This is a genomic window from Comamonas sp. F1-6, from assembly GCF_039581415.1.
Taxonomy (GTDB): Bacteria; Pseudomonadota; Gammaproteobacteria; order Burkholderiales; family Burkholderiaceae_C; genus Comamonas; species Comamonas thiooxydans.
In genome coordinates this window covers 1-108,071 of record NZ_JBCPWN010000020.1, presented here as the reverse complement: position 1 = coordinate 108,071, position 108,071 = coordinate 1, and the positions used below count along the sequence as shown (strand labels likewise).

The following is a 108,071-nucleotide window of genomic DNA, read 5'->3' as shown; positions in this document are numbered from 1 at the left end:
CAGCTCTTCCGGCGGCATCTTGATCAGCTTGGGGTAGGCGTTGTTGTGGGCCTTCCAGCGCCGAAGGAACGTGTGGCATACGCACTTATGGACTGTGTGGATCGGTGATTCATCGGTCATAGCACTATTGTCTTAGAGGAGGCGTGGCATCGACCGGTTGAATCCTCTGCCACTAGCCGTCATTCGATCATTGACCTCTCGCGCTAACGCTGAATGCAGTCTTCAAATTCTTTAGGCTTGCACAAAAGGATTCGTTGGCTTAGCCGCTATCATTCCTGAAGCGAAGTCTTTTTTGAGTGACAACGTCATATTGTTTCTTGTCTAAAGCTATTGAGGGCTCAACTCTATGGTTACTTGGGGCGCATTGATTGTTGGACTGCTGGCATTTATGGCGTGGGCTTTTGCCTTGTTTCGCGGGTTACTGGCCGCCATAGTGACTCAACGCATCAACGCATCAACGCACTCATCGCCATTGCAGTCTATTGGCTGTCTCTTGCTGTATTAGTGCGCTCAGTTTGGTTGGTGGTGATCCAGTTTGCTAGCCATCTGTATGCAATCAACCCATTGTTTTGGGGTGCGGCTCAACATAGCGCCTTGGCATGGGTGTCAGTCGTTGGTAGTTGCCTTTCCGTCGCTATCGGACTTATCTTCGCTTTTGAGTTTTCATGGCGAGTTTGGGCTCATGCACAAAGTCCCAACACCTTTACCTAGTCAGCCTGTTAGCGACTGCCTGCCCCACCTCATGAACAGTCCTTTGCCGTTTGCTGTTACTGGCCAAAGCTCGTCGGTTATATGGTTGCCAGACAGGTGCCCGACTTCAGAAGCTCTGCTCTATTATGGAACGAGTTTATTGGGTGCATGAAGGCGAAAACGCTGAAAGCGAGCACCTTCAATGTTTACTTCTCCGTCAGGCTGGAAGCCTAGCCTGAAAATTCCTTTGATTCTTGTCCTTGAGGATGGAAGCAAAATTGTGATTGATTCTAGCCTTAGAGAGGTGAATGCCCGTTTAACGATCTCGTGATAAATTACTTTTCCACTCCCCCAAAAATCAGGGTGAAGCACTAAAGCCAGGTCAGCATCACCTTTCTCGTACTGCAAGCCACCCCAACCAGCAAATTTCTGATTAATTAGAAATGCCCACGGACCGTAGCCATATTGTTGCCACTGTGCGTCTTTTTGCTGGACCCATTCTTTTGCCTTCGAAAGATCGAAATTTGCACTTCCAAGCGGCATTTGCCGTAGCACATCGGGATTGTTGTTGAGCGAAATGATGTCTATCAGGTCGATTTCTGTAAGGCGCTTGAATTCCAAGGTCATGCTGAAGCTAAATATGTTTGTCTATCGACTCGCAATAGCATATCAAAGCGGTGCTGGCTGGCTGCTGCGTCTTCAACTGACAGGCAGCTCTTGGTGGTTTGCAGGGCAGCGCTCATTGGGAAAGCCATATCGGCCTGGAGTACACAACAGAGGGCACGTCCTCATCAAGCATCATCACTATACGGCTTGCGCACTACACCTGACATTGTGTTTTTGTGTGTGCGTGGCCAGTATTCGTTCAGCGTGTCAGTCACCTCTATGACTGTGAGAGTTCCCTCAACCGGGGTGGCTTCTGGATGTTCCTTTTTAATCATCTCCTCGGAGCAGAGGTGCCTGGTGGTGCGCCACTTACCGAGCTTGTCTTGAAAGCGCCAGTTGTAATGATGTTCGATGTGAATGTGAACCCCATTTTATGCTGTTTATTTATACAGCATTAGAGAAATCCGACTTGCTAGTCTGTACGTATGTGCAACCGCAACTACACCCCGTCAGAGATCAAGATTGAGCGCCACTTTCTCATCGGCCGGGAGTTTCAGGGCTGGAGGAGGAATAAGCGCAACAGTAGCGTAGCGGCTGCGCCGACAATATTGGGCGCTATGCGCCTGAGCCGTCTTTTCCTTTGCACAACTGTGCTGTTACTCAGTCTGGTCTCGTTGATGCTGGTGCGCACGATGTGGACCGACTGGCAGGACGTGCGCCGTGCTGAATTCGGACTGGAGGCGATGGAGCTGGCCTATGCTGCCATGAAGGTCGCAGAACATGCCTCGGCCGAGCGAGGTCCTGCTATCCCGGTACTCAACGACCCGCCCTCGGACGCTTTGCGCAAGCGCTTGACGCAGTTCCAGTTGGAGACCGATGCGGCCTTCGATGTGGCGCTGACGCGGCTGCGCCGACGTGAGGAAGCCGAGCTGCTGACTGCCCTGCTGGTGTTGGAGCGGGCGCGCACGCAGATGCAGGCAGCCCGGCAAGAACTTGAACGGGTGGCGGTCCTTCCCCAGGCTGAGCGCGCGGCCGTCGATAAACGCCGCACCCGTCAGGTCATCGACCAGATGTTCGAAGTCGTCGACACGGTGCTAGAGGCGATTACCCTGCTGTCGGCCAGTGCCGAGCGAAGCCATCCCAGCCTGTCGCTGCCGCTGGTCGGCGCGCGCTACGCCGCTGAGCTGCGCGAGCATGCTGGCCGCTTGGGCTCGCAATTCACCGCACCGCTGGCAAGCGGTTCGCCGCTCGGCCCGCAAGAGCGCGACGGCATTCCTCGAATGCTCGGCCGCATCGAGCAGCTCAAGGCTCTGCTGGATGTAAAGGCGCGCACCAGTCTCTCCGATCCGCGCATTGACGCCGCGCTGCAGGCCCAGCAGGAACGCTATTTCGGTCAGAGTTTGCCCTTTATCGCCGAGATTACCGCTCGAGGCCTTGCAGGCCTGCCCTATGGCATGGACTCGGCACAGTTTGTCTCCCGCCATGTCCCGGGGATGCGCAGCATCGTCGATCTGCGCGACACTCTGCACGAGGTAGGCCGCGAACAGACGCTGGAGAAGGTGGCGGCAGCCTGGCGGCGGCTGCGCGTCAACGCGCTGATTGGCTGCTGCATCCTGGTGCTGGAGGTTGGCGTTTTCATCACGCTGCGCCGCCGTGTGCTGTCGCCGCTGCTGCTCATCACCCAGCATATGATGGAACTGATGCGTGGCCGGCTGAACCGACAGCTACCCGCAGTCCAGCGCAGCGACGAGATCGGCGAGCTGCAGTCCGCGGTGCATGCGTTGCAGGCCAGTCTGCAACGAACCCAGGAGCTGGAGGCCGAGCGCGAAACCCTTATTACCGAGCTTCGCCAGCTCAGCCACAGCGACCACCTGACCGGGCTGATGAACCGCCGCGCCTTCGACGATCAGGCGCCGGCCCAGCTGGCCCAGGCCGAACGTCATCGTTGGCCGCTAGCGCTGATGCTGTTCGATTTGGACCATTTCAAGCGCATCAACGATCAGCATGGTCACGAGACCGGCGACCAGTTGCTACAGCATGCGGCGCAACTCGCGCAGGCCCAACTGCGCAGAGGCGATCTGCTGGCCCGCTATGGCGGCGAGGAGTTCATCGCGCTGCTGCCCGATTGCGATGACAAAGCGGCACTGGCCCTGGCCGAGCGCTTGCGCCAAGCCCTGCAGCAGCCGCTGCACCGGCCCGACGGCAGCATGCTGAACCTGAGTGCCAGCTTTGGTCTTGCGGTGCAGCCGGCTGGTCTCCAGTCCTCGCTGCCCGAACTCTTCAGCCGTGCCGACACCGCCCTCTACGCAGCTAAGGCCAAAGGCCGCAACCAGGTGCAGTTGGCTCTCTGAGCAGATCAAGTTATGGTCACAAAGCCGTAAAAAGCCATCTCTGATGACCGTTTGGATCGGCGATTCGTCTTTCATGGAGCACAGACTTTTGGTGCCGAGTGCTCATTTCATCTCGCGCTTCAATAATTGAACTCACTGCTGCATGAGTTACTTGCAGCACTAGAGGATGGCTTTGACCTCTAAGTGACCTGATGGCATGTATTTCCTCTCTCACGCTTTGGACTTTTCCAAGTAGACGCAGGTCTCTTATGAATGCGAAATTGTTTTCGCCAAGGTGGCTGACGGGAAAGACGCCCAGACCCCTCTAGGCAAATACCGCCAGTAGCGCGCTGTCGTGAAATTCACCAACGATGCGTGGGCGTAGTCCTTGAGTGTCGAACCAGCTATACAGCTTCAGGCGCTAGGCGGAGTGATTAGTCGGCAGCAGCACTGATAAGTCGTTCAGCTTGCTAGGAAAGCCTTAATGCTAACCCTTGCCGATCATGTGCGAGTGCCTGGACCATTCAACATACGCGTCTGCCAGCCGTTAGTTGGTAAGTCGTAGGATAGGGTTGTGCAGTGCAGGCTGACTCGCCTGCACTAGGCACCGACGGTGCAGGGCCAGCTCGCCCTGAAACTGCTCAAACTCACCCTCATGGCACACCAAACGCAGGTTCGTTGATACAACTATCGACTACCGTAACGTGTGTGCAAATAGTTTAGAAACACTATTTGGAAGGTCTACCGCTAGGGGGCAACCTTGCCACTCGCTGCTTCACGCACTTCATTGGGGATGACCTGGCCCAACTGGAAGTTCTCTTCGGCGCGAGAGAATGTGGCTATGTGCATCTGTAGGCCGGCGGCGCGCAGGGCACCGACTTCGGCCTGTTCCTCGGGGGGCGGCGATGTCCTCACAGACGATGCGGTTGGCCCCACTGCCTGCGCTAGGCCGGGCAGGGTAGGGGCCTCACGCTGATTCAAAATGCTTAGCCGAGAGCGTAGTTGCTGGAAGCGTTGCAGCAGGTGTTGGTCAACCAAGCGCTGCGGTGCGGGCTGATGCGGACAGAGGCCCATTGGGTGGTGGCTTGTACATCGGCTAGGAATACCGCGGGCAGCAGGTGCTGCGCCCCTAGCTAGCAGGCTGCGTGCAGCACGGGCTGGTCGTGCAGGTGCAGGTCGTTGCGCAGCCATACCAGGCCGTGCTCATAGCTTCGCTCCGGGTGAAGGCTGCGGTTTGCGTTGGCAGCGGCAACATTCGGAGCAGTACTTAACCTATTCCCACATCTGGGCCCACTTTTTGCGTCAGGCAAACGGGTACCCCCAGCACGGGCAGGGCTTAGTTGTCAGTGTGGTGCATAGTGCGCTTCCAGTAAGTTTATCCGGCATGGGCGAGCAGTGCCATATGGACATGGCGGGCCAAGCTGATGCCGCTGAGCCAGGCGCCTTCCACGGTGCCGTTGTGCAGCCAGTCACCGTACATCCCCAAACTGGCAGCCGCGTCCCACCAGGAGCCCATGTTCAGCGGGTTGGCCGTGTCGGCATAGCGCCAGCGGTGGGCCGTCGCCTGCACGCTGGCCGGATCGGGGCCGCCCAGTTTCGCAAAGGCCTTTAACAGGACAGTTGTTACCGAGGCTGCGTCGTCTTCCACATGTGCCTCGCTCCATCTGCCGCTGGCGTGCAACAGCCAGGTTTCGGGGCCGATGCGCCCGGGCTTGCTGCTGTCGCGCGCAATCCAGTGCAGGGGGCTGTGCTCGACCAAGCAGCCGTCCACCGGCAGTGGCACCGGCTGGGCGCAGCGCACCATAACCGACCAGCAGGCGCGCATCCGGGTATTGTTTGACAGAGTGGTGGCTTCAGAAGACACGCCAGCCAGCAACTGCGCGGCCTGCGGTGCGGGCACAGCCAGCAGTAAGGTTTGGTAGCGCAGGGACTCGATGCCGTGCTCGAGGCTGCGCAGCAGCCAGCCATCGCCCGTATCGGCCTGCAATGGCTCGATGGTGGATTGCCATTGAAAGCGTACCGGGTTGGGACTATCCGTCATGCAGCGCACCGAATGTGCAGCAGGCGAGGTCATGCGCGGAGTGCCGACAAAGCGCGGCCCGGCGCTGGTTTGAAGCATGAAGCTTTGCCCATCGTAGCTGCCGATGCGGGCGGACCATGAAGCTACAGCCCCGGCTTGTTCCCACGTTGCTACCTGGACGCGGAAATCCGCATCGTGCGCCGTGAAGTACTGGGCGCCATGATCGCACTGCCAGTTCGCATCGCTATCGCTGCGGCGACGCGTGCTCATGCGCCCCGAAGGACCACGGCTTTTGTCAAACACATGCACCTGGTGCCCGGCATGGGCCAAGAACTGTGCACCGCTGAGCCCTGCCGTACCGGCGCCAATGATGGCAATGCGGTGGGCGGTGCTGCCCGCTGTAGGGTGAGAAGTCATCATTTCAATGGAGTGTCTGGCTGAGGTTGACTATCTGTGACTGGCACGAATGAGTCGGCTCACTGCGATGCAAAAGGCCGCGGTGCGAACTTCAAAGTCGTTTGAAAATGCTTGTACTTGGCGGCAATGGGCGCTATTGGGGCACCCGGATTACACGACTGAGATCTACGCCGAGACTTTGAGCCTTTAGCAGCAGCAAATGAAGTTGCTCCTCTGGGATGGACTTCTGGCGCGACAGCAGCCAAAAGTAATCCAGGCTACCGCCTATGACCAGAGAGGTCTGGTATTCGTCGTCTAGGCTGACAACGTTATAGCCGCCGTAAAACGGGCCAAAAAACGAGACTTTCAGTGCCGCTACATTGGAGGGTCCTAAAAATTGGGCTTTCCCCTCGGCTTCGCGCCATTCCTGCTTGCGTGCGTCAAATCCTCGATTCAGCACGGAAATGCTGCCATCCGCGTTGAGCTGATAACGTGCTGCCACTTGGATCAGATTTTTCTCAAAGTGGTGATCAATGCGGGCCAGCTCATACCAAGTTCCAAGATAACGATTGATATCGAAATGGCTCACCGGATCCACCCCACGAGGTACAGATACGGCGCAGCCCGATAAAGCCAGCTGGGTCCCGACAAAGACGGCCGCTAGCGCTGTAGCGCGCATGAAAGAGCTTCTTGAAATATGCATAAAGCGCCTCGATAGTGTGAAGTAAACAGAGACCACGGCAGGCTCTGCTGTACGAGATTCAGGCTGAATGGCAACAGTGCATCGGCGTATGCGCACTTGAAGTGCAGACGGCTGCGGGTGAGATCACATTCCGGTGACACGACGTACCGCCGAGAAATACCAGCTGTCGGGCAGGCAGCGCATGAGCTTTACCCAGCGGGTGAAGCGACGGGGAAAGTTCATTTCAAAATGCCCAAGCTTCCAGCCGCGCAAGATATGCTGAGCCGCTTCTTCAGAGCTGATGAGGGCTGGCATCTTGAAGCTGTTTTGTGCCGTTAACGGGGTATCGACAAAACCGGGGTTGATGATGGAGACGCCCAAGCCCCGAGGGTGCAGATCCAGATAGAGGTTCTCTGCCAAGTTGTTGAGTGCGGCTTTGGTGGGGCCATAGGCCAGCGACATGGGTAGTCCCCGGTAACCGGCTACACTGCCGACCAGAGCCAGGTGACCACGTCCCGCGTCCAACAGCATCGGTATGACAGCGTCCAGCAGTTGCAGGGCACCGACATAGTTGACCGCCAGATGCTGCTTCATCTCAAGCAGGTCGAAGGCTGTCGCGCGTTGCGGTCTGTACCTGCCTGCGCAATACAGTACCAGATCCGGCGCCCCTGCATAAGCTTTCACCGTCGCAGTGGCCTCAGCCATGGTCTCGGGCTGGGTGACATCCAGCGGCAGGACCAGAAAGCCGCTGCGGCCAAGGGTCAAGGAATGCAGGGCAGCTGCATCTCTGGCCGATACGATGACCCGAGCGCCTTGCGCATGTAGGGCCTCTGAGGTGGCTCGCCCTATGCCTGAAGAAGCGCCGACTATCCAGGCACATTTCCCTTGCCAGTGGGACAGCGGCGGATTGAGCCTTGCGTGCAGCAGCGACATCGCACTTACTCCTTGATGAAGGACAGAGTCACATCGCCCAGGTGAACACCGAATTTGCTCATGACAGCACGGTTGAGCATGGTCCGCGAATCCATCAGATACATCCAGTCATCCATACTCACGTTCCAGACCTTGCCGTTCACTGGCAGGGCCAGCACATAGTTCCAACGGAAGGCGTTGCCAGCCGTCTGGCCCTGAGCCTGCCCCACCACGTCGTCTGCGTTTCCGCTATAGCGGCCATCACCCAGATACTTCAGGTGCCAGATGCGTTGCTGCGTGCTGCCGTCGCTGTAGACAAAGTGCTCGTCGAGCACACCTTCGTCGCCGTTCCATTTGCCTGTCATGCGCACGGTGAAGCGCTTGACCACTTTTCCGGATCTATCCGTGAACAAGCCGTGAGCGGTCAATGGTCCGTTGAAGTATTGACGCAGATCCAGTTCTGGGCGCTCCTGGGCATATTCCTGCACAGACGGACCCGCGCAGCCGGCCAGCACTCCCATAAACGTCAGTCCTATTGCGGCGCGGCGCCAAGGCAGGAATGAGAAAGTACTTGCCATGGATTTCATTTCAGTCTCCAAGATTGGTGCAGGCGCTCGCCACGCCACAGGCAAGCTGAGGCCATCAGTTTGAACAGGCAGGGAAGGCCTCCATATGCCCATGCCAGTGCCTGCAAGCCGGCAGGGTCGGTCGTGCCGCTGCGGTATCCCATTGCGGCAAGAAGCGGCAGGCACAGTCCAGCTGCCAATGCCAGATTGAGCTTGGCAGCACAGGCCCACCAACCTAGATAGCGTCCCTCTGCAGAGCCTCCTTGGCCAGACTCGTGGATGACGCCGGTCAGTAAAGCCCCAGGCAGCGCCAGATCTGCCCCGAGGGCCAATCCGCTTGTCAGACAGATGATGGTGAAGATCCAGCTGTCGCCGGCCCCGAGCCAGGGGGTGATGGAAAATGCGACCACGCTCGCCAGCATGCCGGCGCGCCAACTGGGCGCCAGCCCCCAGCGCGAGACAGCCTTCACCCACAGTGGCAATCCCGCAGCGGCGGCACCGAAATAGCACAATAGAAGTAGTGGCTGCAGATCCGGCGCATGCAAGCGATCCATCACGAAGAACGGCAGCAGTGTGGCGGGTATTGCTGCTGCCACGCCGTTGAGCATGAATACAGATAGCAGTCTGCGAAAACTTGCGTCCGCCCATGGTGAGGGCATAGCAGGCTTGGTGTGCAGTTGCACGGTGGACGCCGGTATCGCACTGGACCGTCGCAGGCTATGCAGCCCTAGCAAGCCCAGGACAAGCGCCATCATGAGCACCATGCTGGTTGCATCAAAACCCAGCCAGGTGGGCAGCACGCTGGCGAGGAGTACGCCAGCGAGAGTGGAACCTTCGCGCCAAGCGGTCACGCGCGCGCGCCAATCAGGCTCACCTCCCCAGCGCGTGCCCCAGGCCTGGTGCAAGATGCTCACGGCGCTATAGGCCAGAGTGCAGAGCAGCAGGCTGGCAGCCAGCCAGCCCAGCAGACTGGCTTGGCTGGCGTTTGGAGGATGCCACAGCGCAGCGAAGCCCAATGCCATGAGCACGCTGCAGAGCACCGCGGCCAGCCATGCGGCACGCAGCCCGCTTTGCAGCAGGCGATCGGCCATGCGTCCCAGGGCTGGGTCGAGCACCGCGTCCAGAGCGCGGGTTGCAAGCAGTACCGCCCCCAGGCCAGCCAAGGGCACCCCGGCGACCGCTGCATAGTGATGAGGCAGGTTGACATACAGCGGCAGCGACACGAATGCCAGCGGCACGCCGAGACCTCCATAAGCGAGCCCCACACGCCAGGGCAGCGGCTTGGATGGAGCTGAGCTGGGGGAGGGCATGGTCTTTGTCTCCTCAGCGCTTGCCCAGCAGTGCAGCGCGTAGGCCAGGCGCCGAAGTCTGATCAGACAGCCAGATGCCAAAAAACAGGCGCGCGTACTCTGCATCCTGCAGGCGTGCTGTTTCGCGTCCATTGTGGAAAAAGCTCACATCGCCGGCTCCGTCAGTCACTCCCAGCAGTCGATCCTGCGCAGCGACATCAGGAAAGGCCTTCTTCATCATCATCAGCCATTGGCGTGCCTGTGTTTCGGAGAAGCTGCCCACGCGCCGCATCTCGGCCACCGATCGCTCGGCGATGGCCTCACCCTCCAGCTTGCGGTCATAGACCAGCTCCAACGCGAACGGCTGGCGTGCATATTCCGCCGGCTCGAAGTCCGCCTGCGCCCAGAGACGGGCCTCGTAGACCCGCAGACCAAAAAAGCGCAGCACGCCGCTTCCAATCAGGCGCGCCGAGGGCAGGGTGGAGCGCAGCTCCGCAGGGGCGGCAGGCGTAGCTGCCAAGAGGTTGTGGGTTATTAGAGTCATAGTGGGAGCAAGAAGGCTGGCGCTCCAGACCAGGGCTTGGCGCCGTCGAATGTCATGCATGGTCAGGCCTGCGCAAAGTGAACTGGACCACATCGGTGTTGCCCGTATCAAAGGCCGCTTCGCAATAGGCCAGGTAAAACCTCCATATGCGCACAAAGCGCTCATCGAAGCCCAGGCTTCGCACCACATCAAGGCGCTGCTCAAAGGCGTGACGCCAGCGTCTGAGCGTTTCGGCATAGTCCTTGCCAAAGCGCATCTTCTTTTCCACCGTCAGGCCGGCGCGTTGGGCCTCTTGCTCGAAGGCCGTAACGCTCGGTAACAGACCGCCTGGGAAAATGAACTGCTGGATGAAGTCGGTGGAGTGCAGATAGCGCGCAAACAGGTCTTCGCGCAGGGTGATGGATTGCAGGCAAGCGTAGCCGCCGGGCTTGAGGCAGTCGCGTAACGCCTGGAAATAAGTACGCCAGTATTCATGCCCGACAGCCTCGAACATCTCGATGGACACAATGGCATCAAAGGGCTGTGCTGCATGTTCAGCCGCCAGATCCCGGTAATCCTGGTAACGCAGGTCGACCTGTGCCTGCAAGCCTGCTTGTGTGATGCGCTGCATGCCCCACTGCAGCTGCTCGCGCGACAAGGTGACGCCGGTCACCTGCGCGCCAAATTGCGTGGCGGCCGTCTCTGCCAGCGCCCCCCAGCCACAGCCGATTTCCAGCAGGCGCTGACCAGGCTGGAGTCCTGTCTCACTCAAGGCACGTCTTATTTTGGAGCGCTGTGCCTGCTCCAGGTCGGTCGCTTGCAAGGGCGTACCGCTGAGCCCTTCGAACCAGGCAGAGCTGTAGCTCATGGTGGGATCCAGCCACAGCCGATAAAAATCGTTACCCAGGTCATAGTGGGCATGAATGTTTTTGGCGCTGCCCGCCCGCGTATTGCGGCGAAGCAGGTGGCGCAGCCTGAAGCCCAGGCGACCCCACCAGTGGCCGTACACCAGTTGCTCCAGGTGATCGCGATTGCTGATGCAAAGACGCAACAGGGCACTGAGGTCAGAGCTGTCCCATTGGCCCTCGATATAGCCCTCGGCCAGCCCGATATCGCCCGAGCTCAGGATGCGGTCCAAAGCTTCCCAGTGCTGGATTGCACAGCGTGCATCTGCTTCAGCTGTGATCTGCTTCGGGAAATGGCGCACTCGTCCATCAGGCAATTGCAAATCCAGTTGGCCGTGCGGCAAATGCTCCAACAGCTTCATGACGCGACTGGCGCTGCGTGGCAGGGAGCGCGTTGAACCGGCGGACTTGCTCAGTAGGGGGACAGTGGTCGTGTTCATCGTGTTACAAAGCGCTTGGGCGCAGGTGGTTTGCGATGGAAAGGAAGCCGCTTCGCCCAAAGGCGGAGTGCCTGCCAGTGGATGCGGAAGATGACTCCGAGTGTCATCAGCGGCGTGCCGAAGAAAGCCTGGCGCACTGTGGAGGTGTTCAAGGGATGCAGTGTCCCTTCGACGCCCGTGCGCAGCAGCGGCCCTGTCTCGTCGTAGAGATCCACGAGCGCCAGATTGGTGCTTTCACTGCGTTTGAAGCGGAAGCGATACTCTCCCTGGGTCTCGCAAAATGGTGAGACATGAAAGCACTTGTGCGCCACATGCTCGCAATCCCAGGCGAGCTTAGGTCCTGCGAGAAGATAGGCATGACGCTCACCAAAGGTGTTGTTGACCTCGGCCAGGATTGCAGCCAGCGTGCCATCTGCTCGGTGTGCGTACCAGAAACTCACCGGCTTGAAGGCATAGCCCAGCACGCGGGGAAAGGTATGCAGCCAGATTTCTCCATCTGCATCCCGGATACCTTCTTCCTGCAACAGCTTTTCGAACCAGGCCAAAGAGTCGCAGCTGCCGTCGCCATGATCGCTGTCATGAAAGCTGAGCCAGCCGCGCCGATTGCGCCGCAGCACTGCAACCGGATGCTCACGCAGGCTTCGCATGGGAAGCAGTAGAAAATATCCGGGGTAACGGAATGCATGCTCGACTGGCCGAAGCCGGCGATGCCAGATATGGCCAAAGCCAATCAGAGGAGGAACGCTCATAGAGCTTCCTCCAAGATGGCCCCTGGGAGCACTGGTTGCTGTGTGTGGCTCAGAGAGTGGAGCACTCCATCGGCAGCTTCGAGACCTGAGCGTAAGCCATCTTCATGAAACCCATAGCCACACCAAGCGCCACAAAACCAGGTATTGCGCCTACCTTGTAACTCACCAACACGCTGTTGTGCAAAGATCGCAGCCTGGTCGAAAACAGGGTGGCTGTACTGAATACGCGCATGAACTTTGTTGTCGGCAACTGGTCGAGTCGGATTCAGTGAAACCAGTACGGGCTGCTGCCAAGGCAGGGGCTGTAAACGGTTGATCAGATAGTGCAGACAGACACCGGCATTCTCTGCGCTGAGGGAGGGTGCACGTTCGTAGTTCCAGGCCGCCCAGGCTGCCTGGCGTTGCGGCAGCACGGCTGTATCGGTATGCAGAACTGCTTCATTGGGCTGGTATCGAATTCCACCTAGCACTGCACGCTCCAACGGTGTCGCATCTTGACCCAGCAAACGCAACGCCTGGTCACTGTGGCAGGCCAAAACAACCGCATCAAAATGCTCCGACCCATGGGGCATCTGCAGCATGACCCCATGCATATCGCGCTTCAAACTCAGCACTGGGGTATCCAATCTGGTTTCATGGCGACCATCCTGCTTAATTCGGGCAATCACGCGACGCACGTATTGCTGAGAACCGCCGCGCACGGTGTACCACTGAGGCCGATGTGTGACCTGGATCAGACCATGGTTGTGGCAAAAGCGAATCAAGGTGGCGACGGGAAAGCGCAGCATCTGATCCGTAGGGCAGGACCAGATGCATCCAATCATGGGCAGCAGATAGTCGCTGCGAAACGCTTTACCGAAGCCATGCTGGTCCAGAAAGTCCTCTATTGACGTATTGAGCTGTGCCTCGATCTGGCGTTCTGCGATATCTGTGGTCAGGCGGTTGAAGCGCAAGATCTCGAGCAGCATGCCGATAAAGCGGGGACGCAGCAGATTTCTGCGTTGAGCGAAAACTCCTCCTAAGGAGCTTCCGCTCCACTCAAGTCCGCACCTGCCATCGACGCTGGGAACTTGAACTGAAAATGACATCTCGGAAGGTGCCGTTTCCACATTGAGTTCACTAAACAGCTGCGTGAGCATGGGGTAGGTACGATGATTGAATACTAGGAATCCTGTATCTACGCCATGGCTTACATCATCAAGGCAGAGCTCTAACGTGTTGGCATGTCCGCCGAAATGGCTGGTCGCTTCGATTAAGCAAACGCCGTGCGATGCTTGGGTGGTAGCCAGACGAAATGCGGCGGCCAGACCGGATATACCCGAACCGATAACAGCTATACGAGGCATGAAAGCTCCTTGAAGTATTGGGTGAACACTCAAGAAAACCTAAAAGATCAAATCTTGAACTGCTTAGTTCAAACTATAAACCTTAAATTTCAAATTTGCACTACCTGGTGTGCAAGATGATCTTGTGCGTCCTAAAATGTTGGCTATGAACGCTCGGTCAACAATCAAAGAACAAATTCAACGTGTACGGGAAGAGGCTGTCGTGGCTGCGGTGAACCGCCTTTTGGCGACTAAGGGCTACGACGCGATGACGGTGGATGAGGTCGCTGCTGAAGCAGGAGTCGCCAAGGCCAGTCTGTACAAGTTGTTTACTTCCAAAGAAGAGCTAGCCGGCGCAGCGATGGTCGGCGTGCTGGATCGTGCTTTGAGTTTTGTGGATGGCTTGCGCCGAGAGGCCGAGCAGGTAGCCGAATCCGGTCAGAGCACTCCTGCGCTGGATCAGCTCAAAGCAGTCGTGCGGTGGGCTATGCAAACGCAACTGGAAGGACAAATGCCCTCACTTCCGGCGCAAAATTCGAGTCTCAGCGCCTCATTGCAATCGAACGACGAGTACATGGATCGACTCATTGCGTTGAGCAATAGGCTCAGTACGTGGATTACCGAAGCCCAGACAGGTGGTCATTTGCAATTGCGACTACCCGCTGAACTAGTACTCTACACTCTGTTCGCGCGCGCCTGCGATCCGGTCGTGGCATTGCTCAAGGAGTCAGGCCAATACACGCATGACCAGATCATCGACTGGGTAACAAGCACGACTTTCGATGGTTTGGCCGTGAGATAGCGCTGCTCTCTCTTTGCTTTAGGGTTCGGAAGATTCGGACGATATTGATGGTGGGAAAGCCATCTCTTGCCATCGTGGCAAAGATCGCCTCTAACGCCAATTGCTAGGATGCAGAGCCATTCGTGTGTACTGACTTTGCAGGCGCCGAAACCCTACGGCGCAACCAGCGCATCAAGACCCCAAGCAACGGCAATTTCTCGTACAACTCTTCTGCGGTGTCCCAGTAATCACGGTGGTGTGTTACGCGGCCTTCGCAATCGAAGCAAACAGAAGAAGCGCCGCGAATGCACTGCTCAACCTCGGATCGCCAGTGACCCAGCCGAAAACGGAACTCCCATTCCAGAAATGCGCGATGGCCTTGCACCAGAGTCTGGGTAACTACAAAGTGTGGCTCCTGCAACGAGGAAAACATGTGTTCAAAAATGCTGGCGATCGCTGCCACCCCACGAACTTCGTTGAAGGGATCTTTGAAGTAGGCATCCGCCGCATAGTACGCGTCAAGCCGTTGTAGATGTTCTCCTGTCAGCCCTTCGTAGAACTCGACAAGCCTCTGAACAGCAACCCGACTGTCGTGGTTGCACGAAAATTTGTCCACATTCATTGACTACTACCTGATGGTAAGCGCGTTATTAGGACAAGGCGAGCATAGAACACAGGCTTTAGGAAGCAGGCTTAACTTGCAACTCCCAAATAATAGTAGTTGCTCTGGCATGGCTAGGAGACTTTACTTGTGCTCTACCGGGACTCATTTAGGACTGAGTTTTCCCTAGGCGGATTTGCCGCCTGGGGCGAAGCCAGCTAGATGAAGAGGAGGATTCTTCCATCTTACCGGCCTGTGGACATAGAGGTCCACATTGTTGAGTTAGTAGTTGTGAGTGTTAGAAGTCGCTGCACGAACATCGAATTTCGTGAGCTCTAAGGAGGGATCGCGGTAGCGTTAGCGTTAGTCGTTCGAACACTCAATCTAGAGTCTGTGGTCGACTCATGCGTATTCCTGTTGAATTGACCGCCTGTGCGGTTGTGGCTGACCGGTCTACTGGTCGTGACCGACTGAGTTCGGCCAGAAGCAGACAACCGCAGTGCATCTACGAACTACAGCTAGGCTGAACTGAGCCATTCACGCCCCTGTGCCTGTGAGGCGCCGGAATCACCAAAACCAGCCGCTGAGCGCCGTTTGGCTTGATCGGCGCCTCCACCCTCAGGATCAGTCACTCGATCGTTTGGTTCGCCGTGTACCCAAACGGTGGCGCTCCGAAAGACTCGAGTCGACCAACAGAACCATTCCGTTGAGCAATATGGTCTCCGAAACTCCGACGCTCAACGACCAAGAATCAACGCTGTCCTTTTTCCGAACACTACGCCCGCCTTGGTTAGGTGATATCGCCGGCAACTATCTACGCCGCTAAACTTTCATGGGCGTCGCTGCAAGTGGTTCGCCTCTTGTCGTTACCGGCATTGCGAGTCTGCGCACGACGATGCCACTGGACATAGATTGAACTAAAGGGATTCACGTGGACTTGCGGGATTTGAAGTACTTTGAAGTCATTGCTGAACTTGAGCACATGGGCAGAGCTGCCGAGCGCTTGCACAAGACTCAACCAGCTCTTACGAGTTGCGTTCGACGTCTGGAGGATGCGTGCGGGGCCACGCTGTTAGAAAAGGCCGGCCGAGGAATTCGGTTGACTACAGCGGGGCATACGCTATTGAAGTGGGCTCAACGGACTCGGTTTGACATCGAGAGCGCTCACCGCGAAATTGGAGACATTGGTCAGGGAGTATCGGGTCACGTCAAACTCGGAATTGTCCCTACTGCGGCGCAGTTTCTGTTGCCGCCCGCAGCACGGGACTTGCTTGCAGAAGCACCTGGTGTGACGATACAAACGACGGTCGCACTTGGCGACGTCCTTGCCCCGCTGCTGCGTAGCGGAGACATTGATCTTCTTGTCGGCACAGATGCCCCCAGCGAACCGGGACTCACGTCGCGTTTGTTGGCTGAAGACCAGCTTGTTGTGGCCGCGATTTCGAGTCATGAGTTGTTCTCGAGGCCTCGGGTAACACTGAGTGACCTCACAGACTACAAATGGGTATTGCAGCCGCAAGGTGCACCCATCCGCGATTGGTTGGACCAAACGTTCGACCGACACCATCTGCCACGCCCGATCGTCCAGGTAGAAAGCACGATGTTGCTGATGCTGCCCACGCTGATCGCTGAAACAGGCTTGCTGAGCTTCATCTCCCGATTGCACCTCCAGGAGGGCAGTTCTGGTGCAGGGCTGCGTGAAGTAAAGGTACGTGGTGCAACTATGCGCCGTCGGATGGTCGTCACTTACCGAGACAGCGGCTATGTTTCCCCAGCGGCTCAGCGACTGATCGCCTTGTTGGCCAAGCACGCCAGACTGCCAGTCGCCCAATAGGCAAAGTTAAATTTATAGGTTTGAAAAAAAGTTCGATTGGACGAATAGGAGAGTGAAGCGAATACTTGAGTCTTATAGAGGTGCGACTTTGACGCATCCGATCTTTAGGAGACATCAAGATGAATTCGTTCCGCAGCGTTCGCGCTTTTGGGGCCGCCGTAATCGGCGTCGGCCTGCTCGCTAGCCTCACCCCTGCCATCTCTTCCGCCGAGACGTACCCGGCACGCTCAATCAAGATCATCGTTCCATTTCCAGCCGGTGGTGGTCCCGACATGATTGCACGGGAAGTCGCGACGACCGTCACGAGTCAGCAAGGCTGGACCATCATCATCGATAACAAGCCTGGTTCAGGCGGAAACATCGGGATGGATGCGGCTGCCAAGGCGGCCCCCGACGGATATACGCTGGTGATGGGGCAGACGTCGAACATGGCCATCAACCCATCGCTCTACGCCAAGCTGCCCTACAACCCGCAAAAAGACCTTGCCCCAGTCGGATTGGTCGCAAGTGCCCCCTTGGTCATTGCAGTTGCAAGCAACTCGCCCTACAAGACACTTTCTGACTTGATTAATGCAGCCAAGGCGGATCCTGAAGGCATTAACTACGCGAGCTCAGGAAGCGGAACAGTTGCTCATTTGGCGACCGAGCAGCTCCAGCGCATTGCCAATGTCAAGTTGACACATGTTCCCTACAAGGGGGCAGCACAGGGCGCGACGGACCTGATTGGCGGACAGATTCAGATGTATATCTCGTCGGTTGTGACGCTCAGCGGCCACATCAAGAACGGAAAAATGCGAGCGCTTGCCGTGACGTCTGCCAAGCGTTCCGCCGACCTGCCTAACGTTCCTACCGTCGCGGAATCAGGCTTCAAGGGATTTGAGGCAGTGACTTGGTTCGGCCTCGCTGCGCCGGCTGGCGTGTCCAAGGACAAATTGAGCAAACTCAACGCTGCATTCAACAGGGCACTCGAGACCCCTGACGTAAGAAAACGACTCACGGAGCAAGGCGCAGATGTTCTGGGTGGAACCCCTGAGCAGTTCGCTAGCTTGGTACGCGACGAGACAGGCCGCTGGGCCAAGGTCGTCAAAGAGTCCGGCGCGAAGGCCAACTGACTCCCCCCTTTTTCCTCCGGTAATGGCTACGCATCTGCCGTTTGCGGGGGAACGCCTGCCTTCTCACTTTTCTTGGAATTTGAATAATGAATAACGTACCTGACATCATCCGCGACTTCGACCGCGTGCCTTTGAACATCGTTCAGGAGGCATCACAGTTCCAGCCTGCCATCTTGGCTGATGTAGCCGGTCGGCGAGGTGCAATGCACGGTCGCATCAAGGCCTTGCGCCCCAACATGAAGCTGGCGGGAACAGCCTTTACAGTGGAAGTGTGCCCTGGCGACAACCTCATGATTCACGCTGCCATGGCAATGGCGAAGCCCGGCGATGTGCTTGTCATAGATGGCAAGGGGGACCAAACGTCCGCTTTGATGGGCACCATCATGATGACTGCCTGCAAACAGCTCGGAATCGCAGGTGTGGTCATTGATGGCGCTGCTCGCGACAGCCTGGAGATTGAGGAGATGGACTTCCCCGTCTTCTCCGTGGGAACCAATCCGAATGGACCAACCAAGATGGTTCCAGGTCGCATTGGTTGTCCTGTGTCCGTTGGTGGCGTCATGGTTCACCCTGGCGACTTCGTTATCGGTGACGCGGATGGGGTTGTGGTTGTCGAGCGCGAAAAAATTGAAGGACTGCTTCCCGCTGCTGCAAAGAAGGTCAAAGACGAAGCGGCACGCATTGAGGCTATCAAGGGCGGAGACACGAACGCTAAGTGGTTGACATCGGCGCTGCGTGCAGCCGGCGTGCTCAAGGAAGGGGAAAGCCTGTGAGTACCATTGTCATTACGGCCGATGCAATTGCTCCCAGTGCCGTCGCACTTCTCAAGGACTACGACCTGGTCTACACCGGCAAGACACCGACGCCCGACGACATCGTCGCTCTGTGCAAACGCCACAATCCCGTCGCCATGGTCGTGCGATACGGCAAGGTGGGGGTTGCTGCAATGGACGCAGCTCCGGCCCTGCGGGTTATCTCTAAACACGGCTCGGGAACCGACAACATCGACAAATTGGCTGCAAAGGAGCGGGGAATTGAAGTTGTCGCCGCAGTTGGTGCCAATGCGAATGCCGTTGCGGAGCACGCGTTTGCTCTGCTACTAGCCTGCGCGAAGTCTATTCCTGCCGTTGATGCCCGGATGCATGCCGGACATTGGGAGAAAGCCACTCATTCGAGCGTCGAACTGTCCGGTCGCACGGTAGGCGTAGTGGGGTTGGGTGCCATCGGCCGTCGTTTCGCACGGATGGCAGAAGGCTTCGGAATGAACGTCGTCGCTTTCGACCCTTATGCTAAGGATGTACCCGACTACGTGACGCTTGTTGACTTGGAAGAATTGCTCAGCAGGTCCGACGCAATCTCGTTGCATTGCCCACTCACCCAAGACAACGAAGGAATGCTGAATGCGACGACCCTCGAACGTTGCAAGCGAGGGGTTATCGTGGTCAACACCGCACGCGGCGGTCTGATTGACGAGCAGGCGCTCCTGGATGCGGTCAGTGGTGGGCAGGTCCGTGCAGCAGGCCTCGATAGTTTTGCCGTGGAGCCCATGGCGCCAGGTCATCCGTTTCAATCCCAAAAGGGTTTCGTACTGAGCCCTCATGTGGGTTCGGTGACGTCGGATGCTTACATCAACATGGGCGAGTCGGCCGCCAGGAACGCACTTGCTGTTCTGGCGGGACAGTTTCAAGCAGCGTAAGGACACTCCATGCAACGATGGAAGCATGCCCCGGACAGAAGCAACTGGGGCGAATTCGGAGCAGATGACCAGCGCGGGCGCATGAATCTGGTTGACAGCAATAAAGTTCTCCAGGGAGTCGCCGAAGTCAGGTTCGGAAAGACCTTCTGTTTGTCGTTGCCCTTGGACGTGCCTGGTGGAATGACGATGAATCCCCGCCGCATGCCTGCGAAGACATTCTCGACCCTTCGCGACGGCAAGAGCGCTGGCGCACAGGGGTTTTGCTGGTCTTACCTGGACGAGGACGAGACGCTAACGGATGTTGTTTGTGACGAAGTGCTTGTCATGAATACCCAGTACTCGACGCAATGGGATAGCCTCGCGCACATGGGAAGCCGCTTCGACGCAGATGGCGATGGTCACCCCGAAGCTGTTTTCTACAACGGATTTCGCGCTGGCGTGGACATCTTTTCTTCTGCGGAAGACAAAAATGCTCCAACCGAATGGATGCGCTTTCCATCGCCTCGTGCGCAGGCACTGGGTATCGAGAACCTGGCAGAGCACGGTGTTCAGGGGCGCGGAGTGATGATCGACCTCGAGCATCACATTGGGCGTTGCCGTGAGGCCGTCGGCTATGACCGGCTGATGCGCATCCTTGAATCCGACCAAGTGGAAATTGAAGCGGGAGACATGGTGTGCATCCATACTGGATTCGCAGACACCTTGCTCGCAATGAATCGTCACCCCAATCTCAAGCAGCTCCACGAGACAGGTAGCGGCTTGGATGGCAACGACTCCAAGCTGCTCAATTGGATAGTTGATGTGCGCCTTGCATGCTTGCTTGCTGACAACCCCGCCGTTGAGTTGGTCGTACCCCGACTGATGCAGCCAGCGCCGATCCGTGGTCCACGACTGCCACTGCATGAGCATTGCCTCTTCAAGAACGGAATACATCTCGGAGAGTTATGGCATCTCACACCGCTCGCGACATGGCTACGTCAGCATGGCCGTTACCGTTTCCTGTTGACGGCGCCTCCCCTGCGTCTGCCTGGAGCGGTGGGCTCACCAGCCACCCCCATCGCGACTGTGTAGTTAATTGAATTGCTGCCGAGTTTTTGCTCGGCCGCTGAGACGATATTGGGGATGCCTGTTGTCGCGACCGGTCCCCTTTTTCTATGGAGACAAAAATGAAACAGTGGATGAAGCCCGTCTTGGTAACAGCCAGCATGGTGATTGGGATGAGCGCAGCGCATGCGCAATGGCCCGACAAGCCTATCAAGTTGGTGGTCCCGTATCCGGCAGGGGGCGCAGCAGACAACACAGCTCGCATCATGGCTCAGCATCTTGGGGAGAGACTGAAGCAGCAAATCATTGTCGACAATCGTCCTGGCGCAAGTGGCACGATTGGAGCTGCCTATGTTGCAAAAGCGCCTGCTGACGGTTACACCCTTCTTTTGGATGCCACTTCATACGCGGTCAATCCGAGCCTGTTTCCAAAGCTTAGCTACGACCCTGCCAAAGATCTCGCGCCAGTCTCGCTCATCATGCAGGTCCCTCTCCTCATGCTAGTGCCAGCCAACTCTCCATATACCAGCGTCGCTAGCTTTGTGAAGGCGGCGAAGGAGAAGCCGGGAAAAATGACATTCGCATCTGCTGGAACCGGTGGCGCGCAGCATCTGGCAGCAGAACTGTTCGCTCAAAATGAGAAGATTTCGATGACACACATCCCTTACAAGGGTGGTGCACCGGCACTGACGGACCTGATAGGCGGTCAAGTCGACCTTATGTTCAGCGCTACCACTGCGAGCGGTACCTTCGTGAAGAGCGGCAAGCTCAAACCTTTGGCCATTACTTCGTCAAAACGACTTGACGGCTTTCCACAGGTTCCGACCGTTGCCGAGAGTGGCGTCAAGGGATTCGAGGTGAACGAATGGAACGGCCTCTTCGCACCCGCTGACACGCCTAAGCCCATCTTGGCCCGCCTTGAGGAAGAAACCCGCATCGTTGTTGCCAGCCCTGCGGTAGCAAGCCGCTTTGCAGAACTGGGTGTCCAAGGTGTTGGGTCCAGTTCGAAGGACTTTGCTGCCTTCGTAAAGTCTGAGACTGCGAAGTGGTCTAGTGTTATCAAGGCCGGAAGCATCAAGGTTGACTAACCAAGCGTCGAACGTGCAGCAGCGAAATTCGCCTTAACGAACTTCAGGTGGGAGTTCCACAGTGAGTTGACAAGGCTAGTTCATAAGCTGTAGTGGCGTACTTCGTTCTGCACGTAGGGCCGATGTCGGCACCCGGTTTGAATCCTGTCGTTGGGCCGCCACCAGTCCTGGAGCTCGAACGACCGCTATGTAGCAGTGACGAATAGGTCACGAGGCAGCCAGGGGCAACAGCAATCGCTGCGCGGCAGGCATCTGCTGACGAAATCCGAACGACAGCAATGGGTCGATAGCACCACTTCAGTACGCGCATAAGCAGTCACTTGGTGCTCATCAGACTCCGGCAACAGCATCAAGGTGCAGAGCAGAATTTCTCTACAGCTTTGGCGCAATGGCTGCATTGAGCAACAGCAGCCATGCGTGAACGACGGCAACTTGCCTGACGCCAGCACCGGTCTTTGAAGGTCGCCTGTCCTGAACAGCTGCCTCACAAGAGTCTTCTTGTGGGCAGCAGCCAGTTCGACTTGCTACCACTCAATCCTGGCGGTCCGCCTCTTGTCGTCAGTGCATGTCTATGAGTGACGTGACTGATAACGCAGCAGCCAAGAGATCAATTGAAAGGTCTTAGGGAAATTTCCTCCCTCGCGAAGAAATTCTCATTACCTGAATCAAGGTACATTGACTTCCCACAAATTATTACGCTTTGTGGAATGTTTTCATGTTAAATAGCCTGCGTGCACGCCTGATCGGTATCTGTGTAGCCATCACCACACTCTCACTGCTTGCCTTGGCGCTCTCCACCTTTTTCTCGGTGCGTAGCAGTACCGAGCGCTCGCTCGACGAGCGCATAAGCCAGCTCACGAAGCTGCATGCCAATGATCTGGCCGAGTGGGTGCGAGACAAGCAGCGCATCACCAGCTCGCTGCAGCAGGCAGTAGGTAAGCAGGAGCCCGTGCCCTTTTTATTGGCGGCCAAGCAGGCCGGCAATTTCGACGATACCTATTTCGTCTACGCCAGCGGTGCCCATGTGTTCTCCCACCCCATGCCAGAGAACTATGTCGGTACGGAGCGCCCCTGGTACAAGCAGGCCGTGCAGGCAGGCAAGCCCAGTGTGACACCTCCCTACATTGATGCCAGCACCGGCAAGCTGACGATCAGCTTCGTCGAGCCCGTAGGGCCGGCCGGCCAGTACGCCGCCGTGGTTGGCACGGACATGCATCTGGATACTGTGACGCGCAAGGTGAACTCCATCCACGCCACGGGCAAGAGCTTTGCCTTCCTGCTGGACGGGCAGTCCAACATCCTGGCCTATGCCAAGGCGGAACTGGTCATGAAGCCCTCCACCGGCATCGCGCCGCAGCTTGATGGCGGGCTGCTGCAGAAACTGGCCCAGGACGGTGGCAGTGCCGAAGTGGACGTGAATGGCGCAACGCAGCTGGTCTATGCGTCCCGGGTGGAGGGCACGCCCTGGTTGCTGGGCGTGGCCGTGGACAAGACCGAGGCTACTGCCGCCGCACGCCAGTTGCTGCAGATGGAGATGCTGATCGCGGCGCTTTGTGTGGTGGTGGCCGTGGCGCTGCTGTCGGCCAGCGTGAACCGTCTACTGCGCCGTCTCTTAGTCGTGCGCGATGCATTGGAGGATATTGCCTCGGGTGAAGGCGATCTAACGCGGCGCCTGGATACCGCGGGCAAGGACGAACTGACCCAGATCGCCACGGCATTCAATCATTTCACTGACAAGATCGCTGCCGTGTTGCTGCGCATCCGCCAATCCTCGGAGTCAGTACGGATTGCCACCAGCGAGATCGCCAGCGGCAACCAAGATCTGTCCTCGCGCACCGAGCAGCAGGCCAGCTCGCTCGAAGAGACCGCTGCGGCTATGGAGCAGCTCACTGCCACTGTTCAGCAGAACGCGGCCAGCGCGCGCCAAGCCAGCGAGCTGGCGAGCAATGCCTCCGAAGTGGCCACACAAGGCGGCGCCGTGGTGGACCAGGTGGTGCAGACTATGGGCGGCATCGAGGCCTCGGCGCGCCGTATCGTGGACATCATCCAGGTCATCGACTCCATCGCCTTCCAGACCAACATCCTGGCGCTGAATGCGGCTGTGGAGGCCGCGCGCGCCGGCGAGCAGGGCCGCGGCTTTGCCGTGGTGGCGTCCGAGGTGCGCCAATTGGCGCAGCGTTCGGCCGAGGCCGCTAAGGAAATCAAGACGTTGATCGATGATTCCGTGAGCCAAGTCAGCACGGGCAGTCGCCTGGTGAATGCGGCGGGCACTACCATGCGGGAGGTGGTGGACAGTGTCAACCGCGTCACGGCCATCGTGGCCGAGATCAGCAATGCCAGCCAGGAGCAAAGCCGGGGCATTGCCGAGGTCGGCAGCGCCGTTACCCAGATGGACCAGAGCACGCAGCAGAACGCCGCGCTGGTGGAACAGGCCACAGCAGCGGCGCAGTCGTTGCAGCAGCAGGCGCACCAGTTGGCCGAAGTGGTGGCAGCCTTCAAGCTACAGGCCCACGATGCGAGCGAAGGCAGTGGTCTGTTGGCCGGTTCCGCGGTTGGCTCGCATCGCTTGATGTCCCCCGGAACCTCCCTACAGGCACAGACTAAAAACACGGTCGCTTCCCAAGGCCTCGAGAAGGATGAGGAGATCCTCTCTCAAATTTGATTGCTGATACGGCCGTCATCCGGCCCACTCGTGCATTTCATGGACATCAGGGAGCGTCCTGGAGAACGCTTGATCGGCTAGCGCCGTGAGTCGTCGGTACGGCACAATCAGCAGCCTCGACCTCAAAGCTATCCCTGCCAAGATTAGCAACAAGGAAGCGATGCTCCCCAGGGGGGCATCGTTTTTTATGGCCTAGCCTATGACAGGCGTGACCTCGTCACGCTCATGACCTTGACTGCTGATGGCTCGATGCAGCCATAAGCCGCAGCAATCACTCCATACCAGGCATCGGTCGTCGAAGCTTAGATGACGGCAAATGGCCGTGAACAGTCCTTGGACGAAGGCTCCTACCGGCCAGAAGCAGACAGCTGCAGTGCGCCTCCGATCAACAGCTTCGGGTAGAGCAGCGACTGCAAGAATCTGCCAGAAGCCATCGCCCAGATTTAACCCAAAGCCTAAGTGCTGCTTAAATGCGGCGAGACGTGGATGATTTTCTAACTGGCCGGCTCGCTTTGTACGATCAATGCCCGCATAGATTCACCTGAAAGCGTCACTCGGCAGAAGAAAGGCATGAAATGTTGCGCGTGTTGGGCAAGGCATCGTCAATCAATGTACGCAAGGTACTCTGGGCCTGCGCCGAAATGGACATACCTTTTGAGCGAGAGGATTGGGGGTCAGGCTTCAAGTCGACCCATACGGTTGAATTCATGGCGCTCAATCCCAATGCCATGGTGCCGGTCATCCAGGATGGCGATTTTGTTTTATGGGAGTCGAACACCATCATTCGCTATCTGGCCAACCGCTATAGCGGCGCTGAGATTTACCCGCTCGATGCGCTGGCGAGGGCGCGAGTTGACCAATGGATGGACTGGCAGGCAACGGATCTCAACAAGTCCTGGAGCTATGCCTTCATGTCATTGGTTAGGCACTCTCCCGAGCACCAGGACAGCCATGCGCTGGCAACCGGCTGCCGGGAATGGTCGAAGCATATGGGGATCCTGGATCGGCAACTGGATTCGACCGGTGCCTACGTTTGCGGCGAGGCGTTCTCTCTTGCGGACATACCTGTTGGACTGTCAGTAAACCGGTGGTTTGAAACACCGCTGGCGCACCCGGACTATCCGGCGGTACGGGACTATTACGAGCGCTTAAGCCGTAGGCCGAGTTATCGTCTGTATGGCAGAAATGGAATGCCCTGAGAGGCTGGCTAACGGCCAGAAGTGGTCACTCAGTGCACAGTTGGCGCTTCGTCCTGCAAGACTAATGACGACCTTAGCTGCAGAGGTCACACGCGGTCTTACCTAGCGACGATTCTTTCAACGACGACTTTGAGGTTTTCAAGCACTTCCTCAAGTGGCTGGCCCATCTGTACGTGCACGATAGCGCCATCCACGGGCAGCGAAAGCGACTGGCCTGCAGAGACAGTGTGGTCGCCGAACAGCTCATCCAAAACGCATGCCATCTCTTTTTTGTGCTGACGCACAACTTCAAGAATCCCGGGATCGGTAGATCCCAGCTCTGCAGCAGCATTCAGGAAAGCGCAGCCTCGAAAGTGGGTCTGACTAAACCATCCACTGAGAGTACAAAGTAGCGCCTCAGTCGCGCTCGCTCCATCAAGGGACTCGTGCGCCAAGCTGCTCTTGAACCAAGAAATCCACCCTTGGTGTCGGTAATCGAGGTAAGCCCGAATCAACTCGTCTTTGCTCGCATATTGCCTGTAGAACGTGACCTTACTGACCGACGACCGATCAATGATCCGATCAACCCCTGTAGCTCTGATTCCTTCGTTGTAAAAAAGATCATGGGCAGCTAGCAAGATTCGCTCACGTGGAGGCAGTGCTGCAAAAGATTGTTTGTCAGAGTTCATGCAGACATTGTAGACAGATCGTTCTACATCGAATAGTATCAACTATGTAGACAGATCGTTCTACATGCCTACATAGAGGTCAATCATGGAAACACGCCCACCCCTGCCTCCATTCACACACGAAACTGCCGTACAGAAAGTTCGCTTGGCGGAAGACGGCTGGAACACACGCGACGCAGCCAAAGTTGCCTTGGCCTACACGCCGGATACGAAGTGGCGCAACCGCGCTGAGTTCGCCACTAGCCGAGCCGAAGCGCAGGCTTTTCTTGAGAGAAAGTGGAAGAAGGAACTTGACTACCGACTCATCAAGGAACTCTGGCTACATGAGGGGAATCGAATAGCAGTTCGCTACGCCTATGAGTGGCATGACGATGCGGGCAACTGGTTCCGGTCGTACGGAAACGAAAACTGGGAGTTTGAGGCCGATGGCCTGATGCGCCGTCGCTACGCTTCTATTAACGACATGCCCATCAAGGAATTGGATCGTAAATTCCACTGGCCACTTGGGCGTCGTCCCGACGAGCACCCAGGACTCTCCGAACTGGGGCTATAACTAGCACAGACGACCTAAAGTTGCTTTGTCCGCTTTGGGTCGAGAGCACCAGTTCGACCCAGGTAAAGACGTTCACTCGAAGCTCATGTCAGTCCAGTGACTGCTTCGAGGTTTGGAGAGGACCTTTGTGGAGGTCTCGCTCCAATGACTGCTGTGGACATTAGCAGTCATCGGCATCTTTGAATTGGGCGACTGCAGACAGCCTAGACTTGCTGTTCGCGGCCACGCTCCGGACGACAGCTTCTGGCCGAACTCAGTCGGTCACGCCCAGCGGGTTCGTCGGCTGAAATCGGTACTGGCAGTCAATTCAACCGGAATACGCACTTTGCTCTAAATAGCGGTGAAGTTGTTTCTGCACTCGCCGCAGATCAGCTTTAGCCCAGGCTTTCCCCACACAGAGACCGGAATCTTGCATCCGCTACAGCTGTATTTCACCCGATTGGACTTGTTGGCTGGCGTAGTAAGCACCCCGCCTTCCCCTGCAGTGGCGGCGACAGCTGAGCCCGTGGGCTTAACTGCCTCGGCCAGGGCAGGGATGCTGGCCATTGGAGGCTTGGTCCCCTTGATGCCTTGAATGTGGTTGGCCATGCTGGCTTGGCCAGCGATTACGTGATCTGCAGAGGGGAAGCGGTCGTACCAGCTGAGCGTGAAATTTGCGGTCAGCAGCTCCTGGCATGCAGCCAAAAAGCGGCCACCCTCGACGGCATAGTCCGCCATGCAATCACCCGTTCGCGCGCCACCAGGTTGCCCAGTAGAGGAGGGCATGAGCCCGATGCTCTCCATCTTTCGCGCCCATTCCTCGTTGTGATACCGGCCTCGGCCTGGCTTGCCAAAATGGTGCTGCCACAAGTGCGTCATTTCATGGACTTGGGTCTGGAGTGTTTCGATGATCGGTACGACCGCAAAGTAGGTTGGATTCATCGCAATCTCGTCGGTCGTTGAGCCGTCCACCGAGGCAAAGCGGGCGGCTGAGAAGTAGCCAAAAGTTCGCTTTTCCCGCTGCAGCGTAATCAAGCAGCTTGGAAGTTGCCCCTCAAACAGCCGTTCATTGAAATGGTCGTAGGCCATCTGCAGCTCGTTGTAGGTTTCCTGCGTAGGTGCCAAGCGGGGTGAGGGCGTGGGCACAAGGTCAAGCTGGTTTGGCTGCTGGGTCATATTTGTATTGTGCAATACAAATCATCATTCACAAACATCCCGCCTGATGCGACAATGCATCAAATTTGATGCTAAAGGAGTAGCCATGAGATCGACCTTTACGATCGACGACGAAGTCGTGAACCGTGCCCGTGCTGTTGCAGCGCCTGGTATTGCTGTGCCTGAACTGGTACGCCTGGCGCTTGAAACCTTCACTCGCGTCGAGGCAGGCAAGCGCTTGGCTGCCCTGGGCGGAAGCGCGCCAGACATGCCTGATGTGCCACGCCGTGGCAGCGCGGCAGATGCCGAAGGCTCTCGCTGATGCCGGTGTCCGTTCTAGTCGATACATCGGTGTGGGTGAGGCATTTTCGGGAGGCCGACATCCACCTGCAGGAGCTCTTGGTGCAAGACAGCGTGCTGATGCATCCTATGGTGCATGCAGAGTTGGCCTGCGGCACGCCGCCAGCGCCGCGTGCCGATACGCTCGCAGCTCTGGCCATGCTGCGGCCGAGCCAGGAAGCTTCAATTCTTGAGACTTTGGCCTTCCTTGAGAAGAACAAGCTATTCGGTAAGGGCTGCGGCTTGGTAGATCTATCGCTGCTGGCCTCGACGCTAATCACACCGGGCGCTTTGCTTTGGACTGCAGATCGACGCCTTGCAGAGTTGGCCGCTCAGCTTGGCGTGGCATATGCCATACCAACGCATTGAGAGTCTCGAAAGCCCTTCTTGGGCTCTCGGATTAGCAGACGCCGCACCTTGCCGCGTCCTGAAGTCGCGCCAACCGCATTAAGACCAGAAGTGCTGCTACTCAATCCGCAGCATTGGCTAAATACCGTCAGCGCCATGGCACTAATCAGCTTTCAGGCTTTTATACTGTACATCCATACAGTTAAAAGCCATGAATGCCGCAACCCACTCCATCACACACGATCCCGGTGACTATGACCGCTGGCATCTGCCGTCGCATCTTGCGCAGGCGGTTTGGCGCGGCACAGAGGTAGCAAGGTCGACCGGCAGAGCTTTCCCTACTGGCTTTACGGAGCTCAATGCCGCGTTGCCCGGTGGAGGCTGGCCGACTCATGGCTTGAGCGAGTTGTTGCTGCCCCAGGCCGCGCTGTGTGAATGGCGGTTGCTCGGGCCAGCCTTGCCTGAGTTGCTGGCGGACAAGGGTAGTCGGGTCTATCTGGTTGCTCCTCCGAAGACGCCACTCGCAATGGGCCTTGCTCAGCTCGGCCTTGCCCCAGAGCAACTTGTCTGGATTGATGCCAAGGGGTCGGCTGAACGGCTGTGGGCCGCAGAGCAACTCATTAAATCTGAGCCAGACGGTGCTGTGATTGCCTGGCTTCCTCAAGCAAGACAGGACCAGATCCGCCGCCTGCAGGTTCACGCGCATGCATGCGATGCACCTGTGTTCTTGATTCGTCCCGAGTCAGCCCTACGAGACGCCTCGCCGGCACCGCTACGACTCTCTGTATCTCTCGGCCAGGGCTGGGACATTGATGTGCAGATCCGTAAACGCCGGGGTGGTGCTGCCGTCGAAGTAATGCATCTGAATGCCGTTCCGGGCAATCTGAACTCCATCATTCCACCTCGTATGCGCAACCTTGGCATTCCAGTGCCAAGCATTCCACAGGAGGTGCACCATGCATTGGGCAGCTCTCATACCCATATCGCTTCCAAGCTCCGCATCGCCCATTGAGCTGCAGTCGTTGGCGGTCTGGGCTTTGCAGTTCACGCCGCGTGTGGCCATGGTCGAAGAGGGCGTACTGCTGGAGGTCGATGCAAGCATGCGGCTATTCGGCGGCACAGCGGCGTTGCATTCGCTGGTGGAGACTGGGGCGCAAGAACTCGGAGCCAGCGTTGCATGGGCACCGACGGGCCTTGCAGCGCTTGCGTTGGCACGACAAGGTGTGAGCGATGGGTTCCACGAGCCGTTGGTGCGCCTGCTCGATAGGCTGTTGCTGGAGCGAATTACCGCAGTGGCCAAGCATCAGCCTACCCTGGCGAGGGTTGGATGCAGAACCCTTGGCCAAGTGCGTGCGCTGCCGCGTGGCGGCATCGTGCGTCGCTTCGACAAAGAGCTTCTTGAAGCAATGGATCGCGCATACGGCCTGCGGCCAGAGGCTTACGCCTGGGCGACAGTGCCTGAGACCTTTCGAGCGCGACTGGAGCTCATGTGTCGCGTGGATCTGGCGCCTGCCATGCTTTTCGGGGCGCGGCGGCTGCTTCTGCAGATGGCGGGCTGGCTCAAAGCTCGTCAGCTGGGAGCTACTGCGTTCACGTTGCGGTGGTGTCATGACGACATGCGTGCTCGCGATGCCGGTACCGGAGGTGAACTGACCATCCGTACAGCGGAGCCAACACAGAACGTCGAGCACTTCGCTCGGCTGCTCGGCGAGCATCTGGCCAAGGTCGAGCTGCTCGCACCAGCTGGTGAGCTGGAGATCCTGGCTACCGAGGTGCAGCCCATTGTTGAGGAAAGCCGCTCGCTGATCCCGGAGGTTGCAAATAGAGCTCAATCCACCAAGTTGGCCCTGGAGCGAATCCAGGCACGGCTGGGCGATGGCGCGGTGCGTCGGCCACAGCTGACGGCCGATCACCGTCTCGAATGGATGCAGGAGTGGGGCTTGACCGAAGCTCGCCGAGCTTCCAGGTCCGACCTCGTGCACGAGCTGCCGCTTCCCAGCTGGGTACTGGACAAGCCCATACGCCTGATAGAGCGCGCCAATCGCCCGATCTATCAAGGGACCCTGCAGCTGCTGCTTGGTCCTGATCGAGTCGAGGGCGGCTGGTGGCATCGTGGGCATGAAGAGGGAAATGGCGAAGAAATCCCATTGAACGTGCAGCGTGACTACTGGGTTGCCCGCAGCGAGCATGCAGGTCTGCTCTGGATCTTCCAGGCACGCCTCGCTGGCGACCAAACCGCCTGGTTCCTGCACGGGCACTACGCCTGAGAGAGTGCGACCGTCATGGAAAACGTCCTGCCTGCCTATGCGGAGCTGCGGTGCATCTCCAATTTCACCTTCCTGCGTGGGGCCAGCCGACCGGAGGAGCTCGTAGAGCGTGCCCAGGAGCTCGGCTACAGCGCCCTGGCCATTACAGACGAGTGTTCGATGGCTGGTGTGGTGCGCGCACACGTTGCAGCCAAACAAGCGGGCTTGAAGCTGCTGCTGGGCGCACAGTTCAGCATCCAGCCGCGTGATAGCAGCGAGGCACGATTCACCCTGGTGGCACTGGCCCAGAATCTCAACGGCTACGGCAATCTGTGCCAGTTCATCACCAAGCTGCGCCGCTCTTCCGAAAAGGGGACATATCGGCTTAATCTCGATGAGATCGATGGGAAGGAGCTTCGCGACAACCTGGTGCTGCTGTGTCCAGAGCGCTGCGCGACAGACCCACAGCTGGCCGCCATGGGCGGCTGGGCTTTGACACATTTCACGGGCCGCTGCTGGATCGGCGTGGATCTGGTGCGCCGGCTGGATGATGAGCTGTGGCTGCATCGTATGCGGGAGCTGTCCGATTTGACCGCATTGCCGCTCGTGGCCGTGGGCGACGTGCACATGCATGTGCGCTCGCGCAAGCCCCTGCAGGACGTGCTGACGGCCACACGCGTCGGCAAGCCGCTCACTGAATGCGGCTACGCGCTCCAGCGCAGCGCAGAGCGGCACTTGCGAAGTCGGTTGCGGCTGGCCCAGACATTCCCCGCCGAGCTGCTAGCGCAAACGCTGAGGGTCGCTGAGCGCTGCAAATTCAGTCTGGACGAGCTGCGCTACCAATATCCTGATGAAGTCGTCCCTGCAGGGCACACGGCAGCCAGCTATTTGCGCCAGGCGACATATGAAGGAGCAGGGCGGCGCTGGCCAGGCGGCATCCCAGAGAAGGTACAGCACCAGATCGAGCACGAGCTGGAGTTGATCTGCGAGCTGAAATATGAACCGTATTTCCTCACGGTCTATGACATCGTGGCCTTTGCCCGGTCGCGCAACATTCTCTGTCAAGGCCGGGGCTCCGCAGCCAACAGCGTGGTCTGCTACTGCCTGGGCGTGACGGAGGTAGATCCCGCGCGCATGTCCGTGCTCTTCGAGCGTTTCATCAGCCGGGAGCGCAACGAGCCACCCGACATCGACATCGACTTCGAGCACCAGCGCCGGGAAGAAGTCATTCAGTACCTGTACCAGAAGTACGGCCGCGACCGCGCTGCGCTGACGGCTGCCGTCATTTCCTATCGGCCTCGATCCGCCATCCGCGATGTGGGCAAGGCCTTGGGCTTCGAGCTCGAAGTGGTCGACGCCATTGCCAAGGGGCAACAGTGGTTTGACGGCCGCAGCATTCGTCAGGAGCGTTTCGATGAGCTCGGCATGGACACGAGCTCGCTGGCCGTGCAGCAGCTCATCACGTTGACGGAGCAGCTGATCGGCTTCCCACGGCATCTTTCCCAGCACACCGGCGGCTTCGTGCTCACGCGAGATCTGCTGTGCAGGATGGTTCCGGTAGAAAACGCCTCAATGCCGGATCGCACAGTGATCGAATGGGACAAGGATGATCTGGATGCCGCAGGCCTGCTCAAGGTTGATGTGCTGGCCTTGGGCATGCTGTCGGCTATCCGCCGAGCTTTGGAGTTCATCAGCCGGCGCCGTGGGTTCAATTTTTCGATGCAGGACATTCCTGCAGAGGACAAGGCCACCTACGACATGATTTGCCGTGCAGACACGGTTGGCGTGTTCCAGATCGAGAGCCGTGCGCAGATGACGATGCTGCCACGCTTAAAACCCAGGCGCTTCTACGACCTGGTGATCGAGGTGGCCATCGTGCGGCCTGGCCCGATTCAGGGAGGCATGGTGCACCCGTATTTGCGCCGACGCCAGGGGATCGACCCCGTGAGCTACCCAAGCGAAGCGTTAAAGGAGGCCTTGGGCCGTACCTTGGGCGTGCCCGTGTTTCAGGAACAGGTCATGCAGGTTGCCATGCTCGCGGCCGGCTTCACTGCGGGCGAGGCCGATGGCCTGCGCCGAGCCATGGCGGCCTGGAAGCGCAAGGGCGGGCTAGAGAGGTATTACGACAAAATCGTTCAGGGCATGACCTCACGGGGCTATGAGCGAGAGTTTGCCGAGCAGATTTTTGAGCAAATCAAAGGTTTTAGCGAGTATGGCTTCCCTGAAAGCCACGCGGCCAGCTTCGCTCTGCTGGTCTATGCCAGCTGCTGGATCAAGCGCCATGAGCCTGCCGCCTTCCTTGCGGCCATGCTCAACAGTCAGCCGCTGGGGTTCTATTCCGCCAGCCAGCTGGTCCAGGACGCGCGCCGCCACGGCGTCGAAGTACGGCCCGTCGACGTGATGCACAGCGAGGTGGACTGTACGCTCGAAGACATCGACACCAAACCAGCTGTACGGCTGGGCCTGCGCCTTATCTCCAGCCTGCGCAGCAGCAGCGCGCAGCGCATTGCGGAAGAGCGTCATCGAGCGCCCTTCGACACTGCAGAGCAACTTGCCATGCGTGTGCGTCTCCAGCAGCACGAGATGAAGGTTCTAGCTGCTGCGGGTGCACTGGCCACGCTATCTGGGCACCGTCGCCAACAGGTTTGGGATGCCGCAGCCATGCACGCCGCGCCCGAGCTGCTGGAGGTGGCCACCGTTGACGAAGCTTTCCTTGAACTGCCGGCAGCCCCAGAAGGAGAGGAGGTGCTATGGGACTTCGCTTCGACTGGCTTGACGCTGCGCAGTCACCCCATGCGCCTTCTGCGGCCGCGGCTAAACCAGTACAAGCTCAAGACTTCCAGGCAGCTGCGCACGGTCGTCAGCGGCGAGCGGGTACGGACTGCCGGCATCGTGACGCTGCGGCAACAGCCAGGCACGGCCAACGGCACGGTTTTTGTCTCGCTGGAAGACGAGGAGGGCAGCACACAGGTCATTGTCTGGCGCGACGTGCGGGATGAGCAGCGCCAGGTGTTGCTAGGGTCACGCCTTCTGGCAGTCGAAGGGCGTTGGCAGCGCCAAGGTCAAGTGTGCAACCTTATAGCGGAGCGGCTGGCGGACCTATCCCACCTCTTGGGCCGACTTTCCACGGAAAGCCGAGAATTCAAATGAGGATGGTGCATGATTGGCAACCTATGAAATTCAAAGCAAATACAAGCGAAATCGCGCCATCAGCGGTACTTCGCTACGGGACCTGGTTGGGTTACTTAGAAAATATGGATCTGCCTCTAACACCGGAAAACTACCAGATCACTCAAGTGGCCGACGAACGATGGAGCGTCACCGATCTAGCCGGTAAACAGGTCTACCTTGGTATTGGGCCTGTGGAACTGGTGGCGGCCTAGAAGGTACCTGGGTATCGAAGTCGACGATGCCCTTGAGATCTCCGAACAGACGGAGATTTGAAGTTGCCGCTGGCGGCCACCCTGGAAACTGCGGCAGGGTGGCCGTCTTCAACGGCAGCAATGTAGCGCTGGGCCAAACTGGTACTCTCGGCCAAGAGCAGCCAGCGGTTGGGATGACAAGCGGTCGCTCAACGCTCAGTTTCAGCCGCAGACCCGCCGAAAGCGAAGCTGCCTTTGCTCTGTTAATTCATCCAGTTTGTCCAAGATCGTCTGCATCACACAGGGCTGCCCGATGTTGCCAAACGTAATGTAGACCACACCATGCAGCATGGCCATATCTTGCGCTTGCGTTCTAAATTGGCGAATCAATGATTCCAGAACGAGCAAGAAACCTATCTTTCAGCCACTGCCAGGCGCTGTGGCAGCTTCTTCACTAGTTCATCCACCGCCAGCCGCGTCTTCAACGGAAGATGCACGGTGTACGGCCACAGCGCATTGATCACATAGGACACGCTGAGTTGGCCCGGCAGCAATTCACGCAACTCGCCGCTGTCCAGGTGCTTGCGCGCCAGCCAGGATGGCAGCCAGGCAATGCCGAAGCCCGCAATCGCGGCGTCGGTGATGGCACGTAGGTCATCCATCAGAAAACGGGCCTTGGGTCGGATGGCCTTCACCTGCCCATCGAGCAGCACCTGCCAGTCATACACCCGTCCCTGGCGGGTATAGGCCAGCCCGTCGTGCTGTTGCAAGTCGTGCAACGTGGCGGGTTCGCTATGACCTTGCAGATAGGACGGTGAAGCACAAAACACCATATGGTGCTCGCCCAGCCGACGGGCCGCGAGATCGCCGCTGTCTGGCGGCACGCCGTTACGGATGACCAGGTCTAGACCCTCTTCCACCAGGTCCACCATGCGATCGCAGAAGTACAACTCCAGCGTCAACCCCGGATGCTCTCTCGCCAGCTCAAGCAGGATGGGCGCGATGTACAAATGCCCGAACAGCACCGGCATGGAAACCCTCAGCCGGCCGTTGACATGGCCCTTGCCGCTTTCCAGTGCCGCCTCGCCGGTACGCACTGCCTCTAGCGCTCGCAGGCAGTGGTCGTAGAACAGCGAGCCCTCCTCGGTGAGACTCTGGCTGCGCGTGGTGCGGTGAAACAGCAGCACGCCCAGGCGCTGCTCCAGGCGGGCCACGCTCTTGCAGACCGCAGAGCGGGTGATGTGCAGCCCCTGGGCCGCCTGGGCAAAGCTACCGGCTTCGACCACAGCCACGAAAACATCAATGCCACTCAAGCTACTAGCCATACATTGCATCCTTTTTGGAAACAATAATAGGAAATACTATCACCACCAAAGACAAAAATTGCTTGATAAGCTTGATGCATTGATAAAACTTCTCTGCATGGAGCACTTCCGTGAGCAAAATTCTCGTTCTTCAGTCCAGTATCAACGGCACCCATTCCAGGACCAACCACCTTATCGACAGCTTCCTAGCCGAGCGCAAGGCCCGTGGCCATGTCGATGAAGTAGTGGTGCGCGACCTGCCCGGCATGAACCTGCCTGTGCTGGACGACGAGCTGTTCAATGCCCTGCGAGGTGCCGAAAACTCCAGCCAGCGTATTCAACAAGGGGTGGCTCTGTCCGACCAGCTCATCGCCGAACTCAAGTCCAGCGACCTGCTGCTGATCGGCGCTCCCATGTACAACCTGAACGTGCCGACAGCACTGAAGAACTGGTTCGACCTGGTGGCCCGCGCCCGCGAGACCTTCCGCTACACAGAAACCTATCCGATGGGTCTGGTGGAAGGCGTCAGCGCCGTAGTCTTCAGCTCGCGCGGCGGCATTCACCTGGGGCAGATGACCGACGCCGTCACGCCCTATCTGCGCTCGGTGCTCGGCCTCATGGGCATCAACGAGGTGGAATTCGTCTACGCGGAAGGCATGGACATCCGCCCGCATGGCTTAGAACAAGGCATGGCTAACGCCCATGCGCAGATCGCCGAACTTACGGCCTGAGCGAAACCCTCAACACCGACGCAAACAAAAAGCAATCTATCGGAGTGCTTTTTCACAGCAACGTGCGATAGTCACCCGACGCTACACAGCAGGCGTAGACAAGCAAAGCTCAAACGACAGCAACGGGTCGCATGCTGCCGCTGTTCAGCTCAAGCATGCGGTCACCTCCAAGCGGAATGGAGGACAACGATCGCCAGCACCCGTAGCCTAGAGATTTCCACCCAGAAGTGACCCACTAGCCCCCGGCGGGTCAGTTTTGCGTGGAAATTAACATCGCAAAGTCGTTTCGCATTGGCTATATGTGTGTCAGGCGCAAGCACCGAAAGCCTCTTCCCAGGAAGGGGATGCACAACATCCTCGCACCAGCGTGTCCTTGTAAAGGGCGTTGGCGGTTTGGAGACTCACCCCCACTTCCCTAGCACATCGGATGATGAGGCTAGGCTCAATTTCATTGAAGAAAAAGGCAAGAATTGCATTTGCTTCTAGGTTTGACGCCGACAGTCTCCCATGCCTGAACGATGCGGCAACATCCTCCTCACTGACGATCTTGCCGTAGGGGACATTCATATGGTTTGCGATTAGCGAGGCTGCGCTCATATAGATCGACTCCTATCTACCACCGATTTTAACGACATTCGAATCGCCCCGGCCTTGACTGTCACCTCCATGGACAGAGTCTGATACGAGCCCTTGCCGGAGCCAAGAGGCGTTAACGCTCCAAGCATTCCAGATCAACCAAGCCTGTGACTGTCACGAGGTTTGCCGTGACAGAAAAGACGATGAGACCGATCAGTACGGTAAATATTTTTATCCAGCAAGGTGACCATGATTAAGGCACGAAAAAATGAAGGGTAGGGCACCATCGTAAATCTATGGAAATAGAATTTACCCTGGAAAACAAATGATTACTTGAATTTTCTGTTTTTTCAGGCATCAATAATGTCTCCATTTCAAAAAAGGGTCCAGCTGATGCTGGCGAATGTTATGGATGCTTCCTTAGCAAACACCATCAAAGGGCATGCTCCTTTGCGTGCTAGTCAAACGCTTCGCTCTGCACTAAGGATGCGAGGAAAGAGTGTCGGCAGCATCACATATTTCTACAGTGCAAAGAACGACCAGGACGTTGTCTTTAGCAGTGATTTGGAATTCGCGCATGGTTTGTTGCTTGAAGCAGACGAGACCGTCAAGAGTTACGACGTCGATCCCGATCGAGTGATTGCCTTCATTGAAGGCAAGGGATATCTTGGGTCCAAACCCGATGCGATCGTAAAGCTCTGGTCAGGGCGAACACGCTATGTTGAAGTGAAGTATTTGGAGGATCAACGCCGCAAGCGCGCAGTGCTTCAGGCCGAAATCCAAAAGCGTGTCGCCGACTCGGTGAATGCAGACTGGTGCTGGTTCAGCGAAAAAGACGTGCAAGCTAAAAATAGATTGCTCCACGACTGGTTGCACATCGCACCGGTTCTCGCTCAGTCGAGGGTAGAAGTGAAATCCCGTTGGGAGCACCTCATGAAATGGGTGCTTGAGGCAAGCCGCGAAGCAACCACACTTGGTAATCTGAAAAGATGCACTCACGATCCATGGGAACTTGTGTTTTCAACGACAGTCCTGCTTGTACAGCTTGGCAAACTGCGCAGCGACTTGGAAATTCGACCGCTAAGTGCAGAAACGATGATCGCACCTCGAGATGTTATCTATGCCTAATCGCAAAATCGCCCCCGAGCTTTTGGATTATTCGCAGTGGCCGGGTGTGAATGTGCTGTTGCTGTCTGAATCAGAAGCGATTCGATTCAATCGTCTCGAAGCGGCCGTGAAGGCGGCGTGCGATGGTGTCAAGAGTGCAGAGATAAACCGCCAATTCGGAATCAAACGAAGCCTGCTTCATTACTATCTTGTGAAATGCACTTCAGAGCATAGTGACGGTCGCGCGAAGGGATTCCGCGCATTGGTGCCTGAAACCAAGCGAGACGGCTACGTTCGAAGCCTCGAACCCCAGCCAGGCATCGATGGTTCTGGTTTAGCAGGCGCATTTACTTATTTGTTGAATCAATATCCCTCCGTAAAAGATTGGCTGATCCACCGGCTAAAGCCGGATGACGGAACCAAAATTCAGTCCGCAGGGCTAAATTCTTCGGCTATTCACCAGGAGTTCCTCACCAAGCTGCGCAAGGCCGGGCATTGCCCTGACCAATATCCATTCACGACGTCTCGCCACGGTTACGAGGCGCTTTGTGCGTATATCAAAAAGCGCATAAACGGCGGCGATGACCACGCAGCAAGGTCAAAATTTGGCGATCAAGCAACTGAAGGTCTTAGCCGTAATTCAGGCAAGATAGCCATCTTCAGACCGTTGGTTGCCTACGAGCGCACAGCCTATGATGAATACCAATTTCCGGATATTTCAACGATAACCATAGAAATAGCAGATGAGGAAATTGAAGTACCGCTCAAACGCGGATATTTTTGTCCGATCGTCGATTTCAAAACAACGGCCATACTGGGTTACTCTTGGTCTATCGCTAATCGTTTTCGCACCCTTGATTTTTTGCAGGCATTCGAATTCGCGATTCACCCGCCACCATGCATAGAGCACGAAGCCTTTATAGATCTCGCACAACTTCCAGACGAAGGGTTCCCGGCAGCTGTAATTCCAGCTGCCAACGGACGGCGTGTGTGTTCCCTCTGCGTCGACAACCACTTAACTCATTTAGCGAACGCTGTGGTTACAGACTTTCGAAAACGCACGGGTGTCACCATCAGTTATGGCAAGGTCCATAGCTGGATTGAGCGGAATGTGGTTGAAGGAATCTTCGCGGAGTTTCAGAATGCGCTCAAACGAATTTCATCAACCACGGGAAGCGGGCCGAACGATCCAGTGGTGCGCGATCCAGTGGAGAAGGCGGTCCGTTACAAGATTCGTGCTGCTGACATCAAGGCGCTGCTCGACAAACTTGTCACAAGACACAACGCACGCAGAATGCACGCACTCATGATGGCGACCCCGAACGAAGCCATCGCTGCAGACTGGGCGGAAAGTAGCCGTCTCCAAATCGTCCCACGCTACCCAACCTGCTTTGTGAGCAACCCATGTATCGCAGTCGAGGTCGAATGGCCAACGGTGCGCGGCATTCGAGCAAAGGGCCGTACCCCGTACATCCAGCTTGACGAAGTCCAGTACACAAACGATATCCTGAGGCAGAGTTGGAGCTTGGTTGGTCAGAAGCTGATGGTGCAAATCCGAGGCGACTACCGCACCGTGCATGCTTTTCGCGCGGATGGAACAGAATTTGGAATTCTTCACGTGAGCGGTGTTTGGGCACTTTCCCCCCACACCCGCGAGACTCGCAAGGAAATCAACAGGCTTTACCGCAATGGCGTGTTCATCGATCGATCGCTTGACCCCGTCGCGCATTACCAGCGGTATCTCGCCGGAATCGTGCTAAAGAAGACCCGTGGGAAGAAGCATCCAAAAATCACGCGGGAAGCCGGAAAACTCGCTCGAACGATGGACGTGCCAGGAAGCGTCAACGATCCTGCCGAATATCGGTACGTTTACAAAGCATCTTCTCCGCCCGAGCCTACGACGGTGAAGCCGCGCGGTCGGCGTGCATTCTTCTCGCCATCACCGCGATAAGCGCTTGCGATGGAGCCGACAATGCGAGCAAGTACTGCGAAGTCCCCGGGCTCTAACGGAACGCGGCATAGTCAAGAAACTGCGAAAAATAGCCAGAGATGCGACATCGAAGAGGCTGTCGCTGAAATTGAGCAGCTCCGACAGGAAAGATTTTCCTCCGCAAATCTTGACGCGGACAACTCTCGACGAATGCTCGCAGCTTCTCATCCCATGCTTGAGCAGTGCTACTTCATCGAGACCGACGGGACGAGCGCGTTCTATGAGATCGTCTGCGATCATGCGATAGCTCGCAAGAGCGGCCTATACATAACTGGTGAATTTCGTGTGGGCAAGACCACCTCAATAGAAAACACCATGTTACGGCTCAAGGAGGACATGCCATGGCTCGCCGTCTTGTATCACTCTGCAAAGCGACAGCATGGTCAATCCAAGAAAGCCCTGTGCGACGACATGCTTCGATCCTTCAGGTGCCCAACCTCAACTTATCAGAATTCAGCCGATCTCCTTGCACGATTCTTGATGGCCCAGGCGGTTCAAGCGGGCAGTAAATCCTGTCTCCTTTTTGTTGACGAAGCACAAATGTTGACGGTCATGCAAATGCGGTACCTGCTCGAAATCTGGAATGAAATGCGTCAAGAGGGAATCATCCTCGTTACTGTTATGGTGGGGCAGGAGGGGCTTAACTCTCTCAAGAAATTAACTTCCGAAGAAGACCATGGAGCCGTCGTTGCCCGATTTTTTGTAAAAAAATATGTGCTTGGAGGTTTGCACACCGTAAAGGATTTGAAAAATTACTTGGCAGCATACGATACGAAACTAACCTTCCCGGTTGGCTCAAACTGGTCGTACTCACGCTTCTTCTGCAAGAAGGCATTTGACGCTGGTTGGAGATTGGAAAGTGAAGCTGATCGTCTCTGGAAATCTTTAATTAAATGCAGTAGGGCCGAGTCAAATATGCTCCTTTATGCCGGCTTCCGGCTGGCATTCGTGAACGATTCAATCCATTCCTTTTTGCTCGATGCGATGGTGATAGATAAAGGATCTTTCAAGGGCTCAGACGGACTCTGGGGGGAAGCCACGTCGGCTGCAGCGGAAGGCGATCTTTTCATCGGAGATGGTAATGGTTGAGCTTCCGTGGAGCATGACCTGGGTCGTCAAGGGCTGCGCCAAGTATGAAAGCGACTGGATTGCGTTGCATCGATTCCTTTGGATGAATGCCATCAGCGGGCAAGACCTCTGGCGCGCATTGACGGGTCGAAAAAAGCGGGATGTTTCACTGCCTTCTAGCAGAACTTTTCCGGCTCAATACATAGAGCTGATCACGGAAATAAGCGTTACGAGCGATTTTGCGAAACACTTTCACGCTCGGTCACTAAGCAACTGTTTTGGTCCGAACAGTGGCAGGGAAATGTTGGCTGTAAAAGGTATCCGCTTTTGCCCGTCATGCCTTCGGGAATGTTTCCACTCCCCGCTCTTTCAACTCGAAACCGTCAGGAAATGCCCTGTTCATGGGTGTGAGCTACTAGATGCTTGCGAGCACTGTGGTGCAAAAATCGGGATGCCCGAATTTGAACCGCGGTGGTTCGATTTTCCCCTCGCGTGCCAGCACTGTCACCAGCCTTTTTGCGGCTCACACTTTGCAGACAAAGCATTGGGGGGCTTTGTTGCGGGCGAAGAGACGTTCATGAGCATCGAAGAGTGGCTGCAACAACTTCGATCAGTGCAGTTTCTACGCACCGCTGAATTGGGAGGAGAACCGTGGAGCCCGCGTGACTATAAGACCATATGCGACTGCCTAGTGTACCTAGCCACCGACGCCTCGAAAGCCGAGTCATGGCTGGACATCAATTTCCCGTGCACGGTCAGTAACATCCACAATGAGGAAGAGCGCTCCGGGACGTGGGTGTTCGCCCGGCAGAATCGATACGTCCCGCTGAACCATGACTTGGATGCCGCTTGCGGAATCGCCAAATCTGTCAATCGTTACCTGTCGAGGCGGGTAAAGGCGATTTGCGGGCATCGCAGAACGGCGCACTTGCCTTGGCAAAATGCGCTACGCCCTTTTCAGCCTGTGCAGCCGATACTGATTATGTCTCCGGGTGATTGCCCCTGTTGCGCTCTCCTCGATCAATGGCGAGCTTACGCGGGCAAATTGATTGCGCTCCGAAACCTCGCCCGCCACTTTGGAAAGCCTGTCTATGAGGTGGGCCTAAACGACTTCAGGATACCTTTTTCGCTTGAGCCAACAGTATGTGCCGAGGCGCTGATTTCCTCCTTTACCTGGTTCACGAACTCTTTAACTAGGCTGCTGCTGCAGATCTCAGGGCAGGGGACTCAGCTGTGGTACGCCGAGGAGGACAGGCTTTGTGAATTCATGTGCCAGAGCAAGGCGCTCTCCCTAGACGTATATCGCTTCGATATACGCCCACACTGGTACGTGATCTCAGTGCAGGGGGAGGAGGTTGGTCTCGCGTATTCGCTCCGACATGCGTTCGATTCGCTTCGTGCATGCCAAGCCCTGTATCACAAAGGCAGCCTTTGGCAGGTCGATGGATTTGAAACACACCGTCGCTCTCTCAGAATCCGCGATGACGATTGGTATGTCTCGATGTCCGAGTACTTACATACTAGGCAAAGGTCTCATTCGTGGGCATCCATTCCAACGCCGATCCCCGCAATATACGGGTTCGAGGAGTGACCCGTTGTGCCGAAGCCCTGCAATTCATCGGTTAGTAGCGGCGGAGCTCCTGCAGTCAATACCATCTACGTTGGAGCCACTCTGCACTTAAATTTTTGAATGTAAGCCCACGCAGTGGGATTTTGTCTGTCCTTGACTCCTCCGGTGTTGCCAAGTAGTAGTGTCATCGACCGATGACCAATGACCGTCGAGTGCAAAAGCTAAAGATCGCTAGGCTGCATCGATAGCTAGTGACTTTGTGTTGTTGTACAACGTTTTACCTCGCGTTTGTATAACGATTTACCTCACCCACCTAAGGGCGTACTGCTACAACTAGCCTAGCATTTGTGATTAAACATAATATACATCGTATCTACTAAAGAAGAAGTACGGACTGCGGCGTCACGACCGTGATACCCGCCTCCAGCTTGCTCAAAACTTCCGCGCCATGTATAGAAGCCTGGGCATGGATCTGCATGGCTGCGCGCAGTTTCTTCATGTGTCGGCCAGGACTGTACATAACTGGGAGTCCGGCAAGCATGACTCCCGTATGCAACGTACAGGCTGAGGCGCCTGCTCAGTCGTATGAAGCTATTCGCACGTTATAGCGGCCAGGATGTTGGGCTGCCTCTGCTTTATTCAGGGGTAATGCCTGCAGCCTTGATGACCTGTCCCCACTTGGTGGTTTCGGCGGCTTGGAATTTTGCCAACTCCGAGGCTGAGGTGGTCCAGGCTTCGGAGCCGGACATATTGAAGAAGGACTTCGCCGCAGCACTGTTCACGGCTTTGGCCAGCAATTGGTTGAGTCTGCCCGCCACAGGTGCTGGTGTATTGGCGGGTGTGTAAGCGGCAAACCAGTAGCCCATGTCATAGCCTTTGACACCGGCTTCCGAGATGGTCGGAACCTCCGGCAGTTGCGCGCTGCGCTTCTGGGTGGAGTATCCCAATGGGCGCAACTTGCCGGCCTTGATCTGAGGAACGCCCGTCGAGACGTCTGTAATCATCAGGTTTATTTGCCCTCCAAGAAGGTCCGTGAGGGCAAGCGGATTGCTCTTGTAGGGAACGTGAAGGATATCGACGCCAGCGAGCTGCTTCAGCATTTCTCCTGCGACTCTGCTTGAAGAGCTGCCACTGCCGAAACTCAGCTTGCCGGGATTGGCTTTGGCGTAGCTCAGCAGCTCGCCCACGGACTGATATGGCGAAGTCGCACGGACGACCAGAACCTGCCCACCTTTGCCCAGACCTGTGATGGGGGTGAAATCCTTGACAGGGTCATAGGAGAGTTTTTTGTATAAATGTTCGTTGGCCGCATGCGTCGTATTGGTCGTGATGAGCACGGTGTAGCCGTCAGGCGCGGCCTTGGCCACTGCTTGAGCTGCAATCATGCCACTGGCACCGCCTTTGTTTTCCACCACGACCGGCTGCTTGGTTTGCTCGGAAACTGCTTGCCCTATGGCGCGCGCAAGCTGGTCTGTGGCACTGCCGGCGGCAAACGGAACGACAAAGGTAATAGGCTTGTTTGGATATTCGCCCTGTGCAAAGGCCAAGGGGCTGAGCGCCAGGCTTGTACCGCATGCAAGAACGGTTCGTCGTGTCAGAAATTTCATGGTTTGTCTCCTAGTGGTTGTTGTAGAAAATTCAGGCTTTCGGACCGGCCAGCAGCGACTCGAGGCGGCATGGAATCACGACAGGCATTTCAAGCACCCTGAAGCACAGCGTTTTTCCATGGCTGTCCAGGTTCAGCGAGTCATTGACCCCCCCATCAAGCACGTTGTCGAGCACCAGATTCATGGCCTGAAGCTTGGGTAGCAGGTATCGCCGAACAGTACTTGGCTTGCGGTCTGCAAACAGACGCATCACGGCTTGTTCTGTGACTTGTTCGCAGACCACTTCCCACAACTCCGGATGCCATGCAATGACGCTGATGTTGGAGCGGTTACCTTTGTCACCTGTGCGCCCATGCGCAACTCGGTAAAGGGGAACGGTAAGGCTTGAGTTCATGGCTTACTCCTGATGTGACTTGGTCCAGTGGAAGCCAGTCGTAATCTGTTGCTGAGGTACCAGGCACGACACCATTCCCAGGCGCTGGCGCATATGGGTGCGAACGCCCCCTCCCCCCGCCGGGCCGCAGCAATACAAGGCGTTTATTTCGCGTGGCAGACGCGCTGCGACTGCATGGTCGGCATGCTGCCAGGCCATGCGAAGCCGAACATCCCGGGATTCGCTGGCAATGCTTGCTTCAGTCAGCCAGTCGCTGGTGTCGTTTCCCCAGACGCTGGTTACGCCGATCAGGTCTGTTCTAAGGGGCGCAATGTTCGCCAGGCGTCTGGATATGGTCTGGGCGGCTAGACGCGCGCGCTCTTGCGCTCTTGGGCCCGCGTAGGAAATCTCTCCCTCGGCAAACCACCCTGACTCAAAGCAGACATTGACTTTGAGCATCTCCGGCCTCGGGTGACCAATGACGCCTTCCAGGCGCACCCGGTCAGGCCCGACCGAAATTACTTCTGCCTGAGTGATGTCGGCAACAACGTCTGGCGTGAGGTAGCAGGCAGGGTCATGGATTTCGTAGAGCAGTTGCTCCTTGACCGTAGCTGCAGTGATGCACCCCCCGGTCAGAGATGGCTTGAAGATCGTGCTGTTGCCCGCGCTGTCGATTTCGGCAATGGGATACCCCAGGCGGTCCATGTCCGGTACATCTTTGTACCCGGGGTCTGCGAAATAGCCGCCAGAGACCTGGGTTCCACATTCCAGCAGATGCCCAGTCATCGTGGCTCGGGCTAGGCGATTCCAGTCATCCCAGGCCCAGCCGAAGTGGGCCATGGCAGGCCCCACCACAAGGGAGGGGTCGGAGACGCGGCCGCACACCACAATGTCTGCACCTGCCAGCAATGCCTCGGCAATAGGCCGTGCACCTATATAGGCATTGGCGCTCACCAGTTGCTGGTCTGGCATGTCCGAGCCCATAGCTTTTTCGAGCAACTGGTAATGCGCGGGTCCGCTGAGGTCATCCCCATGAACCACCGCTATTTGGGGTGGGCGCGTTCCGAGCTCCTTGGCCAATGCAGCGATGGCTCGGGCTGCACCTTGTGGGTTGGCCGCACCAAAGTTGCTAACGATTCGAATGCCATGCACGAGGCAGTCGGCGAGCACGGGTCGGAGAAACTCCACCATGAGAGGTTCATAGCCTGCATCGGGATTCTGACGACGAGCAAGCTGTGCCAGTGCCAGAGTGCGCTCGGCAAGCGTTTCAAAGATCAGAAAGGCAGGCTTGTTTTGCCGAGCCAGCTCCTGCACGACGGGTTGCGCTGCATCAATTCGATCGCCGGAAAAGCCTGCTGCACATCCGATGAGCAATGACGTTGTTTCGTTCTGCACTCTTGTCATGAAACCTCCTGTTGCCCACTATAGGAAAACCGCTATAAGCTGTGAAATCGATTATTGATATCAATTAATCCGCATTTCAAATGAATCTAACGTCGCGCGATGTGCAGGCATTCCTGGTACTGACCAAACAAAAGAACTTCACCCAAGCTGCCAGCATGTGTCACCTGTCACAACCGGCTTTCAGTGCGCTCATCCGCTCCTTGGAGCAAACGGTAGGTCTCAAGCTTTTCGACCGCAGCACAAGACACGTGGTGCTTACCCGTGAAGGGGAGCGATTTCTGCAGTCTGCGGAGCGCCTCGCCGCAGAGTTCGCTGCCTGCGAAAGAGCGATGCGTAATACAGCACAACTGGCCCTGGGACATGTATCAGTTGCATTGCTGCCATCCCTTGCCGCAGGCTGGCTTCCTGAAGTACTGAAGGTGTACACGGCCCGGCATCCGGGAGTTCAGCTGGGTGTGTTGGACGTGCTGTCCGAGCCCTGCATTGCTGCCGTGGCCAATGGAGAGGCGGATTTTGCGCTGGCTGCCATACGCGTTGATACACCCGACCTGAAGGCAGAGCCGTTTTGCAGTGACGGCTTCTATATGGTGTGCCCTAGCGAGCATCCATTGGCGGACAAGGTCTCGCTGTCACTGGAGGATCTGACTTCCTGGCCGTTCATCCACCTGGCACGCCACAGCAGCGTTCGTCAGTATCTGGATGCCGCCTTTTTTCCTCGAAAAATGCAGACTTTCGTTGAAGTTGAGCAATTGGCCACCGTGATGGGACTGGTGCAAGCCGGACTAGGCATCACCGTAGCTCCCGCGCTGAGCCTATTTCACTTTGATAAGCCTGGGCTGGTGGCGCGGCACTTGCTGTTGCCGGGTATGGACCGGCAGATCTATATGGTCCGGAAGCGAGAGCGCAGCCTTTCATTGGTGGCTGAAGCACTTTATCGATTGATGCAGGACATGGCTCCTTCAAACGCTTGACTTGGAGACCGCCGTGAACAGTCACTCAGCAGCTTTGTGCTTGTACACGCTGGCCTCATAGCAAGCCACTCTCGTTTGCGCGCCGCAGACGTCCATTATCAGCCAATAGATCAGATCGCCCTCACCCCAATCAAGGTGTAGTAATCGACCGCATTTTCATCTCTTTGCGGAGGTGTTCCCAACTCACGATACAGCGTTGCTTCACGACGTCGTATCAGTTGCTTGAGCGTGTGCTTGTACTCGTCTGCCTCTTCCATCAGCGCAAACAGCGAGAACAAGGCCATTTGCACCTGCTGTGGCGTGGACAGCCCGGCCGTGTGGTTCAAGACAACAGCGCGGATGTCGGCAACCAGGCGATCTATGAATTTCAATGAACGCACCAAAATACTCAGGACTCTACAGTTAGGCTTGGCATTGATCGCCAATATTGACAAGCCACCGGCAGAAGCCGGCGGTCAAGTCTGTGGCGCCGAGACTGAGCTGAGTTCAGCTGCAGCCTAAGTTGCCGGATCCGGTTAGCGCAAGGTTCTTCGGTTAATGGAGCGCCGGGTTGCCGCCAGATTGCTTCGACGCGCCAGGGGTTGGACCACATTTGGATCCGCTACATTGGCTGCTGCCGCCAGTCTTTGCTGCGCCTCCAGCAGGTTCTTGAGATCGGCAGCACGCTCCTGTGCCAATGCTGCCGAGTTCTGTGCGGTCTGCAACTGGGCATGCAGATTCAGGATCTCCTGCTCGGATTGTTCAAAGCGAGTTTGCAGCTCTTGATAGCGAGAGTCCGCCTTGCGCTCCTGGTCCTGCAGGCTTTTTCTCGCTGCCGTGAGTTCCTGCCGCGCACGATCAACCTCGTTGAGCATATGGCGCTCGTTGCCCGCGTACTGTTCGGCCATGCGCTGGCGCTCGGCGGCGGCCGACTGAATTTCCTCGCTGTGTTTTTGCTGCTGCAATTCACGCTGGCGTACGGCATTGCTCAGCTCATCACGTAGTTCTTCCAGGCGCTGATCGCGCTCCTGTAGCGTCTGCTGCATTTCGTCAAGACGCCGGGCCAAGTCTTGGGCGTGATTTTGAGCTGCCTGCAGGGCTTGATTCAGCGCATCTTTTTGCGCTTCCATGGTGGCCTGGCGCTGCGCGAGTTGCTCCTGTTGCGCCACAAATGCCTGCTCTGCAGCTTTCAAAGCGTGTTCACGAAGATCCAAAGCCTTGCTGGCTGCGGCTTTCGCCTCTTCCTGTGCCGTATTCCAGAGCTCTTCCGCTAGACGCTGCACAGGGTCCGGCACCGATTGCAACACGGAGGGGTCCTGCTCTCCCGCCACGCCCAGACGACGGCCCAGCGTTGCAAACCAGGTCTCCAGCATGGGACTGACCGTATTGGGAGAGCCTCGCCCTATCTGCTGACGCACCCGCTCTATGGTCGGACGCAGCCCCTGGGCAATCAAAGCATCCGCTGCAGCCCAGACATCGGACTCCTGAACACCTCTTGACGTAGTTTTGCTTGTATTCATATCTATTCTTCAAATAACTAACGATAAGTGATTGTTATCGCGATCTATACTTTGCATACGTAATACACAATACATTTTACGTATTAAATATTACGTATGAAATTTTCATACAGATGACAACATACATTACCTCGTTTTCAGCATCTGAATTTGTAGATAGGGGGAGTTTTCCATTGAGCGAGAGAGATTTCTTTGATTCGTCTACATACTCGCCGCCGTATCGCTGGCGCAGCTGCTTGCGACGCTCCTGCGTTTCACCTTCGGCATGCCGTGCCAGGTCTTGCCAATCGCTTCTGGAAATTGCCGCTCAAAGCCGCCCGGCTTCTACAGACTTCTTGACTGGCTGGCGCCAATCAACAGCGTTTGGCAGAGGAAGTCCGGGCGAAAATAGCGCCATGGATTCAAGCAAGCCCTCGCCCTTCCCTGTTCCTGTGACTTTTGATGCCAACCGCCTGCAGATACAGGATGTGCAGGAGTCCGCTCTTGCACCCAAAGCGCATGAAGCCATCAAGGAACTGATGCATGAAGGCGAATCCAGCAATACGCGCAGCAGCTATCAAAGTGCCATGCGTTATTGGGCAGCCTGGCACCTGCTGCGCCTTGGCCAGCCCATGCAACTGCCGCTGCGGGCTTCCACGGTGCTGCAATTCATCATCGATCATGCCCAGAGGCAGAGCGGTGCCGGCCTGCTTCATGAGATGCCGCCCGAAATCGATGAAGCCCTGGTTGCAGCCGGCTACAAGGGCAAAAAAGGGGCACCTTCACACAGCACGCTGGTGCATCGCATGGCCGTGATGTCCAAGGCGCATCAGGTGCATGCGATGCCCAATCCCTGTCAGGACGGGGCAGTCAAGGAGCTGATGTCGCGCACGCGCAAGGCCTATGCAAGGCGTGGCGAGTTGCCGCAGAAGAAAGAGGCGCTGACGCGCGATGTGCTGGAGGAGTTGCTGGCAAGCTGCGATGACAGCTTGCGCGGCCTGCGCGATCGGGCGCTACTGCTGTTTGCCTGGGCCAGTGGCGGGCGTCGCCGTTCCGAAGTGGCTGGCGCCGATATGCGTTTCCTGCGCACTGTGGCTAATGGGGAGTTCATCTACACCCTGAGTCATAGCAAGACCAACCAGAGCGGCACCGATGCCCCCGAGAATCACAAGCCCGTTACCGGCCGTGCCGCCATTGCCTTGAAAGCATGGCTTGATGGCGCACGGATTACCGAAGGACCTATCTTCAGGCGCATCCGCAAAGGAGGCCATGTGGCAGAGCCACTGACTCCCGCTGCTGTACGCAACATCGTCAAAGAACGCTGTGCGCTGGCTGGTGTGGAAGGAGACTTTTCGGCACACTCGCTGCGCTCGGGATTTGTGACCGAGGCCGGCAGACGCAATCTGCCGCTGGCTGACACCATGGCATTGACCGGGCACCACAGCGTGAACACCGTACTCGGTTACTTCCGCGCCGACTCGGCACTCAACAATCAGGCTGCGCGCATGCTGGACGAGGACTGATCAAGCCCCATCAGTTGCAGTGCAGTTTGATGAATGGCGGATTGCGGATTGGCCAGTTGCAGCGGCAAATCAAAGTGGTTGGTCGCCGGCGCCTCCACCCATCGCCCCGGCAGACAACGCGCCTGCCATGCAGCCAGATATTCGCGCGACTGGCGCTTGAATTCATGGCTTTCAAACTCGCCACAACTCACGCGCAGCTGGCACTGACCATGCGTACTCGCATCGGGCAGCAGAAAGCGCGGGCTGTTGCGTATCGCAGCAGCATCGTCGAGTTGCATCCAACCGTTGATATGGGTTGTCAGCAGCGGCTGCAGGTCGAACAGACCGCTCAAGGTCAATACCGATCGAGGCACGGCCTGCACTGGCAAGTCATAGTCTTGCTGCCACCCCCTGGCCAGCAACATGGCTGCCAGATGTCCACCGGCCGAGCTGCCGCAGACACAGATATTGCTGGCATCGCCGCCGTAGATGGCGATATTTCGCACCACCCAGGCATAGGCCTGGCGCATCTGATCGACGATATGGTCCAGCGTGACAGCCGGAGCCAGATCGTAGTCAGGCACCACGACGATAGCACCCTCCCGCGTCAGCGCGGGTGCCATGAATGCCGAATCATCCTTGCTCAAGGCCTTCCAGTAGCCGCCGTGAATGAAGATGAGAACAGGCGCAGCTTGTGCTTTCGCAGCCTGAGTTGTGGGCAGATAGATATCCAGAACATCCATAGCCCTGGGGCTGTAGCGCTGGTTGCGAACTGTGCCAGGCAATGCAAACGCGGCCTGGCTTTCCTGCGTGTAGCGCGCCAGATACGCAAGCGGATCCTGCACGCTGGCGCGGGCGTTGTATTGGCGGTCGTAGTAAGCAGTCGTGAGGACGGTCGAGATGGGAGTCATTTTTCTGCGCGGCTTTGGTCGTCGGGCGGCGATCACTCGCAACGCACAGCATAAGCCACGCGGGTAGCTCTCTGGAGCCCCGAAAGCGTCAACTGCACGAGCCTGCATCCTCCAATTAGACCTATGCGCCTGTCACTTAGACACATTAAATTACATTCATGCAACTGAAATCAGAGCGTTGGAGCAGGTGTTGAGAAAAGCAAAAGCGGGGGCTGGCTGTGCAGCCATGATGTGGGGGCTCTGCGCCCAGGCCGGCGGCCTTGATAGAACAGGCCAGGATCTCGGACCTCTATTTGAGAACGGCAGCTATCTTTCCGTAGAGACCTATACGGTTCGGCCCCGGATCCAGGGCATGGATGCCTTAGGCAAGTCCACCGGACAGGTCGCCGACGATTACACCCAATGGGGCTTTGCATACAAGCAGGATGTGAATCCACGCACCTCGGTGCTGCTCATGCTGAGCAAGCCTTTTGGCCTCGACATCGCTTACAGCCCTCTGCAATCGCCTCTTTTTGGCGGCACGCAGGCCCGTGTGAGCAGCCACGAGCTCATGGGAGCCCTGCGCTACCGCTGGAGTGAGCACTGGGCTGTACATGGCGGGCTGCGTCTGCAGCGCACCGAAGGGCATGTCGCTCTGGGGGGGATGGTGTTTGGAGCACTCAATGGATACCGGGTGGACTTCAGACCCAGTACTGAGCCTGGCTACTTGCTAGGCATGAGCTATGAGCGCCCGGATATGGCTTTCCGCGTCGCTGCAACCTATTACTCTGCCATCAAGCACAAGATCGCTACCCGTGAAAACCTATGGCCGGGCGAAACAAGGACGGCATCGACTGCCCCGCAAAGCTTGAACCTGGATATCCAGACAGGCATCACGCCAGGCACTATGCTCTTTGGACAGATCCGCTGGACCAACTGGTCACAATTCAGGCTGTATCCGCAGACCTTGGCGGCGGTACTGCCAGGCCACAGCCTGGCAGACATGGAGGACACCACCACCTACACGCTGGGTCTTGGGCAGAGGCTGGCTGCGAACTGGTCCGGCTTTGTCGCCGTAGCTTATGACAAGCGCAGCGACAAGGCCGCGCTGTCGCCATTGCGCCCCACCGACGGCCGCCTTGGCTACACCGTAGGGGTGAGCTATCAGCAAGGCCAGTTCAAGCTCACGCCCTGGCTGAGCTACCAACGTCTGGGCTCGATAGATATTTCCAGCGGCGGCACGACCCTGGCGACCTTCGATGCCGAGTCCGCCACGGCGTTCGGGATCAAGCTCGGCTATCAGTTCTGAGAGCAGTCGCAGCGTTCACGCTGCTGCAATCTGACAGCCGATGCCCGAAGCGCTCAACCCAGCGCCGCAATCACGTCGGCCGGAGCCTGCACTAGCTCGATCAGCACGCCCTCGCCGGCAATCGGAAACTCGTCATTGCTCTTGGGGTGCAGGAAAGTGATGTCATAGCCTGCCGCTCCCTTGCGGATACCGCCAGGAGCAAATCGCACGCCATTGGCCGTCAGCCATTCCACGGCCTTGGGCAGGTCGTCGATCCACAGGCCGATGTGGTTCAGCGGCGTGGCGTGCACAGCGGGCTTTTTCTCGATGTCCATGGGCTGCATGATGTCCACTTCCACCTTCATCGCGCCCCGTCCCATGGACAGTATGTCCTCGTCCACGTTTTCGCGCTCGCTCTGAAAGGTGCCGGTCTGCTCCAGACCCAGCATGTCCACCCACAGCTTTTTCATGCGCTGTTTATCGGTACCACCGATGGCGACTTGCTGAATGCCCAGAACCTTGAAAGGACGATTGCTCATGAATGACTCCTTTATTGATAGCTTAAATCGCAATACTGGTATGCGCTAGAGCCGTTATTTAATAAAATATCAGACCTCGCCCAGCAACCAGCTGCTGGCCATGGCAAAGTATTCGCGCAGCCAGGCATTGAAACGTGTGGCCAAGGGCGTGGGCGCCGCCACAGGATAGACCTCGGGCAGATCCTGGCGCTTTGCAATGTCCATGGCGCGCATCAGATGAAAGTCGCTGCTGACCATGGCCATGGGCGCATCCGCAGCCACGCCGCGCTCGGCCAGCACCGGCCTGGGATAACCATCGAGCGTACCGCTGCCCAGCACTACGATGGATTGAACGGGCGGCACTTGCTGCGGCGAAAGGCCCAGGCCGGACAGGCGGCTCCAGAACCAGAACAGGCTGATCAGCCACAGCGCCAGAATGACCCAGCCCAGCGACCACAGCCTTTGACTCAAGGGCCTGGACGCACGCCAATGCTGCACTGAACGCCATTTCCAACTCAGCCAAAAGGCCCCGGCACCCAACATGGCGGGCAGCACCACGCCCACATTGAAATGCCCCATGCCCATCAGTACCAGTGCATCGGCCAATAGCAGCGCTCCCAGCAAAGCCAGCAGTGCGCGCGCGCATCTGGCTGAGCGGGAAATCGGGGTATCTGCTTTCAATGTCATAGCTGCTGGCTCATATTGGATAAGGGGCAGCGCCTATATTATTGAAAACTGCAAAGCCCGCAGAGCCCAAGCCCTGCGGGCTTTTGCTTCGGGGCCTGATCTGCAGCCCGGCCGCATGCCGGTGCCGGACCCAGGCCCCGAAAAGCGCTCATCACTCAAATTCCAGAATGATGTCGTCCACTGCCAGCGAATCTCCCTTGGCGGCGCTGATCTTGCTGACCACGCCGTCCTGGGCCGCGAACAGAATGTTCTCCATCTTCATGGCTTCGATGACGGCCAGCTTCTCGCCTGCCTGCACCCTCTGGCCGGGCTGCACGGCCACATCGACCAGCAGGCCGGGCATGGGCGAGAGCAGGAATTTGGACAAGTCGGGCGGGGCCTTGTAAGGCATGAGCTTGTGCATCTCGGCACCCTTGGGCGAGAGCACCAGCACATCGGCTTGCGTGCCGTTGTGGATGACGCGCAGAGCCAGCGGGTTCTTGCCGTTGCCGCGCTCGATCTGGCAGGTGAACGCCTTGCCGTTGCAGACGCCGCGCACCACCAGATCGCGAATATCGGCATTGCTGCGGAATTCGTAGGCCTTGTCGTCGATCACCACCTTGCAGACGCGGGCCTGGGCATCAAAGTCGGTCACCTCGCCAGTCACATACTGGTTCTTGCCTTCTGCCCCCAGAACCACAGCGGTGTACTTCTCGCCCACCTGCACCTGGTGGCCTTGCATCTGGCCGGTGATGGTCGATGCACGCGCACGGTAGCGGCGATTGCGGAACAGGGCCAGAGCCACCAGGAAGTCGGGATCATCGTGGGGCACGTCCTCGGCATGGAAGCCGTCGGCATAGTGCTGGGCGATGAAACCGGTGTTGAACTTGCCCGAGACAAAGTCCGGGTGCGCCAGCAGGGCCGCCTGGAACGGGATGTTTGAGCTGATGCCGCGGATGGCAAAACCGTTGAGTGCTTCGCGGGCCTTGGCGATGGCATCGTTGCGATCCTTGCCATGCACGATGAGCTTGGCAATCATCGAATCGTAGTACATGGGGATCTCGCCACCGTCATAGACGCCGGTATCCACACGCACGCCGTTCAGGTGCTCGGTGTCGGACTGCCACATAGTCTGCTCGGGCGGCGCAAATCGCACCAGGCGGCCAGTCGAAGGCAGGAAATTGCGGAACGGGTCTTCGGCGTTGATACGGCACTCGATGGCCCAGCCGTCGCGCTTCACATCGGCCTGGGTGAAAGACAGCTTTTCGCCGGCGGCCACGCGGATCATCTGCTCGACCAGATCGAGGCCGGTGATGCATTCGGTCACCGGGTGCTCCACCTGCAGACGGGTGTTCATCTCCAGGAAGTAGAAGTCCTGGTCCTTGCCGACCACGAACTCCACGGTGCCGGCGCTCTGGTATTTGACGGCCTTGGCCAGGGCCACGGCCTGCTCGCCCATGGCCTTGCGGGTTTCGTCACTGATGAAGGGCGAAGGCGCTTCCTCGATCACCTTCTGGTGACGGCGCTGGATCGAGCATTCGCGCTCGTTCAGGTAAACCACATTGCCGTGGCTATCGCCCAGAATCTGGATTTCGATATGGCGGGGCTCCTGAACAAATTTCTCGATGAAGATACGGTCATCGCCAAAGCTGTTGCGAGCCTCGTTCTGGCAGGAGGCAAAACCTTCAAAGGCTTCCTTGTCGTTGAAGGCCACGCGCAGACCCTTGCCGCCGCCACCGGCCGAAGCCTTGATCATCACGGGGTAGCCTATGCCCTTGGCGATTTCCACTGCCTGCTCGGGGCCTGCGATGGCGTCGTTGTAGCCAGGGATGGTGTTGACTTGGGCTTCGCCGGCCAGCTTCTTGGAGGCAATCTTGTCGCCCATGGCAGCAATGGAATGCGACTTGGGGCCGATGAAGGCAATGCCCTCTTCTTCGCAGCGCTTGGCAAAGCCCTCATTTTCCGAGAGAAAACCGTAGCCGGGGTGCACTGCCTGTGCGCCGGTCTGCTTGCAGGCTTCAATGATTTTCTCGCCCAGCAGATAGGACTCGCGACTGGGTGCAGGGCCCAGGCGCACGGCCTCGTCGGCCAGCTTGACATGGCGCGCGTCCTTGTCGGCATCGGAATAGACCGCCACGGTCTGGATGCCCATCTTGCGCGCGGTGGCGATGACTCGGCAGGCGATCTCGCCACGGTTGGCGATCAGAATCTTGGTAAACATGGATATATCTCCTGGTTCTTCTTGTTCTTACAGAGGAATGTTCCCGTGCTTGCGCCAGGGGTTGTCCAGCTGCTTGTTCTTGAGCATCTCCAGCGAGCGGCAGATGCGCTTGCGCGTTTCATGCGGCTGGATCACATCGTCGATAAAGCCACGGGCACCGGCCACAAAGGGGTTGGCAAAGCGTTCCTTGTATTCCGCTTCGCGCGCGGCCAGCTTCACCGGATCGTTCTTGTCTTCGCGGAAGATGATCTCCACCGCGCCCTTGGCACCCATCACGGCGATTTCCGCATGGGGCCAGGCCAGGTTCACGTCGCCACGCAAATGCTTGGAAGCCATCACGTCGTACGCGCCGCCATAGGCCTTGCGGGTGATGACGGTGATCTTCGGCACCGTGGCTTCGGCATACGCGTACAGCAACTTGGCGCCGTGCTTGATGATGCCGCCGTATTCCTGAGAGGTACCGGGCATGAAACCGGGCACGTCGACAAAGGTGACCACGGGGATGTTGAAGGCATCGCAAAAGCGCACGAAGCGCGCCGCCTTGATGGAGGATTTGATGTCCAGGCAGCCAGCCAGCACCAGGGGCTGATTGGCTACGACGCCCACGGTCTGGCCGGCCATGCGGGCAAAACCGATGATGATGTTCTTGGCGTACTCGGGCTGCAGCTCGAAGAAATCGCCATCGTCCACGGTCTTGAGAATCAGCTCCTTCATGTCGTAGGGCTTGTTGGCGTTTTCAGGCACCAGCGTATCCAGCGACATGTCGGCGCGGCCCACGGGGTCTGTGGTTTCGCGCACGGGAGCCTTTTCCTTGTTGTTCAAGGGCAGATAGTTATAGAGGCGACGCAGCATCATCAGTGCTTCCACGTCATTGTCGAAAGCCATGTCGGCCACGCCGCTCTTGGTGGTGTGGGTGATGGCTCCGCCCAGCTCTTCGGCCGTGACTTCCTCGTGAGTCACTGTCTTCACGACTTCGGGCCCGGTCACGAACATATAGGAGCTGTCCTTGACCATGAAGATGAAGTCGGTCATGGCCGGCGAGTACACGGCGCCGCCGGCACTAGGGCCCATGATCATGGAGATCTGGGGCACCACACCCGAGGCCAGCACATTCTTCTGGAATACATCGGCATAGCCGCCCAGAGAGGCAACGCCTTCCTGGATACGCGCGCCGCCCGAATCGTTGAGGCCGATGACGGGAGCTCCGACCTTCATGGCCTGGTCCATCACCTTGCAGATCTTCTCTGCATGGGTTTCGGACAGCGCGCCGCCGAAAACCGTGAAGTCCTGGCTGAACACAAAGACCAGACGGCCGTTGATCATGCCGTAGCCGGTGACCACGCCGTCGCCCGGGATCTTGGTGTTTTCCATGCCGAAGTCCGTGCAGCGGTGCTCCACGAACATGTCCCACTCTTCAAAAGTGCCGTCGTCCAGCAGCAGCTCGATACGCTCACGCGCCGTCAGCTTGCCTTTCTTGTGCTGCGCATCGATGCGCTTTTGTCCCCCACCCAACCGAGCGAGTTCTCGCTTGGCTTCCAGCTGCTTCAGGATATCGTCTTGCATGCTTGTCCTCTAACGTGATTTGGGTTGCTTGTCTCGCAATGGTGATGCTGCGATGCTATGGTAATAAGAGCTGCTAGCGCCTACTGCATTTGGGCTAGAAGCAGATTTCTTGCTGCGGTACTGGCAGCGATACGACCTGCTGCCACATCGTCCTGAAGGACGGGGAGCATGGCCTTGACCTGCGGATGCTGGCGAAACGCCTGCTTGAGGCCGAAGTCGATGCGCTCCCACATCCAGGACAGGGCTTGCTTCTCGCGGCGCAGGGCCAGGCGACCGTTGACGGTCTGCAGCTCTCTGAAGCTGCTGACTGCAGCCCAGAAGCCCTCCACCCCCTGCCCCAGCAAGGCACTGATCTGCAGCACACGCGGCTGCCACAGCGCGCCGGTGTTGGCGTGGTCGGGGTTGCCGTGCATGCCCAGCAGGCGCAGGCTCGATGTGATCTGGGCCTGGGCACGCGTGGCCGCATGGGGGTCGATGTCGGCCTTGTTGATGACCACCAGATCGGCCAGCTCCATCACGCCCTTCTTGATGGCCTGCAGGTCGTCACCCGCATTGGGCAGCTGCAGCACGCAGAACATGTCCGTCATGCCGTGCACGGCGATCTCGCTCTGACCCACGCCCACGGTCTCGACGATGACCACGTCGTAACCGGCGGCTTCGCAGACCAGCATGGCCTCGCGCGTCTTTTCGGCCACGCCGCCTAGCGTGCCGCTGCTGGGACTGGGGCGGATATAGGCCTCCAGCCGCATGGACAGTTGCTCCATGCGGGTCTTGTCGCCGAGGATGGAGCCGCCCGAAACGGTACTGGACGGATCAATCGCCAGTACGGCGACACGCAGACCCTTCTCTATCAGGAACAGGCCCAGGGCTTCGATGAAGGTGGATTTGCCGACGCCCGGCACGCCGCTGATGCCAAGGCGAAATGCCTTGCCCGTGTGCGGCAGCAGAGCGGTGAGCAGACCGTCAGCCTGTTCACGGTGGTCGGCCCGGGAGGATTCAAGCAAGGTAATGGCCTTGGCCATGGCCCGGCGCTGCACGGCAGGGTCGCCGCGCAGGATGCCGTCTTGCATTTGCTCAGGGGTCACGTTGCGATCGCCTTTGCTATCAATGCTTGCCGGCCGATCAGAGACCGTTGGCCTTCTTGATCTGCTCCAGCACATCCTTGGCGCTGGCAGGAATGGGAGTGCCGGGTCCGTATACGCCCTTGACGCCCGCGTTGTAGAGGAAATCATAGTCCTGAGCGGGAATCACACCGCCCACAAAGACGATGATGTCGTCCGCACCCTGCTTCTTGAGCTCGGCAATGATGGCTGGCACCAAAGTCTTGTGCCCGGCGGCCAGAGTGGAGACACCCACAGCGTGCACATCGTTCTCGATGGCCTGGCGAGCGCATTCTTCGGGGGTCTGGAACAGAGGCCCCATGTCCACGTCGAAACCCAGGTCGGCAAAGGCAGTGGCGACCACCTTGGCTCCACGGTCATGGCCATCCTGACCCAGCTTGGCGATCATCACTCGGGGGCGTCGGCCCATGGCCTGCGAAGCGGTGTTGATTTCTTCCTTGAGCTTGTCCCAGCCTTCGGCGGAGTCATAAGCGGCAGCGTACACACCGGTCACCTTCTGGGTATCGGCGCGGTGGCGGCCAAACGCCTTTTCCATCGCGTCGGAAACTTCACCTACCGTGGCACGCAGACGCACGGCCTTGATGGACAGATCCAGCAGATTGCCCTCGCCGGACTCTGCCGCTGCCGTGATGGCAGCCAGCGCAGCTTCGACCAGGGCTGCATCGCGCTTAGCCTTGATATTCTTGAGCCGCGCAATTTGGCTGTCACGCACCTTGACATTGTCCACTTCCAGAATGTCGACCGGGTCTTCCTTGGCCAGCTTGTACTTGTTGACGCCGACGATGACTTCCTTGCCCGAGTCGATACGCGCCTGCTTCTCGGCGGCGGCAGCCTCGATCTTGAGCTTGGCCCAGCCGCTATCCACCGCGGCAGTCATGCCGCCCATGGCATCGACCTCTTCAATGATGGCCCAGGCCTTGTCGGCCATTTCCTGGGTCAGTTTTTCCATCATGTAGGAGCCGGCCCAGGGGTCGATCACATTGGTGATATGGGTCTCTTCCTGAATGATCAGTTGTGTGTTGCGGGCAATACGGGCAGAGAACTCCGTGGGCAGGGCGATGGCCTCGTCCAGCGCATTGGTGTGCAGGGACTGGGTGCCGCCGAACACGGCCGCCATGGCTTCGATAGTGGTGCGCACCACGTTGTTGTAGGGGTCCTGTTCGGTCAGCGACCAACCCGAAGTCTGGCTATGGGTGCGCAGCATCAGGCTCTTGGGGTTCTTGGCGTCAAAGCCTTTCATGATGCGGCACCACAGCAGGCGCGCAGCACGCATCTTGGCCACTTCCAGGTAGAAATTCATGCCCACGGCCCAGAAGAAGGACAGACGGCCCGCAAAAGCGTCCACGTCCATGCCCTTGGCAATGGCTGTCTTCACATATTCCTTGCCGTCGGCCAACGTGAAAGCCATTTCCAGCGCCTGGTTGGCACCGGCTTCCTGCATGTGGTAGCCCGAGATCGAGATCGAGTTGAACTTTGGCATGTTCTGGCTCGTGTACTCGATGATGTCGCCAATGATCTTCATCGACGGCTTGGGCGGATAGATATAGGTGTTGCGCACCATGAACTCTTTCAGAATATCGTTCTGAATCGTTCCCGCGAGCTGGTCCTGCGAGACGCCCTGCTCTTCGGCGGCTACCACATAGCCGGCCAGCACGGGCAGCACGGCGCCGTTCATGGTCATGGAAACGGACACCTTGTCCAGAGGGATCTCGTTGAAGAGGATCTTCATGTCCTCGACGGAGTCAATCGCCACACCGGCCTTGCCCACATCCCCCGTCACGCGTGGATGGTCAGAGTCGTAGCCACGGTGCGTAGCCAGGTCAAAAGCGACGGAAACGCCTTGACCGCCGGCAGCCAGGGCCTTGCGATAGAAGGCGTTGGATTCTTCGGCGGTGGAGAATCCCGCGTACTGGCGAATGGTCCAGGGCCGGCCTGCATACATGGTGGCCTGGGGGCCGCGGATATAAGGGGCGAATCCCGGCAGCGTGTTGGTAAAGGGCAGATCGGCAGTGTCTTCAGCCGTATACAGCGGCTTGACGGTGATGCCGTCCGGCGTGACCCAGTTCAGGTTGTTGATGTCGCCACCGGGGGCCGCCTTGTTGGCGGCCTTGTTCCAGGCTTGCAGATCAGCGGGTGCAAATTCTTGTGGGTCCTGTGCCGGATTCTCTTGGCTCATGTTGTCTCTCGTATGCGGTGCGCGCAGTGAAGTTTGGAATTGCGGTGAACTACCTAGATGCGCCTAGTGTACATGATTCATAATTATGAATTCAAAATACTTGCAGCATATAATCTCGCGTAATGACAAGCAAAACACTTACTCCTCTTGCGCTATATGAGCAGGTCGCCGAGCAGTTGCGTCAACGCATCTTCCGGCGAGAGCTTGAGCCCGGAGCCTGGATCGACGAACTCAAGATTGCCGAGGAATACGGCATCAGCCGCACCCCCCTGCGCGAGGCACTGAAAGTATTGGCCGCTGAAGGTCTGGTGACCATGAAGCTGCGTCGAGGCGCTTACGTGACCGAGGTATCGCGCAAGGACATCTCCGACGTCTATCGATTGCTGAGTCTGCTGGAGGCAGATGCTGCGGCCGAGGTTGCCGGCAAGGCCACGGACGAGCAATTGCAGCGTCTGCAGCAGACCCACGAGGAGTTGAAGCGGAACACAGCCGACGCCGAGCGGTTTTTTGCGCTCAACGAGAGCTTTCACATGCAGATTCTCGATATTGCCGATAACCGCTGGCGTAACCAACTGGTGGCCGATTTGCGCAAGGTCATGAAGCTGAACCGTCACAAATCACTGTTCAAACAAGGCCGTATTGAAGATTCCTTGGCAGAGCACGAAGCCATCATGCAAGCACTGCTGAAGCGCGATCCGAAAATTGCCATGAGCGCAGTGCAGCAGCATTTCTCAAATGGACTCGACGCTGCGATCTAAAAGATCCATGTTCGATCCGTTCTAGTATTTATCCTACAAATTTGAAATATTGGATTACCCACTTCATGCGATGCTTGTCAGGTAACTGAATGTGCTTTCAGTGTTACAGGACCATGATTCATGCTGGCGCAATTTTTCTGGAGCCCGTCTGCCGACGCTCACGTGCTAAAGGGTGAATATGACCCCTTCCTTGTGACCTTATCGCTGGCAGTTTGTTGGATTGCCTCTGGTCAAGCTTTGCGCCATGCTGCTTTTGCCAGACTGGCCACATCAAGGCAGTTGCGCAACTGGTCTATTGTGAGCGGGTCGCTGGCACTGGGCATAGGCATCTGGGCCATGCATTTCATCGGCATGCTCGCTTATTCGATGCATGCTGCAGTTCAGTATGATTTGCCGGTCACCGTCTTCTCGATCATTCCAGGTATCGCGGCATCAGCAGTGGCCCTTGCCTTGCTGGCTCACAATGAACTCAATCTCAGGCAATTGGCATTAGGCGGCTTGACGGTTGGTATCGGCATTGCTGCAATGCATTACAGCGGCATGGCAGCAATGCGCATGCCTGCCACGCACCAGTACTCACCACTCTGGTTTGCCATTTCTCTCATTGTTGGCGTAGCGCTGGCCACCTTGGCGCTCTGGATTCGTTTCGGGCTGGCACGCTTCAACCTCAAACAAGACCACTGGCGCAAAACGCTGGCAGCCATCATCATGGGCGCCGCGATCTCAGGCATGCATTACACAGCCATGCTGGCGCTGCGAGTCACGGCCGAGCATGAAACGCATGACGCGGCATCATCAAACGATCGTTTGATTCTGGCGCTGACCATTGCCGTTATTACTCTGCTATTTGGCGGACTGATCGCACAGGCCAATGCCTTGATTCAGTACCGCAGTCGCTGGCAGAAAGTGGATATGAATGAAGCCCGACTGCAAGCTTTGGTGAATATGGCAGCAGATGGAATTATCTGCATCGATAATCGGGGATGCGTAACGGATTACAACCCTGCAGCTGAGGTCATATTCGGCTGGAGCCCAGATGAAGTATTGGGCCAGAACGTGAAAATGCTCATGCCCGCAGCGCTGTTCAACCAGCATGATCATTATCTGGAACAGCATGAAGCCGGCCAGCGAAACAACGCGCCACCTCTGAAGAACAAGATTTCAGAGGTGCTCGGCCAGCACAAGGACGGTACGCTGATTCCCATGCGCCTGGCCTTGAGCCAGGCCGAGGCTCGGGGTCAGCGCATGTATGTAGGCCTTCTGACCGATCTCTCAGACCGCAAGCGAACCGAACGGCAACTACATATAGCTGCCACGGTATTCAATCATTCCTTCGAAGGCATGGTGGTCCTTGATGCGAACCGGAAAATTGTAGATATCAATCCGGCCTTTGCGCGTATCAGCGGCTTGAACCGCCAGGGAGCGAAGAACAAGGAGTTCTCCAGTCTTTTCATCCACGACGATGACAACACGGCAGTCCAGTGGTCGCAGATCTGGACCGAAATCGGTAAAAAAGGGCACTGGCAAGGCCTGCGTGTCATGCACCATGACAGGAACCGACATCAGATTTCCCTGACGGCAGTGCGCGACGAGCAGCATCGCCTGCACCATTACATCGCGGTCTGCTATCAAAGCATCGATATCCCGCTTGGAGCCACGATCTGAGCCCTATACCAGCCTGGATGTCTCTGGCGCTATCATTCGCGTAGCGGGAAATTGCCCGCTTCCTGAAGGCAAGCGCATGAACCAAGCAAGTGAAACTGATGTACTGGGTCTCCAAGCAGAGAAACAGCATTTGACTATCGAGCAAGTGCAAACCTTGCCAGAGCTTCTGGCCATGCGGGTTCGCTGCACGCCATCAGGCGAGGCTTACCGAGAGTTCGATGAAAGCACAAATGCCTGGAAAAGCCTGAGCTGGGCCGAAACAGCCGAACGTGTCGCTCTGTGGAGCCACGCCTTATGTGCCTCGAATCTTCCTCCAGGCGCAAGGGTTGCAATCTTGCTGCCCAATGGTTTTGATGCAATGACCATCGACCAGGCCTGTCTGCGCTGTGGTTACGTGCCAGTTCCTCTGCATGCCATCGACAATGCTGGCAGCATTGCCTACATCCTGGCCGACTCGGGTGCTTCCTTGCTGGTCGTGGCCGACGCCAAGGCCTGGCAGAGAATTTGTGCTACAGGTCAGGACCTGCCGGGACTCCAGGCCGTTATTCACGCACAGCAAGGCCGTCCAATCGATTCATCGAATGCCTACGTCGTACCTGTCGAGCAAGCAGAGCAGGACTCAGTCAAGGCCTTGCAGCGTAAGCCGGTCATTGTTTTGTCTGCCTGGCTTCAGGCTGGTCAGCAGCATACCTCTGCCCTCCCCCTGCCACCAAAGAAAACGGAGCTGGCGGGCATTGTCTACACCTCCGGTACGACGGGAAAGCCCAAGGGCGTCATGCTCACTCACGACAACGTGGTCAGTGATTTACACGCGGTGATGCAGCGTGTGAAGGCCTTCCCTGAGGACGTCTTTCTCTCGTTCCTGCCGCTCTCTCACACTTTCGAGCGAACTGCAGGCTACTACCTGGCTGTTGCTACCGGTTCCTGCGTCGCCTACGCACGCTCTGTTGCACAACTCGCACAGGATATGAAACAGGTCAAGCCGACCATACTGATCTCGGTGCCTCGCATCTATGAACGTGTTTATGCCAAGATTCAGGAGTCGTTTGCTTCCAGCCCTTTCAAGCACAAGCTGTTCGACGCTGCAGTCAACAAAGGCTGGAAGAGCTTCTGCGCTCATCAAGGCATGCCCTTGGGCGAGCAACTGGAAGCCAAGGCGAGCTGGGCTTCTGCCTTGCCCGGCTGGCTTTTGCGCAAACTTGTCGCCCAGCCCCTACTTGCGCAGTTTGGAGGCCGGCTTCGCGTGGCTGTGAGTGGCGGAGCTCCACTGTCTCCGACAATTGCGCGCACTTTTCTAGGTCTGGGCCTGCCCATGGTGCAAGGCTATGGCATGACCGAAACCTCTCCTGTCGTCAGCGCCAACGGGCTCGACGATAACTGGCCCGATACCGTTGGCCGCGTACTGCCGGGAATTGAGGTTCGAATTGGCGAGGATCAGGAGTTGCAGGTGTCTGGCCCGGTAGTGATGCGCGGTTATTGGAACCGTCCGGAAGACACTGCCAAAGCCTTTACTGCCGACGGATGGCTGAGAACCGGCGACCAAGCTTCAATCGAAAATGGCCGTATCCGAATTAAAGGTCGCATCAAGGAAATCATTGTTACATCGACGGGTGAGAAAGTGCCTCCCAATGATGTGGAACAGGCCATCCTCGTCGATCCCCTGTTTGAGCAAGTGTTTGTCGTTGGCGAGGATCGTCCGTTCATCGCCTGTATTGCGGTTGTTAGTCAAGTGGAGTGGGAAATCCTTTCCAGGAGTATTGGCCTAAACCCGAATGATGGATCCAGTCTGCAGCATGCAGCGGCAGAGAGAGAAGCGCTTACCCGAATCGAAAAGCAGACACGCAGCTTTGCCCGTTATGCAGTGCCCAGAGCCATCCACCTGGTCAGGGATAGTTGGAACATTGACAACGGCTTGATGACCCCTACCCTCAAGCTCAAGCGAAAGAACCTGATGGCTCACTACAAAGACGCTATCGAGCAGATGTACGTCAAACCCATTGACAGCTGGAAGACAAAGGCTCAGTAATTGATCGAGACAGGGTGTAAGGAGCCCTAGAGAATTTCATGTAAGTTACATTAAATATTTCTATTAATCTCAGACATGGGCAAGATGCCTTGCAATCAACTTCTGATTCCGTTACTAACTTCATATTCACCGACCTTCTCTCTTCTTCAGCCATTCGATGACGATGTCTGACACCGGCTTCTCATAGCCACGGTAATCATGCTTTGCTCCGGAGACCTCCACTTGCGTAAAGTTCTCGGAAACGAGGGACTTGCGAAAAGAAGCTGCTCTCGCATCCATTTCGTTGTCACCGTACACATCGACAACTGGAAGCTTCACTTTTCGCAGATTTAGATTGGTGTTAACAGGTTCCTTGCCTCCCGCAGTCAATCCGACCCCGATGAAACCTACAATCGGCGCAGTGGGATTGTTTGTCAGGAAGCCAGTTGCCATACGCCCACCCATGCTGTGCCCCATCAAGTAGATGCGCTCCACTCCTTTCTGCATTTTCAGATATTCAATTGCAGATTGAATTCGCTGATAGGCCTCCGGAAACGAGGCGGCAAGCTCGGGCGAATCAGGCGAGTCTGCGCCAGGATCCGGCATCCGCAAAGAGAAGGTGTGGAAGCCTAAGTCTTTGTGAATAGCACGCCTCAATGGCCCGACTACGTTACCGTCGGGAGAGTTCCCTCTGCCATGAGCCAGGACAACTCCCACCTTGGAGTCCTTTCCGTCAAGATACTCACCTTGAGGCATCTGCGCCGTAACCGGCATCGCCAAGACGCAACTGAAAACCCATATGAGTGATTTGAGCACTGACATCACAGGTACTCCCTTGGTAAGAGTTAGCTCTGGCGTGACGGACTTGCGCTTCAATAGCGCTAACTTGAGAGAATTGAACCCGCTACACATACTCTTGGAAGTCATCAATAGAGGCTCACTACTGTCCTCCAAAAGCCAGCTTACATGACCGCCAGGAGTCTTCTACCGCTCTTGAACTTAGCTGCTCTCGATAAATCAATCGATATTCATAGACCGCTTGATCTGCACCTGCAGGCTAAGCTGCTCTAATTCGTCGTCTCACCTTGCAAGATCACCTCTCAAACGGCAAATGATCTACAGTCTCTGCAGCTCCTGCACCAGCTTGTGCCTGCCATAGCGTGCCACGCGCCCAGGCAAGCCCGGTGCAACCAGACAATGTCATTGAGTACTTTGGCCAAGCCTATCCCCTCTTCGGTGCGCTAACCAGGCCTTCTGTAAGCACGTGATGTCGGCCGTCTTGGACCGCCCCCATGCCACGATGCCTTTTGCATCGCTGACATAATCCTGCAGTATCTGCTTGAGGGTGACGAGACCGTGAACAGGCAGGCCTGTCGCTTGGACCTCCTCGATTTCTGCTTCACGTCTCCGCAGCCATTCCTGGGCAAGAGCGCGCCGGGTGAACGTCTTGGACTCGGAAAGAGTCAGTTCTCCGCCTTCCTTCAGACGGATCTGAGCTGGAACGATATGACACCCTTGGCACTCTTTCGTTGGGTGATGGTTCCCATCAGTGCTCCATGAAATTCGTGGTGCGCCAATGTAGCATTCAGCATCAAAAAACCCGGAAAAACGGGGTACGACAGGGTCAATCTTCAGTGCACCACAAGGCACTTTTCATAGTATGAGCACCGAACAAACCTTTAAAAAACAACTAGATAGCAACATGTGGCGCATGTCGGTGGCGCCAATGATGGACTGGACAGACAAGCATTGCCGCTATTTCCACCGCCTGCTCAGCCAGCACACCCTGCTCTACACCGAAATGGTGACAACCGGAGCTCTGGTGCATGGCGATGTGGCTCGTCATCTGCGGTTTGAGGCCGAAGAGCACCCCGTGGCATTGCAATTGGGTGGCTCGGAGCCAGCAGATCTGGCGCACAGTGCACGCCTGGGCGAGCAATGGGGCTATGACGAGATCAATCTCAACTGCGGCTGCCCCAGCGAGCGCGTTCAGCGTGGGGCTTTCGGCGCCTGCCTGATGAACGAGGCCGCACTGGTAGCCGATTGCGTCAAGGCCATGGCCGATGTCGTGTCCGTGCCCGTCACTGTCAAGCACCGAATCGGCATCGACAAGATCGAAAGCTACGATTTTGTGCGCGACTTCGTCGGCACCGTTGCCGATGCAGGCTGCCAGGTGTTTGTGGTTCATGCCCGCAACGCCTGGCTCAAAGGCCTCTCCCCCAAGGAAAACCGTGAAATCCCGCCGCTGCGCTACGAAGTCGTGGCACAACTCAAGCGTGACTTTCCGGGCCTGACCATCGCGGTCAACGGCGGCATCAAGACCGACGACATAGTGCAGCAGCAGTTGCAGCAGGTCGATGGCGTCATGGTGGGCCGCGAGGCCTACCACAACCCCTGGTGGATGGCGTCCTGGGATGCTCTTTACTATCAGGATGAGAGCAGAGAGCGTACGCGCGAACAGATCGAAGAGCAGATGGTGCTGTATATGGAACGCGAAGCACGCGAGCATGGCACGCACTGGTATTCGATTGCCCGGCATATGCTGGGGCTGCGCAACGGCCTCGCCGGTGCGCGCCGCTGGCGCCAGGTCTGGAGCGACCACCGTCTCAAGACCCTGCCTGCGCACGAGGTTATGAAGCTGGCCCGCACCAAGCCGAACGAGATCCAGCCGGAACCCGCGGAGCAGATGCTTTGACCTTGCATGAAAAGCTGGCTTCGGTCAGCTTTTTTACTTTCAAGCGCGGCCAAGTCCGGCATGCGTTGCGCAATCCCCGCAGTTGCGCAGTTTGAAGGGAATTCACTACTTCGCATGTCAAACTCTGCTGTTATATTGCACTGCAACATAACCAGCAGAAGTGCGTCCCATGCTCTATCAGATCTACGAAATGCAGCGCGCAATGGTTGAGCCCTTTGCAGACTTTGCCCAGGCCGCCTCCAAGTTCTACAACAACCCCCACTCGGTCTTCAGCCAGGTGCCACTGGCCCAGCGCATGGCAGCGGGCTTCAACCTCATGTACCGCTTGGGCAAGGACTACGAAAAGCCCGAATTCGATCTGCATAACGTCGAAGTCAACGGCGTGGATGTCACCATCCGCGAGCGGGTGGAGGTCGACAAGCCGTTTTGTGAGCTGCGCCGCTTCAAGCGCTTTTCCGACGATCCAGAAACACTGGATCTCATGCTCAGCCAGCCTGTGGTGCTGATCGTTGCCCCCCTCTCGGGCCACTATGCCACCTTGCTGCGCGACACCGTGCAAAGCATGCTCGGAGGCCACAAGGTCTATATCACCGACTGGAAAAATGCCCGCACCGTGCCGCTGTCCGAGGGCGAGTTCCATCTGGACGACTATGTGAACTATGTGCAGGAATTCATTCGCTATCTGCAAGGGCGCTATGGTCAGTGTCATGTGGTCAGCGTCTGCCAGCCCACGGTGCCCGTGCTGGCGGCCGTCTCGCTGATGGCCAGCCGTGGCGAGGTGACGCCGCTGTCCATGACCATGATGGGCGGCCCTATTGATGCGCGCCGCTCACCGACGGCCGTCAACAACCTGGCCGAAACCCGCAGCTACGAATGGTTCGAGAACAACGTCATCTACGAGGTACCGAACAATTACCCCGGTGCCGGCCGCCGCGTCTACCCTGGTTTTTTGCAGTACTCGGGCTTTGTGGCCATGAATCCCGACCGCCATGCCAACAGCCATTACGACTATTTCAAGGATCTGATCAAGGGTGACGAGGCCAGCGCCGAGCACCACCGCAAGTTCTATGACGAGTACAACGCCGTGCTGGACATGGATGCCGACTACTATCTGGAGACCATCGCCACCGTGTTTCAGGAGTACAAGCTGGTCAAGGGCACCTGGGAAGTCAAAAACGAGCAGGGCCAGCCCGAGCTGGTGCGTCCTCAGGATATCCGCCACACAGCCTTGCTGACCGTGGAAGGCGAGCTCGACGATATCTCGGGCGCAGGCCAGACCCGCGCCGCCCATGATCTGTGTGCAGGCATCGCTGCCGAGGCGCGCCAGCATATCGAAGTCCAAGGTGCAGGCCATTACGGTATCTTCAGCGGCAGCCGCTGGCGCAAGACCGTCTACCCGCAGGTGCGCGACTTCATCCTGTCCCACCAGCCCGCGAGCGCGACAGCCGCCAGCGCCGCAGGCCATCTGAGCAGCGTCAGTGACGACGGAGCCGAGCTGGAAAGCAACGAGGCCCATGCCGACAAGTCTGCCAAGACCCTGAAAACAGGTCAAAATAGCGCCCCTGCCCAGAAAGGACGCGGCCCTCACCGCGCCAGGGCGTAAAGGCTCGCCAGACCAGAATGAACTCATCCATGTCCGCAGCCTCTTCGCTTCAAGCACTGGCTGCGAACATCGATGCAGCCCTGCCCCAGACACAGTGCACGCGCTGCGGTTATCCCGATTGCGCGTCCTATGCCAAGGCCATTGCTAGCGGAGAAGCAGCCATCAATCAATGCCCACCCGGTGGCCAGGAAGGCGTGCGCCGCCTGGCATCCATCACCGGCAGGCCGGAGTTGCCGCTCAGCGCTGCAAATGGCATCGAAACCCCGCGCACCCTGGCCCTGATCGACGAAGCCTGGTGCATAGGCTGCACGTTGTGCATCAAGGCCTGTCCCACCGACGCGATTCTGGGTGCCAACAAGCGCATGCACTCCGTGATTGCCGAGCATTGCACGGGCTGCGAGCTGTGCATTCCCGTCTGTCCGGTCGATTGCATAGAGCTGGTCAATGCCAGTGCCGAGGCCACGGGCTGGTCAGCCTGGAGCGCTGCCCAGGCCGAGCATGCCCGCCACCGCTATGGCGTGCATCTGCAGCGCACGGGTCGCAAGGCCAATGCGCCGGTGCGCACCACGGCACAGCCTCCCGCGGCAGACGCCGGTGCTCAGGCCGTCACGACGGCAGCGCCAGCACCCGACAAAAAGGCTGCGATTGCCGCCATTCTGGCCAAGGCCAAGGCTCAGCGCGCCCAGAATTGATACCGAATAAGCCGCTATCGCTTATGCAAAAAGCGCCAACAGCTCTTGATTCAATAGCATCTCCTGGGGCTGCAAAGCTCTCCCCGGGTCTCACTAGGCGCTGACCAGGCTTTTGTAGACGCCGCAGCCCCAGTACAGGCCTGCATGCTTGCAGACATAGGACATCTTGGTCTGTACCTGCTGGTTGCTGGGGTTGATGTAGTCATACTCGACCCAGCCCGGGCGCAACTCGGCCTGAGCCATGATGTCGGCCATCAGGCTGTCGCCGTCGATGCCGGGCACATCCTGCACGCGCAGCCCCACCTTGGCGGGATTGCCGCCGAAGGCACGGTACTCCCCTTCCGAGGACAGAGCGAACACATACATGTCGCGGTCGTGGAATGGCTGCTCAGGATCGGTCACGGTCTGCAGCAGGCTGGCGACACTGGACGAGCTTTTGGCTTGCCGCATGGTTGCCTGCACCAGGGCCACGGCCTCCTCGGCCGTGCCCTGCTGCAATCTGAAGCGCGACACCGCATCCGACAGATGCCGGGCGCGCAGCTGTAACTCCTGCGCCTGCTGCAGCGCCTGACCTACCATCTGGGCGTTGTGCTGGGTGATTTCGTCGATCTGACGCACGGCATTGCTGATTTCCTGAAGACCCGAGCTCTGGCTGCGGGCCGTGTCCGCAAGCGTCCCCATATGGGCAACCACATCGTGAATGGCCCGCGTCACGCCCTGGATCTCCTCGCCTGCACTGCGTAACTGCTGCGTGCTCTGGGCAACCTGCTGCACGGTCTCGCCGATCAACTGCCGAATCTCCTTGGCAGCTTCGGCGCTGCGCTGCGCCAGCGTCCGCACCTCACTGGCCACCACGGCAAAGCCACGCCCCTGTTCACCGGCTCTGGCAGCCTCCACCGCAGCGTTCAAGGCAAGAATATTGGTCTGGAAGGCAATGCCGTCAATCACGCCAATGATTTCCCGCATGCGCCCGGCATTGCGCTCTATCAGCTCCACCGACTGCACCGCATGCTGCATGGCTTGGGCGCCCTGATCGGCAGCGGCGCACACGCCGTCAGCGCGGGAATGTGCTGCCTTGCTCACTTCCGCATTGTGCTCAACCGCAGAGGTGAGCTGCTCGACACTGACCACCGTCTGCGCGAGATTGCTCGCCTGCATCTCGGTTCGTTCAGACAAGGCCTGATGGTCCTTGACCATGCCCTGTCCAGCCTGGGCAACCAGGGCCGCGTTGCTGCGAACATCGGCCACCATTGCCGACAACGCATGTACCATGGACTTGGTAAGGCTTGATGCGGAAAGTCCTTGTTGCGGCTCTCCGGCAACGCCAAGACTCAGGTCTCCATGAGCGACTCTTTCCAGCGCCAGCTGCATGTCCTGCCACTGCTGCCGCCAGCTCTTGTGAAGAGTACCGCCCCACAACAGCACTCCCATGATCCACAGCAGCAACCAGCCCAGCTGCCATGTTCCGCTCAGGCCCAGCACGGGCAAAACAGGCCCGGCCAGCAGCCATGGCAACCCCAAGCACAGCCATCCGGAATTCCTCATTCGTACGCGGTTTTTTTTGTCGGGCAAGATGCGCTTTTGCATTGCCTGTCTCCATTCGTTTTTTGTGGTCGACTTCGTTTGCTGAGCTCGCAGCCTGCTCACGGTAGCCCTTTGCTCTGTCATTCAGCTTACGTAACAAATTGCAATTTACGGTGCCTGCAAACCCGCAAAATCGAAACCATGAGCACTGTTTTCTCATGCGAAAATGGCATCAGCCCATAATGTGTCACTATGAATCCCCTGCTCTCGCGCTTACAGCCTTATCCGTTTGAACGCCTTCGCCAACTGTTTGCCTCTGCCCAGCCGCCCGAGGGCCTGCGCCCCATCAGCCTGGGCATCGGAGAGCCGCGCCACGCCACGCCGGCGTTCATTGAAAAAGCACTGAGCAGCGAACTCCAGGGCCTGTCCGTTTACCCCGCCACCGCCGGTCTGCCAGCGCTGCGCCAGGCCTGTGCGCAATGGGCCAACCGGCGCTATGGCGTAGAACTCGATGCAGCGACCCAGGTTCTGCCCGTCAATGGCTCGCGTGAAGCCCTGTTTGCCTTTACCCAGGTGGTGGTGGACAGCACCCGAGCCGGTGCGCGCGTCATCTGCCCCAATCCCTTCTATCAAATCTACGAAGGTGCGACGCTGCTGGCCGGGGCCACCCCCTATTACGCCGCCAGCGATGCTGCGCGCAACTTCGCCGTGAACTGGGATGCCGTGCCCGAGGAGGTATGGCAGAACACGCAGATGATTTTTGTCTGCTCTCCCGGCAACCCCACGGGCGCCGTGATGCCGCTCGGCGAATGGGAAAAGCTGTTCGCCCTGTCCGACAAACATGGCTTTGTGATTGCCAGCGACGAGTGCTACAGCGAGATCTACTTCCAGGAGGAAGCTCCGCTGGGCGGCCTGGAAGCGGCACAAAAGCTCGGTCGCCATGATTTCAAGAATCTGGTGATGTTCACCAGCCTGTCCAAACGCAGCAATGTGCCAGGACTGCGCAGCGGCTTTGTGGCAGGCGATGCGGCCCTGCTCAAGTCTTTCCTGCTCTACCGCACCTATCACGGCGGCGCCATGAGCCCCGTGGTGCAGACGGCATCGATTGCCGCCTGGGGCGACGAGGCCCATGTGCAGGAAAATCGCCGTCTCTACCGCGAGAAGTTTGCCCAGGTCACACCCGTGCTGTCCAGGGTCATGGATGTGAAGCTGCCCGATGCCAGCTTCTACCTCTGGGCTGGCATTCCGCCGCAATTGGGCATGGATGATGCACAATTCGCCAAGGAGCTGTATATTCATACAGGCGTGACAGTTTTACCGGGAAGCTATCTGGCACGTGAGGCCCATGGCTTCAACCCCGGAGCCAACCGCATTCGCATGGCTCTGGTGGCCGAGACGGCAGAATGCCTGGAAGCAGCTCAGCGCATTGCCCGGTTCATCGAGTCGCGCATACGCTGATTTCCACCCCAGCGCCTGCCCGGTGCAGGCCTTTATGACTTAACGATTCACCTCAACTTTCGATCCTTGACCGAAAACATCATGACGCAACAACTGCAATCCATCATCGACAACGCCTGGGACAACCGTGCCACTATTTCGCCTTCCGCCGCCCCCAAGGAAGTGGTGGATGCCGTGGAGCACGTGATTGCCGAACTCAATGACGGCAAGCTGCGCGTGGCCAGCCGCGAAGGCGTGGGCCAGTGGACCGTGCACCAGTGGATCAAGAAGGCCGTGCTGCTGTCCTTCCGTCTCAAGGACAATGCCCTGATCAACGGCGGCGCCCTGAACTTCTTCGACAAGGTGCCCACCAAGTTCGAGGGCATGAGCGAAGCCGAGATCGCCGCCACCGGCGTGCGCGTGGTGCCTCCTGCCGTGGCCCGTCGCGGCTCCTTCATCGCCAAGGGCGCGATCCTGATGCCTTCCTATGTGAACATCGGCGCCTATGTGGACGAAGGCACCATGGTCGACACCTGGGCCACCGTGGGCTCCTGCGCTCAAGTAGGCAAGAACGTGCACCTGTCGGGCGGCGTGGGCCTGGGCGGCGTGCTTGAGCCCCTGCAAGCCAACCCCACCATTATTGAAGACAACTGCTTCATCGGCGCCCGCTCCGAAGTCGTAGAAGGCGTGATCGTGGAAGAGAATTCCGTTCTGGGCATGGGCGTGTACATCGGCCAGTCCACGCCCTTGTTCAACCGCGAAACCGGCGAAATCACCTACGGCCGCGTGCCCAGCGGCTCGGTGGTGGTCAGCGGCAACATCCCCAAGCAGACCAAGGATGGCAAGGACTACTCCATGTATGCCGCCATCATCGTCAAGCGCGTGGATGCACAGACCCGCTCCAAGACCAGCATCAACGACCTGCTGCGCGACTGATGGGCGCCTGGCCCCGCTTGCTCTGCCTTGATGCAGACACCGCCATGGCCGCCCCCGCTCACAAGCCTGCCCGCTCCCGAGCGGGCAGGCTTTTTTCATGCTGGAAATCAGCTTTGCGCATCAAGCGCGACCTGCACCGAGTTGACACACGCTAACATGCGTGCACAGAGAGGCTGAGCGAAAAAGGATGAAGAAAAAATGAGCACCATGGAAAAAATTCTGCGTCTGATGTCCGAAAAAAAGGCTTCGGACGTCTATCTCTCCGCCCGTGCGCCGGCGCTGATCAAGATCAACGGTATCTGCATCCCCATCAACAATCAGGAGTTGCCGGTCGAAGCTCCGCTGGCCTTGCTCTCCGAAGTCGTCAAGCCGGAAGCCATAGAGGAGCTCAAACAGACAGGCGAGCTGAACATGGCCATACCCATGAGCGGCATAGGACGTTTTCGTATCAGCGCCATGCGCCAGCGTGGCTCCTACGCAGTTGTCGTGCGCTTCATCTCGCAGCAGGTGCCCTCGCGCGACAGCCTGAACCTGCCGTCCATTGTCAGCGAACTGGTCATGGAAAAGCGCGGCCTGGTGCTGGTCGTTGGCGCCACGGGCTCGGGCAAGAGCACGACACTGGCGACCATGATCGACGAACGCAACGACACGCTCACTGGCCATATCCTCACGGTGGAAGACCCCATCGAATACCAGTTTCGCAACAAGAAATCCATCGTCAACCAGCGTGAGGTCGGCACCGATACCAGTACCCTCGCAACCGCACTCAAGAATGCGCTGCGTCAGGCACCCGATGTGATTCTGATCGGCGAAATCCGCGACCGCGAGACCATGTCGGCCGCACTGGCCTATGCCCAGTCCGGCCATCTGTGCCTGGCAACCCTGCATGCCAACAACAGCTATCACACGCTCAATCGCATCCTGTCCTTCTTCCCCGAGGAGGTACGCCCCAGCATGCTGGGCGAGCTGGCCGCCTCGCTCAAGGCCGTGATCTCTCAGCGCCTGGTCCGTACCGTTACCGGCACCCGCGTGCCGGCCGTGGAAGTCATGCTCAATACCAAGCTCATCAGCGACATGATTGTCAAGGGCGACTTCGGTGGCGTGAAGGAGGCCATGGAAAAATCCATGGCCGAAGGCTCGCAGACCTTCGAGGACGCACTGGCAGCCCTGGTGCGCAGTGGCACAATTGAGCGCAGTGAAGCGCTGGCCTATGCCGACTCGCCCACCAATCTGATGTGGCGCATGGATAATGACGTCAGCCACGCGGCCACTGCTGCCAACGCCCCGGCCGTCACCGATGTGACTCTACCCGGCGATGACGATATGCCGTCCTTCACGGAAATCACCCTGGATGTCAGAACCGCCTGAAGCCGCCAGCCAAGGCGGCATAGGCATTGTTTTAGTTTGAAGCCCCCTCCATGTCCCGGACACTGCAACTGACCGAGCAGCTCATCAGCCTGCCCTCCGTCACCCCCGAAGATGCTGGCTGCCTTGAGCTGCTCGCCGATGCCCTGACACCCATGGGATTTACCTGCGAGCGGCTGGACAGCGGCCCCGCAGACTTCCGCGTACAAAACCTGTGGGCAAAGCGCGCTCCTGCGATTTCTCAGTCTACGCAAGGTGCTATCAATTCAGATAGGCCTGTGCTGGTCTTTGCCGGCCATACCGATGTGGTGCCACCCGGCCCGCTCAAGGAATGGACCAGCCCGCCTTTCGTGCCCATGCACCGCGACGGCAAGCTCTACGGCCGTGGTGCCAGCGACATGAAGACCTCCATCGCCGCCTTTGTCGTGGCGCTGGAGGAGTTTCTGCAGGCCACGCCCGAGCCCGCCTTCGACATCGCCCTGCTGCTGACCAGCGACGAGGAAGGCCCCTCGGTCGACGGCACCAAGGTCGTGGTCGAAGAGCTGCGCCAGCGTGGCGAGCGCCTGGACTGGTGCATCGTGGGCGAGCCCACCTCGGTCAAACAGACCGGCGACATGATCAAGAACGGTCGCCGCGGCACCATGAGCGGCAAGCTCACCGTCAACGGCGTGCAAGGTCATATCGCCTACCCGCAACTGGCACGCAACCCCATTCACGAGGCCTTGCCCGCACTCGCGGAACTCGCGGCCACGGTCTGGGACCGCGGCAATGCGTTCTTCCCGCCCACCAGCTGGCAGATCAGCAATATCCATGGCGGCACGGGCGCCAGCAACGTCATTCCCGGTCACGTGGTGATCGACTTCAATTTCCGCTTCTGCACCGAGTCCAGTTCCGACTCCCTGCAAAAGCGCGTACATGAAATCCTGGACCGCCATGGCGTCGAATACTCGCTGGTCTGGACCGTGGGCGGACAGCCTTTTCTGACCACACCGGGCACCCTGGTGCAGGCCGTGCAGGCCGCCATCAAGGATGAAACCGGACTGGATACCGAGCTATCCACCACGGGCGGCACCAGCGATGGCCGCTTCATCGCCCAGATCTGCCCTCAGGTCATCGAGATGGGCCCGCCCAATGCCAGCATCCACAAGATCGACGAACACATCGCCGTGGCCGATATCGAGCCCCTGAAAAACATCTACCGCAAGACTCTGGAACAACTCCAGCGCCAGCAGACCGCACCCCAGACCGCATGAGCACTACCAGCACAACCCTGATCTCCGGCAACACCGTTGCCGAACTGATTGCCAGCGGCACCCAGGCGCTCACCGCTGCCGGCGTGGCTTTTGGCCACGGCACGGCCACGGCCGAAGACGAAGCGGCCTGGCTGGTGCTCTGGAAGCTAGGCCTGCCCCTGGACAGCGAACTCACGCCCGGCGCTCCGGAATCTGTTGCAAATCAGCCTGTATCTCTTGATGCACAAGCGCAGATAGCTACTCTTTTTGAAGAACGTATCCGCAGCCGCAAGCCCGCAGCCTATCTGACGAACGAGGCCTGGCTTGTAGGAGTGCCCTTCTACATCGACGAGCGCTCCATCGTGCCGCGCAGCTTTATCGCCGAGCTGCTGGCCGATGGCAGCATCGACGGCTGGCTGTCCGACAAGACCGTGCAGGTGCTCGACCTATGCACCGGCAACGGCTCTCTGGCCTGCCTGGCCGCCATGGCCTATCCCGAAGTCCGGGTGACCGGTGCTGATATCTCGACCGATGCCCTGGCCGTCGCCCGCATCAATGTGGACAAGCACGGGCTGCAGGATCGCGTGACGCTGCTGGAAAGCAACGGCATGAGCCAGGTGCCCGGCCCCTGGGATCTGGTGCTGTGCAACCCGCCCTACGTGAACTCCGACAGCATGGGCAAGCTGCCTGCCGAGTACCAGGCCGAGCCCGAGCTGGCCCTGGCCGGCGGCGCCGACGGCATGGACTTCATCCGCCGACTGCTCGAGGACCTGCCCGCGCGCCTGAGCAAGGACGCCGTGGTGGTGCTGGAGATAGGCAATGAAAAGCCGTACTTCGAGGCAGCCTTCCCCGACCTGCCCGTGTTCTGGCTCGACACCAGCTCGGGTGACGAGCAGGTGCTGCTGATTACCGAAGAGGCGCTGCGCCACTGGTCCGAGGGCAATACCGCCGCCTTGCAGCTGTAAGTTCTTCGTCCCGCATCCAAGGCACAGGCTTCTCAAAGCCTTGTGCCTTTTTCTCTATTCAGGTCTTTGAACAAGCGCTCAAGCACGCTTTACCGCACTCGGATAGCGAGAACCGCCACCCGCAATCTGCAGGCCATCGCGCCTGCCTGCAAAGAAGCGGGCATTGAACTGCGCAGGCCCCGGATCCTCTTCCATCTCGAAGCCCGCCGTGCCCAGCAGTTCCGCCATGCGCTGCGGCGTGCTGGATGCATGCAAGACTCAGTACGACATCATGCGTGTTGCCAGCTTGGAGATGGGTGTGCGCACCATGCCCTCCACGCGTGCTGGCAGCAGCATGGGCTTGAGCAGCATGCGCACAGCCAGATCGGCAGGCAGGCGACGGCTGACCAGCTCGTAAATGCGCTGGGCCATGTCTTCGAAGCGAGTGCTGCTATCGGAGAAATAAGGACCCTTGTGCGCCCAGACATGACGCAGCGCGATATCCGAATCGCTCTCTCGCAACTCCTTGAGGCGGCCATACAGTGCCTTGGCAATGCGCGTGCGGCCCACAGGCGACTGCTGCTGCAGCTCCTTGAAGTACTTGAGAAAGTGCTTGAAGTGGTTGACCTCGTCGTTACGGATATTGCCCAGCAACTCGCTCAGAACCGGCTCGTCGCTGAGTTCGCGCAAGGTGTGATAGTAGGCCGTGGTGCCGGTTTCCACCACGCAGCGCGCCACCATTTCCAGGCGCGGGTCGGGGTAGAGCTCCTCCATGGTGCACAGCTGCGAATATTCGGCGAAAAAGCTGTCGTAGGCTTGCTGCCAGGGAAACTCCGGCCACACGGCTTCCACATAGGCCCGTAGTGCGCGTCCGTGCTGCAGTTCTTCGGACTCCCATTGATCCTTGAGCCAGACCGCGATCTCGGGCCAGGCAGCGTAATGCTCGGCCAGGTTGGCCGCATAGGTATCCGAGCCGGTTTCGATGAACGAGGCGCTCATCAGCAAGAAGAACAGATCCTGGTTGTGCTCTATGGCACTGCGATCGATGGCAGAGAAGTCAATGTCTTCAATGCGCCAGTGGGCAGAGCCGTTTCTGCTCGGGGTGGTTGAATGTGAAGAGAGGGACAGGTTTTGCTGCATCAGTTGTAGGACCGACATACTTAATCTGTCGGACTTCAGACTTAGAGATATGCCATCTTGTCGACATTTGGCCCTTACGCCATGTCAGATTACACCGACATTACAGGAGACTAACAATTCTTCAAATAGCCTTCTACAGGCTTTCATACCGACCTTCAAGCTGATTTTTTGAGTTGCGACCATGGATCTTCGCAGACTTCGCTATTTCAGCACCGTGCTGGAGTCTGCACCCAGGCCCCAAGCGTGTGAGCATGAGCTGAAATTCACCGAAACGATGATGGAGAACATAGGTCTTCAGGCCATATGAAAGCTCGGACAGACCTGCCACAACCGGGGCATCGCTACCGCCCTGCTCATTCCCTCAAGCTCCTGAGCCTGAGGGCATTCGCGGATAATCGACCCCAGTCATGATCAGTCTCAAGAACATCACGCTGCGCCGCGGCACCAAAGTCCTGCTCGACCAAGTCAGCACCACCATCAACCCGGGAGAGTCCGTCGGCCTTGTCGGCCGTAACGGTGCAGGCAAGTCCAGCCTGTTCGCCCTGCTCAATGGCAGCATCAGCGAAGACGGCGGTGATTTCTTCATCCCTCCTCAGTGGCGCATGGCACAGGTAGCCCAGCACATGCCGGAAACCGACGAATCAGCCACCCGGTTTGTTCTGGATGGCGACACGCGCCTGGCCGAGCTGAACGCCCAGTTGGCTGCCGCCGAAGCCTCTGGCGATGGTATGGAGATCGCCCAGGCCTATGTGGATCTGGCCGATGCCGGTGCACATGATGCTGAATCGCGCGCGCAAGCCCTGATTCTGGGTCTTGGCTTCAAGGTCTCCGAGCTGGATCACCCGGTCAACAGCTTCTCGGGCGGCTGGCGCATGCGTCTGCAGCTGGCCCGTGCACTGATGGCCCCCAGCGACCTGCTGCTGCTGGACGAACCCACCAACCACCTGGACCTGGATGCCCTGGTCTGGCTGGAAGCCTGGCTCAAGCGCTATAGCGGCACGATGATCGTCATCAGCCACGACCGCGAATTCCTGGACGCCATCACCAACGTCACACTGCAGATTCAGGGCGGGCAGATCAACCGCTACGGCGGCAATTACTCGCGCTTTGAGGAACTGCGTGCCCAGCAGCTGGAGCTGCAGGCGGCCAGCTTCGCCAAGCAGCAGGAAAAAATGGCCCATCTGCAGAAGTTCATTGACCGCTTCAAGGCCAAGGCCAGCAAGGCCAAGCAGGCACAAAGCCGGGTCAAGCAGCTCGAGCGCATGGAAAAGGTAGGGCCGGTGCTGGCCGAAGCCGAGTTCACCTTTGAATTCAAGGAACCCGCCAATCTGCCCAACCCCATGCTGGCGATTACCGATGCCAGCTTCGGCTATGAGGATGAAGACGGCAGGCAGACCACCATCCTGCGGGGCGTCAACCGCTCCGTGCTGGCAGGCCAGCGCATCGGTATTCTCGGGGCCAACGGCCAGGGCAAGTCGACCCTGGTCAAGACCATCGCCCGCGAGATGAAGGCGCTGGCCGGCACCGTCACCGAAGGCAAGGGCCTCAATATCGGCTACTTTGCCCAACAGGAACTCGACGTGCTGCGTCCCGGCGAGAACCCGCTGGAGCATATGACCCGTCTGGCCAGGGAGCTCGGCGCTGCCGCACCCGCCGCCAGCCGCGAACAGGACTTGCGCAACTGGCTGGGCACCTTCAACTTCAGCGGCGACATGGTCAAGCAGTCTGTGGGCAGCATGAGCGGTGGCGAAAAAGCCCGTCTGGTACTGGCCATGATCGTCTGGCAACGCCCCAATCTGCTGCTGCTGGACGAGCCTACCAACCACCTGGACCTGGCCACGCGCGAAGCGCTGGCCATGGCGCTCAACGACTTCGACGGCACCGTGATGCTGGTCTCCCACGACCGTCACCTGCTTCGCGCCGTATGTGAAGACTTCTGGATGGTGGGCCGCGGCGTTGTCGGCCCGTTCGATGGCGACCTGGATGACTACCAGCGTTATCTGCTCGAAGAGTCCAAGCGCTTGCGTGAAGAAGCACGCAATGCCGAACAGCAGACCAACAGCACGCCAGCGGTGCAAACTCCGGTAGAACTCAAGCCAGTTACGCCTGAAGCCCCTTCTACAAAAGCGCTGGACGCTCTGAAAACAGAATCATTCCCTGACACCGTGGCTGACCCCAAGGAAGCCCGTCGCCTCGCCGCTGCAGCTCGCCAGCAACTGGCCGAAAAGACCAAGCCCTTCAAGAAAGAGCTGGAACAGATCGACAAGACGCTGCCCAAGCTCAATGCCCAGCGCGGCGCGCTGGAAGAAAAGCTGGCCACGCCCGGACTATCCGGTGGCGATATCGTGGAAGCGGGCAAGCAGCTGAGTGCCGTCAACGCTGAAATCGATCAACTGGAAGAGCGCTGGCTGGAGCTTTCGGAGCAGATCGAAGCCCTGACCACCGAAACCTGCTAAGGCCAGGAAAAGCCCTGCCATTGACCAGCTTTGGCAGGGCGCTCTTCATTTTGAACATGCATGCCGGCTGCTGAAAACATCAGCAAACGCGAGTTGCATTTTCTTGCGCTGTTGATTCAGCTTCTTGTCAACCTGCAGTTCAGGCCAGGCGTTGAACCACTCAAAGGAGTGAACTGCAATGACCACCACTGTTACCGACACCGCCAAAGCCCAGCCCGCACAGGCCGCAGCAGCTATGTCTCTGATGGCTTGGCCCTGGGACGAACGTGATCGCAAGCGTGCCCCCGCCTTTGCAGCCTGATTATCACTGGATAAAAGAACAGGTAAAAAATTTCCAAAAAGCTGTCAACGAGCTGAATCCGTCAGACGTTAAACAGACATACAGGAGAGATTCCAATGCAAACCACGAACATCATGTCCATCTGGCCCGAAGACGAGCGCGATCGCAAGCGCTAAGCGCTCGCCGCGCAACACTGTGCAGACCAAAGCGCAGTGTGTTGCAGCCAGGTGCCCGGGCAGTCGGCACTGATAGGCCAAAGAAGCATCAGCCTTGCTGCCCTGCGCTCAACCAGTCGCTTTGTAAAGCGGCACAAAAACCCAAGACCCGCATGAATGATCTCTGCGGGTTTTGTCATTTGGGCATCGTCCCGCTCTTTGCCCGCAGGCTTGCAGGGAAAAGCAGCAGCGACATGAAAAAAGGAGCCTGAGCTCCTTTTTGCCGAATGCCTGAAAAGGCTTAGTGCATATGCAGGCCGCCGTTGACCGCAAAGTCCGCACCTGTGGAATAGCTGCCCTCTTCCGAAGCCAGCCAGGAGATGATGGAGGCGATCTCCGCAGGCTCGCCCAGACGCTTGACGGGTACGCCCGCCACGATCTTTTCGAGCACATCGGGACGAATTGCCTTGACCATATCGGTGCCGATGTAACCAGGGCTGACTGTATTCACGGTCACACCCTTGGCAGCCAACTCTTGAGCCAGCGCCATGGTGAAGCCATGCATGCCGGCCTTGGCAGCCGAGTAGTTGGTCTGTCCGGCCTGTCCCTTGGCGCCGTTGACCGAGCTGATGTTGATGATTCGGCCCCAGCCCTTTTCCACCATGTCTGCCACCACCTGCTTGGTGACATTGAACATGGAGTTGAGGTTGGTTTCGATGACCGACTTCCAGTCGTCCGGCGTCATCTTGACGAACATGCGGTCGCGGGTGATACCCGCGTTGTTCACCAGCACATCGATGTTGCCGTGCTCTGCCTTGGTCTGGTTGAAGGCTTCGACGGTGGATTCCCAATCCCCCACATTGCCAACCGAGGCATAAAACGTGTAACCCAATTGCGCCTGCTCGTCCAGCCACTTGCGGTAGTCGCGCGATGGTCCGCAACCCGCGATCACCTTGAAGCCATCCTTATGCAAACGCTGGCAGATTGCGGTACCGATACCGCCCATGCCCCCCGTGACGTACGCTACTTTCTGACCCATTCATCTCTCCTGTCAATCAATGGTTATTTCACGATCACACTATCAACGATAAGAATTCTGAGGAATTGCTTATCGTTTTGAACGCCACACACCCTGCACGCTGGCCATGCCAGTATGCAATCGAGTAGGTCCGAATGAACCCGCTTTCGCCGTGGTTTACCTCGTGATCTTCCCTAGGGTCGATGGGAGGCTGGCATCAGCGGGGTTCCCAGACTGCGCCAGCCTTCAGGAGCACCGGAGCAGTCTGCAATCCTGAAGCCTCAGCAGGCTTCCACAGCCATAGCAACACCCATGCCACCGCCGATGCACAGGCCGGCCAGGCCCTTCTTGGCACCGCTGCGCTGCATTTCATGCAGCAGCGTCACCAGAATGCGGCAGCCCGATGCACCAATGGGGTGACCGATGGCGATGGCACCGCCGTTGACGTTGACCTTGGCGGCGTCAATGCCCAGATCCTGATTCACCGCGCAGGCCTGTGCGGCAAAGGCTTCGTTGAGTTCAAACAGGTCCACATCGGCAGCCTTCCAGCCGGCGCGATCCAGCGCCTTGCGCGTGGCATAGACAGGACCCAGGCCCATGACCTCTGGAGCCAGGCCGCTGGTGGCATAAGACACGATCTTGGCCAGGGGCTTGAGGCCCAGTGCCTTGGCCTTGGCCGCCGTCATCACCACCACGGCGGCGGCACCGTCGTTCAGACCCGAGGCATTGCCGGCCGTCACCGAACCTGCCTTGTCGAAAGCGGGCTTGAGGGTGGCCAGCACATCGGCATTGGTCTTGCGGTTGACGTATTCGTCACTGTCGAACACGATGGGGTCCCCCTTGCGCTGGGGAATGCTCACGGGAACGATTTCGTCCTTGAACTTGCCAGCATCCTGCGCGGCCGCAGCCTTTTGCTGGCTGGCCAGCGCCAGCGCATCCTGCTGCGCGCGGCTGACGTTCTTTTCCTTGGCCACGTTCTCGGCAGTGATGCCCATGTGGTATTGGTTGTAGACATCCCACAGACCGTCCACGATCATGGTGTCCACCATCTTCCAGTCACCCATACGCTGGCCGTCACGCGAATTGGGCACGGCATGGGGCGACAGGCTCATGTTTTCCTGGCCTCCGGCAACCACGATTTCGCTGTCTCCCGTTGCCACGGCCTGAGCTGCCAGCATCACGGCCTTAAGGCCGGAGCCGCAGACGGCATTGATCGTCAGCGCAGGTGTCTCCTTGGCAATGCCGGCCGCCATCATGGCCTGACGCGCAGGATTCTGCCCGGCCGCCGCCGTCAACACCTGACCCATGATGACTTCACCGACCTGGTCCTTGCCCACCTTGGCACGAGCCAGAGCCTCGGAAATCACGGTCGCACCCAGCTGGGTTGCAGGAATCTTGGCCAGAGAGCCGCCGAACTTGCCGACCGCCGTACGCACGGCGGAAACGATAACGATGTCTTCCATTGCTGACGAACCTTTCTAGGTTTCTTACAAGTGATGCATGCGTGCGGGTTGCATCCTGTTCATCGTGCCACCCGCCGCTTCCTATCACGGTGCGAGCCTTGTTTGCTGCACCGCAATATGGAACTGATTGTGCCTCAGGCCTCGCTCAGGCTTTTGACAGAACGTAGCGACCCGGAGCATCTTCGATGGCTTCATAGGCACGTGCACGGCCATAGCTCTTGGGAGCCGCGAGCTGCTTGCCTGCATGGCTGCCCAGCCAGGCACTCCAGTCCGTCCACCAACTGCCCGGATACTCCGTGGCCTCGGCCAGCCAATCGTTGAACGCCTCGGGAAACTCGCCATCCTCACGCAGCCAGTGGCTGCGCTTGTTCTTGGCCGGCGGGTTGATGACGCCGGCGATATGGCCGGAGGCACCCATCACGAAACGACGCTCACCGCCCAGTACCTGCGACGAGGCATAGGCCGCCGCAACAGGAACGATGTGGTCCTCGCGCGAGCCGTAGATATAGACCGGCATCTTGAGCTGGCTCATGCCTATCTTCTCGCCGCACACGGTCAGCACGCCGGGCTTGATCAGGTTGTTCTCCAGGTAGAGATTGCGCAGATACCAGGCGTAGAACGGGCCGGGAAGATTGGTGGAGTCGCTGTTCCAGTAAAGCAGATCGAATGGCGGCGGTGTCTCGCCCTTGAGGTAGTTGCCCACCACATAGTTCCAGACCAGATCATTCGGGCGCAGAAAGCTGAAGGTGGATGCCATGTCCTGGCCCTTCATCAGCCCGCCTTTGCCCATTTGCATCTCACGCAGGCGCACCATGTTTTCATCAATGAAGATGTCCAGAATGCCTGTGTCGCGGAAGTCGATCAGCGTGGTCAGCAGCGTCATGCTGGCTACGGGAAAAGCATGGGCCTCCACCTTGGCCGCAGCAGTTTTGCTGCCCGTCTTTGCAGCCGCAGCGCGGCTGCGGGGCTTGGCAGCTTGCGGCTGTCCATGCTCGCGGGCATGGCGTGCAGCCAGCACTGCCATGGCAGTGGAGAGCATGGTGCCGCCCACACAGAAACCCAGCACATTGATCTGCGGCGCCTCGCAGATATCCTGAACCGTGCTCACAGCCTTGAGCACGCCATCTTCGATGTAGTCATCCCAGCTCTTGTGCGCCTGGCTTTCGTCGGGATTGCGCCAACTGACCACAAAGGTGCGATGCCCCTGGCTGACGGCATAGCGAATCACGGAGTTGTCCGGCTGCAAGTCCAGAATGTAGAACTTGTTGATGCAGGGCGGCACCATCAGAAAAGGCTTCTCGAATACCTTGGCAGTCAGTGGCTTGTATTCGATGAGCTGGAACAGCTCGTTCTCGAAAACCACCGCGCCTTCGGTGGTCGCCACGTTCTTTCCCACGGTGAACAGGCTTTCGTCGGTCATGGAGACATGGCCCTGGCGCATGTCGGCCAGCAGATTGGCAATACCCTGAGCCAGGCTCTCGCCCTTGGTTTCAACAACCTTGTTGAGCGCATCGGCGTTCAGTGCCAGAAAATTGCTGGGCGCCATGGCTGCCACCCATTGCTCGACCGCAAAACGCACGCGATTGCGTGTTTTTTCATCGCCCTGCACCGCTTCGGCCATACCGGTCAGCATGCGACTGCCCAGCAGGTAGTTGGCTGCGGCCATCGATGCAACGGGATTGGCGCTCCACTCTGGCTTGGCAAAGCGCTTGTCCTTGGACAGCAGGGCCTGAATCTGTTTGCCATCTGCCAACGACTGCACCGACTGCAGGTATTCCTGCTGCAGCCCCTGCAGTTTGGCCGCATCGAACTGCACCGCTTGAGCCGACCCCGTTGCCATCTGGGGCATGGCCGATTGCATGGCATCCATGATTCCAGCCCAAGGGTTGGGTGCGGGCCCCAGACCTGGCATGGCGCTGAGCCCCATGGGAGCACCGGACTGCATCTGCTGAAGCGTCTGGAGGCTCTTGCTCCACTGCTCCTGCCAGAATTGTTGAATGGATTGGCCAGCCTGGCCCCAGCTCGGGTCAAAATTCATGCTTACATCCTAGTCAAGGCAAGCGACCGGCGATCTCAGGGTCTGGGGACGCTTGCGGAATCTGCAATACGGCTCACACGGCGGCATTGTCACCTATGTGCCAGGCAGTTCCGACAAGAAGCGGCCTCATTTTGCCGTTATGAAGCTGTTTTGACACAAAACAACCCGAAGCCAGCATGCTTTCTGGCTCACTACAGAAACACCATGTACCTCATTGCCATCGCCTGGATGTACGTTGTCGTGATGATGACGATCGCCGAGGCAGCCAGCCCCGGCGGCACCCTGCTGGGTGCATTTTTCACCTTCGTGCTCTACGGTCTGCTGCCGCTTTCCATCGTGCTCTACATACTGGGCACGCCGGCCAGAAAGCGCCGCCTCAAAGCCCGGCAGGAACAGGAAGCGCTAGCTGCAGAACACGAGCCTCCCAGCCCCGGCTCAGGCATCGCGCCAGATGCTGGCAGCCAGCCGCCCGCTGCCGCCCAGACGAGCGGCGTCGCGCCGGTGCGAGAAGAAACGTGATGCATTGCTGACCGTGCACCAGGGCCGGCTGCCATCGTTGCCGAAGATTGCAGCAATGCCCAATGCAGCAAGCCTCTGGCGTGCCAGTTGCGCCAGATCGGCCAGATATTTGATGCTGCTGCCAGGTACAGGCACAAAGTGTCGTGCCGCATCGGCGTCATGCGCCACGAAGATATCGCGCACTTCGGCCCCCACTTCAAAGGACTCGGAACCTATGCATGGGCCCAGCCAGGCCTGAGTGCGGGCGGCAATCCGGGACGGCTTCGTGTCGGCCGCCGAAAGCGATTGCTGCGCCTGCACTTTCCGGGAAAAAGACTCGAAAAGCGCCTCCAGCACACCGCCGTGCAACGGCCCCTCAGACTGCTGTCTGCCGGGCGGCATGCCGGCCAGACCACGCCAGCCCGCATGGGCCGCGCCCACGACCAGCCCCGAATCATGGGCCAGCAACACGGGCAGACAGTCCGCCACCATGACGGTGCAGACCACGCCTGCATCATCGGTCACGCAGGCATCGAAGGCCGCACCATTGGACTCGGCCACATTGTCTGCGTCCAGCGTCAGCACGTCCACGCCATGCACCTGCTGCAAGTACGCCGTGCAGGCACCAGGGGTGCGGGCCTGCAGCGCCGCATTGAACAGTTCACGGTTGCGGCGCACGTGAGCGGGGTTGTCGCTTACGTGGTCGCCCAGGTTCATGCTGCCCCAGGGTGCCTGACTGACGCCGCCCTCGCGCGAGGTGCAGATGGCATGCACGCCGGGCAGAGCCGGCCAGTCCGGGACCAGCCAGGAGTCAGGCCAGAGGTCCGGTGGACCCGGCCTATAGGTCTCGCTCATGACGCCCTCTTCACTCAGCATCCGGACAGGCCGAAGGATGGGCCTGCTGGAAAGCCGGCAAGGCGTTGCATCGCTCGACCACGTCCATCAGGCGCGGCAGAGCCTCGAGATTCACATTGAAGCGCTGGGCGTTGTAGATCTGCGGGACCAGGCAGCATTCGGCCAGCGTGGGCGCGTCACCCCAGCAAAACGTCGACGGCGCCAGGCCCATGGCCTTGCGTTCGGCATCCAGCAGCGCCAGCTGACGCTCGAAGGCTTCCAGACCGGAGCGCACCCAGTGCGCATACCAGCCATTCTTGGCCTCGTCGCTGGCCCCCATTTCGTGCACCAGGTACTTGAGCACGCGCAGATTGTTGAGCGGATGGATCTCGCAAGCCACCATCTGCGCCAATGCGCGCACATGGGCACGGCCCAGTGCATCCCTGGGCAGCAATGGTGTTTCAGCATGGGTCTCATCGAGATATTCGATGATGGCCATGGACTGCGTGAGCCAGTGCCCCTCGTCCGTCACCAGTGCGGGCACCAGCGCGTCACCCACATGGGAGGCATAGGCCGCAGCCTTTTGTTCGCCGCGCACCAGATGCACGGGCACGGAGTCATAGGACAGCCCCTTGAGTTGCAGCGCAATGCGCACACGGTAAGAGGCGGAAGAACGGAAATAGGTATGCAGCTTCATGATGCGAGCAGCATAGCGCGAGCCGCACGGACTGGCATTTTCCCTAGGGCCGGAATACGTAAAAGCCGTCATCTGCCACGCCGTCTCCGGGCCTGCATCGTGGCACACTGCTTGCCACATCAACCATTGCTGATTTCAGCGCGTGTTCTTGCCGAGGACTTCATGAGTTACGTGTTCAATCCCCCTGCCGTTGCCAGCCTGCCTGTTGTGGGCCGCGGCGAGCGCTTTCCCATTCACCGCATCTACTGCGTGGGCCGCAACTATGAGGATCACGCCAAGGAAATGGGCTTTACCGGCCGCGAGCCACCGTTCTTCTTCATGAAGCCTGCGGACGCGACCGTGGCAGTGGAAGCCGGCAGCACCACCACCGTGGCCTATCCCACGCTGACCCAGAATCTGCACCATGAAATCGAGCTGGTCGTTGCCATCGGCAAGGCCGGCAAGAACATCAAGGCAGCCGATGCACTGCAGTACATCTACGGCTATGCCGTGGGTCTGGACATGACACGCCGCGACCTGCAAAACGACATGAAGAAGCAAGGCCGCCCCTGGTGTATCGGCAAGGCTTTCGAGCAATCCGCCCCCATAGGCCCCATCACGCCAGCCGATCGGGCGGGAGACATCGTCAACGCCGAGATTTCGCTGCAGGTCAATGGTGACTATCGCCAGCGCAGCCACATCCACAAGCTGATCTGGAATATCGCCGAAACCATTGAGCATCTCTCCAGCGCCTGGGAGCTGCAGCCCGGCGACCTGATCATGACCGGCACCCCCGAGGGCGTGGCCGCCGTGGTCAAGGGCGATGTGCTGGAAGGCGCAGTCACCGGACTTGAATCCATCAAGATCCAGATCGCCTAAGAATCCCTGGCGCACAGGCAGTTAGCGCCGGCCAGGTACTCCGGGAGTCGCACCGCAAGGTGTGACTCCCTTTTTCATAGCTGTTTGCGCATGTTGTACCTGCGCTAGCGGCCTGATTTGCTTATAGTTGCGGAATGATTTTTCGCAGCCCCATCAAGTTCTGCCGCAATTGCGGCACCGCAGTCACCTACCGCGTTCCTGACGATGGGGATACGCGCGAGCGTGCCGTTTGCCCGGCCTGCCACACCATCCACTATGAAAACCCGCTCAATGTGGTCGGCACCCTGCCCGTGATGGACGACGGGCGCGTGCTGCTGTGCAAGCGCAACATCGAGCCGCGCCGCGGCAAATGGACGCTGCCTGCAGGCTTCATGGAGCTGGCCGAAACCACCAGCCGCGGAGCCCAGCGCGAAACCGACGAGGAAGCCGGAGCCGACATCGAGCTGGGCAGGCTGTTCAGTCTCATCAACGTGCCCCAGGTAGGACAGGTCCATCTCTTCTATCTGGCCCGCCTCAAAAGTGCGCAGTTCTACCCCGGACCCGAGACCATGGAGGCCCAGTTGTTCGCCGAGGCAGACATCCCCTGGGAAGAAATCGCGTTTCGCACCGTCAAGCTCACCCTGGAGCACTTCTTTGCCGACCGCAGGGCCGGCGTGCTGGAGCAGCCGCAGGTGCACTGCATAGACCTGCTCTGAATCGGCCAGATTGGTTACCCACTTTCTCACAGAAAACACCGCTCTGTCTTGGGGGTACAGAGGAAGTTGTCCGACGCCAGGCTCACTTCTACAGGCCAAAAATTACCAATGAATACAAATTGCGTGTGATCTGACATACCTCCTACGCAATACCGTGAAAGGTCAAGCCATGAGAGCGGGCATCGTGACGGCGTTCTGATCGTCAGCAGGCACATTGCCTTCTGGCTGTTTCATACCAGTTTGCCTTGTCGATGCCCTGACTCATGCATTTACAGTCAATTTACTGGATGAGGCGTCATGAAGGCATCTTTGAGCCCCACACTGAAGTCTCAACAATTGCTGCAGCGCGTCTGGGCTTTTGCGCTCCTGGCACTGATCCTGATGCTCAGCGCCAGCTGCAGCCTTTACCTGCTCTCCGCCGTGCGAGCGTTTGTCAACGGAGAAAGTCTCTGGTCCAAGGCCCAGAAAGATGCGATTTACTCGCTTTCCCGCTACGCGGATGAAGGCAACCCGATCGACTTCGCCCATTATCAGCGGGCCTTGCAGGTGCCGCGTGGCGATGCCGAGGCACGTATTGCCCTCTACGACAAGCCTCTGCGCCTGGACCTGGCGCGCAAAGGCATAGAGCAAGGCCAGAACCACCCCGATGATGTCAGCTCCCTCATCTGGCTGCTGCGCACATTCCGCTATTTCAGCTGGGTGCAGGAGCCCGTCGCGTACTGGAAGATGGGTGACGAGTACCTGAATCAGCTCGATACACTGGCCCAGGAAATCCGGCATGGATACGAAGTCGGCAACATCAGCCGCGAAAACATTGCCACCTGGAAGCGCGAGATCGACCTGATCAACCAGGGCGTGACAGCCCTGACCAGGGCCTTCAGCGACTCTCTGGGCCAAAGCTCGCGCAATATCGTCTGGCTGCTGCTCGCCCTCAACGGCGCCCTGGCCATTGGCCTGGTGAGCCTGTGGGTCTGGAATACCTGGCGCCTGATCCTGCTGCGAGAGCAGGTTCAAGACGGCCTCAACAGCGAAAAAGAGCGCGCGGAGACCACGCTGGCAGCGCTCAGCGATGCGGTCATCACCACCAATGCCAAGGGCATGGTCAACTATGTCAACCCCGCCGCCATAGGTCTGCTGGGTCTGCAAAAGCAAAGCTATCTGGACAGGCCCATCAAGCAGGTGTTGCAGTTCTACACCATGGACGCCTCCATCACCAGCGAAGGCCTGCTCGCACAGCTTGTCAATGACACCAAGGAGACCACCGTCGTGCGCGACGAGCAAACGCACTGGGTTCGCCGCACCGACCACAGCATCGTGCCGGTCAAGGTGCTGGGCTCCGCCATGCAGCGCGATGCTCAAGCATCGGGGGCAGTCTTCGTGCTGCGCGATGTGTCACGCGAGCAGCAGTACATGGACCAGATTTCCTGGAATGCACGCCATGACACGCTGACGGGGCTGGAAAATCGCGGGGAATTCGAGCGGCGGCTGCAAAAAATGCTGACCCAGGGTCTGCACCAGGTCAAGCCCTACGCTCTTCTCTACATCGACCTGGACCAGTTCAAGCTCATCAACGAAACCAGCGGCCATGCCGCCGGTGATGAGGTGCTGTGTGAAGTCTCTCGCATGTTGCAGGCCAATCTGCGCGAAACCGATTGCCTGGCGCGCATGGGCGGCGACGAGTTTGCCGTGCTGCTGGAGAACTGCCCTCCTTCCAACGTCGCGAGCATTGCCGAGAAGCTGCGCCTGGCAGCCCAGCAATTGCAAACCACCTGGGGAGAGAAGATACTACGCACCGGCTTTTCGATCGGTGCCGTGCATGTCCCCGGTGATGCGGTCAATGCCTCCGATCTGCTGCGCATGGTCGATATGGCCTGCTATCAGGCCAAGGAGCGCGGGCGCAACAAGGTCTTTTTCTACAAGGCCGAGGACGGAATCTACAGCCGCTATGTCAGCGAAATGGAATGGGCCACACGCATTCGTACCGCACTGGACGAAGACCGCTTCTGCCTCTATGCCCAGAGCATTGCGCCGCTGCAGGCCCGCAAGCATCGCCGCCACAGCGGCATGCACTTCGAAGTCCTGCTGCGCCTGCGCGATGAAAACGGCCAGATCCTGGCCCCCGGACATTTCATACCCGCCGCCGAGCGCTACGGCCTGATGCCATCGCTTGACCGCTGGGTGATCACCAGGGCCCTGCAGACACTGGCGCAGCAGCCCGGACACGCCAAGCTGGTGGAAACCTGCGCCATCAACCTCTCCGGTCCCAGCCTGGATGACGACGGCCTGCTGGAATTTGTGAAGGAGCAGTTGCAGCAGCACGCAATTGCGCCGCAAAAGCTATGTTTCGAAATCACCGAAACCAGCGCCATTGGCAACCTCAGCAATGCCACACGGCTGATTCAGTCGCTGCGCGCCCTGGGTTGCCGTTTTGCCCTGGACGACTTCGGCGTCGGCATGTCGTCGCTGACCTATCTGAAACAGTTGCCCGTCGACTATCTCAAGATCGACGGCGGCTTTGTGCGTGACATGCTCAAGGACAAGGGAGACCACGCCATGGTGGAGATGATCAATCGCATCGGCCAGACACTGGGCAAAAAGACCATTGCCGAGTTTGTCGAGAGCCGCGAGATCGCCGAGGAACTCATGACCATGGGCGTGGATTATGTGCAGGGCTACGCCATCGCCCGCCCCAAACCCATGAACAGCGAATACTTTGCCCCCACGCAGGAAAACCAGCTGCCCCAGTGGTGCGGGGCTCTGGCCATGGGCTGACAGCAGCGCATGCCAATACGAAAAAAAACGACGCATCAAGCGTCGTTTTTTTGTCGGCGGCAGTCAGGCTGCAGCAATCAGCGCGGCTTGCGCGAACCCTGGCCCGCCGGCTTGGCGGGCCTTGCCGCAGTTTTGAAACCGGGCTTGGCCTTGCCAGTCACACCCGCGCGCGGCGGCAGGCCGGTATGCTGGGTCAGCAGCTTGCCCGGTTGAGGCTGGCTGCTGCGGAAGCGCACATCGCCCTTGGGCTCCAGGCTCGCCTCTTCGCTGCGGCGTCGCACGGCCACGGCCTTGCCGTCCTTGTTGGTGGTGTAACCAATTCCGCCACCCGCCTTGGACGAGGTGCTGTTCTTCTTTCGTGCACTCTGATAGCTGCCGTCGACCAGGGGCTGGAAGGTCGGGATCAGGTGCTGCTTGCCGTTGCCGATCAGATCGGCTCGCCCCATGGTCTTGAGCGCCTCGCGCAGCAGCGGCCAGTTGTTCGGGTCGTGATAGCGCAGGAAAGCCTTGTGCAGACGGCGGCGCTTTTCACCGCGCACGATGTCCACGCGCTCTTCGGCCTCGTCGCGCATCTGGCGGCGCACCTTGGTCAGCGTGTTGCGGCCGCTGTGGTACATGGCCGTGGCCGTGGCCATGGGGCTCGGGTAGAAGGTCTGCACCTGATCGGCACGGAAGCCGTTCTTCTTGAGCCAGATGGCCAGATTCATCATGTCCTCATCGCTGGTGCCCGGGTGGGCGGCGATGAAATAGGGAATCAGGAACTGCTTCTTGCCGGCCTCTTCGCTGAACTTCTCGAACAGCTGCTTGAACTTGTCATAGCTGCCGATGCCCGGCTTCATCATCTTGGTCAGCGGACCTTGCTCGGTGTGCTCGGGCGCGATCTTGAGATAGCCGCCCACATGGTGCTGAACCAGCTCCTTGACGTACTCGGGCGACTTCACCGCCAGGTCGTAGCGCAGGCCGGAGCCGATCAGAATCTTCTTGATGCCGGGCAGCTTGCGCGCGCGGCGGTAGATCTTGATCAACGGGCCGTGGTCGGTGTGCAGGTTCTGGCAGATGCCGGGGAAGACACAGCTGGGCTTGCGGCAGGCCGCCTCGATCTGCGGGCTCTTGCAGCCCAGGCGGTACATATTGGCCGTGGGCCCGCCCAGGTCGGAGATGGTGCCGGTAAAGCCCTTGACCTTGTCGCGGATCTCTTCGAGCTCCTGGATGATGGAGTCTTCGGAACGGCTCTGGATGATGCGGCCCTCGTGCTCGGTGATGGAGCAGAAGGTGCAGCCGCCGAAACAGCCGCGCATGATGTTCACCGAGGTGCGAATCATCTCCCAGGCCGGAATCTTGGTGGCGCCCTCATGGCTGCCGCTTTCGTCGGCATAGGCGGGATGCGGGCTGCGCGCGTACGGCAGGCCGAAGACCCAGTCCATTTCGGCCGTTGTGAGAGGAATGGGCGGCGGATTCATCCACACATCGCGGGCCGTGGTCCCCTCGCCGTGAGCCTGTACCAGCGCACGGGCGTTACCGGGGTTGGTTTCCAGGTGCAGCACGCGATTGGCGTGGGCATAGAGAATCTGATCGCTCTTGACCTCTTCGTAGCTGGGCAGGCGCAGCACCGTGCGCTCGCGCGGAGGCAACTTGGACTTGCTGCGCAGCGAGAGGTTGGGCACGAACTGGATGGGCTGGACCTTGGCTACCGATGCGCCGTCATTGGGGCCGTCCGCGTCCGATTTTGCGGCCTCTTCCTTGGAGCAGCTCTGGCCCTGGGCCTCGGCCTGCTCGCTGGTCGTCATATAGGGGTTGATATGGGGCTCGACCTCGCCGGGCTCGTCCACCGTGGTGGAATCGACCTCGAACCAGCCCTCCTCCGAAGCGCGGCGGAAGAACGAAGTGCCGCGCACATCGGTGATCTGCTCCACCGGCTCGCGCGCCGCGATGCGGTGTGCCACTTCGACCAGGGCGCGTTCTGCATTGCCGTAGAGCAGGATGTCGCACTTGCTGTCCACCACGATGGAGCGGCGCACCTTGTCGCTCCAGTAGTCGTAGTGGGCAATGCGACGCAGCGAGCCCTCGATGCCGCCCAGCACGATGGGCACGTCCTTGTAGGCCTCGCGGCAGCGCTGGCAGTAGACGATGGCCGCGCGATCGGGGCGCTTGCCGGCCACATCGCCGGGGGTATAGGCATCGTCGCTGCGAATCTTGCGATCAGCCGTGTAACGGTTGATCATCGAGTCCATGTTGCCGGCCGTCACGCCCCAGAACAGATTGGGCTTGCCCAGGGCCTTGAAGGCCTCGGCGCTGGTCCAGTCGGGCTGGGCGATGATGCCCACGCGAAAGCCTTGCGCCTCCAGCACGCGGCCGATGACGGCCATGCCGAAGCTGGGGTGATCCACATAGGCATCGCCCGTGACCAGAATGATGTCGCAGCTGTCCCAGCCGAGCTGATCCATCTCCGCACGGCTCATGGGCAGGAACGGCGCCGGGCCGAAGCGCTTGGCCCAGTACGGCTTGTAGCTGGTCAGCGGCTTGGCATCGCGGTGGAAAAAGGAAACATCAACCGGGGCGTTCATGTGGATGGGCTTTATATGGCCTCATGGCCTATTCGGAGAAACAACCCGTCAGTGTACTTTTCCGCCCTCAGCCTTGCACGAGCAAGGTCTTGCAGAAACAGGGTTGAACTCTGAACTTCATAGCATCCAGCGCTTGCCTTCATTGAAATTCAGTGCATAACACACCTTAAATCATTGAAATGCAAACGCTAGACACTCACTTCTTCATAGCACCAGAATCCAGATAGCGCGCCGACTCAGTCCTTTTCCTGCCTCGTCACAGCGCCGGTGGCAGGATCAAGCCTGAGCTTCATGACTGTCTGATCGGCGCGCAGCATCTTGACCTTGTAGCTGGTCTTGCCCCAGTCCGAATCCAGCTGGGCCTCCAGCGGCTTGCCGGGCAAGGCGGCAACAGCTGCATCGACGGCCTGTACCAGAGTGATCCGGGCATCGGCCAGGCGCTTGGCATGCTTGCCCTCGGCCCGGCCCTTGTTCTCCTCCACTGCGGCATCGCCCGTGCTGGCATTCACGCGCAGCTTGATTTCCTCATTCACGGGCGAGATCAGGGTGACCGAGTAATAAGGCGCAGCGCCTTTCTTACCCTCTTCCAGCTCGACATCGATCGCTTTTCCGGGAGCAACGGCCTGGGCTTTTTCGACGGCCTGACTCAAGCCGATCTGCACGGCACCTGTCAAGGCAAGCCATTCGGCAGCAGACTTGGCCAGGGCCGGAGTCGCACTCAATCCACTCAGGCTCAGGGCTGCAGATAGCAGCAAGGTACTGGGACGCAATCTCATGGACCAATCCTCCTACAGTGGCAATGGCTCCAGTCTGCCTCGATTCCATGGCACGGCCTTGTCGGAGATCAAGCCATATCGACTTGTAGAAAATTCATCTCAAACTATTGATAGGCAAAGATTATCCGCTATGAAATCCGAGGGTCAGCACGCTGAAAACCCGCCAGGAACGAGCCTGGGCGGGTCGGGCTGACCGCCACGGACAAGCCTTTTGCTTACAGATCTTGCTGGGCCGCCGCAATCATTTCGCCAAACTGGCGGGCATCACCGAGCTGATTGGCGGCCAGCAGCGCCAGCTTGACCAGCAGCAGCTCTGACTTTTCCGCGCCCACGGCATCAATGGCGACAGCCAGCTGGTCGTACACGGTCTCCAGACCGGCGATATCAAGAGTGGTTTGGGTCATTTGAATCTCTCCTCAGGCGGGCAGGGCCGCCTTGAATGCGGCTTGCAGACGATTGGCGTCCAGCGCCATCCAGCGTGCACAGACATGCTGATCGGGGCGCAGCAGATAGGCGGCGCCGTCGGCCATCACGCCGTAGCGGGCGCGGCAGCGGCCTTCGGTGTCATCAAGTACCAGATTGGAACCTTCGACAGTGCCTGAAGCGTGGCTGCTGACGGCGATCAGGCGCACGGCAACACCGCGGGCTCTGACCCCGGCCGCGACCGCCTGCAGTTCGGCGGGAATCGCCTTGCCGCTCGTGAAATACAGCAGATCGAAGCCGCCGCCCAGATGGTCGAGCAAATAGCTGTCCGGCGCAAAGCGCACGTTGAGAGGCGGCGCGCCATGGCCGGGACCTGCCTTGAACAGCAGGTTGTCGTCCCCCATGCTGTTGAGCGGCGAGCTGCCGTACTCATGCGGGCGCGAGGTGCGCCAGTGATAGAGCGGGCCGACAAAGGGCTGGCTCAGCGACAGAGACAGCACGGCGTCGCGCAGCAGCCTGAAACCTCTGCTTGGCGGCGCCATGAAGCGTGTGCTCTTGCCGGCCTCTTCCACAATCTCGCGGGCCGCGCCCACTCGCTCGCTGCTATAGCTTTGCAGCAGCGCTGCGCTGGCCGCGCCCTTGGCGACGAGTGCCAGACGCCAGCCCAGGCCCTGAGCATCCTGAAAGCCGGTGTTGGCGCCGCGCACGCCGAAGATGGGCAGCATATGGGCTGCATCGCCCGCAAAGATCACACGGCCATGCACGTAGTTGGGCAGGGTCAGCGCGCGGGCCGAGTACACGGAGCTCCAGTCCATCTCCCAAGGCGTGCCGCCAAAGCCGATCATCTCCAGCTGCGCATCGATGCGCGCCTTCAGCGACTCGGGCCTTAGCGCATCCTCGGGATCTTCTCCGGCAGGCAGTTGGTAGTCCACACGCCAGATGCCGTGCGGCTCGCGGTGCATGAGGATGGTGTTGCCCGGGTTCCATGTGGGATCGAAGAATGCGAGACGTTCGGTGGGCAGAGGCAAGTCGATGCGGATATCGGCAATCACGAAGCGGCCCTCGTAGGAAGCGCCCTCCATCAATAGATTCATGGCCGTGCGAATCCCCGAACGCGCGCCGTCGCAGGCCACCAGCCAGTCGGCCCGCAGCTCGTAGCTTCCTTCCGGGGTATCCACCTCCACCAAAGCCTGCTCGCCCTTTTGCTCGACCTTGTTCACGCGGTTGCCCCAGCGTAGCTCGATCAGCGGGTTGGCCTGCACAGCATCGACCAGATATTCCTCCAGGTACTGCTGCTGCAGATTGATCATGGGAAAGAAGCGATCGTCTTCGGCCCGCACGTTTTCCATGCGAAACACGCGCTGGCCGCGGTAGATGCTGTTGCCGTAGCACCAGGGCAGTCCGGTTTCCGTCACGCGCTGGGCCACGCCCACCTGCTGCAGGATTTCCATGGAACGCCGCGTGAACACAATGGCACGGCTGCCTTCGGACACCTGCAATTCGGATTCGAGCACCACGCAACGCTGGCCGTGACGGGCAATCTCCAGCGCCGTGGTCAGGCCCACGGGGCCGGTGCCGACGATGACGATGGGGTGGCTTTGCTCGCCCGGATTCCGGGAGGCAAGCCAGGGCTGATGAACCTGGTACTGGTAGTAGATGGAGCGGCGTGGCTCGGCAAATGGCTGGTGCATGTTCTTGTCTCCTGGGGGCGCTGTCGTGGTCAAACCGGTGCGCTTTCATCCCCTTTCGGTCTGGCTTGAGATGCAGTGTAGAAAAGCAGCTCAAGGCCGATGTCACCAGATGGAGACAATGCCGACCAGCAACCGATATTCAAGTCGAATCAGCCTCCAGCCTTTACAGATCACCCCAAGCAGCTATCAAAGTTGACCATCGACAGCTTCAGCGGGCTCCATCAGCAGCGCAAACAGCTCGCGCTGCCCCTGCACGCCCAGCTTGGCGCAGACGCGTTTGACATAGGTGCGCGCGCTGCTGACGGTAATGCCCAGGCGCTGCGCCAGCGCATCGGCATCCAGGCCCTGGGCCAGTGCCCGCACCACGTCGAGGTCGCGCGGCGTCAGTTGCTCGAAGCGCCGCGCCAGACGCACCAGCACCAGCCCGACCAGGTCGTCCTGCAGCGTCTGCCCCGCGTAATGCAGACGCATGGCCTGCATGACCAGAGGCGCAAAGGCCTCGATCCGGGCAATGGCTGCGGCGTCGAAGCAGCCATGCTCCTCGCCCCGATACAGGTTCACAGAAAGCCAGCGCGCGTTTTCCTGCAGCATCAGCAGCGACAGCCGCTCGGCAATGCGCGGCAGCTCATAACAGACATGGCGGTACTCGGGGTGCTGTACATCGTGCGGCCCCTGGCGATGCAGCCAGACGCGCGGCCTGGCATGCGGGTCCCTGGCAAGGCGCGCCAGCTCGGCCTGCATCACGCGCTGCGAACCATCGAGCGGATAGAAGCGCTCGCTGTAATCCTGGGAGATCATGGGCAGCGCCCCCGTGCGCGCCCTGTCGCCCATGCCCACCACGCGCGGCCTGGCCATGCCCTGGAAGGAGAATATCGTGCACTGCGCCAGCGGCACATGGCGCCCCAGCAGCTGCAGGATCTGCTCGGCCACGGCATCGCTGCTGCTGCGCCCCACTCTTTCCATCATGGCCGTCACATCGGCCAGGGCCACGGGCAGTTGCGCTGCCTGCGCGGCAGCCGGCAGCAGCATCCAGTGCGAAGAATCGGGAAACGGCGCAGAGCTAGCAGTCATGGCTGCGATTCTCGCCGCTGTATCGTGGCCGCGGACAGGAAAAACCGGCTCTCCCTTTCAGGAGCGGCCGGTCTGGTTTGAGACAGAAAATGCGGCCGGGCCTACCATTCGCCCACATTGCGTATGCGCTGCAGCAACTCCCATTCATCTTCGGGTGCCGCAGCCTGCAGAGCCTGGGGCTCTGCCAGCTCCTGCGCCAGCGGAGGCGGCGTGAAATGCTCGCGGCCAAAAGTATGTTCGCTCAGGGACTGTGGATGCGGATTGTTCATGACGGCCTCCTTTGCTCAAAGCTTAAGGCTCGAGGCTTGCCGAAATTGTAGGAATTGACTTAAGGACACTGTCGAGCAACCCCCACAAGCCGCGTCGTCATGTCATGGATAGGTCACAACTGCCGCTACCCGGCCCATGTACCGCAACGCTGCTCGGCCCCGACTTTGCGGTTATGCTGCCGCCGCTATGCCTCAGACTCTTCGTGCTCCCGTCTCCAGTGAACTGATCATCAAGAAAAGCCGCTTCATCGGCTGCGTTCAGCCGATGACGGACCGTTCCAGCGCGCAGGCCGTGGTGGATGCACTCTGGCGCGAGCACCCGGGAGCCGCCCATGTCTGCTGGGCCTTGCTGGCGGGCGGACAATCGGCGGCCGTGGATGATGGCGAGCCCAGCGGCACGGCTGGTCGCCCCATGCTGGACGTGCTGCGCCACCAGGATCTGGAAGGCGTGCTGGCCACCGTGGTGCGCTATTTTGGCGGCGTCAAGCTCGGTGCCGGCGGACTGGTGCGCGCCTATACCGATGCCGTGGCCCAAGCCTTGCTGCAGGCCGAGAAAGTCGCCATTCAGCGCATGCAGATCCTGCAATGCACGGCCCCCTATCCGCTGGAGGGCCTGGTGCGGCGCATGGCCGATGCAGCGGGTGCCGAACTGCTGGAGGTCGATCACGGCAGTCTGGTGAGCTTCAAGCTGCAGATGCCTGAACCCAACGCCGCCGAATTTGTCAGCGCACTCAATGAAAACGGTCAGGGCCGCATTGGCTGGCTCAAGCCGGACGAGCTGTAGATCGCAAAGAAAAACCCGCCTTTGGCGGGTTTTTGAGCGGGCAATTTCAGCAATTGCCTTTCTTGGCCTGGCCCGGTGGGCAGCCGTGGGGGTGAGGCTTTTTGTAGCCATCGTCGTAGTATCCGCCACGGCTGTCATAGACAGCACAGCCGCTCAGCACAAACATGGCTGCGGCCAAAGCAAACATCGTTTTCATGGGGTGACCTTTTCAGATTTTTGAGGGTGTCAGTCTATAGGCGACCCCGCCCGCATTCTGTCAACAATCCTGTAGCGGCTTTCAATTGGCAGGCTGCTGCTGCTCGACCGCCACCTGCAGATGCAGCAAGGTGAAATACAGGGTTACATCGCCCTGCTGGTCGATAAAGGTACCTACGGCGCGCTGCAGGCGAGCGGCAATGCACATGCACTCCATGGCCTCGGGACGGCCGCCGGGAATCCGGGCCGTGGTCAGCAATGCCAGCTGGTTCTGTCGGCCGAACTCATGCACGACTTCCAGCGCTTCGCCATGCTGCTTGGGAATGGCTTCGTTGGCCCAGCTCCAAACAAAGCTGCCGTCCTGCTCGCTGCTGGTGCCCACAAGGCAGACCGTAGCGATCACTTCATGTAGCGGAGCTTCCAGCGCCAGCAGGGCGCGATCCAGATCCCAGCGGTAGCTGGGGCTGCCCTGCAAGCCAAATTCCAGCGGCCATTCTGCATTGCGGGCCTGCATCATTTCAACGGCCTCACGGCTCCAGGCGGCCCAGTCGGTGGTTTGTGCGTCGTTGCTCATCGCGTATCCATTGCTTTTCAACAGACCGCATTGTCAGCCAATAAGCAGGCTGCCACTGTGTTTACACCCACTCCATTCGGACGATTCAGCCGGCGAGAGTCCCGCTGCAAACTGGTCTCAGGCACTCCATCGGAGGTCGCCGCACAACAAATGGAGACTACCATGCCCCTCGTACCCACAGGACTGCGACGCGCAGCAGCCATGGCCACCCTGAGCACGCTGACTCTGTCCAGCTGGCCGACTGGCTTCGCGCAGACCCAGCCTTCTTCCAACATGACGACAGGCTCTGCGGGACAAATGCTGGCCATCGAGCCGCTAGCCCCGGCCTTCAGTCTGGCGGATGCCGACAAGGCCTATGCCATCTGGTACTCATCAACCGACGGAACGGCGGCAGGCAACGACCAGGCGGCTCAGCTCACCACCTCGGGAGTCATCTTTCTGCCCAGGGGGCTGCCGCCTGCCGGTGGCTGGCCGGTAATAGCCTGGGCGCACGGCACCGTAGGCATCGGCGACAGCTGCGCCCCCTCCCGCAACCCACGCTCGGAGCGCGATGCGCAATATCTCAACAACTGGCTCAAGGAGGGCTATGCCATTGTCGCAACCGACTACCAGGGCCTGGGAACGCCCGGCCCTCATGCCTATCTGCACAGCCGCGCTGCGGCCTATGCCACGCTGGACTCGGTGCGCGCGACGCTCAACACCAAAGAGCTTCCACTCGGCAACAAGATAGTCATCGTGGGCCAGTCCCAGGGGGCGGCTGCCGCATTTGCGACTGCTGGCTTTGCCCCAGACTACGCCCCGGAGCTGAAGATTCTGGGCACGATCGCCACCGGCACACCCCACTCCGGCAGACCCAGCAAGGACGGCAAGATCGCCTACCGCTCAAGCCCTGCCGAGCAGGAGAGAACGGACCCGTCCATTGCCTACATTCTTTACATCGCGGCGGTAGCCAACCAGTCCAAGCCCCGCTTGCCAGCCGAACAGGTGCTGAGCGAAAAAGGCCTTGGTGCCATGAAAGCTGCCGAAACCACCTGTGTGCAGCAGATGTTCGAGGTGGTGAAAAAAGAGCAGTTAAGCTGGAGCAACACCTTCAAGTCGGACTTCATGAGCTATTACGCCCAACCTTTCAGCAAAGGCCAGTTTCCCACGCTGAAGATCGCCACGCCCGTGTTCTTTGGCATAGGCGGTGCGGACAGGGATGCACCGACCAAATTTCAGCAGGACCTGGCCGAGCAAAGCTGTGAGGCCGGCACAGTGGTTGAAGCCCACACCTACCCGGGCATGGACCATTCGCAGACCGTCAACAGCTCCTTCCCCAACTCGCGTCTGTTTGCACGCAAGCTGTTCAATGGGGAGAAGATTGCTGGCAACTGTGTTGCAAAACAAGAGACGCTCAGCCTGCGCTGAACCGCGTGGGATATCCGTCTGCGTTCAGCCTTGCATCTGCTGCTGAATCCAGTCGACCAGAAGCTGCTGCACCGAGCCCGCCCCCCAACTCTGTACGGCCAGCAGACAGTATTGCGAGCCATCGGGTACAAAGCCCAGCGGCGCCACCAGCCGGCCGGCCGCGATATCGTCCTGCACCAGCAGTTGCGGGCCCATGGCTACACCCAGGCCCGCTGCTGCCGCCTGCAAGCTCAGGTAGAAATGCTCAAGCACCAGATCATCGCCTGCTTGCGCCTGCCGGATCCGGGTGGGAGGCTGATCTGACCGGGTTTTCCACCAATCCGCCCAGGCCTTGGGACGTGTCTTGCTGTGCAAGCGCGTTGCATCGCCACGAAGCGCAAGGCCGCCATCGGACTGCAACGCAAAGAATTGCGCCAGACTGTCCGGATGGCAGACCGGCCCCATGCGCTCTGCGCACAAGGGCTGCATTTGGACATTGGGCCCCCAGTCAAAGTCGTTGCGCCGAATGGCCAGGTCAATGCCGCGCCCCCATTCCACGGTACCACCGCCCGCAACCAGATGCACGGTGTGCTGCGGGTGGCGCGCCTGGAAGTCGCCCCAGCGCGGAATCAGCCAGCGCATCAGCAACGTGGGCTCGCAGGACAGCAGCAGCGGCCTGCCTGCCACCTGCTGCCGCACCGCCTCGGCCGCACGTGCCATCTGGCCCAGACCGGCATGCACCCCGTCGAACAACAGCCTCCCCGCAGCATTGAGAAAGACACGGCGATTGCGGCGCTCAAACAGCTGCGCCCCCAACTCCTCCTCCACCGAACGCACCGCGCGGCTGATGGCGCCATGGGTCAGGTGCAGCTCATCGGCAGCGCGGCTGAAGCTCTCCAGCCGCGCTGCCGCTTCAAAACAACGCAAAGCGACCAGCGAGGGCATTCGCTGTGAGCCGCCAGCAGAAATATGTGAGTTTGAATCACTATTTTCTTGAGAAATCATCGTTATTCAAAAAACTTTGACCGCCCTAGAGTTCACAGCTACAGGGCACTGCCTGCCATTCTCGTGCAGCAGAACCATCTCACAAACAGATATTTGAACTCAAGAAATACACAGCATGAACGCCTGGCCCACCGTGATTCTCGTTACCTCTCTCGCCGTCATCAGCCCGGGCGCCGACTTCGCCATGGTCACCCGCACCAGCCTGATGGAATCGCGCCGTGCGGGTCTCTGGGTGGCGCTGGGCATTGGCTGTGGCGTTCTGATCCATGTGGCCTACACCCTGCTGGGACTGGGCATGGTCCTGCAAGGCCTGCCCTGGCTTTTCAATCTGCTCAAATATGCAGGCGCGGCCTATCTGGTATGGCTCGGAATTTGTCTCTGGCGCGGCGCCAGCCGTGCAAATGACGATCGGCCAGATTCCCGATCCAGCGCCAAACCAGGCCAGCGCACTGCACGCAAAGGCCATGCGCCAGGCCGCTCGCTTTTTGTCCTGGGATTTCTGACCAATGCACTCAATCCCAAGACAGCGCTCTTCATCCTCAGCCTGTTCATGCAAGTCGTCGGCCCTGCCGTGCCCATGCCCACCCAGTTGGCCTACGGCCTTTTCGTCGCCATGGCCCACGTACTGTGGTTTGCGCTGGTAGCCTGTTTTTTCTCGGCCCCGATGCTCCAGCCCAAGGTGCAAGCCATACGCCCTTGGGTAGATCGCAGTCTGGGCTGCGTGCTGCTTGTCCTGGGCCTGCTGCTGATCGCCACCGGCACACCGGCCACGTCGAATCTGATGGATGCCAGCATCTGAAAGGAAAAGCCTGACAGGCCCAATGGCCGCAATAGCAGCATCTGCAACGCAAACGACAGCTTTGGAGCGCCCACCCGTGCCATGCTTGTCATGGTTGGCACATATCAGCAAAACACCAAAGGAGACGGGCACCATGAAAAGCCGCTACCCCTTTCCCGATCTGAACAGCCTGCCTGAAGACATCAGGCAGCGCATCGCCGAGGTACAGCTAAAGTCGGGCTTTATTCCCAATGTTTTTCTGGCCTTTGCTCGCCGGCCGGCCGAGTGGCGCGCCTTCTTTGCCTACCACGATGCGCTGATGCTCAAGGAGGACGGCAGTCTCAGCAAGGGCGAGCGAGAAATGATCGTCACCGCCACCAGCGCTGCCAATCAGTGCCTGTATTGCGTGGTGGCTCATGGCGCCATCTTGCGCATCTATGAGAAAAAGCCGCTGATTGCCGACCAGGTGGCGGTCAATTACCGCAAGGCCGACATCAGCCCGCGCGAGCGTGCCATGCTGGACTTTGCCATGAAGGTCTGTCTGCACAGCGCCGAAATTGACGATGCCGACTACGAAGCCTTGTACCCTCACGGTTTTGACGACGAGGATATCTGGGACATTGCGGCCATTACCGCCTTCTTCGGACTGTCCAACCGAATGGCCAGCTTCGCGGGCATGCAGCCCAATCCCGAGTTCTATCTGATGGGCCGGGTGCCGCGCGAGAAAAAAGCCTGAAGCAACAAGCAGTAACTCGCTGCCTGCAATCGATGCAGCTTGCACGGGAATGACGCATCATCACTCTCAGAGCAGCGGCCAACCCGGCAAAACGCTGTTTGCCGGAGGTCATCCAGATGCGCAATACCGTTTGCTGCCTCGCCGCCCTGCTCGCCACGCTGTGCTCCACTGCAGCTCATGCCACCTCGTGGGAGCTCAAGCCCGGTAGCGACAACCGACTGGAATTCACCGCCACTTTCGAGCAAACGCCGGTCACCGGCGTGTTCAAAGACTTCCGGGTTCGTTTTGACTTCGACCCTCAAAAGCCAGACAGCAACAGGCTGAATGTCAGCATTCGCATCAGCAGCGCCGACATGGCCAACCCGGACATCAACCAGGCCATTGCCGGCAAGGACTGGTTTGACTTTGTGCGTTATCCCGAGGCAGTCTTTGATGCCAGGGAGATTCTCGATGCCCCCGGCGCAGCCGGCTACCGGGCACGCGGCACCCTGCAGCTAAAAGGCCGCAGGCAACCGCTTGTGCTGCCATTCAGCTGGAAGCCCGAGGAGCGCCGCATGGAAGGCGAATTCGTCACCCATCGCTCAATATTTGATATCGGCACGGGAGAGTGGAAGAGCAGCAATGCCGTGGGAGACGCCGTGACTGTGAAATTTCGCATCCAGCTGCGCGAATTGCCATGACATTGCGCAGACAGCTGATTGCAGTCCTGCTGACTCTGATCACGGGCTGCTCGCAACCAGGCATCGAGCCAGCCCAGCCTCCCGGCCCGACGGCAAGGCCTGCGGACTTTCCTGCGGCCTTCTATGCCGACGCTGCTGCACGGGGCCAATCGGTGCTTCAGATCGATTCCTCGCATTCCCTGGTCTCGATCACCGTTCGACGCGCTGGCGCTCTGGCCAGACTGGGGCACGATCATGTGATTGCCAGCCATGAACTGCAAGGCTATGTGGCCCCCCGGCTTGGCCGCGCCGATCTTTATGTGGCGCTGGACAGGCTATCGGTCGACGAGCCCGCTCTGCGCGCCAAGGCGGCTCTGGACACCCAGCCCAGCGCAGCCGATATTGAAGCGACCCGTGCCAATATGCTGAACAAGCTCCTGCAAACCTCGCTCCATCCGTTTGCACTGATCCAGGCACATGCCTCCCCCGAAGCGGACGGCGATGTATTGCTGGCCCTGGAACTCACTCTTCACGGCGTCACACGCAGCCTGAGCGTACCTGCCCGAATCAGGAGGACGCCGAGCGAATTCCATATCATCGGCTCGCTGAGCATCGATCAATCGAGTTTTGGCATCACGCCTTTGTCCATCCTGGGCGGTGCAATCCAGGTCCGCGACAGGCTCGAGTTGAACTTCGAAGTACGCGCCGCTCCACCTTTGAAGCAGGAATCCCTGTCATGAGAACAGGGCTTGTCGGTGCCTGCGGCGCAGCTCTGACCCTGTTCTGCGGCGGTTTGCAGGTTTCGGCACAGGAGCTTCGCATAGAGACTGCCGAGCACAATGAGGCCATTACCGTGAACGCCTCGGCCGTCATGCAAGTCAGGCTGGCCACGGCCTGGAGCGTGATTTCCGACTACGAGCATCTGGCCGACTTTGTGCCGGATATGCAAAGTTCGCGCGTGCTGCAACGCGATGGCAACCAGGTGCTGCTGGAGCAAAAAGGCAGTCTGGGGTTTCTGTTTTTTCGCCAGGCAATCGAGGTCAGATTGGCCGTGACCGAATGGCCGCAGCAGCGCATTGCCGCACATGCGATAGGCGGCAATCTCAAACAGATGGACGGCAGCTATACCCTGGAAACTCAAGCCGACGGCCGGGTACGCTTGGCTTACAGCGCTCGCCTGGTCCCGGCTTTCGCCATCCCGCCGCTGGTCGGGAAGCCAGTGCTGCGCCAGTTGCTGAAACGCCAGTTCAAGGCACTGGTGGATGAAATCCAGCGACGCGAGGCCTTGACGCTTCAAGAGCAGAAGCAGACACCAGGAAATTAGCAGCAGGCCGTTACAAGGGCAAGAGGGCATTGGACGCATGCAAGCCTGGCCCCTGTGCCTCGGGTTTCCGTCATGACTGCGCAAGCATCTGCAAGAACAAAGACTTAAATCGCAGAGGCCCTGAGATGGCGCGTGAACTGCTCGAACTCTGCAGCCATGGGAGCAATGGCTGCCCTAGGCAGTACCAGAGCCTGCATAGCGTCGATGAACAGATAGTAGTTCACGTCATCTTCGGCAAGCGCCAGCACTCCTGACCACGGCAGTATCGTGTCTCCTCGAACCGAGGCTACTCTGATGGCGTCCGACGAGAGCGTGACCGTTTGTGGCGACAGAAACGCTCCATCCGGCAGGAGCATGAGCTTGCGCATGGATGCCTGTGACAGGTATGGCATCGTCACGACGGCGATCAAAGCAACGACCAGAAGGCAGGCAACCACTCCCAGCGGGCGGGAGATCTCAGGAAACTCACGCATCAGTCGCGCGTAGGCTGCACCAGCGAGGCCAATGCAGAGCCACACCACAACCCGCAAGAGGAACGGCCAGGAAAGCATCCCTGCCTTCTGATGCCAGCGCAGCGAAACCATTTTCTGCAGGCGAACGAAGTCGGCGGGAACGAGAGTAAAGCTGGCGGTCATGTTCATGGTTGGCTCATGTGGCCACAGGTATGAGCGACCTGCAGCAGCGAGTATTGATCGAAAGGTGACGGCGACATCTCACACGGTCGCAGGCTCTGGGTCGTGAACGATTTCGTTACCGACACTGTTGGCTGCACCATAAGCCGGCGCACCAGACATTACAGAGTGCGACCAGAGCGGTGCATGCGATACAAGCACAAGCCATGCAGCTGCAAGATGTGAAATTGCTGCAAATCAAGACAGCCATCTCCATGGCGTGACGGGCTTGAAGCATTGATCTGATTGTCTGCCACGTATCGATTGCGCTCCATCTTCCTCGAACGCCCGAATCGTCGAACAGCCTTGCTACCAGCACTTGGCCATCAGGCGCTGGCAGCAGTTTCAACTTCAGGCCTTGAAAGTCAACCAGGGCTTCAACCGCACACTCGCACGAATCAGCCCCGCCTCTTCCTGCGCCTGCAACACCGGCCCTACGGGTTTGTAGGCGCTGGGCGCTTCTTCGATCAGTCGCTCTTCACGCAAGGTGATGCACTGCCAGACGGATTCGACCAGCGGCTGTTTCATGCGCCGCGTGTCCTGTCTGCGCACCTGGCGGCCCGCTCCGTGGCTGCAGGACCGCAGCCAGTCTTCATGGCCCAGACCTTTGACGAGAAAGGAGTAGTCGCCCATCGATCCCGGAATCAGCGCCCACTGGCCGTCATGCGCAGGAGTGGAGCCCTTGCGGTGCACATTGAACTCGCCCTCGGTCATCACCACGTTGTGGGGCACATCCACAATCAGGCGCGATGCATCGGACGCGGCAATGCCTGCCAGCTCTTTGCGCACCAGCTCCGCCAGCGCCATGCGGTTGAACCACCCATAGCGCGCAGCCACGCCCATCGCTTGCAGATAATCCTGCGCCAGCGCGCCGCTCAGGCCATATAGACCATGCTGAGGGTGTTTGATACCTTGCGGCCATTGCTGCCTGGCCAGGTCCATCCAGCGGCGACCGACATAAAAGCCGACATCGCGCGAGCCGGTGTGGATCATCACCGTGACATCGCCCTTCTTGAGCCCCGCAGCATAGGCGGCATGACGATCGTAGACTTCATCGACCACGCAGAACTCCAGAAAGTGGTTACCAGAGCTTTCCCAGATTGACATTGTGTTATCAATCTTTGAAGATAACGCTCACCTCACGTGCATGAACGGATAGGGAATGAAAAGTGAAAGCAGTC

The 108,071-nt window shown here is 58.7% G+C and carries 97 protein-coding genes and 2 pseudogenes; 49 read left to right on the top strand and 50 right to left on the bottom strand.

Translation table 11 applies throughout. The features are described from left to right. Positions 1 to 834: 834 nt before the first annotated feature. Positions 835 to 1,317, bottom strand: a complete 483-nt coding sequence (locus AAIL66_RS18815; protein ID WP_041744042.1) for a GNAT family N-acetyltransferase — start codon at positions 1,315 to 1,317, stop codon at positions 835 to 837. A 464-nt stretch (positions 1,318 to 1,781) separates the two neighbouring features. Between AAIL66_RS18815 and AAIL66_RS18810 the strand changes: the two genes are divergently transcribed. Beyond that, a complete protein-coding gene (locus AAIL66_RS18810) occupies positions 1,782 to 3,647 on the top strand; it encodes a sensor domain-containing diguanylate cyclase (RefSeq protein ID WP_034408397.1) in 1,866 nt (621 codons plus the stop codon). 726 nt (positions 3,648 to 4,373) lie between these two features. Here AAIL66_RS18810 and AAIL66_RS18805 read toward each other — a convergent pair. The 10 genes from AAIL66_RS18805 to AAIL66_RS18760 all read right to left on the bottom strand — a co-directional run bounded on the left by AAIL66_RS18805 (position 4,374) and on the right by AAIL66_RS18760 (position 13,454). After that, on the bottom strand, positions 4,374 to 4,541 hold the full coding sequence (locus AAIL66_RS18805; RefSeq protein ID WP_343497436.1) for a hypothetical protein: 168 nt from the start codon (positions 4,539 to 4,541) through the stop codon (positions 4,374 to 4,376). A gap of 460 nt (positions 4,542 to 5,001) precedes the next feature. Further along, the gene (locus AAIL66_RS18800) at positions 5,002 to 6,063 is read right to left on the bottom strand and encodes an NAD(P)-binding protein (RefSeq protein ID WP_343497439.1); all 1,062 of its coding nucleotides are present in this window, start codon (positions 6,061 to 6,063) and stop codon (positions 5,002 to 5,004) included. A gap of 133 nt (positions 6,064 to 6,196) precedes the next feature. Then, a complete protein-coding gene (locus AAIL66_RS18795) occupies positions 6,197 to 6,640 on the bottom strand; it encodes a lipocalin family protein (RefSeq protein ID WP_041744500.1) in 444 nt (147 codons plus the stop codon). A gap of 228 nt (positions 6,641 to 6,868) precedes the next feature. Next, positions 6,869 to 7,657: an SDR family NAD(P)-dependent oxidoreductase gene (locus AAIL66_RS18790; protein WP_343497435.1), complete on the bottom strand. Its 789-nt coding sequence runs from the start codon at positions 7,655 to 7,657 to the stop codon at positions 6,869 to 6,871. A gap of 5 nt (positions 7,658 to 7,662) precedes the next feature. Then, on the bottom strand, positions 7,663 to 8,157 hold the full coding sequence (locus AAIL66_RS18785) for a DUF3833 domain-containing protein (protein WP_343497438.1): 495 nt from the start codon (positions 8,155 to 8,157) through the stop codon (positions 7,663 to 7,665). Between the two features lie 62 nt (positions 8,158 to 8,219). After that, the gene (locus AAIL66_RS18780; RefSeq protein ID WP_343497434.1) at positions 8,220 to 9,512 is read right to left on the bottom strand and encodes an MFS transporter; all 1,293 of its coding nucleotides are present in this window, start codon (positions 9,510 to 9,512) and stop codon (positions 8,220 to 8,222) included. Positions 9,513 to 9,525: 13 nt separating this feature from the next. Then, entirely contained in the window at positions 9,526 to 10,095 is a 570-nt protein-coding gene (locus AAIL66_RS18775) for a chalcone isomerase family protein (RefSeq protein WP_343497433.1), read from the bottom strand. Next, a complete protein-coding gene (locus AAIL66_RS18770) occupies positions 10,088 to 11,359 on the bottom strand; it encodes a cyclopropane-fatty-acyl-phospholipid synthase family protein (RefSeq protein WP_343497432.1) in 1,272 nt (423 codons plus the stop codon). Before AAIL66_RS18770 ends, AAIL66_RS18775 begins: the two co-directional genes overlap by 8 nt. Beyond that, a complete protein-coding gene (locus AAIL66_RS18765) occupies positions 11,356 to 12,108 on the bottom strand; it encodes a DUF1365 domain-containing protein (RefSeq protein WP_343497431.1) in 753 nt (250 codons plus the stop codon). Before AAIL66_RS18765 ends, AAIL66_RS18770 begins: the two co-directional genes overlap by 4 nt. After that, positions 12,105 to 13,454 (bottom strand): FAD-dependent oxidoreductase, encoded by a 1,350-nt coding sequence (locus AAIL66_RS18760; protein WP_045840212.1) that lies wholly within the window; start codon positions 13,452 to 13,454, stop codon positions 12,105 to 12,107. Before AAIL66_RS18760 ends, AAIL66_RS18765 begins: the two co-directional genes overlap by 4 nt. A gap of 145 nt (positions 13,455 to 13,599) precedes the next feature. Between AAIL66_RS18760 and AAIL66_RS18755 the strand changes: the two genes are divergently transcribed. Beyond that, entirely contained in the window at positions 13,600 to 14,235 is a 636-nt protein-coding gene (locus AAIL66_RS18755) for a TetR/AcrR family transcriptional regulator (protein WP_034408419.1), read from the top strand. A gap of 103 nt (positions 14,236 to 14,338) precedes the next feature. On the opposite strand, the gene AAIL66_RS18750 is transcribed toward AAIL66_RS18755, so the two are convergent. Continuing rightward, on the bottom strand, positions 14,339 to 14,836 hold the full coding sequence (locus AAIL66_RS18750) for a nuclear transport factor 2 family protein (protein WP_343485371.1): 498 nt from the start codon (positions 14,834 to 14,836) through the stop codon (positions 14,339 to 14,341). Positions 14,837 to 15,761: 925 nt separating this feature from the next. On the opposite strand from AAIL66_RS18750, the gene AAIL66_RS18745 reads away from it, so the two are divergent. The 8 genes from AAIL66_RS18745 to AAIL66_RS18710 all read left to right on the top strand — a co-directional run bounded on the left by AAIL66_RS18745 (position 15,762) and on the right by AAIL66_RS18710 (position 25,450). Beyond that, on the top strand, positions 15,762 to 16,649 hold the full coding sequence (locus AAIL66_RS18745; protein WP_238585768.1) for a LysR family transcriptional regulator: 888 nt from the start codon (positions 15,762 to 15,764) through the stop codon (positions 16,647 to 16,649). Between the two features lie 119 nt (positions 16,650 to 16,768). After that, positions 16,769 to 17,761, top strand: a complete 993-nt coding sequence (locus AAIL66_RS18740) for a tripartite tricarboxylate transporter substrate binding protein (RefSeq protein ID WP_343497430.1) — start codon at positions 16,769 to 16,771, stop codon at positions 17,759 to 17,761. Between the two features lie 86 nt (positions 17,762 to 17,847). Beyond that, positions 17,848 to 18,534 carry an RraA family protein gene (locus AAIL66_RS18735; RefSeq protein WP_343497429.1) on the top strand — a complete coding sequence of 229 codons (687 nt, stop codon included), beginning with the start codon at positions 17,848 to 17,850 and terminating at the stop codon, positions 18,532 to 18,534. After that, the gene (locus AAIL66_RS18730) at positions 18,531 to 19,457 is read left to right on the top strand and encodes a hydroxyacid dehydrogenase (protein WP_343497428.1); all 927 of its coding nucleotides are present in this window, start codon (positions 18,531 to 18,533) and stop codon (positions 19,455 to 19,457) included. The genes AAIL66_RS18735 and AAIL66_RS18730 overlap by 4 nt, the downstream gene beginning before the upstream one ends. 9 nt (positions 19,458 to 19,466) lie before the next feature. Then, complete coding sequence (locus tag AAIL66_RS18725; RefSeq protein WP_343497427.1) at positions 19,467 to 20,528, top strand: cyclase family protein; 1,062 nt, start codon at positions 19,467 to 19,469, stop codon at positions 20,526 to 20,528. A gap of 107 nt (positions 20,529 to 20,635) precedes the next feature. Next, complete coding sequence (locus AAIL66_RS18720; protein ID WP_343497437.1) at positions 20,636 to 21,589, top strand: tripartite tricarboxylate transporter substrate binding protein; 954 nt, start codon at positions 20,636 to 20,638, stop codon at positions 21,587 to 21,589. A gap of 715 nt (positions 21,590 to 22,304) precedes the next feature. Continuing rightward, positions 22,305 to 24,251, top strand: coding sequence for a methyl-accepting chemotaxis protein (locus tag AAIL66_RS18715; protein WP_082085693.1), 1,947 nt, complete (start codon positions 22,305 to 22,307; stop codon positions 24,249 to 24,251). Positions 24,252 to 24,826: 575 nt separating this feature from the next. Next, positions 24,827 to 25,450 carry a glutathione S-transferase gene (locus AAIL66_RS18710; protein WP_034408410.1) on the top strand — a complete coding sequence of 208 codons (624 nt, stop codon included), beginning with the start codon at positions 24,827 to 24,829 and terminating at the stop codon, positions 25,448 to 25,450. 98 nt (positions 25,451 to 25,548) lie between these two features. On the opposite strand, the gene AAIL66_RS18705 is transcribed toward AAIL66_RS18710, so the two are convergent. Further along, entirely contained in the window at positions 25,549 to 26,118 is a 570-nt protein-coding gene (locus AAIL66_RS18705; protein WP_034405823.1) for a TetR/AcrR family transcriptional regulator, read from the bottom strand. Positions 26,119 to 26,203: 85 nt separating this feature from the next. On the opposite strand from AAIL66_RS18705, the gene AAIL66_RS18700 reads away from it, so the two are divergent. Further along, positions 26,204 to 26,671 (top strand): nuclear transport factor 2 family protein, encoded by a 468-nt coding sequence (locus AAIL66_RS18700; protein WP_343497426.1) that lies wholly within the window; start codon positions 26,204 to 26,206, stop codon positions 26,669 to 26,671. Positions 26,672 to 27,001: 330 nt separating this feature from the next. Here the strand turns inward: AAIL66_RS18700 and AAIL66_RS18695 are convergent, their stop codons facing one another. Further along, complete coding sequence (locus tag AAIL66_RS18695; RefSeq protein WP_343497425.1) at positions 27,002 to 27,826, bottom strand: SprT-like domain-containing protein; 825 nt, start codon at positions 27,824 to 27,826, stop codon at positions 27,002 to 27,004. Between the two features lie 85 nt (positions 27,827 to 27,911). Between AAIL66_RS18695 and AAIL66_RS18690 the strand changes: the two genes are divergently transcribed. From AAIL66_RS18690 to AAIL66_RS18665, 6 genes are all read left to right on the top strand, one after another. Beyond that, positions 27,912 to 28,127, top strand: coding sequence for a DUF2191 domain-containing protein (locus AAIL66_RS18690; protein ID WP_034371179.1), 216 nt, complete (start codon positions 27,912 to 27,914; stop codon positions 28,125 to 28,127). Beyond that, the gene (locus AAIL66_RS18685; protein WP_343497424.1) at positions 28,127 to 28,513 is read left to right on the top strand and encodes a PIN domain-containing protein; all 387 of its coding nucleotides are present in this window, start codon (positions 28,127 to 28,129) and stop codon (positions 28,511 to 28,513) included. Before AAIL66_RS18690 ends, AAIL66_RS18685 begins: the two co-directional genes overlap by 1 nt. Positions 28,514 to 28,703: 190 nt before the next feature. Beyond that, positions 28,704 to 29,504, top strand: coding sequence for a translesion DNA synthesis-associated protein ImuA (gene imuA, locus AAIL66_RS18680; protein ID WP_343497423.1), 801 nt, complete (start codon positions 28,704 to 28,706; stop codon positions 29,502 to 29,504). Continuing rightward, positions 29,449 to 30,759 carry a DNA polymerase Y family protein gene (locus AAIL66_RS18675; RefSeq protein WP_343497422.1) on the top strand — a complete coding sequence of 437 codons (1,311 nt, stop codon included), beginning with the start codon at positions 29,449 to 29,451 and terminating at the stop codon, positions 30,757 to 30,759. The genes imuA and AAIL66_RS18675 overlap by 56 nt, the downstream gene beginning before the upstream one ends. 15 nt (positions 30,760 to 30,774) lie before the next feature. Beyond that, on the top strand, positions 30,775 to 33,888 hold the full coding sequence (locus tag AAIL66_RS18670) for an error-prone DNA polymerase (protein WP_343497421.1): 3,114 nt from the start codon (positions 30,775 to 30,777) through the stop codon (positions 33,886 to 33,888). A 23-nt stretch (positions 33,889 to 33,911) separates the two neighbouring features. Then, the gene (locus AAIL66_RS18665) at positions 33,912 to 34,121 is read left to right on the top strand and encodes a hypothetical protein (protein ID WP_343497420.1); all 210 of its coding nucleotides are present in this window, start codon (positions 33,912 to 33,914) and stop codon (positions 34,119 to 34,121) included. 201 nt (positions 34,122 to 34,322) lie between these two features. On the opposite strand, the gene AAIL66_RS18660 is transcribed toward AAIL66_RS18665, so the two are convergent. Together AAIL66_RS18660 and AAIL66_RS18655 are read right to left on the bottom strand one after the other, a co-directional pair. Further along, positions 34,323 to 34,508, bottom strand: a complete 186-nt coding sequence (locus AAIL66_RS18660) for a hypothetical protein (RefSeq protein ID WP_177341058.1) — start codon at positions 34,506 to 34,508, stop codon at positions 34,323 to 34,325. Between the two features lie 5 nt (positions 34,509 to 34,513). Beyond that, positions 34,514 to 35,425: a LysR family transcriptional regulator gene (locus AAIL66_RS18655; protein ID WP_343497418.1), complete on the bottom strand. Its 912-nt coding sequence runs from the start codon at positions 35,423 to 35,425 to the stop codon at positions 34,514 to 34,516. A 110-nt stretch (positions 35,426 to 35,535) separates the two neighbouring features. On the opposite strand from AAIL66_RS18655, the gene AAIL66_RS18650 reads away from it, so the two are divergent. Further along, complete coding sequence (locus AAIL66_RS18650) at positions 35,536 to 36,135, top strand: NAD(P)H-dependent oxidoreductase (RefSeq protein ID WP_343497417.1); 600 nt, start codon at positions 35,536 to 35,538, stop codon at positions 36,133 to 36,135. 306 nt (positions 36,136 to 36,441) lie between these two features. Here AAIL66_RS18650 and AAIL66_RS18645 read toward each other — a convergent pair whose 3' ends face one another. Further along, on the bottom strand, positions 36,442 to 36,732 hold the full coding sequence (locus tag AAIL66_RS18645) for a hypothetical protein (RefSeq protein ID WP_055477413.1): 291 nt from the start codon (positions 36,730 to 36,732) through the stop codon (positions 36,442 to 36,444). A 312-nt stretch (positions 36,733 to 37,044) separates the two neighbouring features. On the opposite strand from AAIL66_RS18645, the gene AAIL66_RS18640 reads away from it, so the two are divergent. From AAIL66_RS18640 to AAIL66_RS18625, 4 genes are read left to right on the top strand one after another with little or no spacing between them, the layout of a single operon-like run. After that, positions 37,045 to 37,839 carry a hypothetical protein gene (locus AAIL66_RS18640; protein ID WP_343497416.1) on the top strand — a complete coding sequence of 265 codons (795 nt, stop codon included), beginning with the start codon at positions 37,045 to 37,047 and terminating at the stop codon, positions 37,837 to 37,839. After that, complete coding sequence (locus AAIL66_RS18635) at positions 37,832 to 39,769, top strand: hypothetical protein (RefSeq protein WP_059441484.1); 1,938 nt, start codon at positions 37,832 to 37,834, stop codon at positions 39,767 to 39,769. The genes AAIL66_RS18640 and AAIL66_RS18635 overlap by 8 nt, the downstream gene beginning before the upstream one ends. A gap of 21 nt (positions 39,770 to 39,790) precedes the next feature. Further along, positions 39,791 to 40,897, top strand: coding sequence for an ATP-binding protein (locus AAIL66_RS18630; RefSeq protein WP_169749772.1), 1,107 nt, complete (start codon positions 39,791 to 39,793; stop codon positions 40,895 to 40,897). Beyond that, positions 40,890 to 42,467, top strand: coding sequence for a hypothetical protein (locus AAIL66_RS18625; protein ID WP_343497415.1), 1,578 nt, complete (start codon positions 40,890 to 40,892; stop codon positions 42,465 to 42,467). Before AAIL66_RS18630 ends, AAIL66_RS18625 begins: the two co-directional genes overlap by 8 nt. Positions 42,468 to 42,822: 355 nt before the next feature. On the opposite strand, the gene AAIL66_RS18620 is transcribed toward AAIL66_RS18625, so the two are convergent. From AAIL66_RS18620 to AAIL66_RS18605, 4 genes are all read right to left on the bottom strand, one after another. Next, positions 42,823 to 42,945 (bottom strand): hypothetical protein, encoded by a 123-nt coding sequence (locus AAIL66_RS18620; protein ID WP_274522632.1) that lies wholly within the window; start codon positions 42,943 to 42,945, stop codon positions 42,823 to 42,825. A 136-nt stretch (positions 42,946 to 43,081) separates the two neighbouring features. Beyond that, positions 43,082 to 44,053 carry a tripartite tricarboxylate transporter substrate binding protein gene (locus tag AAIL66_RS18615; RefSeq protein ID WP_343497414.1) on the bottom strand — a complete coding sequence of 324 codons (972 nt, stop codon included), beginning with the start codon at positions 44,051 to 44,053 and terminating at the stop codon, positions 43,082 to 43,084. Between the two features lie 31 nt (positions 44,054 to 44,084). Then, the gene (locus tag AAIL66_RS18610) at positions 44,085 to 44,447 is read right to left on the bottom strand and encodes a hypothetical protein (protein WP_343497413.1); all 363 of its coding nucleotides are present in this window, start codon (positions 44,445 to 44,447) and stop codon (positions 44,085 to 44,087) included. A 3-nt stretch (positions 44,448 to 44,450) separates the two neighbouring features. Then, complete coding sequence (locus AAIL66_RS18605) at positions 44,451 to 45,830, bottom strand: acyclic terpene utilization AtuA family protein (protein WP_059441052.1); 1,380 nt, start codon at positions 45,828 to 45,830, stop codon at positions 44,451 to 44,453. Between the two features lie 80 nt (positions 45,831 to 45,910). On the opposite strand from AAIL66_RS18605, the gene AAIL66_RS18600 reads away from it, so the two are divergent. Continuing rightward, complete coding sequence (locus AAIL66_RS18600) at positions 45,911 to 46,801, top strand: LysR family transcriptional regulator (protein WP_343497412.1); 891 nt, start codon at positions 45,911 to 45,913, stop codon at positions 46,799 to 46,801. Between the two features lie 113 nt (positions 46,802 to 46,914). On the opposite strand, the pseudogene AAIL66_RS18595 reads toward AAIL66_RS18600, so the two are convergent. After that, a pseudogene (locus AAIL66_RS18595) lies at positions 46,915 to 47,190 on the bottom strand (bifunctional aspartate transaminase/aspartate 4-decarboxylase); the annotation flags it as partial. A gap of 126 nt (positions 47,191 to 47,316) precedes the next feature. After that, positions 47,317 to 48,300: a DNA-binding protein gene (locus tag AAIL66_RS18590; protein WP_343497411.1), complete on the bottom strand. Its 984-nt coding sequence runs from the start codon at positions 48,298 to 48,300 to the stop codon at positions 47,317 to 47,319. A 395-nt stretch (positions 48,301 to 48,695) separates the two neighbouring features. On the opposite strand from AAIL66_RS18590, the gene AAIL66_RS18585 reads away from it, so the two are divergent. Continuing rightward, positions 48,696 to 49,802 carry a site-specific integrase gene (locus AAIL66_RS18585; RefSeq protein ID WP_343497410.1) on the top strand — a complete coding sequence of 369 codons (1,107 nt, stop codon included), beginning with the start codon at positions 48,696 to 48,698 and terminating at the stop codon, positions 49,800 to 49,802. On the opposite strand, the gene AAIL66_RS18580 is transcribed toward AAIL66_RS18585, so the two are convergent. Continuing rightward, positions 49,772 to 50,692 (bottom strand): alpha/beta hydrolase, encoded by a 921-nt coding sequence (locus AAIL66_RS18580; RefSeq protein WP_052053018.1) that lies wholly within the window; start codon positions 50,690 to 50,692, stop codon positions 49,772 to 49,774. The two genes, AAIL66_RS18585 and AAIL66_RS18580, sit on opposite strands and share 31 nt — an antisense overlap. 352 nt (positions 50,693 to 51,044) lie before the next feature. Between AAIL66_RS18580 and AAIL66_RS18575 the strand changes: the two genes are divergently transcribed. Further along, positions 51,045 to 51,980 carry an outer membrane protein transport protein gene (locus AAIL66_RS18575; protein WP_343497409.1) on the top strand — a complete coding sequence of 312 codons (936 nt, stop codon included), beginning with the start codon at positions 51,045 to 51,047 and terminating at the stop codon, positions 51,978 to 51,980. A 53-nt stretch (positions 51,981 to 52,033) separates the two neighbouring features. Here the strand turns inward: AAIL66_RS18575 and AAIL66_RS18570 are convergent, their stop codons facing one another. The 6 genes from AAIL66_RS18570 to scpA form a co-directional block, all read right to left on the bottom strand. Then, positions 52,034 to 52,498 (bottom strand): VOC family protein, encoded by a 465-nt coding sequence (locus AAIL66_RS18570; RefSeq protein WP_034355415.1) that lies wholly within the window; start codon positions 52,496 to 52,498, stop codon positions 52,034 to 52,036. A 69-nt stretch (positions 52,499 to 52,567) separates the two neighbouring features. After that, positions 52,568 to 53,164, bottom strand: a complete 597-nt coding sequence (locus AAIL66_RS18565) for a YdcF family protein (protein ID WP_343497408.1) — start codon at positions 53,162 to 53,164, stop codon at positions 52,568 to 52,570. A 151-nt stretch (positions 53,165 to 53,315) separates the two neighbouring features. After that, positions 53,316 to 55,364 carry an acetyl/propionyl/methylcrotonyl-CoA carboxylase subunit alpha gene (locus tag AAIL66_RS18560; protein ID WP_059441047.1) on the bottom strand — a complete coding sequence of 683 codons (2,049 nt, stop codon included), beginning with the start codon at positions 55,362 to 55,364 and terminating at the stop codon, positions 53,316 to 53,318. 27 nt (positions 55,365 to 55,391) lie between these two features. Beyond that, entirely contained in the window at positions 55,392 to 56,927 is a 1,536-nt protein-coding gene (locus AAIL66_RS18555; protein ID WP_003065036.1) for an acyl-CoA carboxylase subunit beta, read from the bottom strand. 80 nt (positions 56,928 to 57,007) lie between these two features. Beyond that, complete coding sequence (gene meaB / locus AAIL66_RS18550; protein ID WP_197483902.1) at positions 57,008 to 58,012, bottom strand: methylmalonyl Co-A mutase-associated GTPase MeaB; 1,005 nt, start codon at positions 58,010 to 58,012, stop codon at positions 57,008 to 57,010. Positions 58,013 to 58,049: 37 nt separating this feature from the next. After that, positions 58,050 to 60,224, bottom strand: coding sequence for a methylmalonyl-CoA mutase (gene scpA / locus AAIL66_RS18545; protein ID WP_034381153.1), 2,175 nt, complete (start codon positions 60,222 to 60,224; stop codon positions 58,050 to 58,052). Positions 60,225 to 60,346: 122 nt separating this feature from the next. Here scpA and AAIL66_RS18540 point away from each other — a divergent pair, with 122 nt between their 5' ends. The 3 genes from AAIL66_RS18540 (at position 60,347) to AAIL66_RS18530 (ending at position 64,673) form a co-directional block, all read left to right on the top strand. Beyond that, a complete protein-coding gene (locus AAIL66_RS18540; protein ID WP_003065031.1) occupies positions 60,347 to 60,982 on the top strand; it encodes a GntR family transcriptional regulator in 636 nt (211 codons plus the stop codon). Positions 60,983 to 61,102: 120 nt separating this feature from the next. Further along, on the top strand, positions 61,103 to 62,647 hold the full coding sequence (locus AAIL66_RS18535; RefSeq protein ID WP_034355430.1) for an MHYT domain-containing protein: 1,545 nt from the start codon (positions 61,103 to 61,105) through the stop codon (positions 62,645 to 62,647). Positions 62,648 to 62,723: 76 nt separating this feature from the next. Next, positions 62,724 to 64,673 carry a long-chain fatty acid--CoA ligase gene (locus AAIL66_RS18530; protein WP_343497406.1) on the top strand — a complete coding sequence of 650 codons (1,950 nt, stop codon included), beginning with the start codon at positions 62,724 to 62,726 and terminating at the stop codon, positions 64,671 to 64,673. Between the two features lie 126 nt (positions 64,674 to 64,799). Here AAIL66_RS18530 and AAIL66_RS18525 read toward each other — a convergent pair whose 3' ends face one another. Continuing rightward, positions 64,800 to 65,474, bottom strand: a complete 675-nt coding sequence (locus tag AAIL66_RS18525; RefSeq protein WP_034402890.1) for an alpha/beta fold hydrolase — start codon at positions 65,472 to 65,474, stop codon at positions 64,800 to 64,802. A gap of 838 nt (positions 65,475 to 66,312) precedes the next feature. On the opposite strand from AAIL66_RS18525, the gene dusA reads away from it, so the two are divergent. From dusA to AAIL66_RS18510, 3 genes are all read left to right on the top strand, one after another. Continuing rightward, the gene (gene dusA, locus AAIL66_RS18520; RefSeq protein ID WP_343497404.1) at positions 66,313 to 67,347 is read left to right on the top strand and encodes a tRNA dihydrouridine(20/20a) synthase DusA; all 1,035 of its coding nucleotides are present in this window, start codon (positions 66,313 to 66,315) and stop codon (positions 67,345 to 67,347) included. 169 nt (positions 67,348 to 67,516) lie between these two features. Next, a complete protein-coding gene (gene phaZ / locus AAIL66_RS18515; RefSeq protein ID WP_003065012.1) occupies positions 67,517 to 68,950 on the top strand; it encodes a polyhydroxyalkanoate depolymerase in 1,434 nt (477 codons plus the stop codon). 29 nt (positions 68,951 to 68,979) lie between these two features. Next, positions 68,980 to 69,642 (top strand): RnfABCDGE type electron transport complex subunit B, encoded by a 663-nt coding sequence (locus AAIL66_RS18510; protein ID WP_343497403.1) that lies wholly within the window; start codon positions 68,980 to 68,982, stop codon positions 69,640 to 69,642. A gap of 93 nt (positions 69,643 to 69,735) precedes the next feature. Here the strand turns inward: AAIL66_RS18510 and AAIL66_RS18505 are convergent, their stop codons facing one another. Next, positions 69,736 to 71,229: a methyl-accepting chemotaxis protein gene (locus tag AAIL66_RS18505; protein ID WP_343497402.1), complete on the bottom strand. Its 1,494-nt coding sequence runs from the start codon at positions 71,227 to 71,229 to the stop codon at positions 69,736 to 69,738. Between the two features lie 189 nt (positions 71,230 to 71,418). Here AAIL66_RS18505 and dapC point away from each other — a divergent pair, with 189 nt between their 5' ends. The 5 genes from dapC to prmB all read left to right on the top strand — a co-directional run bounded on the left by dapC (position 71,419) and on the right by prmB (position 77,101). Continuing rightward, entirely contained in the window at positions 71,419 to 72,624 is a 1,206-nt protein-coding gene (dapC, locus tag AAIL66_RS18500) for a succinyldiaminopimelate transaminase (RefSeq protein ID WP_046461490.1), read from the top strand. An 81-nt stretch (positions 72,625 to 72,705) separates the two neighbouring features. Further along, positions 72,706 to 73,539 carry a 2,3,4,5-tetrahydropyridine-2,6-dicarboxylate N-succinyltransferase gene (dapD, locus tag AAIL66_RS18495; RefSeq protein ID WP_003065004.1) on the top strand — a complete coding sequence of 278 codons (834 nt, stop codon included), beginning with the start codon at positions 72,706 to 72,708 and terminating at the stop codon, positions 73,537 to 73,539. A 198-nt stretch (positions 73,540 to 73,737) separates the two neighbouring features. Beyond that, positions 73,738 to 74,907 carry a PilT/PilU family type 4a pilus ATPase gene (locus AAIL66_RS18490; RefSeq protein WP_034355447.1) on the top strand — a complete coding sequence of 390 codons (1,170 nt, stop codon included), beginning with the start codon at positions 73,738 to 73,740 and terminating at the stop codon, positions 74,905 to 74,907. A 50-nt stretch (positions 74,908 to 74,957) separates the two neighbouring features. Further along, positions 74,958 to 76,157, top strand: coding sequence for a succinyl-diaminopimelate desuccinylase (dapE, locus tag AAIL66_RS18485; RefSeq protein WP_045840242.1), 1,200 nt, complete (start codon positions 74,958 to 74,960; stop codon positions 76,155 to 76,157). Continuing rightward, positions 76,154 to 77,101, top strand: coding sequence for a 50S ribosomal protein L3 N(5)-glutamine methyltransferase (gene prmB, locus AAIL66_RS18480; protein ID WP_343497401.1), 948 nt, complete (start codon positions 76,154 to 76,156; stop codon positions 77,099 to 77,101). The genes dapE and prmB overlap by 4 nt, the downstream gene beginning before the upstream one ends. A 78-nt stretch (positions 77,102 to 77,179) precedes the next feature. Here the strand turns inward: prmB and AAIL66_RS18475 are convergent, their stop codons facing one another. Together AAIL66_RS18475 and AAIL66_RS18470 are read right to left on the bottom strand one after the other, a co-directional pair. After that, entirely contained in the window at positions 77,180 to 77,356 is a 177-nt protein-coding gene (locus tag AAIL66_RS18475) for a hypothetical protein (RefSeq protein ID WP_343497400.1), read from the bottom strand. Positions 77,357 to 77,359: 3 nt separating this feature from the next. Next, complete coding sequence (locus tag AAIL66_RS18470; protein ID WP_054075646.1) at positions 77,360 to 78,220, bottom strand: ferritin-like domain-containing protein; 861 nt, start codon at positions 78,218 to 78,220, stop codon at positions 77,360 to 77,362. Between the two features lie 407 nt (positions 78,221 to 78,627). Here AAIL66_RS18470 and AAIL66_RS18465 point away from each other — a divergent pair, with 407 nt between their 5' ends. Together AAIL66_RS18465 and AAIL66_RS18460 are read left to right on the top strand one after the other, a co-directional pair. After that, the gene (locus tag AAIL66_RS18465; RefSeq protein WP_343497399.1) at positions 78,628 to 80,676 is read left to right on the top strand and encodes an ATP-binding cassette domain-containing protein; all 2,049 of its coding nucleotides are present in this window, start codon (positions 78,628 to 78,630) and stop codon (positions 80,674 to 80,676) included. A 178-nt stretch (positions 80,677 to 80,854) separates the two neighbouring features. Further along, positions 80,855 to 80,977, top strand: coding sequence for a hypothetical protein (locus AAIL66_RS18460; protein ID WP_003064982.1), 123 nt, complete (start codon positions 80,855 to 80,857; stop codon positions 80,975 to 80,977). Positions 80,978 to 81,412: 435 nt separating this feature from the next. Here the strand turns inward: AAIL66_RS18460 and phbB are convergent, their stop codons facing one another. The 3 genes from phbB to AAIL66_RS18445 form a co-directional block, all read right to left on the bottom strand. Next, positions 81,413 to 82,150 carry an acetoacetyl-CoA reductase gene (phbB, locus tag AAIL66_RS18455; protein ID WP_003064980.1) on the bottom strand — a complete coding sequence of 246 codons (738 nt, stop codon included), beginning with the start codon at positions 82,148 to 82,150 and terminating at the stop codon, positions 81,413 to 81,415. A gap of 260 nt (positions 82,151 to 82,410) precedes the next feature. Continuing rightward, positions 82,411 to 83,592, bottom strand: a complete 1,182-nt coding sequence (locus tag AAIL66_RS18450) for an acetyl-CoA C-acetyltransferase (protein WP_063661254.1) — start codon at positions 83,590 to 83,592, stop codon at positions 82,411 to 82,413. Positions 83,593 to 83,737: 145 nt separating this feature from the next. After that, positions 83,738 to 85,630: an alpha/beta fold hydrolase gene (locus tag AAIL66_RS18445; protein ID WP_343497398.1), complete on the bottom strand. Its 1,893-nt coding sequence runs from the start codon at positions 85,628 to 85,630 to the stop codon at positions 83,738 to 83,740. 204 nt (positions 85,631 to 85,834) lie between these two features. On the opposite strand from AAIL66_RS18445, the gene AAIL66_RS18440 reads away from it, so the two are divergent. Next, positions 85,835 to 86,149, top strand: a complete 315-nt coding sequence (locus AAIL66_RS18440; RefSeq protein ID WP_343497397.1) for a hypothetical protein — start codon at positions 85,835 to 85,837, stop codon at positions 86,147 to 86,149. Here the strand turns inward: AAIL66_RS18440 and AAIL66_RS18435 are convergent. Both AAIL66_RS18435 and maiA read right to left on the bottom strand, forming a co-directional pair. Then, positions 86,066 to 86,983: a laccase domain-containing protein gene (locus tag AAIL66_RS18435; RefSeq protein ID WP_343497395.1), complete on the bottom strand. Its 918-nt coding sequence runs from the start codon at positions 86,981 to 86,983 to the stop codon at positions 86,066 to 86,068. The two genes, AAIL66_RS18440 and AAIL66_RS18435, sit on opposite strands and share 84 nt — an antisense overlap. A gap of 10 nt (positions 86,984 to 86,993) precedes the next feature. Beyond that, a complete protein-coding gene (gene maiA / locus AAIL66_RS18430; RefSeq protein WP_343497394.1) occupies positions 86,994 to 87,659 on the bottom strand; it encodes a maleylacetoacetate isomerase in 666 nt (221 codons plus the stop codon). A 162-nt stretch (positions 87,660 to 87,821) separates the two neighbouring features. Between maiA and AAIL66_RS18425 the strand changes: the two genes are divergently transcribed. The 3 genes from AAIL66_RS18425 to AAIL66_RS18415 all read left to right on the top strand — a co-directional run bounded on the left by AAIL66_RS18425 (position 87,822) and on the right by AAIL66_RS18415 (position 91,984). Then, complete coding sequence (locus AAIL66_RS18425) at positions 87,822 to 88,517, top strand: fumarylacetoacetate hydrolase family protein (protein WP_034355597.1); 696 nt, start codon at positions 87,822 to 87,824, stop codon at positions 88,515 to 88,517. Between the two features lie 134 nt (positions 88,518 to 88,651). After that, entirely contained in the window at positions 88,652 to 89,212 is a 561-nt protein-coding gene (locus tag AAIL66_RS18420) for an NUDIX hydrolase (protein ID WP_343497391.1), read from the top strand. A 297-nt stretch (positions 89,213 to 89,509) separates the two neighbouring features. Further along, the gene (locus tag AAIL66_RS18415) at positions 89,510 to 91,984 is read left to right on the top strand and encodes an EAL domain-containing protein (RefSeq protein WP_343497390.1); all 2,475 of its coding nucleotides are present in this window, start codon (positions 89,510 to 89,512) and stop codon (positions 91,982 to 91,984) included. Positions 91,985 to 92,061: 77 nt separating this feature from the next. Here AAIL66_RS18415 and AAIL66_RS18410 read toward each other — a convergent pair whose 3' ends face one another. The 6 genes from AAIL66_RS18410 to AAIL66_RS18385 all read right to left on the bottom strand — a co-directional run bounded on the left by AAIL66_RS18410 (position 92,062) and on the right by AAIL66_RS18385 (position 98,778). After that, positions 92,062 to 94,548 carry a YgiQ family radical SAM protein gene (locus AAIL66_RS18410; protein WP_034379376.1) on the bottom strand — a complete coding sequence of 829 codons (2,487 nt, stop codon included), beginning with the start codon at positions 94,546 to 94,548 and terminating at the stop codon, positions 92,062 to 92,064. A 236-nt stretch (positions 94,549 to 94,784) separates the two neighbouring features. Further along, positions 94,785 to 95,324 (bottom strand): PepSY domain-containing protein, encoded by a 540-nt coding sequence (locus AAIL66_RS18405; RefSeq protein ID WP_034355475.1) that lies wholly within the window; start codon positions 95,322 to 95,324, stop codon positions 94,785 to 94,787. A 215-nt stretch (positions 95,325 to 95,539) separates the two neighbouring features. Then, on the bottom strand, positions 95,540 to 95,728 hold the full coding sequence (locus AAIL66_RS18400; protein ID WP_034355478.1) for a DUF2783 domain-containing protein: 189 nt from the start codon (positions 95,726 to 95,728) through the stop codon (positions 95,540 to 95,542). A 12-nt stretch (positions 95,729 to 95,740) separates the two neighbouring features. Next, positions 95,741 to 97,438, bottom strand: a complete 1,698-nt coding sequence (locus AAIL66_RS18395; protein ID WP_343497389.1) for an FAD-dependent monooxygenase — start codon at positions 97,436 to 97,438, stop codon at positions 95,741 to 95,743. A 186-nt stretch (positions 97,439 to 97,624) separates the two neighbouring features. Beyond that, a complete protein-coding gene (locus AAIL66_RS18390; protein WP_343497388.1) occupies positions 97,625 to 98,509 on the bottom strand; it encodes a helix-turn-helix transcriptional regulator in 885 nt (294 codons plus the stop codon). A 101-nt stretch (positions 98,510 to 98,610) separates the two neighbouring features. Next, a complete protein-coding gene (locus AAIL66_RS18385) occupies positions 98,611 to 98,778 on the bottom strand; it encodes a hypothetical protein (RefSeq protein ID WP_003064951.1) in 168 nt (55 codons plus the stop codon). A 187-nt stretch (positions 98,779 to 98,965) separates the two neighbouring features. Between AAIL66_RS18385 and AAIL66_RS18380 the strand changes: the two genes are divergently transcribed. Next, complete coding sequence (locus AAIL66_RS18380) at positions 98,966 to 99,562, top strand: YigZ family protein (RefSeq protein ID WP_343497387.1); 597 nt, start codon at positions 98,966 to 98,968, stop codon at positions 99,560 to 99,562. A 46-nt stretch (positions 99,563 to 99,608) separates the two neighbouring features. Here the strand turns inward: AAIL66_RS18380 and AAIL66_RS18375 are convergent, their stop codons facing one another. Continuing rightward, positions 99,609 to 99,758, bottom strand: a complete 150-nt coding sequence (locus AAIL66_RS18375) for a hypothetical protein (protein WP_003064948.1) — start codon at positions 99,756 to 99,758, stop codon at positions 99,609 to 99,611. Between the two features lie 81 nt (positions 99,759 to 99,839). Next, on the bottom strand, positions 99,840 to 100,331 hold the full coding sequence (locus AAIL66_RS18370; RefSeq protein WP_034379382.1) for a DUF6882 domain-containing protein: 492 nt from the start codon (positions 100,329 to 100,331) through the stop codon (positions 99,840 to 99,842). Positions 100,332 to 100,493: 162 nt separating this feature from the next. On the opposite strand from AAIL66_RS18370, the gene AAIL66_RS18365 reads away from it, so the two are divergent. Further along, positions 100,494 to 101,738: an alpha/beta fold hydrolase gene (locus AAIL66_RS18365; protein ID WP_052087169.1), complete on the top strand. Its 1,245-nt coding sequence runs from the start codon at positions 100,494 to 100,496 to the stop codon at positions 101,736 to 101,738. A 24-nt stretch (positions 101,739 to 101,762) separates the two neighbouring features. On the opposite strand, the gene AAIL66_RS18360 is transcribed toward AAIL66_RS18365, so the two are convergent. Next, positions 101,763 to 102,662, bottom strand: a complete 900-nt coding sequence (locus AAIL66_RS18360; RefSeq protein ID WP_034355488.1) for a LysR substrate-binding domain-containing protein — start codon at positions 102,660 to 102,662, stop codon at positions 101,763 to 101,765. A gap of 175 nt (positions 102,663 to 102,837) precedes the next feature. On the opposite strand from AAIL66_RS18360, the gene AAIL66_RS18355 reads away from it, so the two are divergent. From AAIL66_RS18355 to AAIL66_RS18335, 5 genes are all read left to right on the top strand, one after another. Next, the gene (locus AAIL66_RS18355) at positions 102,838 to 103,521 is read left to right on the top strand and encodes a LysE family transporter (RefSeq protein WP_343497386.1); all 684 of its coding nucleotides are present in this window, start codon (positions 102,838 to 102,840) and stop codon (positions 103,519 to 103,521) included. 133 nt (positions 103,522 to 103,654) lie between these two features. Then, on the top strand, positions 103,655 to 104,236 hold the full coding sequence (locus AAIL66_RS18350) for a peroxidase-related enzyme (protein WP_343497385.1): 582 nt from the start codon (positions 103,655 to 103,657) through the stop codon (positions 104,234 to 104,236). 116 nt (positions 104,237 to 104,352) lie between these two features. Then, positions 104,353 to 104,916, top strand: coding sequence for a YceI family protein (locus tag AAIL66_RS18345; protein ID WP_087864565.1), 564 nt, complete (start codon positions 104,353 to 104,355; stop codon positions 104,914 to 104,916). Further along, the gene (locus AAIL66_RS18340; RefSeq protein WP_343497384.1) at positions 104,913 to 105,635 is read left to right on the top strand and encodes a YceI family protein; all 723 of its coding nucleotides are present in this window, start codon (positions 104,913 to 104,915) and stop codon (positions 105,633 to 105,635) included. The genes AAIL66_RS18345 and AAIL66_RS18340 overlap by 4 nt, the downstream gene beginning before the upstream one ends. After that, positions 105,632 to 106,219 (top strand): SRPBCC family protein, encoded by a 588-nt coding sequence (locus tag AAIL66_RS18335; RefSeq protein WP_034390357.1) that lies wholly within the window; start codon positions 105,632 to 105,634, stop codon positions 106,217 to 106,219. Before AAIL66_RS18340 ends, AAIL66_RS18335 begins: the two co-directional genes overlap by 4 nt. Positions 106,220 to 106,323: 104 nt before the next feature. Here AAIL66_RS18335 and AAIL66_RS18330 read toward each other — a convergent pair whose 3' ends face one another. Both AAIL66_RS18330 and AAIL66_RS18325 read right to left on the bottom strand, forming a co-directional pair. After that, positions 106,324 to 106,860, bottom strand: a complete 537-nt coding sequence (locus tag AAIL66_RS18330) for a YcxB family protein (protein WP_034379397.1) — start codon at positions 106,858 to 106,860, stop codon at positions 106,324 to 106,326. Positions 106,861 to 107,241: 381 nt separating this feature from the next. Then, positions 107,242 to 107,979 (bottom strand): annotated as a pseudogene (locus AAIL66_RS18325) (RtcB family protein); the annotation flags it as partial. Positions 107,980 to 108,071 lie beyond the last annotated feature (92 nt).

Coding starts and splice junctions, on each gene's coding strand:
- AAIL66_RS18410 (WP_034379376.1), bottom strand. CDS start 94,548: ATGAACGCCCCGGTTGATGTTTCCTTTTTCCACCGCGATGCCAAGCCG.
- AAIL66_RS18450 (WP_063661254.1), bottom strand. CDS start 83,592: ATGGAAGACATCGTTATCGTTTCCGCCGTGCGTACGGCGGTCGGCAAG.
- AAIL66_RS18590 (WP_343497411.1), bottom strand. CDS start 48,300: ATGAATACAAGCAAAACTACGTCAAGAGGTGTTCAGGAGTCCGATGTC.
- AAIL66_RS18335 (WP_034390357.1), top strand. CDS start 105,632: ATGAGAACAGGGCTTGTCGGTGCCTGCGGCGCAGCTCTGACCCTGTTC.
- AAIL66_RS18750 (WP_343485371.1), bottom strand. CDS start 14,836: ATGAATGTGGACAAATTTTCGTGCAACCACGACAGTCGGGTTGCTGTT.
- AAIL66_RS18775 (WP_343497433.1), bottom strand. CDS start 10,095: ATGCATGACATTCGACGGCGCCAAGCCCTGGTCTGGAGCGCCAGCCTT.
- AAIL66_RS18810 (WP_034408397.1), top strand. CDS start 1,782: ATGTGCAACCGCAACTACACCCCGTCAGAGATCAAGATTGAGCGCCAC.
- maiA (WP_343497394.1), bottom strand. CDS start 87,659: ATGAAGCTGCATACCTATTTCCGTTCTTCCGCCTCTTACCGTGTGCGC.
- dapD (WP_003065004.1), top strand. CDS start 72,706: ATGACGCAACAACTGCAATCCATCATCGACAACGCCTGGGACAACCGT.
- AAIL66_RS18460 (WP_003064982.1), top strand. CDS start 80,855: ATGACCACCACTGTTACCGACACCGCCAAAGCCCAGCCCGCACAGGCC.
- AAIL66_RS18445 (WP_343497398.1), bottom strand. CDS start 85,630: ATGAATTTTGACCCGAGCTGGGGCCAGGCTGGCCAATCCATTCAACAA.
- AAIL66_RS18340 (WP_343497384.1), top strand. CDS start 104,913: ATGACATTGCGCAGACAGCTGATTGCAGTCCTGCTGACTCTGATCACG.
- AAIL66_RS18470 (WP_054075646.1), bottom strand. CDS start 78,220: ATGCAGCAAAACCTGTCCCTCTCTTCACATTCAACCACCCCGAGCAGA.
- AAIL66_RS18570 (WP_034355415.1), bottom strand. CDS start 52,498: ATGAGCAATCGTCCTTTCAAGGTTCTGGGCATTCAGCAAGTCGCCATC.
- AAIL66_RS18540 (WP_003065031.1), top strand. CDS start 60,347: ATGACAAGCAAAACACTTACTCCTCTTGCGCTATATGAGCAGGTCGCC.
- AAIL66_RS18490 (WP_034355447.1), top strand. CDS start 73,738: ATGAGCACCATGGAAAAAATTCTGCGTCTGATGTCCGAAAAAAAGGCT.
- AAIL66_RS18725 (WP_343497427.1), top strand. CDS start 19,467: ATGCAACGATGGAAGCATGCCCCGGACAGAAGCAACTGGGGCGAATTC.
- AAIL66_RS18700 (WP_343497426.1), top strand. CDS start 26,204: ATGGAAACACGCCCACCCCTGCCTCCATTCACACACGAAACTGCCGTA.
- AAIL66_RS18525 (WP_034402890.1), bottom strand. CDS start 65,474: ATGTCAGTGCTCAAATCACTCATATGGGTTTTCAGTTGCGTCTTGGCG.
- AAIL66_RS18635 (WP_059441484.1), top strand. CDS start 37,832: ATGCCTAATCGCAAAATCGCCCCCGAGCTTTTGGATTATTCGCAGTGG.
- AAIL66_RS18555 (WP_003065036.1), bottom strand. CDS start 56,927: ATGCAAGACGATATCCTGAAGCAGCTGGAAGCCAAGCGAGAACTCGCT.
- AAIL66_RS18390 (WP_343497388.1), bottom strand. CDS start 98,509: ATGACTGCTAGCTCTGCGCCGTTTCCCGATTCTTCGCACTGGATGCTG.
- AAIL66_RS18755 (WP_034408419.1), top strand. CDS start 13,600: ATGAACGCTCGGTCAACAATCAAAGAACAAATTCAACGTGTACGGGAA.
- AAIL66_RS18375 (WP_003064948.1), bottom strand. CDS start 99,758: ATGAAAACGATGTTTGCTTTGGCCGCAGCCATGTTTGTGCTGAGCGGC.
- AAIL66_RS18600 (WP_343497412.1), top strand. CDS start 45,911: ATGAATCTAACGTCGCGCGATGTGCAGGCATTCCTGGTACTGACCAAA.
- AAIL66_RS18355 (WP_343497386.1), top strand. CDS start 102,838: ATGAACGCCTGGCCCACCGTGATTCTCGTTACCTCTCTCGCCGTCATC.
- AAIL66_RS18530 (WP_343497406.1), top strand. CDS start 62,724: ATGAACCAAGCAAGTGAAACTGATGTACTGGGTCTCCAAGCAGAGAAA.
- AAIL66_RS18380 (WP_343497387.1), top strand. CDS start 98,966: ATGCCTCAGACTCTTCGTGCTCCCGTCTCCAGTGAACTGATCATCAAG.
- AAIL66_RS18630 (WP_169749772.1), top strand. CDS start 39,791: ATGCGAGCAAGTACTGCGAAGTCCCCGGGCTCTAACGGAACGCGGCAT.
- AAIL66_RS18645 (WP_055477413.1), bottom strand. CDS start 36,732: ATGAGCGCAGCCTCGCTAATCGCAAACCATATGAATGTCCCCTACGGC.
- dusA (WP_343497404.1), top strand. CDS start 66,313: ATGAGCACCGAACAAACCTTTAAAAAACAACTAGATAGCAACATGTGG.
- AAIL66_RS18350 (WP_343497385.1), top strand. CDS start 103,655: ATGAAAAGCCGCTACCCCTTTCCCGATCTGAACAGCCTGCCTGAAGAC.
- AAIL66_RS18575 (WP_343497409.1), top strand. CDS start 51,045: ATGGATGCCTTAGGCAAGTCCACCGGACAGGTCGCCGACGATTACACC.
- AAIL66_RS18675 (WP_343497422.1), top strand. CDS start 29,449: ATGCATTGGGCAGCTCTCATACCCATATCGCTTCCAAGCTCCGCATCG.
- AAIL66_RS18710 (WP_034408410.1), top strand. CDS start 24,827: ATGTTGCGCGTGTTGGGCAAGGCATCGTCAATCAATGTACGCAAGGTA.
- AAIL66_RS18670 (WP_343497421.1), top strand. CDS start 30,775: ATGGAAAACGTCCTGCCTGCCTATGCGGAGCTGCGGTGCATCTCCAAT.
- AAIL66_RS18370 (WP_034379382.1), bottom strand. CDS start 100,331: ATGAGCAACGACGCACAAACCACCGACTGGGCCGCCTGGAGCCGTGAG.
- AAIL66_RS18330 (WP_034379397.1), bottom strand. CDS start 106,860: ATGAACATGACCGCCAGCTTTACTCTCGTTCCCGCCGACTTCGTTCGC.
- AAIL66_RS18815 (WP_041744042.1), bottom strand. CDS start 1,317: ATGACCTTGGAATTCAAGCGCCTTACAGAAATCGACCTGATAGACATC.
- AAIL66_RS18665 (WP_343497420.1), top strand. CDS start 33,912: ATGAAATTCAAAGCAAATACAAGCGAAATCGCGCCATCAGCGGTACTT.
- AAIL66_RS18400 (WP_034355478.1), bottom strand. CDS start 95,728: ATGACCCAAACCACTCTTGATATCGCCGGTCTGGAGACCGTGTACGAC.
- AAIL66_RS18405 (WP_034355475.1), bottom strand. CDS start 95,324: ATGAGATTGCGTCCCAGTACCTTGCTGCTATCTGCAGCCCTGAGCCTG.
- AAIL66_RS18435 (WP_343497395.1), bottom strand. CDS start 86,983: ATGAGCGAGACCTATAGGCCGGGTCCACCGGACCTCTGGCCTGACTCC.
- phbB (WP_003064980.1), bottom strand. CDS start 82,150: ATGGGTCAGAAAGTAGCGTACGTCACGGGGGGCATGGGCGGTATCGGT.
- imuA (WP_343497423.1), top strand. CDS start 28,704: ATGAATGCCGCAACCCACTCCATCACACACGATCCCGGTGACTATGAC.
- AAIL66_RS18345 (WP_087864565.1), top strand. CDS start 104,353: ATGCGCAATACCGTTTGCTGCCTCGCCGCCCTGCTCGCCACGCTGTGC.
- AAIL66_RS18560 (WP_059441047.1), bottom strand. CDS start 55,364: ATGTTTACCAAGATTCTGATCGCCAACCGTGGCGAGATCGCCTGCCGA.
- AAIL66_RS18360 (WP_034355488.1), bottom strand. CDS start 102,662: ATGCCCTCGCTGGTCGCTTTGCGTTGTTTTGAAGCGGCAGCGCGGCTG.
- AAIL66_RS18415 (WP_343497390.1), top strand. CDS start 89,510: ATGAAGGCATCTTTGAGCCCCACACTGAAGTCTCAACAATTGCTGCAG.
- AAIL66_RS18690 (WP_034371179.1), top strand. CDS start 27,912: ATGAGATCGACCTTTACGATCGACGACGAAGTCGTGAACCGTGCCCGT.
- AAIL66_RS18615 (WP_343497414.1), bottom strand. CDS start 44,053: ATGAAATTTCTGACACGACGAACCGTTCTTGCATGCGGTACAAGCCTG.
- AAIL66_RS18585 (WP_343497410.1), top strand. CDS start 48,696: ATGGATTCAAGCAAGCCCTCGCCCTTCCCTGTTCCTGTGACTTTTGAT.
- AAIL66_RS18655 (WP_343497418.1), bottom strand. CDS start 35,425: ATGGCTAGTAGCTTGAGTGGCATTGATGTTTTCGTGGCTGTGGTCGAA.
- AAIL66_RS18610 (WP_343497413.1), bottom strand. CDS start 44,447: ATGAACTCAAGCCTTACCGTTCCCCTTTACCGAGTTGCGCATGGGCGC.
- AAIL66_RS18765 (WP_343497431.1), bottom strand. CDS start 12,108: ATGAGCGTTCCTCCTCTGATTGGCTTTGGCCATATCTGGCATCGCCGG.
- AAIL66_RS18735 (WP_343497429.1), top strand. CDS start 17,848: ATGAATAACGTACCTGACATCATCCGCGACTTCGACCGCGTGCCTTTG.
- AAIL66_RS18685 (WP_343497424.1), top strand. CDS start 28,127: ATGCCGGTGTCCGTTCTAGTCGATACATCGGTGTGGGTGAGGCATTTT.
- AAIL66_RS18425 (WP_034355597.1), top strand. CDS start 87,822: ATGAGTTACGTGTTCAATCCCCCTGCCGTTGCCAGCCTGCCTGTTGTG.
- AAIL66_RS18770 (WP_343497432.1), bottom strand. CDS start 11,359: ATGAACACGACCACTGTCCCCCTACTGAGCAAGTCCGCCGGTTCAACG.
- AAIL66_RS18715 (WP_082085693.1), top strand. CDS start 22,305: ATGTTAAATAGCCTGCGTGCACGCCTGATCGGTATCTGTGTAGCCATC.
- dapE (WP_045840242.1), top strand. CDS start 74,958: ATGTCCCGGACACTGCAACTGACCGAGCAGCTCATCAGCCTGCCCTCC.
- AAIL66_RS18465 (WP_343497399.1), top strand. CDS start 78,628: ATGATCAGTCTCAAGAACATCACGCTGCGCCGCGGCACCAAAGTCCTG.
- AAIL66_RS18705 (WP_034405823.1), bottom strand. CDS start 26,118: ATGAACTCTGACAAACAATCTTTTGCAGCACTGCCTCCACGTGAGCGA.
- AAIL66_RS18785 (WP_343497438.1), bottom strand. CDS start 8,157: ATGGGAGTGCTGGCCGGCTGCGCGGGTCCGTCTGTGCAGGAATATGCC.
- prmB (WP_343497401.1), top strand. CDS start 76,154: ATGAGCACTACCAGCACAACCCTGATCTCCGGCAACACCGTTGCCGAA.
- AAIL66_RS18440 (WP_343497397.1), top strand. CDS start 85,835: ATGTACCTCATTGCCATCGCCTGGATGTACGTTGTCGTGATGATGACG.
- AAIL66_RS18760 (WP_045840212.1), bottom strand. CDS start 13,454: ATGCCTCGTATAGCTGTTATCGGTTCGGGTATATCCGGTCTGGCCGCC.
- AAIL66_RS18780 (WP_343497434.1), bottom strand. CDS start 9,512: ATGCCCTCCCCCAGCTCAGCTCCATCCAAGCCGCTGCCCTGGCGTGTG.
- AAIL66_RS18505 (WP_343497402.1), bottom strand. CDS start 71,229: ATGCAAAAGCGCATCTTGCCCGACAAAAAAAACCGCGTACGAATGAGG.
- AAIL66_RS18535 (WP_034355430.1), top strand. CDS start 61,103: ATGCTGGCGCAATTTTTCTGGAGCCCGTCTGCCGACGCTCACGTGCTA.
- AAIL66_RS18790 (WP_343497435.1), bottom strand. CDS start 7,657: ATGTCGCTGCTGCACGCAAGGCTCAATCCGCCGCTGTCCCACTGGCAA.
- AAIL66_RS18365 (WP_052087169.1), top strand. CDS start 100,494: ATGCCCCTCGTACCCACAGGACTGCGACGCGCAGCAGCCATGGCCACC.
- AAIL66_RS18395 (WP_343497389.1), bottom strand. CDS start 97,438: ATGCACCAGCCATTTGCCGAGCCACGCCGCTCCATCTACTACCAGTAC.
- AAIL66_RS18420 (WP_343497391.1), top strand. CDS start 88,652: ATGATTTTTCGCAGCCCCATCAAGTTCTGCCGCAATTGCGGCACCGCA.
- scpA (WP_034381153.1), bottom strand. CDS start 60,224: ATGAGCCAAGAGAATCCGGCACAGGACCCACAAGAATTTGCACCCGCT.
- AAIL66_RS18605 (WP_059441052.1), bottom strand. CDS start 45,830: ATGACAAGAGTGCAGAACGAAACAACGTCATTGCTCATCGGATGTGCA.
- AAIL66_RS18580 (WP_052053018.1), bottom strand. CDS start 50,692: ATGACTCCCATCTCGACCGTCCTCACGACTGCTTACTACGACCGCCAA.
- AAIL66_RS18625 (WP_343497415.1), top strand. CDS start 40,890: ATGGTTGAGCTTCCGTGGAGCATGACCTGGGTCGTCAAGGGCTGCGCC.
- AAIL66_RS18620 (WP_274522632.1), bottom strand. CDS start 42,945: ATGAAGAAACTGCGCGCAGCCATGCAGATCCATGCCCAGGCTTCTATA.
- dapC (WP_046461490.1), top strand. CDS start 71,419: ATGAATCCCCTGCTCTCGCGCTTACAGCCTTATCCGTTTGAACGCCTT.
- AAIL66_RS18565 (WP_343497408.1), bottom strand. CDS start 53,164: ATGACATTGAAAGCAGATACCCCGATTTCCCGCTCAGCCAGATGCGCG.
- AAIL66_RS18385 (WP_003064951.1), bottom strand. CDS start 98,778: ATGAACAATCCGCATCCACAGTCCCTGAGCGAACATACTTTTGGCCGC.
- AAIL66_RS18695 (WP_343497425.1), bottom strand. CDS start 27,826: ATGACCCAGCAGCCAAACCAGCTTGACCTTGTGCCCACGCCCTCACCC.
- phaZ (WP_003065012.1), top strand. CDS start 67,517: ATGCTCTATCAGATCTACGAAATGCAGCGCGCAATGGTTGAGCCCTTT.
- AAIL66_RS18720 (WP_343497437.1), top strand. CDS start 20,636: ATGAAGCCCGTCTTGGTAACAGCCAGCATGGTGATTGGGATGAGCGCA.
- AAIL66_RS18800 (WP_343497439.1), bottom strand. CDS start 6,063: ATGACTTCTCACCCTACAGCGGGCAGCACCGCCCACCGCATTGCCATC.
- AAIL66_RS18740 (WP_343497430.1), top strand. CDS start 16,769: ATGAATTCGTTCCGCAGCGTTCGCGCTTTTGGGGCCGCCGTAATCGGC.
- AAIL66_RS18510 (WP_343497403.1), top strand. CDS start 68,980: ATGTCCGCAGCCTCTTCGCTTCAAGCACTGGCTGCGAACATCGATGCA.